The sequence below is a fragment of the Glaciimonas sp. PCH181 genome, from assembly GCF_003056055.1.
In the GTDB taxonomy this organism is placed as follows: Bacteria; Pseudomonadota; Gammaproteobacteria; order Burkholderiales; family Burkholderiaceae_D; genus Glaciimonas.
This window is the reverse complement of record NZ_PYFP01000001.1, coordinates 1,903,027-2,018,369: the sequence shown is the minus strand read 5'-3', so window position 1 is coordinate 2,018,369 and position 115,343 is coordinate 1,903,027. Positions and strand designations below refer to the sequence as shown.

Annotated in this window: 100 protein-coding genes (2 of these 100 only partly in view); 61 read left to right on the top strand and 39 right to left on the bottom strand. The window is 50.7% G+C overall.

Translation table 11 applies throughout. The annotated features are described in order from the left end of the window. Window positions 1–793, bottom strand: partial view of an iron-containing alcohol dehydrogenase gene (locus tag C7W93_RS09365; protein ID WP_108439766.1) — the 5' portion only. Its footprint begins 365 nt before the window's first position; only the first 793 of its 1,158 coding nucleotides appear in the window; its start codon is at window positions 791–793; its stop codon lies beyond the left edge, outside the window. A gap of 197 nt (window positions 794–990) precedes the next feature. Next, window positions 991–1,602: a TetR/AcrR family transcriptional regulator gene (locus tag C7W93_RS09360; RefSeq protein ID WP_108439765.1), complete on the bottom strand. Its 612-nt coding sequence runs from the start codon at window positions 1,600–1,602 to the stop codon at window positions 991–993. A gap of 334 nt (window positions 1,603–1,936) precedes the next feature. On the opposite strand from C7W93_RS09360, the gene C7W93_RS09355 reads away from it, so the two are divergent. Then, window positions 1,937–2,872: a LysR family transcriptional regulator gene (locus C7W93_RS09355; protein WP_108439764.1), complete on the top strand. Its 936-nt coding sequence runs from the start codon at window positions 1,937–1,939 to the stop codon at window positions 2,870–2,872. A gap of 444 nt (window positions 2,873–3,316) precedes the next feature. On the opposite strand, the gene C7W93_RS09350 is transcribed toward C7W93_RS09355, so the two are convergent. Together C7W93_RS09350 and C7W93_RS09345 are read right to left on the bottom strand one after the other, a co-directional pair. Then, the gene (locus tag C7W93_RS09350) at window positions 3,317–4,423 is read right to left on the bottom strand and encodes an NADH:flavin oxidoreductase/NADH oxidase (protein WP_108439763.1); all 1,107 of its coding nucleotides are present in this window, start codon (window positions 4,421–4,423) and stop codon (window positions 3,317–3,319) included. Window positions 4,424–4,439: 16 nt separating this feature from the next. Beyond that, the gene (locus C7W93_RS09345; RefSeq protein ID WP_108439762.1) at window positions 4,440–6,230 is read right to left on the bottom strand and encodes an ABC transporter transmembrane domain-containing protein; all 1,791 of its coding nucleotides are present in this window, start codon (window positions 6,228–6,230) and stop codon (window positions 4,440–4,442) included. 398 nt (window positions 6,231–6,628) lie between these two features. On the opposite strand from C7W93_RS09345, the gene egtD reads away from it, so the two are divergent. Then, the gene (gene egtD, locus C7W93_RS09340; protein ID WP_108440568.1) at window positions 6,629–7,624 is read left to right on the top strand and encodes an L-histidine N(alpha)-methyltransferase; all 996 of its coding nucleotides are present in this window, start codon (window positions 6,629–6,631) and stop codon (window positions 7,622–7,624) included. A 5-nt stretch (window positions 7,625–7,629) separates the two neighbouring features. Further along, a complete protein-coding gene (egtB, locus tag C7W93_RS09335; protein ID WP_108440567.1) occupies window positions 7,630–8,904 on the top strand; it encodes an ergothioneine biosynthesis protein EgtB in 1,275 nt (424 codons plus the stop codon). Between the two features lie 17 nt (window positions 8,905–8,921). Here egtB and C7W93_RS09330 read toward each other — a convergent pair whose 3' ends face one another. After that, the gene (locus tag C7W93_RS09330; RefSeq protein ID WP_108439761.1) at window positions 8,922–9,872 is read right to left on the bottom strand and encodes a LysR substrate-binding domain-containing protein; all 951 of its coding nucleotides are present in this window, start codon (window positions 9,870–9,872) and stop codon (window positions 8,922–8,924) included. 212 nt (window positions 9,873–10,084) lie between these two features. On the opposite strand from C7W93_RS09330, the gene C7W93_RS09325 reads away from it, so the two are divergent. Continuing rightward, complete coding sequence (locus C7W93_RS09325; protein ID WP_108439760.1) at window positions 10,085–10,702, top strand: FMN-dependent NADH-azoreductase; 618 nt, start codon at window positions 10,085–10,087, stop codon at window positions 10,700–10,702. A 250-nt stretch (window positions 10,703–10,952) separates the two neighbouring features. Here the strand turns inward: C7W93_RS09325 and leuA are convergent, their stop codons facing one another. From leuA to C7W93_RS09315, 3 genes are all read right to left on the bottom strand, one after another. Further along, the gene (gene leuA, locus C7W93_RS09320) at window positions 10,953–12,668 is read right to left on the bottom strand and encodes a 2-isopropylmalate synthase (RefSeq protein ID WP_108439759.1); all 1,716 of its coding nucleotides are present in this window, start codon (window positions 12,666–12,668) and stop codon (window positions 10,953–10,955) included. A 79-nt stretch (window positions 12,669–12,747) separates the two neighbouring features. Then, on the bottom strand, window positions 12,748–12,888 hold the full coding sequence (locus tag C7W93_RS24615) for a hypothetical protein (RefSeq protein ID WP_161539910.1): 141 nt from the start codon (window positions 12,886–12,888) through the stop codon (window positions 12,748–12,750). A gap of 368 nt (window positions 12,889–13,256) precedes the next feature. Continuing rightward, the gene (locus C7W93_RS09315) at window positions 13,257–13,397 is read right to left on the bottom strand and encodes a DUF3096 domain-containing protein (RefSeq protein WP_108439758.1); all 141 of its coding nucleotides are present in this window, start codon (window positions 13,395–13,397) and stop codon (window positions 13,257–13,259) included. Between the two features lie 293 nt (window positions 13,398–13,690). On the opposite strand from C7W93_RS09315, the gene C7W93_RS09310 reads away from it, so the two are divergent. Further along, window positions 13,691–14,113 (top strand): hypothetical protein, encoded by a 423-nt coding sequence (locus C7W93_RS09310; protein ID WP_108439757.1) that lies wholly within the window; start codon window positions 13,691–13,693, stop codon window positions 14,111–14,113. A gap of 441 nt (window positions 14,114–14,554) precedes the next feature. Here C7W93_RS09310 and C7W93_RS09305 read toward each other — a convergent pair whose 3' ends face one another. The 7 genes from C7W93_RS09305 to C7W93_RS09275 all read right to left on the bottom strand — a co-directional run bounded on the left by C7W93_RS09305 (window position 14,555) and on the right by C7W93_RS09275 (window position 20,786). Next, window positions 14,555–14,902 carry a hypothetical protein gene (locus C7W93_RS09305; RefSeq protein ID WP_370446411.1) on the bottom strand — a complete coding sequence of 116 codons (348 nt, stop codon included), beginning with the start codon at window positions 14,900–14,902 and terminating at the stop codon, window positions 14,555–14,557. A 199-nt stretch (window positions 14,903–15,101) separates the two neighbouring features. After that, complete coding sequence (locus C7W93_RS09300) at window positions 15,102–16,886, bottom strand: chloride channel protein (protein WP_108439756.1); 1,785 nt, start codon at window positions 16,884–16,886, stop codon at window positions 15,102–15,104. 79 nt (window positions 16,887–16,965) lie between these two features. Continuing rightward, window positions 16,966–17,388, bottom strand: a complete 423-nt coding sequence (locus C7W93_RS09295; RefSeq protein ID WP_108439755.1) for a MarR family winged helix-turn-helix transcriptional regulator — start codon at window positions 17,386–17,388, stop codon at window positions 16,966–16,968. 223 nt (window positions 17,389–17,611) lie between these two features. Continuing rightward, window positions 17,612–18,016, bottom strand: a complete 405-nt coding sequence (locus C7W93_RS09290; protein ID WP_108439754.1) for a DoxX family protein — start codon at window positions 18,014–18,016, stop codon at window positions 17,612–17,614. Between the two features lie 559 nt (window positions 18,017–18,575). Next, window positions 18,576–18,830 carry a DUF1488 family protein gene (locus C7W93_RS09285; protein WP_108439753.1) on the bottom strand — a complete coding sequence of 85 codons (255 nt, stop codon included), beginning with the start codon at window positions 18,828–18,830 and terminating at the stop codon, window positions 18,576–18,578. Between the two features lie 212 nt (window positions 18,831–19,042). Next, window positions 19,043–19,306, bottom strand: coding sequence for a hypothetical protein (locus C7W93_RS09280; RefSeq protein ID WP_108439752.1), 264 nt, complete (start codon window positions 19,304–19,306; stop codon window positions 19,043–19,045). A gap of 430 nt (window positions 19,307–19,736) precedes the next feature. Beyond that, entirely contained in the window at window positions 19,737–20,786 is a 1,050-nt protein-coding gene (locus tag C7W93_RS09275) for an adenosine deaminase (protein WP_108439751.1), read from the bottom strand. A gap of 121 nt (window positions 20,787–20,907) precedes the next feature. Between C7W93_RS09275 and C7W93_RS09270 the strand changes: the two genes are divergently transcribed. Beyond that, window positions 20,908–21,387 carry an N-acetyltransferase gene (locus C7W93_RS09270; RefSeq protein WP_108439750.1) on the top strand — a complete coding sequence of 160 codons (480 nt, stop codon included), beginning with the start codon at window positions 20,908–20,910 and terminating at the stop codon, window positions 21,385–21,387. An 8-nt stretch (window positions 21,388–21,395) separates the two neighbouring features. Here the strand turns inward: C7W93_RS09270 and C7W93_RS09265 are convergent, their stop codons facing one another. Then, window positions 21,396–22,103 carry a response regulator transcription factor gene (locus C7W93_RS09265; RefSeq protein WP_108439749.1) on the bottom strand — a complete coding sequence of 236 codons (708 nt, stop codon included), beginning with the start codon at window positions 22,101–22,103 and terminating at the stop codon, window positions 21,396–21,398. Between the two features lie 26 nt (window positions 22,104–22,129). On the opposite strand from C7W93_RS09265, the gene C7W93_RS09260 reads away from it, so the two are divergent. After that, complete coding sequence (locus tag C7W93_RS09260; protein WP_108439748.1) at window positions 22,130–22,333, top strand: hypothetical protein; 204 nt, start codon at window positions 22,130–22,132, stop codon at window positions 22,331–22,333. A 198-nt stretch (window positions 22,334–22,531) separates the two neighbouring features. On the opposite strand, the gene ppc is transcribed toward C7W93_RS09260, so the two are convergent. Further along, entirely contained in the window at window positions 22,532–25,417 is a 2,886-nt protein-coding gene (gene ppc, locus C7W93_RS09255) for a phosphoenolpyruvate carboxylase (protein ID WP_108439747.1), read from the bottom strand. Between the two features lie 306 nt (window positions 25,418–25,723). Between ppc and hemC the strand changes: the two genes are divergently transcribed. The 6 genes from hemC to C7W93_RS09225 all read left to right on the top strand — a co-directional run bounded on the left by hemC (window position 25,724) and on the right by C7W93_RS09225 (window position 33,296). Further along, window positions 25,724–26,656, top strand: coding sequence for a hydroxymethylbilane synthase (gene hemC, locus C7W93_RS09250; RefSeq protein ID WP_370446410.1), 933 nt, complete (start codon window positions 25,724–25,726; stop codon window positions 26,654–26,656). Window positions 26,657–26,735: 79 nt separating this feature from the next. After that, window positions 26,736–27,533 carry a uroporphyrinogen-III synthase gene (locus C7W93_RS09245; RefSeq protein ID WP_108439746.1) on the top strand — a complete coding sequence of 266 codons (798 nt, stop codon included), beginning with the start codon at window positions 26,736–26,738 and terminating at the stop codon, window positions 27,531–27,533. Then, window positions 27,530–28,747, top strand: coding sequence for a uroporphyrinogen-III C-methyltransferase (locus C7W93_RS09240; protein WP_108439745.1), 1,218 nt, complete (start codon window positions 27,530–27,532; stop codon window positions 28,745–28,747). Before C7W93_RS09245 ends, C7W93_RS09240 begins: the two co-directional genes overlap by 4 nt. Before the next feature lie 4 nt (window positions 28,748–28,751). Next, window positions 28,752–29,948: a heme biosynthesis protein HemY gene (locus C7W93_RS09235; RefSeq protein ID WP_108439744.1), complete on the top strand. Its 1,197-nt coding sequence runs from the start codon at window positions 28,752–28,754 to the stop codon at window positions 29,946–29,948. A gap of 318 nt (window positions 29,949–30,266) precedes the next feature. After that, window positions 30,267–31,571, top strand: a complete 1,305-nt coding sequence (locus C7W93_RS09230; RefSeq protein ID WP_108439743.1) for a hemolysin family protein — start codon at window positions 30,267–30,269, stop codon at window positions 31,569–31,571. 393 nt (window positions 31,572–31,964) lie between these two features. Beyond that, window positions 31,965–33,296, top strand: a complete 1,332-nt coding sequence (locus C7W93_RS09225; protein ID WP_108439742.1) for a dicarboxylate/amino acid:cation symporter — start codon at window positions 31,965–31,967, stop codon at window positions 33,294–33,296. A 144-nt stretch (window positions 33,297–33,440) separates the two neighbouring features. Here the strand turns inward: C7W93_RS09225 and C7W93_RS09220 are convergent, their stop codons facing one another. Beyond that, complete coding sequence (locus C7W93_RS09220) at window positions 33,441–35,138, bottom strand: peptide chain release factor 3 (protein WP_108440564.1); 1,698 nt, start codon at window positions 35,136–35,138, stop codon at window positions 33,441–33,443. Between the two features lie 174 nt (window positions 35,139–35,312). After that, a complete protein-coding gene (locus C7W93_RS09215) occupies window positions 35,313–36,230 on the bottom strand; it encodes a LysR family transcriptional regulator (protein WP_108440563.1) in 918 nt (305 codons plus the stop codon). A 210-nt stretch (window positions 36,231–36,440) separates the two neighbouring features. Between C7W93_RS09215 and C7W93_RS09210 the strand changes: the two genes are divergently transcribed. The 4 genes from C7W93_RS09210 (at window position 36,441) to mmsB (ending at window position 40,574) form a co-directional block, all read left to right on the top strand. Next, window positions 36,441–37,604 carry an ABC transporter substrate-binding protein gene (locus tag C7W93_RS09210; RefSeq protein WP_225869873.1) on the top strand — a complete coding sequence of 388 codons (1,164 nt, stop codon included), beginning with the start codon at window positions 36,441–36,443 and terminating at the stop codon, window positions 37,602–37,604. Between the two features lie 51 nt (window positions 37,605–37,655). After that, window positions 37,656–39,164 (top strand): CoA-acylating methylmalonate-semialdehyde dehydrogenase, encoded by a 1,509-nt coding sequence (locus C7W93_RS09205; RefSeq protein ID WP_108439740.1) that lies wholly within the window; start codon window positions 37,656–37,658, stop codon window positions 39,162–39,164. A gap of 100 nt (window positions 39,165–39,264) precedes the next feature. Beyond that, complete coding sequence (locus C7W93_RS24610; protein ID WP_161539909.1) at window positions 39,265–39,441, top strand: hypothetical protein; 177 nt, start codon at window positions 39,265–39,267, stop codon at window positions 39,439–39,441. Between the two features lie 239 nt (window positions 39,442–39,680). Continuing rightward, window positions 39,681–40,574, top strand: a complete 894-nt coding sequence (gene mmsB / locus C7W93_RS09200; protein WP_108439739.1) for a 3-hydroxyisobutyrate dehydrogenase — start codon at window positions 39,681–39,683, stop codon at window positions 40,572–40,574. 113 nt (window positions 40,575–40,687) lie between these two features. Here mmsB and C7W93_RS09195 read toward each other — a convergent pair whose 3' ends face one another. The 7 genes from C7W93_RS09195 to C7W93_RS09165 form a co-directional block, all read right to left on the bottom strand. Continuing rightward, window positions 40,688–41,281: a hypothetical protein gene (locus C7W93_RS09195; protein WP_108439738.1), complete on the bottom strand. Its 594-nt coding sequence runs from the start codon at window positions 41,279–41,281 to the stop codon at window positions 40,688–40,690. After that, window positions 41,278–42,024 (bottom strand): hypothetical protein, encoded by a 747-nt coding sequence (locus tag C7W93_RS09190; protein WP_108439737.1) that lies wholly within the window; start codon window positions 42,022–42,024, stop codon window positions 41,278–41,280. Before C7W93_RS09190 ends, C7W93_RS09195 begins: the two co-directional genes overlap by 4 nt. Next, window positions 41,981–42,607, bottom strand: a complete 627-nt coding sequence (locus C7W93_RS09185; RefSeq protein WP_161539908.1) for a type III secretion apparatus protein OrgA/MxiK — start codon at window positions 42,605–42,607, stop codon at window positions 41,981–41,983. Before C7W93_RS09185 ends, C7W93_RS09190 begins: the two co-directional genes overlap by 44 nt. A gap of 2 nt (window positions 42,608–42,609) precedes the next feature. Further along, complete coding sequence (locus tag C7W93_RS09180; protein WP_108439735.1) at window positions 42,610–43,344, bottom strand: EscJ/YscJ/HrcJ family type III secretion inner membrane ring protein; 735 nt, start codon at window positions 43,342–43,344, stop codon at window positions 42,610–42,612. Beyond that, window positions 43,341–43,649: a type III secretion system inner rod subunit SctI gene (gene sctI, locus C7W93_RS09175; RefSeq protein ID WP_108439734.1), complete on the bottom strand. Its 309-nt coding sequence runs from the start codon at window positions 43,647–43,649 to the stop codon at window positions 43,341–43,343. The genes C7W93_RS09180 and sctI overlap by 4 nt, the downstream gene beginning before the upstream one ends. 69 nt (window positions 43,650–43,718) lie before the next feature. Next, window positions 43,719–44,012 (bottom strand): type III secretion system needle filament subunit SctF, encoded by a 294-nt coding sequence (gene sctF, locus C7W93_RS09170; protein ID WP_304598564.1) that lies wholly within the window; start codon window positions 44,010–44,012, stop codon window positions 43,719–43,721. Window positions 44,013–44,050: 38 nt separating this feature from the next. Continuing rightward, window positions 44,051–45,307, bottom strand: coding sequence for a PrgH/EprH family type III secretion apparatus protein (locus tag C7W93_RS09165; protein ID WP_108439733.1), 1,257 nt, complete (start codon window positions 45,305–45,307; stop codon window positions 44,051–44,053). A gap of 216 nt (window positions 45,308–45,523) precedes the next feature. Here C7W93_RS09165 and C7W93_RS24815 point away from each other — a divergent pair, with 216 nt between their 5' ends. The 20 genes from C7W93_RS24815 (at window position 45,524) to C7W93_RS09065 (ending at window position 67,894) form a co-directional block, all read left to right on the top strand. After that, the gene (locus C7W93_RS24815; protein ID WP_201747183.1) at window positions 45,524–46,312 is read left to right on the top strand and encodes a helix-turn-helix domain-containing protein; all 789 of its coding nucleotides are present in this window, start codon (window positions 45,524–45,526) and stop codon (window positions 46,310–46,312) included. Between the two features lies 1 nt (window position 46,313). After that, the gene (sctC, locus tag C7W93_RS09155) at window positions 46,314–48,119 is read left to right on the top strand and encodes a type III secretion system outer membrane ring subunit SctC (RefSeq protein ID WP_108439732.1); all 1,806 of its coding nucleotides are present in this window, start codon (window positions 46,314–46,316) and stop codon (window positions 48,117–48,119) included. Continuing rightward, entirely contained in the window at window positions 48,109–49,209 is a 1,101-nt protein-coding gene (gene sctW / locus C7W93_RS09150) for a type III secretion system gatekeeper subunit SctW (RefSeq protein WP_161539907.1), read from the top strand. The genes sctC and sctW overlap by 11 nt, the downstream gene beginning before the upstream one ends. Before the next feature lie 82 nt (window positions 49,210–49,291). Further along, window positions 49,292–51,349: an EscV/YscV/HrcV family type III secretion system export apparatus protein gene (locus tag C7W93_RS09145; RefSeq protein WP_108439730.1), complete on the top strand. Its 2,058-nt coding sequence runs from the start codon at window positions 49,292–49,294 to the stop codon at window positions 51,347–51,349. A 15-nt stretch (window positions 51,350–51,364) separates the two neighbouring features. After that, the gene (locus C7W93_RS09140) at window positions 51,365–51,769 is read left to right on the top strand and encodes a type III secretion system chaperone SpaK (protein ID WP_108439729.1); all 405 of its coding nucleotides are present in this window, start codon (window positions 51,365–51,367) and stop codon (window positions 51,767–51,769) included. Between the two features lie 23 nt (window positions 51,770–51,792). After that, the gene (gene sctN, locus C7W93_RS09135; protein ID WP_255419151.1) at window positions 51,793–53,058 is read left to right on the top strand and encodes a type III secretion system ATPase SctN; all 1,266 of its coding nucleotides are present in this window, start codon (window positions 51,793–51,795) and stop codon (window positions 53,056–53,058) included. Further along, window positions 53,042–53,494, top strand: coding sequence for a hypothetical protein (locus C7W93_RS09130; protein WP_161539906.1), 453 nt, complete (start codon window positions 53,042–53,044; stop codon window positions 53,492–53,494). Before sctN ends, C7W93_RS09130 begins: the two co-directional genes overlap by 17 nt. Beyond that, entirely contained in the window at window positions 53,482–54,930 is a 1,449-nt protein-coding gene (locus C7W93_RS09125) for a type III secretion system needle length determinant, SpaN/EivJ family (protein WP_108439726.1), read from the top strand. Before C7W93_RS09130 ends, C7W93_RS09125 begins: the two co-directional genes overlap by 13 nt. Then, on the top strand, window positions 54,927–55,940 hold the full coding sequence (gene sctQ, locus C7W93_RS09120; RefSeq protein WP_146177539.1) for a type III secretion system cytoplasmic ring protein SctQ: 1,014 nt from the start codon (window positions 54,927–54,929) through the stop codon (window positions 55,938–55,940). Before C7W93_RS09125 ends, sctQ begins: the two co-directional genes overlap by 4 nt. Continuing rightward, window positions 55,933–56,586, top strand: a complete 654-nt coding sequence (locus C7W93_RS09115; RefSeq protein WP_108439724.1) for an EscR/YscR/HrcR family type III secretion system export apparatus protein — start codon at window positions 55,933–55,935, stop codon at window positions 56,584–56,586. The genes sctQ and C7W93_RS09115 overlap by 8 nt, the downstream gene beginning before the upstream one ends. Window positions 56,587–56,596: 10 nt before the next feature. After that, window positions 56,597–56,854 carry an EscS/YscS/HrcS family type III secretion system export apparatus protein gene (locus C7W93_RS09110; protein WP_108439723.1) on the top strand — a complete coding sequence of 86 codons (258 nt, stop codon included), beginning with the start codon at window positions 56,597–56,599 and terminating at the stop codon, window positions 56,852–56,854. A gap of 2 nt (window positions 56,855–56,856) precedes the next feature. Then, the gene (sctT, locus tag C7W93_RS09105; RefSeq protein ID WP_108439722.1) at window positions 56,857–57,642 is read left to right on the top strand and encodes a type III secretion system export apparatus subunit SctT; all 786 of its coding nucleotides are present in this window, start codon (window positions 56,857–56,859) and stop codon (window positions 57,640–57,642) included. Continuing rightward, entirely contained in the window at window positions 57,643–58,770 is a 1,128-nt protein-coding gene (locus C7W93_RS09100; protein ID WP_108439721.1) for an EscU/YscU/HrcU family type III secretion system export apparatus switch protein, read from the top strand. A gap of 135 nt (window positions 58,771–58,905) precedes the next feature. Next, window positions 58,906–59,466, top strand: a complete 561-nt coding sequence (gene sicA / locus C7W93_RS09095; protein WP_108439720.1) for a type III secretion system translocator chaperone SicA — start codon at window positions 58,906–58,908, stop codon at window positions 59,464–59,466. Between the two features lie 11 nt (window positions 59,467–59,477). Then, window positions 59,478–61,238, top strand: coding sequence for a type III secretion system translocon subunit SctE (gene sctE / locus C7W93_RS09090; protein WP_108439719.1), 1,761 nt, complete (start codon window positions 59,478–59,480; stop codon window positions 61,236–61,238). Window positions 61,239–61,479: 241 nt separating this feature from the next. Continuing rightward, window positions 61,480–62,412 carry a hypothetical protein gene (locus C7W93_RS09085; protein WP_146177538.1) on the top strand — a complete coding sequence of 311 codons (933 nt, stop codon included), beginning with the start codon at window positions 61,480–61,482 and terminating at the stop codon, window positions 62,410–62,412. A gap of 105 nt (window positions 62,413–62,517) precedes the next feature. Then, a complete protein-coding gene (locus tag C7W93_RS09080; protein WP_108439717.1) occupies window positions 62,518–63,627 on the top strand; it encodes an IpaD/SipD/SspD family type III secretion system needle tip protein in 1,110 nt (369 codons plus the stop codon). 10 nt (window positions 63,628–63,637) lie between these two features. Next, on the top strand, window positions 63,638–63,997 hold the full coding sequence (locus C7W93_RS09075) for a phosphopantetheine-binding protein (RefSeq protein WP_108439716.1): 360 nt from the start codon (window positions 63,638–63,640) through the stop codon (window positions 63,995–63,997). A gap of 233 nt (window positions 63,998–64,230) precedes the next feature. Then, on the top strand, window positions 64,231–66,006 hold the full coding sequence (locus C7W93_RS09070; RefSeq protein ID WP_161539905.1) for a hypothetical protein: 1,776 nt from the start codon (window positions 64,231–64,233) through the stop codon (window positions 66,004–66,006). A 322-nt stretch (window positions 66,007–66,328) separates the two neighbouring features. Further along, the gene (locus C7W93_RS09065; RefSeq protein WP_108439714.1) at window positions 66,329–67,894 is read left to right on the top strand and encodes a winged helix-turn-helix domain-containing protein; all 1,566 of its coding nucleotides are present in this window, start codon (window positions 66,329–66,331) and stop codon (window positions 67,892–67,894) included. A 344-nt stretch (window positions 67,895–68,238) separates the two neighbouring features. On the opposite strand, the gene C7W93_RS09060 is transcribed toward C7W93_RS09065, so the two are convergent. From C7W93_RS09060 to C7W93_RS09045, 3 genes are all read right to left on the bottom strand, one after another. Further along, a complete protein-coding gene (locus tag C7W93_RS09060) occupies window positions 68,239–68,814 on the bottom strand; it encodes an elongation factor P (RefSeq protein ID WP_108439713.1) in 576 nt (191 codons plus the stop codon). Window positions 68,815–68,952: 138 nt separating this feature from the next. After that, window positions 68,953–70,152: an elongation factor P maturation arginine rhamnosyltransferase EarP gene (gene earP, locus C7W93_RS09055; protein ID WP_225869790.1), complete on the bottom strand. Its 1,200-nt coding sequence runs from the start codon at window positions 70,150–70,152 to the stop codon at window positions 68,953–68,955. Window positions 70,153–70,998: 846 nt separating this feature from the next. Next, on the bottom strand, window positions 70,999–71,919 hold the full coding sequence (locus tag C7W93_RS09045) for a LysR family transcriptional regulator (protein WP_108439711.1): 921 nt from the start codon (window positions 71,917–71,919) through the stop codon (window positions 70,999–71,001). Window positions 71,920–72,034: 115 nt separating this feature from the next. Here C7W93_RS09045 and metE point away from each other — a divergent pair, with 115 nt between their 5' ends. Next, window positions 72,035–74,338, top strand: a complete 2,304-nt coding sequence (gene metE / locus C7W93_RS09040; RefSeq protein WP_108439710.1) for a 5-methyltetrahydropteroyltriglutamate--homocysteine S-methyltransferase — start codon at window positions 72,035–72,037, stop codon at window positions 74,336–74,338. A 93-nt stretch (window positions 74,339–74,431) separates the two neighbouring features. On the opposite strand, the gene C7W93_RS09035 is transcribed toward metE, so the two are convergent. Further along, window positions 74,432–75,268 (bottom strand): anti-sigma factor, encoded by an 837-nt coding sequence (locus C7W93_RS09035; RefSeq protein WP_108439709.1) that lies wholly within the window; start codon window positions 75,266–75,268, stop codon window positions 74,432–74,434. Then, entirely contained in the window at window positions 75,268–75,840 is a 573-nt protein-coding gene (locus tag C7W93_RS09030) for a sigma-70 family RNA polymerase sigma factor (protein WP_108439708.1), read from the bottom strand. The genes C7W93_RS09035 and C7W93_RS09030 overlap by 1 nt, the downstream gene beginning before the upstream one ends. Window positions 75,841–76,016: 176 nt before the next feature. Between C7W93_RS09030 and C7W93_RS09025 the strand changes: the two genes are divergently transcribed. Both C7W93_RS09025 and C7W93_RS09020 read left to right on the top strand, forming a co-directional pair. Beyond that, window positions 76,017–76,916, top strand: coding sequence for a metallophosphoesterase (locus tag C7W93_RS09025; protein WP_108439707.1), 900 nt, complete (start codon window positions 76,017–76,019; stop codon window positions 76,914–76,916). Between the two features lie 2 nt (window positions 76,917–76,918). Further along, complete coding sequence (locus tag C7W93_RS09020; protein ID WP_108439706.1) at window positions 76,919–77,311, top strand: cupredoxin domain-containing protein; 393 nt, start codon at window positions 76,919–76,921, stop codon at window positions 77,309–77,311. Between the two features lie 83 nt (window positions 77,312–77,394). Here the strand turns inward: C7W93_RS09020 and C7W93_RS09015 are convergent, their stop codons facing one another. Continuing rightward, window positions 77,395–77,925 (bottom strand): PaaI family thioesterase, encoded by a 531-nt coding sequence (locus C7W93_RS09015; protein WP_108439705.1) that lies wholly within the window; start codon window positions 77,923–77,925, stop codon window positions 77,395–77,397. A gap of 227 nt (window positions 77,926–78,152) precedes the next feature. Here C7W93_RS09015 and C7W93_RS09010 point away from each other — a divergent pair, with 227 nt between their 5' ends. From C7W93_RS09010 to C7W93_RS08990, 4 genes are all read left to right on the top strand, one after another. Continuing rightward, window positions 78,153–78,563, top strand: a complete 411-nt coding sequence (locus C7W93_RS09010) for a hypothetical protein (RefSeq protein ID WP_146177537.1) — start codon at window positions 78,153–78,155, stop codon at window positions 78,561–78,563. A gap of 76 nt (window positions 78,564–78,639) precedes the next feature. Next, on the top strand, window positions 78,640–81,009 hold the full coding sequence (locus C7W93_RS09005; protein WP_108439703.1) for a TonB-dependent receptor: 2,370 nt from the start codon (window positions 78,640–78,642) through the stop codon (window positions 81,007–81,009). Window positions 81,010–81,371: 362 nt separating this feature from the next. Next, window positions 81,372–82,667, top strand: coding sequence for an isocitrate lyase (gene aceA / locus C7W93_RS09000; protein WP_108439702.1), 1,296 nt, complete (start codon window positions 81,372–81,374; stop codon window positions 82,665–82,667). A 264-nt stretch (window positions 82,668–82,931) separates the two neighbouring features. Further along, the gene (locus C7W93_RS08990) at window positions 82,932–83,162 is read left to right on the top strand and encodes a hypothetical protein (protein ID WP_108439700.1); all 231 of its coding nucleotides are present in this window, start codon (window positions 82,932–82,934) and stop codon (window positions 83,160–83,162) included. Here C7W93_RS08990 and C7W93_RS08985 read toward each other — a convergent pair. From C7W93_RS08985 to modA, 3 genes are all read right to left on the bottom strand, one after another. Beyond that, window positions 83,148–83,837, bottom strand: coding sequence for an ABC transporter ATP-binding protein (locus C7W93_RS08985; protein WP_108439699.1), 690 nt, complete (start codon window positions 83,835–83,837; stop codon window positions 83,148–83,150). The genes C7W93_RS08990 and C7W93_RS08985 overlap by 15 nt on opposite strands. A gap of 2 nt (window positions 83,838–83,839) precedes the next feature. Then, window positions 83,840–84,511 carry a molybdate ABC transporter permease subunit gene (gene modB / locus C7W93_RS08980; RefSeq protein WP_108439698.1) on the bottom strand — a complete coding sequence of 224 codons (672 nt, stop codon included), beginning with the start codon at window positions 84,509–84,511 and terminating at the stop codon, window positions 83,840–83,842. A 104-nt stretch (window positions 84,512–84,615) separates the two neighbouring features. Beyond that, window positions 84,616–85,383, bottom strand: coding sequence for a molybdate ABC transporter substrate-binding protein (modA, locus tag C7W93_RS08975; protein ID WP_108439697.1), 768 nt, complete (start codon window positions 85,381–85,383; stop codon window positions 84,616–84,618). Between the two features lie 173 nt (window positions 85,384–85,556). Between modA and C7W93_RS08970 the strand changes: the two genes are divergently transcribed. The 4 genes from C7W93_RS08970 (at window position 85,557) to C7W93_RS08955 (ending at window position 89,736) form a co-directional block, all read left to right on the top strand. Then, complete coding sequence (locus C7W93_RS08970) at window positions 85,557–85,910, top strand: winged helix-turn-helix domain-containing protein (protein WP_108439696.1); 354 nt, start codon at window positions 85,557–85,559, stop codon at window positions 85,908–85,910. Window positions 85,911–86,034: 124 nt separating this feature from the next. Further along, window positions 86,035–87,774 carry a ClcB-like voltage-gated chloride channel protein gene (locus tag C7W93_RS08965; protein WP_108439695.1) on the top strand — a complete coding sequence of 580 codons (1,740 nt, stop codon included), beginning with the start codon at window positions 86,035–86,037 and terminating at the stop codon, window positions 87,772–87,774. 157 nt (window positions 87,775–87,931) lie between these two features. Then, a complete protein-coding gene (locus tag C7W93_RS08960) occupies window positions 87,932–88,465 on the top strand; it encodes a hypothetical protein (protein WP_108439694.1) in 534 nt (177 codons plus the stop codon). A 365-nt stretch (window positions 88,466–88,830) separates the two neighbouring features. Beyond that, window positions 88,831–89,736 (top strand): 23S rRNA (adenine(2030)-N(6))-methyltransferase RlmJ, encoded by a 906-nt coding sequence (locus tag C7W93_RS08955; protein WP_108439693.1) that lies wholly within the window; start codon window positions 88,831–88,833, stop codon window positions 89,734–89,736. 40 nt (window positions 89,737–89,776) lie between these two features. Here C7W93_RS08955 and C7W93_RS08950 read toward each other — a convergent pair whose 3' ends face one another. Further along, window positions 89,777–90,697 (bottom strand): methylglyoxal synthase, encoded by a 921-nt coding sequence (locus C7W93_RS08950; RefSeq protein WP_108439692.1) that lies wholly within the window; start codon window positions 90,695–90,697, stop codon window positions 89,777–89,779. Between the two features lie 191 nt (window positions 90,698–90,888). On the opposite strand from C7W93_RS08950, the gene greB reads away from it, so the two are divergent. From greB to C7W93_RS08910, 8 genes are all read left to right on the top strand, one after another. Continuing rightward, window positions 90,889–91,446 carry a transcription elongation factor GreB gene (gene greB / locus C7W93_RS08945; protein ID WP_108439691.1) on the top strand — a complete coding sequence of 186 codons (558 nt, stop codon included), beginning with the start codon at window positions 90,889–90,891 and terminating at the stop codon, window positions 91,444–91,446. A gap of 297 nt (window positions 91,447–91,743) precedes the next feature. Then, window positions 91,744–93,966 (top strand): TonB-dependent receptor domain-containing protein, encoded by a 2,223-nt coding sequence (locus C7W93_RS08940; protein ID WP_108439690.1) that lies wholly within the window; start codon window positions 91,744–91,746, stop codon window positions 93,964–93,966. A gap of 64 nt (window positions 93,967–94,030) precedes the next feature. Next, window positions 94,031–94,702 (top strand): MotA/TolQ/ExbB proton channel family protein, encoded by a 672-nt coding sequence (locus C7W93_RS08935; RefSeq protein WP_108439689.1) that lies wholly within the window; start codon window positions 94,031–94,033, stop codon window positions 94,700–94,702. 1 nt (window position 94,703) lies between these two features. Then, window positions 94,704–95,102, top strand: a complete 399-nt coding sequence (locus tag C7W93_RS08930; protein ID WP_108439688.1) for a biopolymer transporter ExbD — start codon at window positions 94,704–94,706, stop codon at window positions 95,100–95,102. Between the two features lie 6 nt (window positions 95,103–95,108). Next, a complete protein-coding gene (locus tag C7W93_RS08925; RefSeq protein ID WP_108439687.1) occupies window positions 95,109–95,786 on the top strand; it encodes an energy transducer TonB in 678 nt (225 codons plus the stop codon). 22 nt (window positions 95,787–95,808) lie between these two features. Next, the gene (locus tag C7W93_RS08920; RefSeq protein ID WP_108439686.1) at window positions 95,809–97,239 is read left to right on the top strand and encodes a metallophosphoesterase; all 1,431 of its coding nucleotides are present in this window, start codon (window positions 95,809–95,811) and stop codon (window positions 97,237–97,239) included. A 45-nt stretch (window positions 97,240–97,284) separates the two neighbouring features. Continuing rightward, a complete protein-coding gene (locus C7W93_RS08915; protein ID WP_108439685.1) occupies window positions 97,285–98,013 on the top strand; it encodes a phosphatase PAP2 family protein in 729 nt (242 codons plus the stop codon). Between the two features lie 117 nt (window positions 98,014–98,130). After that, window positions 98,131–99,198, top strand: a complete 1,068-nt coding sequence (locus tag C7W93_RS08910) for a YncE family protein (protein ID WP_108439684.1) — start codon at window positions 98,131–98,133, stop codon at window positions 99,196–99,198. Between the two features lie 67 nt (window positions 99,199–99,265). Here C7W93_RS08910 and C7W93_RS08905 read toward each other — a convergent pair whose 3' ends face one another. The 3 genes from C7W93_RS08905 to C7W93_RS08895 all read right to left on the bottom strand — a co-directional run bounded on the left by C7W93_RS08905 (window position 99,266) and on the right by C7W93_RS08895 (window position 101,783). Continuing rightward, window positions 99,266–99,958, bottom strand: coding sequence for a glutathione binding-like protein (locus C7W93_RS08905; protein WP_108439683.1), 693 nt, complete (start codon window positions 99,956–99,958; stop codon window positions 99,266–99,268). Between the two features lie 84 nt (window positions 99,959–100,042). Beyond that, complete coding sequence (locus tag C7W93_RS08900; protein WP_108439682.1) at window positions 100,043–101,242, bottom strand: pyridoxal phosphate-dependent aminotransferase; 1,200 nt, start codon at window positions 101,240–101,242, stop codon at window positions 100,043–100,045. Between the two features lie 94 nt (window positions 101,243–101,336). Beyond that, window positions 101,337–101,783, bottom strand: coding sequence for a putative toxin-antitoxin system toxin component, PIN family (locus C7W93_RS08895; protein ID WP_108439681.1), 447 nt, complete (start codon window positions 101,781–101,783; stop codon window positions 101,337–101,339). A 64-nt stretch (window positions 101,784–101,847) separates the two neighbouring features. Between C7W93_RS08895 and yaaA the strand changes: the two genes are divergently transcribed. The 5 genes from yaaA to C7W93_RS08870 form a co-directional block, all read left to right on the top strand. Further along, window positions 101,848–102,648, top strand: coding sequence for a peroxide stress protein YaaA (gene yaaA, locus C7W93_RS08890; protein ID WP_108439680.1), 801 nt, complete (start codon window positions 101,848–101,850; stop codon window positions 102,646–102,648). A gap of 611 nt (window positions 102,649–103,259) precedes the next feature. After that, window positions 103,260–103,823: a hypothetical protein gene (locus C7W93_RS08885; protein ID WP_108439679.1), complete on the top strand. Its 564-nt coding sequence runs from the start codon at window positions 103,260–103,262 to the stop codon at window positions 103,821–103,823. Between the two features lie 58 nt (window positions 103,824–103,881). Continuing rightward, window positions 103,882–106,491 (top strand): hypothetical protein, encoded by a 2,610-nt coding sequence (locus C7W93_RS08880; protein WP_108439678.1) that lies wholly within the window; start codon window positions 103,882–103,884, stop codon window positions 106,489–106,491. Window positions 106,492–106,958: 467 nt separating this feature from the next. Further along, on the top strand, window positions 106,959–113,411 hold the full coding sequence (locus tag C7W93_RS08875) for an SdrD B-like domain-containing protein (protein ID WP_108439677.1): 6,453 nt from the start codon (window positions 106,959–106,961) through the stop codon (window positions 113,409–113,411). Between the two features lie 320 nt (window positions 113,412–113,731). Continuing rightward, window positions 113,732–115,343 carry the 5' end (the start) of a DUF11 domain-containing protein gene (locus tag C7W93_RS08870; RefSeq protein WP_161539904.1) on the top strand. 1,883 nt of this gene lie beyond the right edge of the window, so only the first 1,612 of its 3,495 coding nucleotides appear in the window; its start codon is at window positions 113,732–113,734; its stop codon lies beyond the right edge, outside the window.

Here is a 115,343-nt window from a genome sequence, read left to right as displayed (position 1 = left end):
GCGTGGCCCAATCTTGCGGCACGCCTGCGCCGATCAAGCCATTTAAGGCTAGCGTTGCCACCCACATCAGATTGGCGCGGGCATCGTAATCGTTCGGATCGGCCAAAACGCGTGGTCCGGTTTCGATCAGGCTGAGGAGTAATCCTTCTGCGAAACGGTCTTGCACCTGACCATCGACGGGATAGGTTAAATACTGCTCGACGGTGTGGACGAAAGCATCGACGACGCCGTTAGCAATTTGGCGAGTTGGCAAAGTGAAGGTTTTGCTAGGGTCGAGTATCGAAAATTGCGGATAGACCAACGGACTGCGGAACGCTAGTTTGGCTTGAATGGATTTGCGTGTGACAACGCCGCCGTTATTCATTTCTGAGCCGGTCGCTGGCAGCGTCAGCACGGTGCCGAACGGTAGCGCACTGGTGATGTTGGCACCGCCTTTGACGGCGATGTTCCATGGTTCGCCTTCAAAGTTGGCGGCAGCGGCGATAAATTTGGTGCCGTCGATGACGGAGCCGCCGCCAACTGCTAGCAAGAAATCAATTTTTTCGCGGCGTACTTGTTCAACTGCACGCATCAATGTTTCGTAAGACGGATTCGGTTCGATACCGGCAAATTCTTGTACTTCGCGGTTGCCGAGTGCTGCTTTTACTTCATCGAGCGTGCCGTTTTTTTGTGCGCTTGCACCGCCGAATAAAATTAGTACGCGCGCTGTTGGTGGAACAAGAGTAGATAGTTTGGTGATGGTGTCACGACCAAAAACGATTTTTGTAGGGTTGTAGAGTTCGAAATTAAACATATTTTTCCTTAATTAGACCGGTCAACTAGTTATTGGGTTAAAAAATACACGACTTAGTCGTGTGTGGCGTAATGTGAAATTTTTAATGCCGCCGACGTTGGTTTGGGACGACGACTGGAAAATTGAACGTGATAAAAGTACGAGTGATGGAGCGGCGATGTGCTAAGTCTGAATTGACAGAAAAACCGCCACCGCGGCTAGCTAACAGGCTCTCGCAAGGTTGCGATAGTGGTAGCGAATGCGTATTCCAGTGGTGTACGATCCCGCTGCAACTTTGCTAGCAGACTAGCGCCTAGCCACATTTGATAGAGCATTTGTGCGGTTTTTTCTGGATCAATGCTAGATTGCAGCGAGCCATCGGTGACGCCATTGGCGATGCAGGCGGTTAGGCTAGCCCTGACGCGTTTTGTACCTTCGCATAGGATCATGCGCATATCTTCGGACAGATCGGCGACCTCGGCGCTTAATTTCACCACCAGACACTTTTCTTTGACGTCTTGACTGCATTGGGTATCGACCCAGCGTTCCCAGTAGGTTATTAACCGTGCGCGTGCCGATGAGGCGTCTGCGGCTTCTGGCGAAGGGTGGAGTAATTGGTCGAGTCGCAGCAGATAGTCGCTGAAGTATTGCTCCATCAGCGCGCAGCCGTATTGTTCCTTTGAGCCGAAATAGTGATAAAACGAGCCCTTTGGTATGGCCGCGGCTGTCAGTATTTCGTTTAAACCTACGCCTGCAAAGCCTTTCACCACGATGAGTTGCTGGCCTGCATCGAGGATATGGCGTCTGGTGGTGTCGTAGGTTGTTCGCATGATTTTGGTAGTCTAGACCTAATTAGACCAGTCGTCTAGTAATTATTTGGATCCAATATCAATAAAAGAAGCGAATGCGGAATTGTCCGGGCGTGGCATTTTCGATGAGGCGCTATACGGCTATGGCTATACCAACGGCGTAAGTTATCCGTTATCCTATAAAAAAATAAGCATATATGTTTATTTTTGCATGTTGATTTGCTACGTAAATTTGTTATGCAATTTGTTATGTTAATTTTTGCATAAAAATTCGACATCTAAGTGTGTGTTTTTGTGTGCACTCGCAGGCCGCTTCACTTTTGTACTTTCAATGAATTCTTCACCTTGAGCATCAATGACTTCACGCGCTAACCATCATCTCGATACGTATCTTCTGCGAGTTTTGCATACCTTGCTGGTGGAGAAGAGTGTTTCCCGCACGGCGATTAAGTTGGGGCAATCGCAGCCGACTATCAGTAATACGTTGAAGCGTTTGCGTGAGTTGACGGGGGACGCGATTCTGGTGCGCGGGAAGAGTGGGATGGTGGCGACTGAGCGCGGTCAGGAGTTGTTGGCGCTTGCGAAGGAGGGGTTGGATATATTTGAGAAGATTGGTGCGCCGGTCGCGGCTTTTGAGGCGAGTAGCACGGCGCGGGTGTTCCATGTCGGGACGCCGGATTATCTGAATGTTTTGTTGATTCCTTCGATTATCGAGCAGGTTCGGCGGCGTGCGCCGGGGGCTAGTTTGATGGTGCATGCGTTAGATGCAGGGTTGGATTATTCGAACGCGCTGGAGACAGGGCGGCTTGATTTGGTGATTGGTAACTGGCCTGATCCGCCGGAGCATTTGCATTTGGCGCAGTTGTTTGAGGATGATGTGGTGTGCATGATGCACCGGGATCATCCTGTGGCGAAGAAGGGGTTGACGTTGAAATATTATGTGGAGATGCCACATTTGGCACCTACGCCGTACATTGAGGGGCATCGTAGCAGTATCGATGCGGCGTTGGCGGAATTGGGGTTGAAGCGTAATGTGCAGGTAGCGATTCCGTATTTTGCGTTGGTGCCGCATGTGTTGGCTAAGTCGGATTTGATTTTTACTACTGGACGGCAGTTTGCGAATTATTTTGTACGGGATTGGCCGATTCAGGTTTTTCCTTTGCCGTTTGATATGCCTAAGATGCGGTTTTATATGTTGTGGCATACGCGGTCGCATGTTGCGCCGGATGTAGTTTGGTTGCGGAGATTGATTTCGGAGGTGGCTGTTGGGTTGGGGATGGCGGCTACTTGACATTAATTTTGGTTGTTGGGTGGGCGGTGAATGGCTACCCTTCGGGTCTCCAAATTTTTTAGCCATCCCGAGGATCGAGAAAGCAACTCGCTGTGCTCAAACATGTTTCCCGCCTATTTCCGAGTGATAGCTAAAAAAATCGGCTACGCCGCCCCATCGTCAAACGCAAATTATCAGACATGAAAAGCGCCACAAACGACGTCAACAAAACGCGCCGAAAATAATTACAAAATAATCCCCAATTGAAAATCATGCCGAACGAAAAAAGCCTGCCGGAACAATCCGACAGGCTTCATTAAATGGTACTGGTACTAAAGATACTTAAAGACAGCGCTAAAAGAATTTTGCAAAGAGCCCTGCAAAGTGCAGTTAAAAGAGAATTACAAAGCAGCTAGAAAAGCGCCAAGCATTTCTCCAAAAAAACATTTATCAAATTAATTAAAATTAATCATCACCATAATTAATCGACGGCCGTATCGGCATTTTGCGCGAAGTCGCACGCGCATATTGCGGCGGCCACGGCGTCTCGGCCCGTAGCTCCTCAGCTGCATGTAACGGCCAATTCGGATCCCGCAATAATTCACGCGCCAGCAATACCAAATCAGCCTGCCCGGTACGCAAAATATGCTCAGCCTGAATCGGTTCGGTAATCATCCCCACTGCGCCGCTCGGAATTCCCGCCTCTTTTTTAACGCGCTCAGCAAACTGGGTCTGATACCCGGGCCCGACCGGAATCTCCGCAGTGGCAACATTGCCACCACTAGAAATATCCACCAAATCAACGCCAGCCTCTCGAAACAAACGGCTTAATGCCACCGTTTCATCCGCACTCCAGCCACCCTCAACCCAATCTGTCGCCGATACTCGCACGAACATTGGCAATTCTGCAGGCCAGGCTTGGCGCACCGCCGTCACCACTTCCATCACAAAGCGCGTGCGGTTTTCAAAACTGCCACCGTATTCATCGGTGCGCACGTTACTGATAGGCGATAGGAATTGATGCAATAAATAACCGTGGGCAGCGTGGACTTCAATAACCTTAAATCCAGCTTGATGCGCACGCAGCGCGGCGTCTACAAAAGCCTGCACAACGTCGGCAATCTGCGCCGCTGAGATTGCCAGCGGCGGACGAAAACCATCGAATGGCAGTGCCGATGGCCCAACTGTTTCCCAGCCGCCCTGATCCAGCGCGATGCTGCCTTGATTCGCATCCCAAGGCCGCGTGACGCTGGCTTTGCGACCTGCATGCGCTAACTGAATACCGGGAACCGCACCTTGCTGCGCGATAAATTGCGTAATCCGACGTAACGGCACGATATGATCATCTTTCCAGATACCCAAATCCTGCGGCGTGATACGGCCTTCTGCCACGACTGCGGTGGCTTCAAACATCACCAGACCGGCACCGCCAACTGCACGGCTGCCCAGATGCACCATATGCCAGTCGTTGGCAAAACCGTCCTGCGCGGAGTATTGGCACATTGGCGCAACGGCAATCCGATTCGGCAGAGTGATACCGCGCAAGACGAGTGGTGAAAATAATTTGCTCATGGCATGTCCTAAAAGTTTATACGCTAACAGTATTAAATTGCAGTGCAGCCAGACTGGCATACAGCCCGTTTTGTGCTACCAGTGAGGCATGATTACCGGTTTCAACGATGTGGCCGTGTTCCAATACGATGATGCGGTCTGCGCGCTGTACCGTTGCCAGACGATGGGCAATGACCAGTGTGGTGCGGCCAACCATCGCTGCTTCCAGCGCACCTTGTACGGCGCGTTCTGATTCTGCATCTAGCGCGCTGGTGGCTTCGTCCAGCAATAACAGCGGCGGATTTTTTAACAGGGCGCGGGCGATGGCGATACGCTGACGCTGCCCGCCGGACAAACGCACACCGCGCTCGCCGAGGAACGATTGATAACCCTCTGGCAGACGCACAATAAATTCATCAGCGGCGGCCATGGTGGCGGCGGCAATGACTTCCGCATCGGTGGCGTTGACGCGACCGTAGCGAATGTTTTCCATCGCATTGGCTGAGAAGATTACGGTGTCTTGCGGCACAATCCCGATGGCGTTACGTAACGTATGCAAATCAAGGAATTTTATATCCACGCCATCTAGTGTGATGCTGCCTTGCTGCGGATCGTAAAAGCGTAACAACAGTTGGAATAGGGTAGTTTTGCCTGCGCCGGAAGGACCGACGATGGCGACTGTTTCACCCGGTTTGATATCGAGTGAAAAGTTGGACAACGACGCTGTGTCGGGACGAGATGGGTAATGGAACGCGACATTTTCTAGCGCGACTGCTGCGCCTTGGGCTGTGCGTGGCGGCAGTTTTTCTGGCAGTAATACTGATTGGACCGGGGACTTTGCCGCCAGTAATTCTAGCAAGCGTTCAGTGGCACCGGCGGCGCGTTGGGTGTCGCCCATGACTTCGGCTAATGCACCGATGGAACCGGCGACCAGCGCTGCGTACAAAATAAACTGACCAAGTTCACCACCGCTCATACGGCCTTGCACCACCGCGTGCGCGCCTAGCCAGAGCACAAATACGATTGCGCCGAAGACTAACAGAATCGCCATCATCGTCAGCAGCGAACGGGCGCGGATGCGTTCCATAGCGGTGCCAAAAGCGGTTTCAATGGCGCCTTTAAAGCGCTTGCCTTCGATGTTTTCATGGGTAAAGGCTTGTACCGTCGGCATGGCATTCAAGATTTCACCGGCAATGGCAGAGGCATCTGCAACGCGATCTTGCGAGGCGCGGGATAGTTTGCGGACCCGGCGTCCGAACCAGACTATCGGTAATACTACGGCCGCCAGCATGACAATAATGATTGAGCTGAGTTTGATGCTGCTGACAAACAACATGATCAGACCGCCAGAAAACAACAGTCCGTTACGCAGCGCCATAGAGATACTGGTGCCGACTAATGCCTGAATCAGCGTGGTGTCGGTGGTGATGCGTGACAGGACTTCACCGGTTTTAGTGGTCTCAAAAAATTGGGGGCTTTGCGTGACAACGTGGGAATATACAGCGCTGCGCAGATCGGCGGTGACGCGCTCGCCCAGCCATGACACCATATAAAATCGCCCCGCAGTTGCCACACCCAACACGCAGGCGACGCCAAACAAGGCCAGGAAATATAAATCGATGTGATGCGGGTCTTTGATGCCGTTTCCGCCGAATCCCAGATCAATCATCTGCCTGAAAGCATACGGAATCGCCAGGGTCGCTCCGGCGGCGACTAACAGCGCAATACCAGCCAAGAAAAATTGGCGTTTATAAGGGGCGAGGTAGGGAAGTAATCCGGCAAGGGTCGCCAGACTGGCTTTTTGAGGTTCTTTGGTTGTGGTTGTCATGTTGCTTTTATTTTATTGCTGATTGTTTAACTTATTGTGCTGTACGATGCTGCACGATCGCTGCGCGGTGGGTGTGAAAGCGCTTTGAAACCTGCTATATCGCTTGCTTAAAACCTTGTTTTAAAAACTTGCTTTAGAACCTGCTTTGAACCTGTTTTTAAACGGATTGTCGATACTCTGATAAATTATAGAAACGTCATTATTTGCAGACGGAGTTGGTAGACATAAAACTAGTCTGCTAGTGTAGTAGATGTTGCGCCGCGGCGCAGAATTGTTGGTAATTCATTGTCGTAAAGCAAATCAGGATCGGCATCATCGGCATATGCGGACCAGTTTTTTGACGCATAAGACCTATAAATTGTACTTTTACCAATTCTGGGAGGCTTTCTATGGTTCAAATGCAGCAACCGGAGCATCCGGAAAACGGCGCAGCACAGCATTATATTAAACATGCCATCGTGGCCCAGGTTGAGGCTGGATTGCTAGCGCCACAGGCTTCTGCATCGCCTAAATATCTTTACGATGTCCTTGGCTCGCGACTGTTCGCGGCGATTTGTGAGTTGCCGGAATATTATCCGACCCGCACCGAGGCGGCGATTTTTGATCGTTACGCGCCTCAAATCGCTAAAGCGGTCGGTGTCGGCGCGACGTTGATTGATCTTGGCGCAGGCAATTGCGCGAAGGCGGCGAAGTTATTTCCAACTTTGCATCCCAGTCATTATGTGGCGATCGATATTTCGGAAACCTTTTTACATGAGGCCGTAGCCGGTTTGCGGCAGCAATTTCCGCATATCGCCATGACTTGTCTGGGGATGGATTTTTCAAGCGAGCTTGAATTGCCCAACACCATTGGACGCGAACGCCGTCAATTCTTTTATCCCGGATCATCCATCGGTAATTACACGCCGCTGGAGGCGTTGAAATTTTTATTGCGGATCCGCAAGTCCATTACCCATGACAACAGCGCCGCGCAGGATCGCACCGGTGGCTTGCTGATTGGGATTGATCTGATTAAAGATAAGGCGATTCTCGATGCGGCTTATGACGATGCGTTGGGCGTCACGGCTTCATTTAACTTGAATTTGTTGCTGCACCTGAATCGTCTGCTTGATGCTGATTTCGATTTGAGTAATTGGTGCCATCGTGGTTTTTTCAATCCGCAGCAGAACCGGGTAGAGATGCATCTGGAAGCCAGACGGGATGTTACTGTACGTTGGAAAAATGGTGGCCTGCGACAGTTTGTGCGCGGTGAGCGGATTCATACCGAAAGCAGCTACAAATATACGCAAGAGAGCTTTGTCGCGCTGCTGGAACAAGCCGGATTTAACAATATCCAGACTTGGTGCGATCCAGATCAATGGTTCATGGTATGTCACGCGCAAGGAGGGGCATAGTGGACATGAAAACACTCGCGGCGGCATCCGCAAAGCCTGCAAATATCGGCGCATTGGCAGCGCAGTTTTCGCGTATGCGCGAAGAAACGGCAGCCTTGGTGCAGCCGTTGGAGGATGAGGATTGTTGCGTCCAGTCTATGCCGGATGCCAGCCCGGTTAAATGGCATCTGGCGCATACAACCTGGTTTTTTGAGACCTTTATTCTAGAACGCTTTGAAGCTGATTTTCAGCCGTTTCATCCGGCTTTTCGGGTCTTGTTTAACTCTTATTACGACGGCGTGGGTGATCAACATCCGCGTGCGCAGCGGGGGTTGATCACGCGCCCTTCATTGCGTGAAGTATGGACTTATCGCCGTAACATCGATCAGCGCATGCAGCAGGTTTTTGTCGCGCCGTTGTCTGATGAGAGTGCTGCCGAGATGGCGACGCTGGTTGAATTGGGCTTGCATCACGAGCAGCAACATCAGGAGTTATTGCTGACAGATATCAAGCATCTGTTTTCGTTAAATCCGTTGAAGCCGCCTTATAAATTGCTGCACACGTTGCCGAATGCCGATCAACTGAGAGAGGGTTTGGCTGCTGATGCTTTGCCTGATCTGGAGTGGCAAAAATTTGATGGCGGCGTGGTCGAGGTTGGGCATGATGGCGAAGGATTTTTCTTTGATAACGAGACGCCGCGTCATCGTCAATTTGTTGAGCCGTTTTCGATGGCATCGCGGTTGGTGAGCAAAGGGGAGTACCTCGCTTTTGTTGAAGAGGGCGGTTATCAGAATCCGCTGTTATGGCTGGCGGCAGGCTGGGAATGGATCACGCAGCACAAATTGGCGCACCCTTTATATTGGCAAAAATCGGTGTCGCAATTTGATTCGGCCTGGCAAGAATTTACGTTGAATGGCCTGCAACCGATTGCGCTGGACGAGCCGGTGGCACACATTTCTTTTTTTGAGGCCGAAGCCTACGCACGCTGGGCCGGTGCGCGTTTGCCAACCGAGGCTGAGTGGGAAACTGCAGCAGTGGCGGCCGGCAGTGCGGTACACGATGAAACGGATTATTTCGGCCAAGTATGGCAATGGACGACGAGTAGTTATGCGCCGTATCCGGGCTATACCGCGCTTGAAGGGGCCGTCGGCGAATACAACGGCAAATTTATGGTCAATCAATATGTATTGCGCGGGTCTTCTTGCGTGACCCCGAGCGGACATACCCGTTTGAGTTATCGCAATTTTTTCCCTGCTACTGCGCGTTGGCAATTCAGCGGTATGCGTTTAGCGCGTTCTTAAGTTTTTCAGTCTTGTCGTCATTCTTGCGGAATTCGTGGAATTAGCGAGATTGGCGGCTTGGTTTCGACTGCAATATTTTCCGCCAGATGGGCGATCAAAAAATCCAGAAAAACCCGCACGGCAGGCAGTAAACCGCGTTGCGTCAGATACACCAATTGCAGCGTGCCAGTGGGAAGCGACCACTCCGGCAATACGCGTACTAGTTCTCCGTTTGCAATTTCTGTCTGACAATAATCGGAAGGCAACATTGTTATCCCTAAACCGCGCAAGGCGGCTTGCTTCCTAATCATAAAGTCTTCGACGGACAATCTTGGCTCTACGATGACGGTGTGGCGTTCATTATGTGGGCCAATCATAGCGAAATGGGCGCGTCGGTCTTGATTGATGGCGGCTAGAAAAGGAAATTTGGTCAGCGCCCGTGGATGTTCTGGTGGCGCAAATTGTTGCAATAGCGCGGGGGCGGCGACCATATAACCTTCGGTTTGACGCAGCCGTCTTGTCGCCAGATTAGGATCTTCATCTTCAGCCGTTCTGACGCGGACCGCTATATCGATGCCATCTTCCAGCAAATTGACGCGCCGGTTGGTCAGCACTAAATCGACACTAACGCGGGGATAGCGTGCTAAAAAAGCAGGTAATTCAAGTGCCAGTTCATCGCGGGCAATACCCACAATACAACTTACTCGCACGTGACCGCTGGGCTCAGCCAGCGAACTGGTGACAGCAAATTCTGCCGCTTCTGCCGCGGCTAATACGACCTGACAGTGTTTGTAATAGCGGCCGCCGATGTCGGTGAGGGCAATTCCACGCGTATTTCGCTGTAATAATCGGACGCCCAATCGGGTTTCCAATTCGGATATGCGACGCGAAAGCCGCGATTTTGGGATGCCAAGACTGCGTCCGGCAGCGGTGAAGCCACCTTGTTCAACCACATTGGCAAAGAAATACAGGTCATTCAGGTCTTGCATAGGTGGCTTTCATTGTTCTACCTGCCGAACAATATATCTCAATATTGATGACTAGTTCAATGCCGGTTCCACGAGTAGGATCATGCCTAACCAATGCGCTAACCGGCATTGTCGGAATTTAGGCACTTTGTTGTGCGTGGGGCGGAACAGTTAATGTTGCTCCGGGTACACGAACACTATTGAACAGCTACCCTTTTCTATACGGAAAAATCATGAAATTATTACATATCGATTCAAGTATTCTTGGCGACGCTTCTGCTTCGCGTCAATTAACCCGCGAAGTCGTGGCCAATTTGCAGTCGTCAGAGCCGGGCGTCGAACTGGTTTATCGCGATTTAAGCAAGGACCTGACTGCGCATATCTCGGGCAGTACATTTGCCGCCAAAGGAACACCGGCTGACCAACGCAATCTAGCGCAGCAGCAAGAAGTTGCATTGGGCGAAGCGATTTTGGCGGAGTTTATGGCCGCTGATGTGATTGTACTGGGCGCGCCGATGTATAACTTTACTGTCCCAACTCAGTTGAAGGCATGGATCGATCTGATCTGTGTGGCTGGCGTGACTTTCCGCTATTCGGAAAATGGTCCTGAGGGATTGGCTAAAGGTAAACGTGTGGTGATCGTTTCGACTTCTGGCGGTAAACACGTCGGTACACCGTCTGGCATCGCGCATGAGGACTATTTGAAACTGGTCTTCGGCTTTGTAGGGATTACGGATATTGAAGTGGTGCGTGCGGATGGTTTGAACTATGGTCCTGATGCAAAAGAAGCTGGCTTTGCAGCGGCACGCGCTAGTATCAGTGCGCTGACTTCTGCGGTTGCAGTAGCTTAAGAATCAACTAGTAAGTTGGGGAGGGTGCTGATAAGCATCCGCGCCTGACTGCAACAATCATCAATAATCGAAGCGCATGTCTTATTACTCATTAAGTAATACGGCGTGCGCTTTGCTGTTTGTGACAGGCAAAGCGCACTAGATCAATTTTTCAGCAATCCTGACGATGCGGTAAAAGGTCAGGATGCCGATCCGGGTGTCCCGTGATTTCCATAACAGCCCGGCATTTCTTTATAAATAGCCTGATGCGTTAGGCGGCAACGGCGGTTTTAATGCTTTCTTGCGATTCTTGGTTAGCTGCCTGGCTGGCGATGTCGATCTGACGATTGATCGCGCTCAGGACTGCTTTGAACGATGCGGTCACGATGTTGGCGTCTATGCCGACGCCAAAAGCGGTTGGCGCATCGTTAAGGCGCAATTCAATATAGCTGGCTGCTTGTGCATCGGCGCCGGCGCTGATCGCATGTTCATGGAAATCCATCAGTTTTACATCTAATCCCAAGGCATTGACGAAAGCATCAATCGGTCCGTTGCCGACGCCTTGCAGTGTATGCGGCTGGCCGTCGCGCTGGATATCGATTTCGATGCGGATCGGTTCGGCTTTGCTGGAATCTTCGGTCATCCGATGGGCGCAATAAACGTACGGCGATTGCTTGTCGAGATATTCTTCTTTGAAGATCCGATAAATATCGCTTGAGGCGATTTCTTTACCGCTGGCATCGGCCGCTTTTTGTACTGCGCGGCTGAATTCGATTTGTAAGCGGCGCGGCATCGCGAGACCGTATTCCTGCTCCAGCAAATAGGCCATGCCGCCCTTGCCGGACTGACTGTTGACGCGGATCACGGCATCGTAGCTGCGGCCAAGATCGGCTGGGTCGATAGGCAAATAAGGGACTTCCCAAATGGCATCGGCTTTTTGTACCGCGAAACCTTTTTTAATCGCATCCTGATGCGAGCCAGAGAACGCGGTAAAGACCAGATCGCCGACGTACGGATGGCGTGGATGGACTGGAAGCTGATTACAGTCTTCAACGCATTGACGGACTACGTCGATGTCAGAAAAGTCGAGGCCAGGGTTGACGCCTTGGGTGTACAAGTTGAGCGCCAATGTGACCAGATCAACGTTGCCGGTACGTTCGCCATTGCCGAACAAACAGCCTTCAATCCGATCTGCTCCGGCCATGACGGCTAATTCGGCGGCAGCGACGCCGGTGCCGCGATCATTGTGGGGATGCACGCTGATAATGACGGCATCGCGACGCGCCACATTGCGGTGCATCCATTCAATTTGATCGGCGTAGACGTTTGGGGTACTGCATTCAACCGTGGCGGGCAGATTGAAGATGATTTTGCGGGTTGGGCTGGCTTCCCAGGTGGCCGATACTGCATCGCAAATATCTTTGGAAAAGTCCAGTTCAGTCATGCTGAATGATTCTGGCGAGTATTCGAAACGCCATTCGGTTTCTGGCATGGCGTCAGTCAATTGCTTGACCAATTTTGTGCCTGCAACAGCGATTTCTTTGATTTCGTCGCGGGACATCTTGAAGACGATCTTGCGAAATGCGGGTGCGACCGAGTTATACAGATGCACCATCGCTTGTTTTGCACCTTTGAGTGAGTCAACTGTGCGACGGATCAATTCTTCGCGCGATTGCGTCAATACGATGATGGTGACGTCATCGGGAATGCGGTCTTCTTCGATCAGCTTGCGGACAAAATCGAAATCGGTCTGGGATGCAGACGGAAATCCGACTTCGATCTCTTTCAAACCGACTTTTACCAACAATTCAAAAAAACGCAGTTTACGCTCAGCATCCATCGGTTCGATCAACGCTTGATTGCCATCGCGCAAGTCGGTGCTCATCCAGATAGGCGGCGCGCTGATCACTTGATTTGGCCAAGTACGGTCGGTCAATGGAATCGGCGGAAACGGACGGTATTTTGTAGCTGGATTTTGCAACATCATGGTGAGCCTCTATATTTGATCTGATGAAATTGGGATAGGTCTGTTGTGGCGAAAAGGCTGCCTGACTGCCACTTGAAGATTAACGCGAGGCCAGGCAACCGATCGGTAGCAGTAGCAGTAGCAGGTGGGGAAGCAGGGTGAGTGTCGCGGCAGAAAGCGTGCCGACGCAGGCAACTTTTGCGGCGCGGATAAATTTAACGGAGGTTGGCTTGGAATACATTGCATCCTGCTTTTCAGAATCGAGGTCTGTTGCCAGACTTACTGTTTTACTGCTTTGGATTTTCTTTTTTGCGGCTGGCTGGAGTGTTGCATTTTGCCAGTTGCATCCCCGTTAGTACGGGGTCGAGATCATAGAGCGCGTAGTAGCGATAGCGCTAGTAGCGGCAGTAGTAGCAGCAGCGCTGGCAGGGAGCCAGAGGTGTGCAACAGCGAGCGGGAGAGTGGTTTTGCAGAAGACATTCGTCTAATGTAGAGGATGTACGCAGATTGTGTCAAGCAATTGTAGCAAGATGATTGCGTCACCTTGTTCGGCGATGTTGTAATCCGGCGACGCTGGGTTTGTCTGCCAGATTGCAACATAGACATGTTTTATCTGGCGCCGAATAGCCCGATCAAGCCGATGACGATTAGATACAGCGCAATGATGTAATTGAGCAGGCGGGGAATCACCAGGATTAGTATCCCGGCAATCAGCGAAACGACGGGGGTCAGGTTGAGGCCGATATTCATATGCATCCTTTCAAAGGCGCTACTGGTGCGGCATTGCGCGTGGAAAAAGCGTTATGTTTGCTCAAGGGGATATTGCCTGCCTGCAAAAGCCAGCGCGTGACTATGAGGCAACATTATTGTACTTTTGTCTGCATGAACTGGCTGTAGGACGAGCGGATTTTATGTTGTAGGACTGCGCTAAGGTACGGTGAGCGTCAAAGGGAGTACACCTTTTATCCAATTAGCGCTTATCTGCCATTTGCCCGTGCGTGCACCGTTTGAGAGGAAATGGATTCTTTCCCTTTTGACCTGAAATGGTTGCATTGCTGGCGTTTGGGAATGGTCGCCCGAAATGCCGACAATTCACCTCTAATAAAGAATCGATGCCCATTGCCGCAGTAACTTCAGTAAATACGTCTCGCGTTCAGCCTCCGACCATCAGCACGACTCCGTTAGCAAAGGCCGCGCTTCAGGTGCGTGATTTCAGTCAGGCGCGAGAAAATCCGCACATCAAAGGCATGGCAGCGGGGAGAGATGTCGGGCACGGTAATTTCTATGCGGTCATGGAAGTCTTGGCTGCAAAAATATTCCGATTAACGGGATTGGGATGTCCTGTAATTAAGCTCGCAAATGGCTACAACGCGCTGATGCGCGCAAATGCGGTAGATGATCCAAAAAGTCTTTTTGTCGCTTCCCGACTTGAGTCGTCTTTTGTTGATCTTGGCGTCTTTTTATAGTGCGGATGGTGAGCGTGCAATCGTTGGCGATAGTGCTGAGTAAAAGGCCACCTATGCGCTACAAAAAGAGCGCCATAGGCAGCGAGGCTGATTTTGTCTTGAAGGCACGTTGCCGATACAGGCAATAACAACAAAAGGGAGCCAATTAATGGCTCCCTTTGCAATTGTAGACTGCTTTATAGGGGGAAAGCAGGCGAAAAAGATCGGCTTGGCTACTGGGCTGTATCAGGAGGAGAGACCGATACAGATTGGCAGTTGGCTAATGCCGACAACACACGCATAACCGTTTGACGCACGTTTTAATACCGATGGTTTTCGTAGCAATCGCCTTGAGATGGTGGGGTAGGCGGTACTACATCGGTAGTGTGACGAACGAAAAACGGGGTACTCCCTTCCCGGGGAATTCGATAAATGCTGGTTTTAGCTGGAATGCATCGTTATTTAGTGTGGACGTACGCCCGAAATCAGGCGCGCAATAAAAGTAGAAGTCGAGCGCGCCTTGGGGATAGCCCGTTCTGCTACCAGTGCCCATTGCTCCGATAATTGCTGACAAGTGGCGCGCAAAACGGGGGCTAAATTCGGTAAGTCAGCCAATGTACGTAAATGATATTCAATCGTCGCGGCAGCTTGCGCGCAGGCACCGTTTTCCTGACTGCGGGTATTGAATTGCGAGATACGCTGGAGCACGGCTGACACGAGCAATTCAGGCGGAATATTGTGGGCATTGATGTCGATTAAGATCGTATCGGATGCCGCTGCCGGGGTTGTGGCCGCCACTGGATTCGTCAAGTTGGACTCCTTATGAGATTGCCTGATTGCTTTAAATGGTAATGATTCTCATTTATATTATTGTCCGTTGGCGAGCCGAATGCAAGTGCTTAAATGTTTTTATTTATAATTGAACGTAACTGGCGGGTTGCCGCTCTCAACAGACACGTTTCGGCGTCTATCGTGCGCTTTCAACCCGCAACCCGCAACTTGCAACTATTTAGCTGTTCAGCAGGCGCTCACGCTTTTGCTCGTCGTCAAAAAATGACTGATAGGTCTTAATCAGATCGCTGCGGCTAATAATCCCGATCAGACGTTTCTCTTGCAGATCGGACACTACCGGCAGCCTTTCCACATGATGCGTCGCCATTCTGGCGGCAGCGATACGACAGGTTTCACCGGGCAAGGCAACGATCAGCGGATGCTGTGGATCTGCTGCGTTCAGCAACGTCAGGATAGGCTTTGTTGCGTCGGTGCCAGTGTGCATACTGATACTGGCGCGATCTATCATGCCGAGCAGGCGTTGCTCTGCATCGATCACCGGATAGCTGCGATATTTTTGATCGGCACCAAAATAGAGAGTCAGCGTATCGCCGATGCTGAGATGCGACGGTATCGATGACACCACGCTGCTCTGGATTTCTTCCACGTGCTGGCGTTCTAGCGGGTCTACGCCGTATTCGCGATAAATATGGAAGCCGCGCCGTGCGATTTTTTCCGTCATGATCGAGCGCCGCATCGTCAATACCGTAAAGCCATAGGCAACGCCCGAAGTCAGCAATAATGGCAAAAGTGCGTTTGCATCGTGGGTCAATCCGAAGGCAAATACTGCTGCTGTCAGCGGTGCGCCAAGAACGCCCGCCAAAACCGCCGCCATACACACTAACGGCCATAAATGGGCGTCGCCGCCGGGCAGTAAAGGTCCTAATACGGTGCCCAGGCCAGCGCCAATAATTAATAACGGTGCAAGAACCCCACCGGACGTGCCCGAGCCAAGCGCCAGCATCCAGATGATCGCTTTGACCAGCAACAGGCTGAGAGCGACTTGTAAGGCCAAATGGTTATTTAGCAAATCGCCGATGACGTCATAGCCGACGCCGAGAGCGCGTGGTTCGAAATAGCCGCCAATCCCGACCGCGATGCCGCCGATGGCAGGCCACCACATCCAGTGGATCGGCAATTTATGGAATATGTCCTCAATCTTATATAACGCAGTCGACATAAATGCCGATAACGCGCCGCCGCAAATCCCGGCAATGACGCAGGAAAACATGGTCACGATGCCGACATCTGCCGTTTGCAGTGGAAATAACGGGCCACTGTCTAATAACAGCGGACGGGTAAATCCCGCCACGGTGCAGGCAACAATCACCGGCAGTAAACTGCGTGGACGCAATTCGAACAGCAATAACTCGACTGCCAGCAATACGGCCGCGATGGGCGTACCGAAAATCGCTGTCATGCCCGCCGTAGCGCCTGCTACCAGCAGGGTTTTTCGCTCGGCGGAGGTTAAATGGAAGTGTTGCGCGATCAGCGAGCCGATGGCTCCGCCGGTCATGATGATTGGCCCTTCTGCGCCAAATGGGCCGCCGCTGCCGATAACTATCCCGGATGACAATGGCTTCAAAATAGCCACCTTTGCCGACATTTTGCTTTTTCCAAACAAGATTGCTTCGATCGCTTCCGGGATGCCGTGCCCCCGAATTTTTTCGCTACCAAAACGTGCGATCAGACCGACGATCAGGCCGCCAATGATGGGCAACAAAATTACCCACGCGCCCAGATGATGTTCCGCGGGTGAGCGGGCGGTGAATGACCATACTTGAAAGAAGAATAGATTGGTAAAAAGATGGATCAAGGCCAGCAACGCGAATGCAGCCAGCGTTCCGCAGCCACCGATAACGACGGCGATTAACGAAATTCTTAATAGCCGGGGATCGGCAGAGAAATCGCGGCGGAGGTGATGGAGGGCAGAATGCCCTGATTTTGTCTGGGTTGAGGGCATGGTGAGGTAGGCGAATAGGGGTGGAATAAAGCGGATGAAGCAAGCATATAAAGTTAACGCTGGCAATGAGGGGATGACATTAACGGGTGAAATTCACGTTAGGGATCAAGAAAGTATCCGTTAGCGTATTCAGCTCGTCGTGATGCAGGCTGGCGAGGGTGGCAAGGCAACTCTCACCGGCTGGCAGCAGATGGATATTGACTTGGCGACGGTCGACTTCGCTGGGACGACGTTCTACTAGCAGAAGTTTTTCACAGCGCGAAATCAATGCGACTACGCTGTGTTGCTGCGATTGCAGACGTTCAGCTAATTCCCCCACGGTCGCCCAATTGCGGCCGGGCGACCCTTTAACATGCAACAAAAGAAGATATTGTTGCGGGGTGACGCCGTTGGCTTGCGCTGCCTCTTCGCTAAAGCGCAAAAATTTGCGTAATTGATAGCGAAATGTTGAGAGCGCTTCGAAATCGTCTTTGGTAAGCGGGGCGGTGGTTTTAGCTGTCATGCAGAGGGGGCTTTTGTGAGATTGGTGAGCGGGAAAATAGAAATTATATCAAATTACGATATAAATTTTACGGAGAGTGGCGTAATGATAAAAAGCAAAACCCGCCAGAAGGCGGGTTTTGTGTAACGTTTTATCGGATGACGTAAGTAACGCCGTGCAAGGCGCACCCAAAAGTGCTGACTTTGCAGCGGTTTAAGGTAGACACGCCATCACTTAAAAATACTTAATTCCAGCGCCCGGCAGTGCCGCCAATACTCAGCCGTCCTGCGCCTAGCAATAGAACCGCAACCGCGCTGAAGAGATAAAAACCTTGCAGTTCCAGACCCCATCCTCCAGTGTCAGATAAGGTCAGTATTTGTTTGCTGTGCACCAGCGCAAAAGCAAATAGCATATTAATGACAACAATTAGCGCACCTACCCGCGTCCAGACGCCGAACAATATGATCAATGGCGCTAACACTTCACCGATATAGACTAAATAGGCCACTTGCGGAGGCAGGCCAGCGCTGCTAACCAATCCCACCACAAAGCCGGGACCGCTAATCATTTTTGAAATACCATGAAAAAGAATCAATATCGCCAAAGTTGCGCGGAGGATGAATTTACCAAGATCGTCAGTATTTCGCATAATATTCCTCTAGTATTCTGATGTTAAAAGCTACGATGATTGCTATATTTATACTATTTTCCGGTCCGCTATGGAAGCTGCATTTGTCAGAAAAGCTTCCCTGACTTAAGTTACTTTGATATAGCGCTTATCGAGAGTCTTAATGATTGCAACGCGACGTTTCTTATGAACAATAATCGCGCGTAATATTGTTTGTCTAGTGGTTATTTGCAATCTTCGCTTTGATGCGGTAAAAAAGTTGGTAACGCGCAACGTCGATAATCTTCCTTCTTTATTTGCCTGATATAGAAAGGTTTATATGTTGCATCGCCAAACAATTTTTGCGATCACGCTATTAACGGTGCTACTTATTGGTTGTCAGAAAAAAGATGCGCCGTTACCGCAAACCGTGACGCCAACGCCTGCAGCAAGCCCCGCCGCATCCACTGCGCCCGCTAAATAGCGCACAGCGCTGATCGAAGGCACGCGTGCTAACGCAGCGCTGAGGGCGCTTCAGGTTATAAAGAAAAGAGGGTTTAATGCGCCGCAGTGTTATGGGCGCATAAAGTTCAGGCTAGCGCTAATGAAAGTAGCCGCTACTGACAACTACCGGAACGCCAGCGACCCCGGCGTTAATAACGCGCCGTGCTACGCCTTCAATTTTGGTTTGAAAGGCGCGATAGGTATTTAATAAGTCTAATTTTGGATCTTTTGAATGGGACAGAGCAGCGAGGGTGGCAGCAGGAACAAGGCATTGATAGTGCTGGTAATTAACAATCACTGAAAATAGAATCCCGGCGCGCGTCAGGCGCGGTGCAGCTAGTACGTTGTCCATCGTAATCTCCACAGGTGCTATTCATGTTGCCAATGTGATCAGAAATATTGCTTGGTAGAGCTGGTTGCAACATCTGCCGGGCAAACTATTTTGTTCCTCATCGATCTTGCGCGAAAAATGCCGTACTAGCAAGAACCCTGGTGAAAATAAGATGAACTCCTTCTAAATTGGTCTTAAGACGCAAATTTGTATGCTGTGTAGAAAGTGATTGTTTATGGCCATGGCATCGGTGTGACGCTAATGTATTGTGGCTGATCGTCACAGCAATGAGATTTGCTGTCATCGGCGCTGCCACTCTCGCCTTTGGCCAGTTTTGGCCCCAAAATTTCGCTAATTTCTTTGCCTGACGCGCTGAAATCGGATTCCATCAGCGGATAGGACTTCACTGGCCAATTGCTAAGCGCCCATTCTCTTAGTTCGTCAAAGCGACGCGTCAATTCTTGCGCATATTGATCGCGTGTTTCTTTATCATTCATAAGTTTCTCCTGATATTGGCTCTGAAGATAGAGCGTGATCCGATCGACGATTCTATTTAAAGTATGTTTCGGCTTAAATAAGGCCTAGGCGAAAAGTTTTAAAAGTGCAAAGAACTTTTAGTTATACATTTCTGAAATATCAGGTATTCGAATAATTAAGCATACACGTGACACAAGACTCGATATAGTTACACCTGTCTCCTCCAACACCTCCTAAGGTTTGGATTCAGCCCGCAACCGAAAGGTTCTGCGGGCTTTTTTTTGTTTTGATTTTTGGCTGGCCTACGTTGGCAGCAATCCTGGCTGTGAAGTTGATTGCGCCGGAGAATCAAGGGTTTGCCTTCATGGTTTGTCTTGATTCAGCGCGCCGCATTTGATTCTGCTGCAATTTTGCCTGTAATAACTAACTATGGACTACAGGGGCAATGTATTAATGCGCCATGCAATAGCCATCAAGCTCTAACAATAGCCGCTGTTTTTCCGCTATTGGTAAAAAACTGGCTTCGAAGCTATTTCGTGTCAGCTTGACCAATTCGGTACGGCTGAGTTGTAGTGATTCGGCGACAGCCAGATAGTTGGCGTTCATGTAGCCGCCAAAATAAGCAGGATCATCGGAGTTGATCGTGACGGCCAGGCCAGCGTGCAGCAAGCGTGCCAAATTGTGCTCGGTCATGTCGTTCACTACGCAGAGCTTGAGATTCGATAGCGGACACACCGTCAGCGGTGTGCGCTGCTTTGCCAGACGTGCCATTAATACCGGGTCTTCTTCGCTGCGCACGCCGTGATCAATGCGTTCAACATGCAGCATATCCAACGCGTCGCGCACGTATTCCGGTGGTCCTTCTTCGCCTGCGTGGGCGACCAGATGGAAACCGAGTTGGCGGCAGCGGGCAAATACGTTGGTAAATTTTTCTGGTGGATTACCACGCTCGGCAGAATCAAGACCTATACCAATCCATAGATCACGATATTGGTCGCGCAATGGCAGCGCTGCTTCTAGCGTGATAAATGCCTCTTCCTCAGGAAGATGGCGCAAAAACGACATAATTATCGCGCTGCTAAAGCCATGCGCATCCCGTGCTTCGCGCAGTGCGCGTGCGATGCCTGCGAAGACAATCTCAATGCCGATGCCGCGCTCGGTGTGGGTTTGCGGGTCGAAGAAGATTTCAGCGTGACGCACGTTATCGCTACGACAATGTCCGATATAGGACGCAGTCATTTCATAAAAATCCTGTTCGGTTTGCAGCACTGCGGCACCGGCGTAATAAAGATCCAGAAACGATTGCAGATCGCTGAAAGCGTAAGCGGCCCGTAATTCTTCCACCGTTGCATACGGCAGTTGCACCTGATTGCGCTGGGCCAACGCGAACAGCAATTCAGGCTCCAGCGTGCCTTCAATATGCAAATGCAGTTCCGCTTTTGGCAAACCTTCGATAAACGATTTCAGATCGGCGGCGAGTGCGGGCGTTGAAGTTGTCATGGGTGCTTTAATTTTTCAGGGAATGAGTGGATATTTCCGTAATTCTACAGAGACAAAGGAAAGCCATGACAGTCTCAGTGTTAGATTACCTACTTTTAACGACCTTATACAAGCAAATTAGATGACAGAAATAATCAACGCGGATTTAAGTAATCCCCATCACACGCAAGCGATTCTGACTTTGCTCGATGGTTATGCAACCGACCCGATGGGAGGCAACAAACCGTTAGCCGATTTTGTCAAAGAAAACTTAATTGCCGAATTGAGAAAAAGACCCACGATTCGGCCAGTGCTCGCTTTTGTAGATGGTATGCCAGCGGGACTGGCGATGTGCATGGATGGTTTTTCGACCTTTTCTTGCCGGCCATTATTGAATATTCATGATCTCGCAGTGGCTACGGCATTTAGGGGGCAGGGGATAGGCCGAAAGTTAATTGACTATGTGTCGCTTCTTGCGACGTCGCTAGGCTGTTGCAAAGTCACACTGGAAGTATTGGAAGGAAACGTGATTGCCACTAACCTCTATAAATCCTGCGGTTTTGCTGGCTATGAATTGAATCCAGAAATGGGTAAGGCTACGTTTCTACAAAAAAACCTCTAATGCAACGTTTATTTCATGACGCTGTTTTGGACAATATTCGCAGGGGCGACGTCATCCAGCTCTTTCTCTGCAAAATAGCGCATGAGTTGAAGATCCGTTTCTACATTGAGTTTTTCCATCGCTGAACGCTTATGATGGCTAATCGTCTTGATGCTGCGGTGCAGGATGCGGGCGATGCCATCGGCGGAGACGCCTCTCGAAAGGAAATGCAATACTTCGGTTTCACGGACTGACAAATGTTGTTTGTTATGCATATCGTCCGCTGTAATGAGTTGACGCATCTTCATTAACTCTGCGCTGCTTCTTCCCAAAAATATCAGGCCGTTAAAGGCTTGATTGATCGCTTGGGCGATTTCACCGTTATCACTATCTTTGTTGACAATCGCCCGCACTCCTAATTCTAGTAACGCGGTATATAACGGTGCTTTTTTCATCGCCGTCAAGACGACCACCGCGATCATCGGAAATTGAAGACGTATCTGACGGATCATTTCGATGCCGTCTACTTCATTCTGGACTGGCATAGAAAAGTCGGTCACCAGAATGTCACATTGCTGCTTGTCGAGTTGCTGGAAAACGCCACGAGGGCTGGCGGCGATGCCCGTCACGATCATATTGGCGCATTGCTCGATCAGCGTTTTTACGCCAGAAAGGGCGACGGGGTGATCATCCGCGATAACGATGCGAATCTTGGTGATCAATGCATGTTTTGACATGTAAATATTCTCCTATTGTGCGTTGAATGAACGTCTTGGCGCTGACGTTGTTGCTGGGGTTCTTATCTGTAGATCAACCTTATCGCCTTGGCTTATCGTTCGGCTATCAGATATTTCTTCAAATGATGTCGGGTTGTCTATTAATTGCCGAGAATAGCCTTGGGTATTTGATGGAAAAATCTTGGGCGATGGCATTGGCTATGCCGTGCAAATGGTTTGCGCCTATTTAGAAAGTTGTTTATCTCTGTTGATTAAATGGGCAATCGTTATGGGATGATTTCGCTGTGATGTTTAGAATCAAAATGGCGATATATAAAGATGGTGATAGAACGCGCCGATACAGACGTAAAAAAGCCGGGGGATCAACGTTGTGATTTCCCCGGCTTTTTGCTATTACTACGCAGTCCTCAGATCAATCGTTACCTTTATCAACCTGTATTGCGTAAGCCTGCTGCGATACCGTTGATACTCAAATGAATACCGCGTTTGACGCGTTCTTCCGTGGTTTTTCCCGAAGCAGTCACGCTGCGGTGACGTTTAATCAACTCAACCTGCAAATGATTCAGCGGATCTAGGTAGGCAAAGCGATTTTTGATCGAACGGGCTAACAATGGATTATTTGCCAGTCGGTCTTTCGCGCCGGTGATCGATGAAAGCAAGCTGCTGGTCAATTCATGTTCTTGCACGATGCGCTTGAAAATGCTGTTGCGTAATTTGCGATCAGTCACCAGCCCTGCATAGCGTGAGGCCACCGCCAGATCGGTTTTTGATAGCACCATATCCATATTTGACAACAGCGTGGCAAAGAATGGCCATTCTTTGTACATGCTGCGCAAAGTGGTCATTTTTTGCGTTTTACTTTTCGCGTCACCATCGTTTAGCCATGCTGACAAGGCACTGCCAAAACCATACCAGCCCGGCAACAACAAGCGGCATTGGCCCCATGAAAAGCCCCATGGAATGGCGCGTAAATCCTCAATCCGACGGGTTGATTTGCGCGATGCCGGGCGTGAGCCGATATTCAGTTCAGCGATTTCTGCAATCGGCGTCGCTTCAAAGAAATAGTCGGTAAAGCCCGGGGTTTCATAGACCAGATTGCGATAAGCCTGATAAGCACGCTCGGACAAGCCATCCATTAATTGCTCGAACTCGCTGAGTTTTTTAGCTTGCTTGCCGACCGCAGTATTGGGCATCAGGCTGGCTTCCAGTGTGGCTGCTACCAGCAGTTCGAGATTGCGCCGACCAATTTCCGGATTAGAGAATTTGGAGGCAATAATCTCACCCTGTTCGGTCAGTCGAATCTGACCGTTTACTGTGCCCGGTGGCTGCGCCAGAATGGCTTGATAGCTTGGGCCGCCGCCGCGACCAACTGTGCCGCCCCGGCCATGGAACAAGCGCAGTTTCACACCAGCGGTATTAAATACGCGGACCAGTTCGATCTCAGCTTTATAAAGCTCCCAGTTTGAGGTCAGGAAACCGCCATCTTTATTTGAGTCGGAATATCCCAGCATGACTTCTTGCAGGCGGCCTTGCTCCACAATCAGTCGCGCAACTGGCGGCAATGCCATCCATTGCTGCATGATCGCTGCGGCTGCGCGCAGGTCGGGGATGGTTTCAAACAGCGGAATGACCATCAACTCAAGTTCGCTATTGGTGACGGCTTTAGCGCTAGTGTGCGCTGGGTCAAGTTGATGCAATAAGCCGGTTTCCTGCTGCAACAGCATGACTTCTAGCAGATCGGAGACGGTTTCGGTGTGCGAAATAATATAGTTGCGAATCGCCCGTGCGCCGTAGCGTTGGCGAATTTCGCGTGCCATGCGCAGAACGCCGAGTTCAGAATTGGTCTCATCCGAATAGCTGCTATAAGGCGAGTACAGCGGACGCGGGTTGTGCAATTCGGCTAATAGCAGGGCGATTTTTTGTTCTTCGCCTAGTTGTTTGTAGTTGGGCTCGACATCGGCATTCGCCAACAATTCAGTCAGCACGCGCTCATGCACGTCCGAGCTTTGACGCATATCGAGCGAGGCCAAATGGAAGCCAAAAATCTGACTGGCGCGCTTCAACGTGGATAAGCGGGGCTTAACCAATGCCGCGCCATGGTTGGCGATCAACGAATCTTCGATGATTTGCAGCTCTTGCGTAAATTCAGCTACCGTGGCGTAGTGCGCAGCGGGACCGACTTCATGGCGCAGGATGTTGGTTGCGCCCAGATCGCGGGCGGTCGCGGCAAGGCGGGCATAAATGCCGATCAGAGCACGGCGATACGGCTCGTCCGAGCGATGTTCTGAGGTGTCCGGCGAAGACTTCGCCAGCGCTTCCAGCTCGGCATTAACGCTTACCATCAGGGTGGAAACGGATAATTCCGCGCCGAGTGCATGGACTTCCTCAAGATAAAAATCAAGAATAGTCGTCGATTGCCGTTGCAACGCATGTTGCATCGTGCCAGCGTTCACATTCGGATTGCCGTCGCGGTCGCCACCGATCCAGCTACCCATCTGAACGAAAGGCGATAAAGGTGCAATCGCCCCGGTCTGCCGTGCGCGGGTTGGGAACTGTGTCGCGATTTCAGCTTCGATTTCGTCATACAGCGCTGGCAATTCGCGCAGAAAAGTAATCCTATGATAGGACAGCGCGTTTTCGATTTCGTCCGCTACGGTCAATTTGGAGTAACGCAGCATCCGGGTTTGCCATAACGTCGCAATCCGACCTCGTAACAGTTCGCTGTTATCGCGCAGCTCTTTCGGCGTATGCGGTTGATCGCGCTCGGCCAGCAGGCGCGCAATTTCACGTTCCGCATCCAGAATACTTTTACGTTGTACTTCGGTCGGATGTGCGGTCAATACCGGTGAAATAAGCGCATCTTTCAAGAAGTTACGCACCGTAGCGCCAGAAACGCCGGCATCGTCAAGTTTGGTCAGCGCGTGGGCAACGCTGCCCGGTTGGGCGCTGGAACCCGCCAGCAAATGGGCGCGGCGACGGCGATTGTGGTGCTGATCTTCGGCGATATTCGCCAGATGCGAGAAATACGAAAAGGCCCGAACCACTGAATTAGTCTGATCGCGGGTGAGCTTTTTCAATAACTTGTCGAGTTCAGCTCCGGCTTGCTGATCCGATTCGCGGCGAAAGCGGACGGCGGTCTGGCGGATGGTTTCCACGACTTCAAAGACGGCGTCGCCTTCTTGATCGCGCAAGACATCACCCAAAAGACGGCCCAGCAAGCGGATATCTTCTTTTAATGGTGCGTCTTTATTAGGGAGGGAATTCTTGATGCGGGGTGCGGGAGGTGTTTGTTTTGCGATGAGAGGTTTTGACATGAGAAACGTGGCGATCTGCTTTTCTGCGTAAAAGATGAAGGTTGGCTGACGGTCTTTTGTCAACCCGGATGACAACCTACTTACTAACGTCTACCAACTTAGTACCGACTTAATATCAACCTGAATAGCCAATAAATCAACAACGTCATGGGCAATATATCAAGAACATGCCCATATCAGCCGTGTTTTGAATCAAATATAACCAGGGACGCATGCTAGAATTTGGCCTGAACCGAACATGCTGACTACGCAGACCTAGCAAGATTTGGGCCGCGTAGATAAAATTTGAAAGAGCTTGTGCTGAAAATGTCCCCTCCCTCCAAGTTAGTAATTGCATCGCGTGAAAGCCGATTAGCCATGTGGCAAGCAGAAAACGTGCGCGACAGACTAGCCGAATTATATCCTCAGTGCGTCATAGAAATTCTTGGTATGACGACAAGGGGGGATCAAATTCTTGACCGTACCTTGTCTAAAGTGGGCGGCAAAGGTCTGTTCGTGAAGGAGTTGGAGGTGGCGATGGCTGAAGGTCGTGCCGATCTGGCGGTCCATTCGCTGAAAGATATGCCGATGGCGTTGCCGGAAGGGTTTGTGCTGGCCGCAGTCCTGGAGCGTGAAGATCCGCGTGATGCGTTCGTCTCTAACGATTATGATTCACTTGCTGCGCTGCCTGCGGGCGCGATTGTCGGCACTAGCAGTTTGCGGCGGCAGGCGTTGATTGCGGCGCGTTTTCCGCAACTAGTGATCAAGCCATTGCGTGGCAATCTGGATACCCGGCTGGGCAAGCTAGATAAAGGCGAATATGCGGCGATTATTCTCGCAGCGGCTGGTTTGAAGCGGCTTGGTCTGTCTGAGCGGATCAAGGCGTTGATTGAACCCGAGCAAAGTTTACCGGCGCCAGGCCAAGGCGCGATGGCGATTGAAATTTGTGGCGGACGCGAGGATTTGTTACAAGTGCTGGCCCCGCTTAATCACGTACCGACTGAGCAGGCTGTGACTGCCGAGCGCACGCTGTCGCGAATATTTGGTGGCAGTTGTCAAATTCCGTTGGCGGCGTTTGCGACGATTGATGGCCCATCGATGCGCTTGCGTGCAATGATCGGTACGCCGGATGGTTTGCGTACTGTTACCGCTGACCTTAGCGGTGCGGCGAATGCGCCGGAAGCGTTGGGCCAAAAGATCGCAGAAGCACTGGAGCGACAAGATGCGGCTGCTATTCTTTTAGCCTGTAAAGACGCTTAATAACTAGGGTACGCTCATCTCAAAATATCGCCGATGTATTCAACACTGTATCCAACACTGAATTAGGAGGGAGATCAGTATGAGTAAGCTGCGACCGATAGTGATTACCCGGCCGCAAGCGCAAGCGGTGACGCTGGCGCAACAGATCTCTGCACTAGGGGGAGAGCCGGTTATTTTCCCCTTGCTGGAAATTTTTCAGCTAACCGAGTCGGCTGCATTACAGATTTTGCAAGCAACGCTGGCCCGGTTAGAGGATTATGCCTTGGTGGTGTTTGTCAGCCCGAATGCGATTGATGCTGCCTTTCAATACATTTTGCAATGGCCGCAAAGCGTGGCAATTGGCATCGTTGGTGAGGGCAGTCGTTTAGCCTTGGGGCGACACGGCGTGACGGCACAAAATGCGACTATTTTTAGTCCTCCCGATGCGACCAAGACTGATTCGGAAGGCTTGTTGCAAGCGCTGGACCTGCCGCAGCTTAGTGGTCAGCGCGTGTTACTGGTCCGTGGTGAAAGCGGGCGAGAACTGCTGGCCGATAGTCTGCGGGCAGCGGGTGTCGAAGTGGTATCGTTATCCGCGTATCAACGCCGTGCACCATTGATGACGACGGCGCTTATTAGTCAATTACAGCACTTACTGACGCACGAAAATGACTGGATAGTCACCAGTTCAGAAGCTTTAAGGATCCTGATGCAGATGGTGCAAGCGTTAGAAAATATGCCGGGCAATGCTGATAGTGTTGCAAAAATACAACGGAAAAATCTCTTCGTTCCGCATGCGCGTATCGCCGATACAGCACGCGCGCTGGGGTTTACTGCAATAACCCTGACAGGCTCAGGGGACGAACGACTACTCGACGCGTTACAATTCCCGCTATGAATGAACCGCAATCCACTCCAGAATCGCACCAGTCCGCTGGTCCTACAGTCACTTCGGCACCGCCGCACTCTCCCGTGCTGCAGCCATATGCGCTAAATAGCGACAAAAGCGCTGGCAAACAGTTACGCACAGTGTATGTGCTGATATTGATCGTTGCAGGCTTGCTGGTGGCGCTATGGTGGAGTTCGCATAACGACAACGTTAAGTTGCGCACCGAAATGGCGCGTCGCCTGCAAGTCGGGGACAGCACTAATAACGATACTAAAGCTGTCGTGAAATCGGTGCAGGACGGCACCAAAGATTTGCAAGCCAAGATCGCCGTATTAGAAAATAAGCAAGTCGAATCGCAAAGTCAGCAACTCGCGTTGGCGCAGTTGTATCAGGATTTGTCTAAAAATGGCGATGACTGGGCTCTGTCAGAAGTTGAGGATGTTTTGTCGACAGCAAGTCAGCAACTGCAATTGGCTGGCAATGTCTCGGGTGCGTTGATTGCGTTGGAAAACGCGGATAAAAATCTGGCGCGATCCGATAAACCGCAATTTGTCGTCATTCGCAGCGCGATTGCACACGATATTGATCGCCTTAAAGCGCTTCCGACGCTGGATACCACCGGCATTGCCGTGCGTCTCGATAGCCTGATCAGTCAAATTGATAGCATGCCATTGTTGTCTGATGCACAGCCGGTAGCGGTGGCATTGCCTAGCCAGCCGGTTGTGAAGCCGGCTACCCCGGTGGCGACGAAAACAGTTAAAGCTGGCGCTGGCAAGTCGGCTAATCCTCCGATGGTTTCCAATCCTGATCACACCACCAGCGTCAATGGCCGTACGACCACTGACTGGGGCGGTTTCGTAAAAGATATCTGGACCCGCTGGACCGCTGAAATGTGGACTGAAATCAGCCAGTTGATACGGGTACGGACGGTTAATACACCTGACGCATTATTGTTGTCACCGACGCAGGCTTACTATGCGCGTGAGAATTTGAAACTGCGCTTGCTGAATGCGCGCCTGGGTTTGCTGTCGCATAATGAATCGGCATTTCGCAGCGATCTGATCGCGGCGCAAGAGACTATCGTCAAATATTTTGATACGCGTGCCAAGCAGACGCAGACCGCACAGGCGTTGTTAAAGCAAGTGCAAGGGAATAATCTGTCGATCAATATGCCAGCGCTAGACAGTCTGGCTGCGATCCGTACCTACAAAAACAAGCGATAGGCTTATGCGATTTTTTCTTTGGCTTATTGCCCTGTTTGCTACCGCCATCGGTCTGGCAGTTCTCGCACGCTATAACGCGGGCAATGTGGTGTTGTTTTACCCACCGTATCGGATCGATCTGTCACTGAATTTCTTCATTCTGTTGACCGGCATATTTTTCATTGCTTTATATATCTTGATCAGGGCGATTCGGACTACCCAGAAATTGCCGGGGAAAGTGATTTCTTATCGTCGTCAAAAACGCGAAGAAAAATCTAATAAAGCCCTGCGTGATTCGCTTAAATCGTTGTTTGAAGGACGTTTTGGGCAAGCCGAAAAGGCCGCCACGCGCGCGGCTGAGTTAAATGAAAACCTCGGCGTAGCCGCATTGATTGCCGCCCGTGCCGCGCATCGGATGGGGCAGTCTGATCGCCGTGATATCTGGCTTTCGAGCATTGAAGACAAGGAAGCGATGAAAACGGCGCGTCTGATGACGGCGTTGGATTTGCTGGTCGACGAACATAAACCGCAAGCGGCTCTCGCGGCGGTCAGCGCATTGAACGCCAGCGGCATCCGTCATATTCAAGCGTTACGTCTGGCCCTCAAAGCCAATCAGCAAGCCAAGAATTGGCCTGAAGTGCTGCGCTTGATTAAAACATTGGATAAGCACGGCGCATTAAATGCGGTTCTGTCCAACCGGCTGCGCGAGATGGCTTATGATGCTTTGTTATCCGATGCATCGCACGACGCAGAATCACTTCAGCGGCTGTGGCAGTCGGTTCCGGCGGACGAACGGGTTAAGCCCTCTATCGTTATTCGCGCTGCACGCGCATTTAATCGGCATGACTTGCAGGATGAAGCGCGCAACATGGTCGAGAAGTCTCTTGCTGTCGAATGGGATGTGCGCCTGATGCGGGTTTATCGTGACTCTGCCGCCGATGAAGGCACGCCGGCCTTGCGCACTCAGATCGAGCGCTGCGAAGCTTGGTTAGCCAAGGAACCGCAAGAAGCGGAGTTAGCGCTAACCCTTGGCGCCTTTTGCCTGAAGCAGAAGTTGTGGGGCAAGGCACAGCGTCATTTGCAGCAGGCGTTGCTAGATGCGACCGAGGCGCGCACCATCCGCGAGGCGCACTTAAAATTGGCGCAGTTGCATGAAGGATTGGAACATACTGAGCAGGCTTCCGAGCATTATCGGGAATGTGCTCTGGCGACGATGTTGTAATTGACCTGCGTTATCCGCGTGTGGTCTAGCGGTTAGCGGTATTGTTTTAAATAATGCGGGGGAGGGTAAATAGGGTGTTAGTTACGACCACTATTTACTCTCTTCGCACGCATCCTCAAGCGGTCTCAAACCGCCGATAATGCTAAATAAGCATTATTTGAAAAGCCCAAAACGTTGCAAACAGGACTGGGCAGACGATATTCCTCCCCCTTATCATGCCTCCCGCAAGTAGGCTACGCTGACAGTTAAGTATTTAGGCGGCCCTTTATTACCCCGTTCGCCTATACTAATGATCCGATATATTAGGGAAGAGATGCATTGAATAACCTGTTACTGGTCATTGCTGCGCTATTTTTGGTTGCGCTCAATGGCTTTTTTGTTGCCGCCGAATTCAGTTTAGTTAAATTACGTCAAACGCGGATTCGCGCGATTGTCAAAACCCATGGCACTCGCGGACGGATTCTTGCCGTTGTGCATCGCCAGCTAGACGCCTATTTATCGGCCTGTCAGCTGGGTATTACATTAGCTTCACTTGGTCTGGGTTGGATCGGCGAACCCGCTTTTGCCGGACTATTGGAACCCGTATTCGGCTGGATTGGGATTACTTCGGTCGAGCTGATCCACGGCATCTCTTTTTTCTTCGCTTTTTTCGTCATCTCCTTTTTGCACATCGTTGTGGGTGAACTCGCCCCCAAGACGATGGCGATTCGCAACCCCGAAGTTATCGGTATGTGGAGCGCATTGCCGCTGTATGGCTTTTACTGGATGATGTATCCGGCAATCTGGCTGTTGAATGCAAGCGCTAACTGGTTGCTCAGAATTGTCGGTCTGGGTCACGGGCAGGGCCACGATACCCAATACACTGCGGATGAATTGAAACTGATTTTACGCAGTAGCCGCTCGGGCGATAAATTTACCCCGGATGAATGGAATGTACTGGCGCAAACTTTGGATTTCAGCGAACTGGAAGTGTCCGATTTAATGCGGCCTATCAATGAAGTTGCTGCGTTGCATGCTAACTTAAGCTTGGAAGAAAACCTGCAAATTATCTATCGCAACCGTTTCAGTCGTTATCCTTATTTTGATATCGATGGCGTCACGGTGCTGGGTGTTGTGCATATGAAGGATTTATTCTTTGCTCAGCAAGAAGGCAAAGCGATCGATAGTCTGAAAGATTACCTGCGCCCGGTGCAATATATTTCCTCACGCATGTCTGCGTTGGCGTTATTTCGTCTGGTACGCAGCGGTGCGCCGCACTTTGCAATTATTGGTAAAAAGGGTTTGGTTCCACGCGGTTTTATTACGCTCGACAACCTATTGGGTGCGTTGGTCGGTGAAATTCGCGACGAATTTCGTCTCAATGATAACGATTGGACCCGTCTTGAAGATGGCACATTGTTGGGCAAGGGCAGCCTGCCGATTTTTTCGCTTGAGCGCATTTTGGGTGGCGATATTGAAGAACTTGAAGATGTCGATTCTGTCGGCGGCCTGATTATGGCCAAGCTGGGCAATTTGCCGCAGGAGGGCCAAAAGGTGGCGTTCGACGGTTTTGATATTGTGGTTAAAAAGATGAATGGACCGCGCATCGTGTTGGTAAAGGTATATCCGGCAAGTCCTTTGTAATCACTACCATCAACAACAGAAATGGCGTTATTTATGTGTAATTATGCGTAATTAGCATTAATTTCTAGGGCAATTTTGATAATAGCGGCTATATAGCCGCTATTTTTTTATCTCGGTAAATCGCATCAAATCTGCTTTTCTGGGTTTATTCTTGTCTTTATCTAACGCCTACGTGATTTCCACATATCCAGTGAAATAGCTTGAATGATATTGTCTGTTCCAGCTAAAGTTGCAAACTTTTCGAAATTTGGTGGCGCGTCCAGCAGGTCTTGAAAAATAACTTAGGTAAGAAATGCTGTCGTAAAGTGAACCGACAACCAGTGGTGAGAAGGTTCAGGGTTGACACGGCAGCGCAAAAATTCTAAGCACAATACGTGTAAATGGAGAGATAAAATGGCAAAAAAGCCGCTGTATAAATCGCTGTATGCTCAGGTGATCACCGCCATCATTATTGGCGTTTTGCTTGGTCACTTCTATCCGGAAACCGGCGCTGCGATGAAACCGTTGGGGGATGGTTTCATCAAGCTGATCAAGATGATCATCGCACCGGTTATTTTCTGTACCGTGGTAATTGGTATTGCCGGTATGGAAGACATGAAGAAGGTCGGTAAGACCGGTGGACTGGCGTTGTTGTACTTTGAAGTCATGAGTACGGTCGCGTTGATTATTGGTTTGATCATGATCAATATTTTCCAGCCGGGCGCTGGCATGCACATCGATGTCACCGCGTTGGATACCAAAAGCCTCGCCGCCTATACTGCGCCGGGCAAAATGGAATCTACTACTGACTTCCTATTCCATATTATTCCTAACAGTTTTGTGGATGCGTTTGCCCAAGGCAACATCCTGCAAGTCCTGTTGATTTCAATACTATTTGGTTTTGCGCTACATCGCTTCGGTGGACGCGGCACGCTGGTGTTTGATTTCATCGAAAAGTTTTCACACGTCTTGTTCGGCATCGTTGGTTTGATCATGAAGGTCGCACCAATCGGCGCGTTTGGCGCGATGGCATTCACTATCGGTAAATACGGCATTGGTTCGTTGTTGTCGCTGGGCAAGCTGATGGGTCTGTTTTATGCAACCTGTTTGCTGTTCGTTTTCGTGGTACTCGGCATCGTTACCCGTCTGCACGGTTTCAGTATCTTCAAGTTTGTTAAGTACATCCGTGAAGAGTTGCTGATCGTACTGGGGACATCTTCATCAGAGTCGGTATTGCCGCGTTTGATGGCCAAGATGGAAAATCTGGGCGCAAAACAATCAGTGGTCGGTTTGGTCATTCCAACAGGCTACTCGTTCAATCTCGATGGCACGTCGATTTATCTGACGATGGCAGCAATATTTATTGCGCAAGCGACTGATACGCCACTGACGATCTGGCATCAAGTTACGTTATTGCTAGTGTTGTTGCTGACCTCAAAAGGTGCAGCAGGCGTAACCGGCAGCGGCTTTATCGTGCTGGCGGCGACGTTGTCCGCAGTCGGTCACGTACCGGTTGCTGGTTTGGCGCTGATTCTGGGAATCGACCGTTTCATGTCCGAAGCACGGGCGCTGACTAATACAGTTGGTAATGGCGTTGCCACGATTGTGGTCGCTAAATGGTCGGGCGATCTGGATGAAGCACGTTTGCATGCGCAACTGGATGGCAAGGTCGATCCAGAGCAGGAACTGGACCTTCAGGATGCCAAACTGGCGGCTGTTGACGGTCATGCAAAGTACAAAGGCTGATCGTAGTTTTGTCAGCACAAGTAGGTGAAAGTCTTACAGGATGCGTTATCAGCATCTTGTAAGACAAATAAAAAAACGGTCCGATGGACCGTTTTTTTTTAGTCTGCACGTTGTGTTTATAAACGTGCTTTGCTTATCCCTTGCTTAGGACAATTTAACCGCATGTTCGCGGGTTTCATGGAACGTGACTAACGGCCAGCGCTCTTGCGCCAAACGAAGGTTAACGCCAGAGCTTGCGAGATAGGCCAGATTGCCAGCAGCATCATGCGCAAGGTAATTACCGGCGGATGATCTTTCAAAATCTGCCAGCATCTTTTTATCGTCGCAGCTAATCCAGCGGGCGCTGCTGATACTTGTGCCTTCAAATACTGCATCCACGCCGTATTCGTTCATTAAGCGGCTGGCGACGACTTCAAATTGCAATACGCCAACACCGCCGAGTACTAAATCGCTGCTCGACACTGGCTTAAATACCTGAATCGCACCTTCTTCGCCCAACTGTTGCAAGCCTTTGTGAAGCTGCTTGATTTTGAGCGGGTTACGAATCCGCACCGAGCGGAAAAAGTCCGGTGCAAAGTAAGGAATTCCCGTGAATTGCAGCAGTTCGCCTTCTGAGAAACTATCGCCGATTTGCATATTGCCGTGGTTAGGCAGGCCGATAATGTCACCGGCGTAGGCTTCCTCGACTTGCTCGCGGCTGGACGCCATGAACGTTACGACGTTGGATACTTTGATTTCACGATTCAGGCGTAAATGTTTGATTTTCATGCCGCGCTCAAAGTGACCAGAGCAGACCCGCAGGAACGCAATACGGTCACGATGGGCCGGGTCCATATTGGCCTGAATCTTGAACACGAAGCCGGAAAACGGTTTTTCAGTCGGTGCCACGGTGCGAATGGTGGCATCGCGGGCGCCCGGCGGTTGCGCCCAGTCGATCAGCGCATTCAGAATTTCGCGGATACCGAAGTTGTTAATCGCGGAACCGAAAAATACAGGGGTTTGCACACCCGCCAAAAATGCTTCTTTATCGAAAGGATGAGATGCGCCGTGTACCAGCTCGACTTCCATTCGCAATTGTTCGATTTCACGCGGGAACATCTCATCCAGACGTGGATTGTCGATGCCTTTGATAACTTCAAATGTCTGGTCGGCTTTTTCGCTGCCGGGTGCAAACAGCAGAATTTCATCGCGCAGTAAATGATATACACCGCGGAACGATTTCCCCATGCCGATTGGCCATGTTACTGGCGCGCACTGGATTTTTAACACTGTTTCCAGCTCATCCAGCAGTTCCAGCGGATCACGGGTTTCGCGATCCATTTTGTTCATCAGCGTGATGATCGGCGTATTGCGCATGCGGCAAACGTTGAGCAGCTTGATAGTTTGGGTTTCGACACCTTTTGCCGCATCGATCACCATTAACGCCGAGTCAACAGCGGTTAACACGCGATAAGTATCTTCCGAGAAGTCCTGATGGCCGGGGGTATCGAGCAGGTTGACGACGTGATCGCGGTACTCAAACTGCATGACCGAACTGGCGACAGAAATACCGCGCTGCTTTTCGATTTCCATCCAGTCCGACGTTGCGTGGCGGCCACTTTTGCGACCCTTGACGGTCCCGGCTAACTGAATCGCGCCTGAGAACAGCAGCAGTTTTTCAGTGAGGGTGGTTTTACCAGCATCAGGATGGGAAATAATCCCGAAAGTACGGCGACGGCTGACTTCGCTGGCGATTTGCTCTAGCGAAACGTTATTCGCAATAGTCTCGACGGAGTCGTTGAGCTGCTCGTCAGGCTGATCGATAACGGCGGGGATCGGCTGCTCGGAAATGGGTTCTTGCATGATGCGTGGTTCAAGCGACAGCGGCCGCTTGCCTTGATAGTATTCAAAAAAACGGGAAAATGCGCGTGGCTGCGGCAGCGATGGCTGCAATTGGGCATTACCGGGAAGTCGCGATTATAACGTATGCAGGTCCTGAATCGACAGATCCATGGCGCGATATGGCTGCGGTTTGGATTAAGGCAGCCACACCATGTCACGTGATTCGCCCATCAAGAAGGCGCGATTCGGCTCTATTACGTCGCGTAGATAGCGCCAGAGCGCAGCCACTCGCGCCACGTTGCGGGTTTCTGCGGCAGATATTAGCCAGAAACTGCGCTGAATATTGCATTGTCCATCCAATACCGGCACCAGATCGGCACTTTGCTGCGCCAGAAAGCAGGGCAGAATAGCCAGCCCCTGACCCTGGCAGGCCGCCGTATATTGCGCGATGACGCTGGTACTGCGAAAAGCCCGAAATGCCGACGGTGCGACATTTTCTTTATAGCGTAATTCTTCGGTGAAGAGCAGATCATCGATGTAGCCGATAAAAGGATGGCTAGCGAGATCCTCGACGGTGCGTATCGCAGTATGCGCCTCCAGATAGGCGGGCGTGGCGTAGAGCTTGAGCCGGTAATCGGTGAGTTTGGTCATCACGTAATTGCCGCTTTGCGGGCGTTCGATAGAAACGCTGATATCGGCTTCTCGTTTTGATAAATTGACAAAACGAGGCACCGGCAGCAAATCGACACTGATATGTGGATGACGGGCGCAAAAGTGTGCCAAATGCGGTGCCAGCACAAACGTCCCAAAACCTTCAGTCGCGCCCAATCGGACTTGTCCCGATAACAATCTATTGTGGCCACTCAATTCTTCTGCAGCAGCGTAGACCGTGCTTTCTACGCGTTCGGCGTATTCAATTAGACGATGCCCCTCGGCTGTCAGGCTATAGCCCTGATTATTGCGTTCGAACAACTGACTGCCAACTTGCTCTTCAAAGCGTCGCATCCGACGTGAAACGGTCGAATGATCTATCCCCAATTTTTTTGCGGCATCGACCAAGCCCTGACTGCGTGTCAGCTCAAGAAATATGCGTAGGTTGTCCCAATCCATCATCGGCATTGTAGTGTTGTCCCTTGGTATCGCGTTGTGCACAAACGCAAAGCTATTGTGGATTATTGTCTATTGTCCCAATAATAATGCACATGCAGAATAGTGCCACACTATATTAATAAAAATCAGGAGACAACGATGGTCAATTCGCCAAACAGGCGTTTCAAAAGTCTTGCACGTTGCTTTGCATTGGCCTTATTAGCCAGTGCCGGTATGGTTCACGCGCAAGCGCCGGATGTCTTTAAAGTCGGTATATTGACCGATATGTCGGGGCCGTATTCGGGCATGGGCGGCCCCGGATCGGTGGTCGCTGCCAAGATGGCGATCGAAGATTGCATGAAGGCCGAATGCAAGGGCATGAAAATCGAATTATTGAGTGCCGATCATCAGAATAAGGCCGATATCGGTGCCTCTAAAGCACGTGAATGGATAGACCGCGACAAGGTCGACGCCATCGCCGATCTGACTAATTCATCCGTCGCACTTGCCGTGCAGCGATTAACGCGCGAAAAGGGCGGGATTGCGTTATATAGCGGCCCTGCTACGACGGTGTTGACCAACGCCGAATGTTCGCCGAACGGTTTTCACTGGATGTTTGATACCTACTCGCAAGCTGCCGGGGCCGCTGCCGCGCTGACCAAAATGGGCCAGAAATCCTGGTATTTCGTCACCGTCGATTATGCCTTCGGACAATCATTGGAAAAAGATGCCAGCGATGTCGTCAAACGTTCTGGCGGCACTGTGGTCGGCTCAATCCGTCATCCGCTGAACGCCAGCGATTTGTCGTCATTTTTATTGCAAGCCCAAAGCTCCAAAGCGCAAGTAATCGGTTTGGCGAATGGCGGTCAGGACACTGTCAATTCGATTAAACAGGCGCGTTCTTTTGGTGTAGGCACCAAGGACCAACGTCTGGCTGCATTGCTCGTATTTTTGTCCGACGTGCATGCGCTGGGCTTGAAGGATGCGCAAGGTTTGGTCTATACCGATGGTTTTTACTGGGACTTCGACAACGACACGCGCAGTTTTGCCAAGCGTTTTGAAGCGCTAAGTAAAGGTAATAAACCGACGATGGTACATGCCGGTGTGTATTCCAGTGTCTATCATTATTTGAAGGCAGCCGCAGCCACCAAATCCCACGATACCAAAGTTGTCGCGCAAAAAATGCGTGAAATCCCGATTCACGACGTTGTCATGCGCAATGCCTCTATCCGTCCCGATGGTCGCGTGATCCACGATATGTATCTGTACCAGGTCAAAACCCCGGCAGAGTCAAAAGGCCCGTGGGATTACCTGAAACTGTTATCCACTATTCCAGCAGAGCAGGCTTTTAAACCAATCGACGCGTCGTGTTCGTTGGGAAAAGTAGCCCAATCGTAATTGCTGTTTTCCGATTTTTAGAACCATTTTTAATTGAAGGAAGTAATTCTCATGTCCCAGTCAAATATCCCAAATGTACCGTTGTATATCAACGGTAAAGCAGTCCAGTCCACCAGCACAGAATGGCGCGACGTCCTCAATCCGGCAACGCAGGAAGTAGTGGCACGCGTCCCGTTCGCCACCGAAGCAGAAGTTAACGAAGCCGTTGCGACAGCCAAGCAAGCATTCGGCAAATGGCGCAATACATCGCTGAGCCAACGCATGCGCATCATGCTGAAATTTCAGCAATTGCTACGCGAAAATATCGCTCCGCTGGCAGCACTGATCACGCTTGAGCACGGCAAAACCTTGCCGGATGCAGAAGGCGAAGTCATGCGCGGTCTGGAAGTGGTCGAACACGCTTGCTCGATTACGTCATTGCAATTAGGTGAGTTGGCAGAAAATGCCGCCACTGGCGTCGATGTCTACACCATCAACCAACCAATCGGCGTCGGCGCAGGCATCACCGCTTTCAATTTCCCGGTCATGCTGCCATGTTTCATGTTTCCGGTCGCCGTAGCATGTGGCAATACCTTCGTCCTGAAACCGTCCGAGCAAGACCCATCGGCATCACTATTTCTAGTTGAGCTGGCACAACAAGCCGGTTTGCCACCAGGCGTCCTGAACGTCGTCCACGGCGGCCCAGACGTTGCCAACATGCTGTGTGATCACCCAGATATCAAAGCGGTTTCGTTCATCGGATCGACCAACGTTGGCACTCACATCTATCGCCGCGCCAGCGAATCCGGCAAACGTGCGCAATGCATGATGGGCGCAAAAAACCATTGCATCGTGCTGCCAGACGCCAACAAAGACCAAGCCATCAACAATTTGCTAGGCGCAGCCTTCGGCGCAGCCGGTCAACGCTGCATGGCGAACTCCGTAGTTATTCTGGTAGGCAAAGCCAGAGAATGGCTACCAGAAATAGTCTCCCGCTCGCGCTCCCTCAAAATCGGGCCGGGCAGCGACCGCACAGCAGACTTAGGCCCAATGGTATCCAAAGCCGCCAAAACCCGCACCGAACGCTTAATCGGCACTGGCGTAGAACAAGGCGCAACGTTATTGCTAGACGGTCGTGATTGTCAGGTCAAAGACTACCCAGAAGGCAACTTCGTAGGCCCGACGATTTTCTCCGGTGTCACAGCTGAAATGGATATCTACGCCCAAGAAATTTTTGGCCCGGCAATGTGCCTGGTAGAACTAGAAACACTAGACGACGCCATCGCCTTCATCAACGCCAATCCAAACGGCAACGGTACCTCAATTTTCACCTCATCAGGTTGGTCCGCACGCAAATTTCAAAATGAAATTGATGTAGGCCAAATCGGCATCAACGTCCCAATTCCAGTCCCGGTAGCCTACTTTAGCTTCACAGGCTCGCGCGCCTCCAAGCTAGGAGATTTAGGGCCAAACGGTAAGCAAGCAGTCCAGTTCTGGACTCAGACAAAGACCGTTACCGCCCGCTGGTTCGCACCAGACGATGATGGTGGTCAGATCAATACAACGATCTCTATGAAATAAGGACAGAAAAAAGTCGGCCCAGCAGGTATATATCTGCCGGACCGACTTTTAAGTAAGACCCAAAAATATTTAATCAGCTAAACAGCAGGCGAAGCCACACTTGAAGTTGCCGTTGAAGTCAGGCGCAGCCACAGTTGAATTTGAATTTGCAGGCGTAGCCACCTTTGATGCTGTTCTTGACCTTACAGGCGCAACCACACTGGACGTTGAAGTTGTTTTTGAACTGGCAGTTGACGTACCCCGACATATACCGCTGCCAAATGTTTCAGGAGTTTGACGGGGTTTGTCGGAAAACATGTTTGAGCGCGGCGAGTTGGTTTTTCGACCCGGCAAACGCCTGAAGAATTTGGGAACCCGGACAGCGATATCTGCGGTCGCCTTCTTTTTGGTTACTTATTCTGCGGGGGCACCTAGCTGAAGCAAGAAAAAGTAACTAGCTGTCGGGTTACCCTCGGCAAGCCAACCACGAAGCGCAACCCGTCCAAACAACCACCAATCGAAATAAGGAACAAACAAATGAACAACGAAGTAGTCTTCATAGGCCTGGGCAACATGGGCCTCCCAATGGCCCTAAACCTAGTTCGCTCAGGCCTAACAGTCAGCGGTCACGACCTCCTCCCCGCCAGCGTAGAAAAATTCACCACGGGCGGTGGCACCACCACAACCAACCTGCAATCCGCCCTAGCCGAAGCAAAAATAATCATCACAATGCTCCCAGCCAGCCGCCACGTAGAATCAGCCTACCTAGGCGACACCGGCATCCTGGCAAAAGCAAACCCCCAGGCACTATTAATAGACTGCTCAACAATCGCCCCAGAAACCGCCCGCAAAGTAGCAGCCGCCGCCCGCGAAAAAGGCTTCGATATGCTAGACGCGCCAGTCTCCGGCGGCACAGGCGGCGCAACCGCTGGCACACTAACATTCATGGTAGGCGGCTCCCAGCAAGCCTTCGCTATCGCCAAACCAATCCTGGAAAAAATGGGAAAAGCCATCTTCCACGCAGGTGAAAGCGGCGCCGGCCAAACCGTCAAAGTCTGCAACAATATGTTATTAGGTATCCTGATGATAGGTACATCAGAAGCCATCAGACTAGGCATGGCAAACGGTATGGACCCAAAAGTTCTCTCCGAAGTCATGGCCAAAAGCTCCGGCCGTAACTGGGTACTGGAAGTCTACAACCCATGCCCCGGCGTCATGGAAAACGCCCCCGCGTCAAAAGAATACAGCGGCGGCTTTGGCGTAGATTTAATGCTAAAAGATTTAGGCCTCGCAATGGAAAACTCCCTCTCGACGGGCAGTAGCACACCCCTCGGATCATTAGCCCGTAACCTCTACGACATCCACAGCAAAACTGGTGCTGGCGGACTAGATTTCTCCAGCATTTTCAATATGCTAGCCAAAAGTAATTAACGCGATTCACAAGCGTTGAATCACTACCGATGGACATTAAAAATGCACCATCGGTAGCCAATCTTCCACCATCAACGTAACCTTCCGCGACGCATAAAATGTAGACTAGCAGATTACAGCTGAAATGCCTGCTCATCTTCCGGTCTTTCGGCGGTAGTCAACAACTCATACATCCAGTCCCTCACCGAATAATCCAGCGCCATCATACTCATCAGCGTCTGCGTCAATCCAAATTCAAAACCAAAGTTAGTCGGCACCAGAATTCCACCACCGGGCGGCGGCACTACCGGCTCAGGATTAAGCACCAATTTATGTCTGCACCAAGCCACTACATACATTAAGTCCGAGGCCAACGGATAAGTCGGCTTGCCGTCACGTGCACCAGAGAATTTACTCAAAAACGCATAAAACGGCTTGTGATAATTGTAGGTGACCCGGATGCTGCCATCTTCTAATACCGTCTCAGTCCGCTCCGGCTTAAGTTTTTTAAGTTCCCGAAAAATCTCCTCACCATGCGGCGCCTTCGATGGCCGCTTCACCGGCGTAGTGATGGGCGGAATTTCTTCCGGCGGCGTATTCTCATGTGGTGAAAGTTCGACTTGCGCTCTATACATCTGCGCAGCACGTGCCGACAGGTCAGTTATCGATTGCGCAGAATAGTTATTGGGCACCGACATAAAGTTACTGGCAAGTGGGGGCGTATTCATTTATTTTCCATAGACCTAATGGCTGCCATTGCTGACACATTCATCGCTGTTGTCGGCGTTTCTTCCCTCTCTGACGCGACAAAACGCTGTTCGAACAAGACCCATAACGCATTTGCCGCATCATCATCCAGAGTACGGCACCAGGCCGGCAATTGATCCAGTTGGCGTAGCAGTTGGCGTTCGCATTTTTCGGCAATCGTGACGGGATCAAACTCCGCCACAGTGTTACCGCAACGCAGCAGAAAACGCGGATCGTCATGGTAATCAACCTTTACCCGCGACCCCCACGAGGATTCCATTTGCATCGTCACACGCATGCGCCAAGCTTGCGCACTGCGCGGCAGTTTCAAATGAAGCTGCTCTTCGGCCGCATCCTGATGATTGCGCATCCAGTCTTCCAGCACCGCGAGAATGGCTTCAGGATGATCCAGCGATTCTCGCAGCATCACTCGCGTTGCCGTCTGGATCTCTCCGCGCAACTGACGCGCCAATTCCTGCCCCCCGTCAAGATAGGTCAACACTGCGTTGGCAGAAGCGAATATACCGTCGCGATAACCTTCGCTAAAACCTTGCAATTTTATTCGCTCGGCTTCTGCGGTAGCCTCTTTAATGATCTTGCTCGCGCAATATTGCGCATCGTTCGTCAAGGCTTGGTCGCGCCGCATGCGACGTAATCGAGAAGCGCTGATCAGCACATTTTCAATCAGGTGGAAGGGCTGTTTTTCCTGGGATTTTTTTGACATGTTGTAGCGCGAGAGTAAATAAAATATCACCACTTCCTGCTTTGGCGGCAGGGGCGAGGATCGGCAACGGCGCAGGCAGCATCGTTGTTTTAGTTTTTACGATGAAAGGAAATAGCAAAGGAAGGCGTTGTCGCATTGTCGGGGTCAAACCTCGACAATGCGATAGCAGATCAGTTAAACCATATTTCAGCAGTGTCGTGGTATTTAGTACTCCCACGGACATCGGCGTGTCGTTCGATAGCGGCAGCGGCAGCATGGCAAAACTACGCGCCCAATGTGGCAAATTAAGCAATTTTCCCCCACGCGATAATGCTACGCGAAAGCGTTGACAAGCCAGCAAATAAGCCAATTGCGGAAGTTGCGACCAATATTTCAGAAACACCTGATCGCGACTGCCAGATGCGATCACAGGCAGTTCGGAGCACAGCTGATAATGATCGATGAGCATGCGATTGATAATTGCATGCTGCATTGCATTGTCAAACGTCGTCGGCAGCATAAAATGCACAGGATGAATGTACGATAAGGGATCGAAAATCACTGTTTGCAAAAGACTAGGTGACATTGATGTTGACGCGGACATGGTCATTCCTTCGCTTGCGGCAACAAAGCGCGCAGCTTCGGCATGCGCCACGCCAATCCCGCCGCGCCAGCTAACAGCGCCAGTAAAACCAATGCGCCTATGACGACAGGATGATCGAACCTGTTCGGCTGTGCCGATACCGATGGCGGCGCATGTTGCAACGCGCTGCGCTGCGATAGAACAACCGAGATATTGTCGTATTCGACTTCGGAAAAACTGTTTTTCAGAAAGCGCTTGATTTCTCCGATCAGGATCGACGGTTGCACATCGTTACTATAAATTGCCAGCGCTGAAAGATGAATCGGGCGTTTCGTAGAACCATTTTCACCCGCGTCGATATCGTAGCTGACATGCACCCGCGAAGAGACGATACCGTCGATCGTTTCCAGCGACTGTTGCAATCGTTGTTCGATGGCCGAATACAGACGGGCCTTCTCCGCGCGCGGGGACGATACCAGCGAGCTGGAAGGGAACATTTGGGAGATTTCGATACGCGGCTGCGGTGGCAGATTGTAGACATTTAGCAGATCGACAGCCGCGACAAAATCGGGTTGCCTCACGATGACGCTAAAACCGGTTTTGCCGTGATCGATTTTTTCAGCGCCGATATTATTGCGTTGCATGACCGCGATTACTTCGTTAGCCTGACGCTGATCAAGTCCTTTCAGCAGATCTTCTTTCTGGCAACCTGCCAGCAGCGCCACCAGCAACAGCATGCCAAGAACGCGCCTGATCATGACCGCAGCAGGGTTTCGACCGCGCTGGTGACTTTGCGCGACAGCGTACTGACCATCGATAATCTGATGCCGTAGTCGGCCACTTTCTCTTGAATCGCCTGTAACTCTTCCGGCGAGGTTAGCCCGGGTGCTTCAAGGCGCAGCATGATATCGCTTTTGTTATGTTCGGCCGACATGACCGATTGGGCATACGCTTGCATTGCGCGTGATTCTAGTGAGATCGGGCTGCCCCCATCGACACTGATGTCATCGAAAGCAAGAGCGTTCGCGCCGGACAAGGCATTTATTGCGGTGGTTTGATGCATACTTTTGATCCTTTGGACAAGCGATGGCCGGGAATGGAAATTCTTTTACCGGCGCTGCTTTAAAGAGATTTAGCGGTAGTTAGCGATGATGCCGGCGCCGACATCTTTGTAAGCTTTGACGACGCTCGATTGCGCATTCCGGTACAGCGTGTATTGCGACAAGGCACTTTGATATTCGGCCAATGCAGCTGGATCGGATGGATTGTTCTTCAGCTTCTCCAGAGCACTTTGCAGTGCAATATTAAGATTTTTACTTTGATCTCTGAAAGCTTCGGATAACTCCATCAAGAAGCCATTACCGACTTCCGTTTCGACGTCGGAGCCGGGGGGGATAGTTGAGCTGGGAGTAACAGTATTGGTCACGAAAATTTCCTTTTAGGGTGGTGAATCAGGGGTGGGAATTAATTAAGCGTGCGCGAAAAATACCAATGGGAATTATTCAGCTTGACGTAGCTGTCATCACCATAGCTAAACGATTTTCCTTTCAGCCAGTCATCTTTTAAATCGACAGAAAAATGTACATAGCGCTGACCCCAGCGCTGATAAAACGCATCGACATAAGGACGCAATTTTTGCAGTCCGCTGTCATCTAAAATTGGCTGTATTTCAAAGGTCACGCTCGTCGCTTTATCGATTCGTTTATAGGCAATACCGAGTTGGTCCAGACCGCGTTGCGCATCTTCGGCAATATCAGCATCCTTTAGAGAGCTGATAAGGACTTCTGTGGCATACGGCAATAGCGCTGCCACTTCTTGCGCTGCGCGTGCGCGGGCTTTTGGGTCGTGTGGTCCGCGTTCGGCGCTGAGCAGCAAGCGCGGAGTGGTCGGGTCATCTAGCCGCAAGATGTGATAGTTGTTTAGGTTGTGGTGGTGGTCGAGCAATTTCTCTATGCTGATCTTTTCTGAACGCGTATACAACACTTTGGTCGGTGCATTGAAGTCGCTGCGTACCAGCGCTTGTCTGGCCCAGCTTGCATCGCGCAACGTGTCGGCAAATACATAAAACACATCATCTTTGCCTTTCACTACCTGATATTCCCCCACCGATCCCAGCAGTAAATCCGATAAGCGGGTTTGTTGACGCTGCGTGCTGCCGTGTATCCAGTAGGCAGTGGCTAGCGCTACGCCTACTATTGCCAGCAACAATGCTGCGATCAGCGCGGTGCGGAGCATTGATCGGTGCATTAGCGGCATTGGGGTTTTTCCCGCTCTCTCTGCTGTAGACGTTTTATCCGGCGTCGGTACGGCAGGCAGAGCAGCCGCATCATTGAGGACGGCTGCAGACCAGCTGTCGGCCAGCGGCTTCACTGCAAATGTCAGTGCGCCAAAAGTTATTACGCTATTGAACGGGCAAGCGTGTTCACGACCATCTGTCGGATGCGATTCTCTGAGCGTGGCATGGACGCCATCCTCGCCCGTTGTTACCACGACTTCGAAGGAACACGCGCCCTGGTCTAGCGGCACGATGATCGCGTTATCGGGGAATGTCGACAAACGACTTTCATCCTCGAACGCTGATGCGCTGTCTGCAACGACCAGCGTATGACCACACGTGAGTTCGAACTCTGCACTGCGCATTGCGCCGGTCAATATCCTTAAGACAACGACAGCCTGTCCTTCGCTCGCGATATTGCTGAGTGTATTTTCTGTAGACGTCATGAAATAGGGTGAGATCAGATTAAAGACAATGATGTGAAGAGCGCGAAGAGTAAGACCGGGGATGAACTACATCTTGATGAAATATTGATCAATCTCAAAAAATTTGGCATTGGCGCCGCTTCATCAGATTTACATCGAGATTGTTTTTTTTAATCAACTTATAGTCCGCTTCGAACTCGACATCCGTTGATTTCATGTCTAACCCAGTGCCAAAAAATGACTAGCCCCGTATATATACAAGACCCTTTGACGCAGACGTTGCAGAGACTGTCAACAGCATCGCCGCTGGTGAATTTGTCAGGAATCTCCGCGCTGGAAGTGGGGGAAGAGGGTTTGCAGCTACAGGCGGCATCCGGCAAAGATGAATGGTTTTGTTCTTTTGTGCCGGGGTGGCGAGGTTTGTTGCTAGTCAATCACGGCGCTTGTCATGTCGTCGCCGGAAGCGCCTCTTATAAAGCAGGCGATATATCTTTATTAGCTAAGTTGCAGGCATTTTTGGATGAAGATCGCGGGATTGAATACCGCGTCGCGCCGAATACAGCGCCGGTGGTAATGGTTTCTGGCGATGGCATGGCGGTACTCAGAAATCGTGGCGCTACCGAAAACTGGTTCCTGGGAAGACTGTTTTGTGCAGAGGCAACGGCAGGGGCAATCTCATCACTATTGCGTCGTTTGGAATGTTATGCAGTGGTGCGGTTTTTATTGGCATATTCCATCGATAAGAAAAATCTGCGTGTGTTGGCGAAGCGTTATGGCGTCTCTTACACGCACTTTCGCCGCTTATGCAATTACGCGCTTGGCTGCTCGGCCAAAGCAGAACTGAACAACTGGCGCTTGGCGCGATCGTTGCTGGAACTGGTCGATAGCAAAAAAAATAGCAGTATTACGGAAGTCGCGCTGAAACATGGCTACGCGTCCGGTTCGCATTTCTCCACCGACGTAAAAGGGCAAGTTGGTGTGTCGCCGCGGGTGCTGTCGGACATTTTTAAATTGGCAGTTAAATAAAATGCATATTCTTAAATTTGGTATGCGCTCGCCATGTTCGGTGCTTTTGCTCGCATTGATGTTGCACGCCAGCACCGTTTATGCGGAGCCGGAATCGACGATCTCTTTAGCTACAGGTAGTGAGCAGGGCACTTCGCTCGATACGAAACTAAACACTGCATTGGAACAGCGGCAGCAAGTGCGTAGCGGCTACGTGGCCCGAAGCGATGGCGTTCGCGATTTCTTTAACGCTCTCTCGATTCGATTAAAGAAGCCGGTAGTGGTCAGCAAACAGGCAGCGCAACGCAAAATTAGCGGCGACTTCGACCTTACCCGCCCGCAAGAGGCGTTGGAGCAGATGGCGCTGCAACTAGGATTAATCTGGTATCACGATGGTCAGTCGATCTATGTCTACGATGCTAGCGAAGCACGGAATACCGTGGTCGCGTTGAAAAATATTACGATCAGAAAATTGCAAGCATTCTTGCAGCAATCGGGTTTATACGATCGGCGTTTTCCATTTCGCGGCGCAGAAAGCGGTAACGTTTTTTATTTGTCTGCACCGCCGGTATATGTCGATCTGGTGGCGAGTACCGCCCGTTTTTTAGATGGCGCCAGTACTGAGCGTTCATTAGGTAATTTGAAAATCGGCGTCGTGCGCCTGCAAAATACCTTTGTCGGAGATCGTACTTTTACTTTGCGCGATACCACCAGCACCATACTCGGTATGGCAAGTGTGATTGAACAGATACTCAAAGACGAAAAGATTGCGATCGAAATGAGCACTGCGCCATCTGTGCAAAACCCGGAGCCTTTGCCGCCGTTGTCTTCGCTGTCATCGTTATCGCCCATGACCGTTTTGCCGCCACCACTATCACGGGCAAATCCCATTTTGGCACCATTTCCATCGTTGGAGGGTGGGCGGGTAACGGCACCGGCCGCAAAAAATCTCGAAAGTACCATCCGTGTATTGGCCTATCCCGACACCAACAGTCTGTTGATTAAAGGCACGCCCGAACAAGTCACTTTTATTGAAAATCTGATCGCTACTCTCGATGTCGCTAAACGCCACGTCGAGTTGTCATTGTGGATTATCGATATGGAGGCTGATCAGCTGGATCAATTGGGCGTCAGTTGGCAAGGCAGTCTGGGTATTCCCAATTTAGGCAGCGTAACTTTCAATAGGCCGGTCAGCACGCTTGATGGTGCGCGTTTCCTGACAGCGGTGCAGGCACTTAATGCATCAGAAAAGGCGCGCATCGTATCGCGTCCCGTGGTCCTGACGCAAGAAAATACACCGGCATTTTTCGATCACAACCGGACTTTTTACGTGAAATTGCAGGGCGAGCGCGCAGTCCAGCTTGAGCACATTACCTTCGGCACGTTGATCAAGGTATTGCCACGCTTTGCAACTGATGGCCAGATTGAAATGGCGCTTGATATTGAAGATGGTAACGAAGTATCCAGCGATGGCAGCCAGACCGAGGGCACTTTTATGCCGAAAGTCGCCCGCACACGTATCAGCACGATTGCACGCGTGCCAAAAGGCAGCAGCCTGTTGGTGGGTGGCTATACCCGAGACGAAGGCCGTGATCGGATCGCAAAAATTCCATTCCTTGGCGATTTGCCGTGGATCGGTGGGGCATTCCGCTCCAAGATCAAGCATGAATCTAATATGGTCCGGGTATTTCTGATCGAACCGCGTTACGACGATCAACCGCGCCTGCGCGATGCCAGCGACCTGATCAATGATGTCATAGGCGATATGCCAAAAGCACCGCAGCAAGATGCACTGCGTGACTACGTTGGTCGTAAAAATGGAAATTAGCCGACCCGTATTGCCACCGGTTCGCCCTTTGCATAGGCCGCGTGCCGAGGCAGTGAAAGGGGAGGACGCCGACGTACAAGCGCAGTTGCAGGAAATGCAGGCAGAGGAAGATCTCAGCCCGGGCGCAATGCGCCAGCGCTTTGTTGACTCGACCGATGAAATGTCCGCAGCAATGGCGCAATTTCGCAATCGTCGCGCATTGCTAAAAACAGACTCTGGCGAAGATCGTTTCGAGCGTGTGCTTGATGACGATGTGTTACCAAAAGTGCAGCAAGTGCTGCGCGCGGCGCAGACGTTTGGTGTATCGGCTGAACTGTTAGCCCAATTGCGGTCGATATTTCCGGATGACAGCGATTTGCTGCTGGTATTGCGAGAACTATTACGGCGGCGTCAGATGGAAGCGCTCACACGTAAGCGGTTGGAGGGAGTAAAGGCCGAAGTTGAAGCCACTTCTGTGCCGCGTCGCGTCAAAGCCGGTATTAACTGCGCCATCAAGGCAAGATTGTTCGGCACACTACTACAACGTCAGGCGTCCTTGCTGCGCGAATCATATCGGCAATTTTTAGAAGGCATGCAGAGCAATATCGAGACCTACGAAGAGTGGATCACCAGCTACGGTTTTCAGCATCGCGAACAGGTGCTCGACTTCATTGAAGAAGCATTGACGACCGATGTGATGTCGCTGGACCCGAGTTGTTCAAGCATTGAATTCGGTGACCTGCTGAACAAGCTAACGCAACTCAAAATGTTGCGCTCCGCCGATGGCTTGTTTGTGGGCCATTTACTACGTTACCCGTTGGTACGTGAGCATAACGACTGCGAGTCGGACTGGGTGGTCTTTATGCTGGCGACCTTGCAGGCACCGGAAGAAATCGATCAGACGCTGGACGACATGCTTGGTGAGACTTTCTTGCAGACGACGCATGTTGACAGATCTACTTTATTGCAGTTGATTCGCCAGGCATGCCATAGCTTGCCATTGGAATTATTTCGCGATGTCGATCAGGTTCATGCATTGCTCGAACGCTTCGACGAACTGGCAGAGTTGACGCATCAGCGCGCGTTGATCGAACGTCGCCGCGATGCGTGAGGATGGATCGTGAAACAGCAGAACTTACAAAAAATCATAGCGACAACGGTTTCATCAATGTCCGAAAAAAAAAGGAATAACCGTGTTTAACAAAGCGCTTAGCGGTATGACATCGCGCCCGGAATTGCTGATTCTGTTGTTGATGGTGATGATTATTGCCATGTTGATCATTCCGTTACCGACCTATCTGGTGGACTTTTTGATCGGTTTAAATATCGTGATCTCAGTGCTGGTGTTTATGGGTGCTTTTTATATTGAACGGATTTTACATTTTTCGTCGTTTCCGTCGATTCTGCTCATTACGACCTTGTTCCGGTTAGCGCTGTCGATCAGTACCAGCCGTTTGATTTTGCTGGATGCCGATGCGGGCGAAATCGTCAGTACTTTTGGTGAGTTTGTGATCGGTGACAGTCTGGCTGTCGGGTTTGTGATTTTTGCGATCGTTACTGTTGTGCAGTTTATCGTCATCACCAAAGGCTCGGAACGGGTGGCTGAAGTAGCCGCCCGCTTCTCGCTGGATGCCATGCCGGGTAAGCAGATGAGTATCGATTCCGACTTAAAAGCCGGCGTGATCGATGCTGCCGGTGTGAAAGAGCGGCGCAGTGTGCTAGAGCGCGAGAGTCAGTTATACGGCGCGTTCGATGGCTCGATGAAGTTCATCAAAGGCGATGCGATTGCCGGGATCATCATTATTTTCGTCAATTTTATTGGTGGTATTGCAGTCGGCATGAGCACGCACGGCATGGATATGTCGACCGCGTTGAGCACCTACACGATTCTGACCATTGGCGATGGTTTGGTGGCACAGATTCCAGCATTGCTGATAGCCATCAGCGCTGGTTTTATCGTGACGCGCGTCAACGACGACGGTAATAATAATCTCGGAAAAACCATCATGATGCAGTTGTTGGGGACGCCGTTTGTATTGATTATTACGGCGATTCTGGCAGTTGGAATCGGTATGCTGCCGGGCTTTCCGATGGGTGTATTTTCGATTCTGGGCGGTGCGCTGGCAGGGCTGTATTTTTATCGGCGGTACGCAGCTAAAAAAGCGAGCGCAGATCTGCCGACAGCACAAACCGGTAAGGCCAAAACTAACCAAACCGATAGCGAACTTGGATTAATTGGCAATCTGGAGCAAATCGCTCCAGAAACAATTCCATTGATTGTATTAGTGCCCGCCGCACGTTTTGCGCGCATGAAAGAACTGCAATTAGGCAAGCGCTTCAGTAGTCAATTTTTTATCGATTTCGGCGGCCAGTTACCAGAGATCTTGCTGCGCGCCGATGATGCGCTGGCTGACAATCGTGCGGTGGTGATGATCAATGAAATTCGCGTTGAGGAGTTTGCGGTGCATTACGATCAGTTGCGGGTGGTCAATGCAACCGATGAAATTGCGCAGTTAGGTATCGCGCATTTTGTTGATACCAGCGGTCCTGCGCCCAGCACCTGGGTTATGCCGGAGTTTAAAGAAACGCTGCAAAAATTAGCTTTTCAGTTGCGTCCCGCGCTGGACGAGTTTTATCAGGGTTTTGCGGTATTGCTGACGCGCAACGTCAATGAATATTTTGGGATTCAAGAGACCAAGCAGATGCTGGATAAGCTGGAGACAAAATATCCGGATCTGCTGAAAGAAGTCTATCGCCACGCCACTGTGCAGCGTATTGCCGAAGTATTGCAACGGCTATTGTCAGAGCGGATTTCGATTCGCAATATGAAGCTGGTCATAGAAACTTTAGCCCATTGGGCACCGCGTGAGAAAGATGTGATCGCATTAGTTGAGCACGTTCGAGGTGCCTTGGCCCGGTATATCTGCGACAAATTTTCTACTCGCGGAGAACTGCGCGCATTGGTGATGTCGCCGGAACTGGAAGACATCATCCGTAAAGGTGTACGGAGTACCTCCAACGGCAATTTCCTGAATCTGGACCCGGAGCAGAGCGAAAGTCTGCTAGATAAATTTGCGCTGGCTTTGAGTGGTATCAGGCTATCGCAAAAAGACATGGTCGTATTGACAGCGGTCGATGTACGTCGCTTCGTAAAACGGCTTATTGAATCTCGTTTTCGCGAATTGGAAGTGCTGTCTTTTGGCGAAATTACCGATAACGTTTCAATCAACGTTATTAAATCCATTCATTAAATAAAGGAACGCACCATGCTACAACTCGATATTTCACAACTGGTCCAAGACGCTTTAATTCACACCGGTTGCGAAAAAAATCTGATCGGGCCGCTGGATAGCCATTCAACCATTGCATTGGATTTTCATTGGTCGCCGACGATTTATGTCAGCCGTCGGGATGACGATATCTGGCTATGGTGCCGTCTTACCGAATATCACGAAGGTAATCTGGGCTCCTATGCAACGGCGTTGATCAAAGAGCAGATGAAGAAACTGCCATTTTTGCGGAGTGACCATTTGAATCTAAATGAGAACGAAGGCCATTTGGAGTTAAGTGGTTTGATTCATCCCGGCTTTATTGAAAACGGTGTTGAATTTTCTAAAGCACTGGAGGGTTTTCTCGAACGTGCTGATGCATTTCGCGAGATCGTAAAGTGAAGCATCCGTTGCGGCTGATACGCATGTATGCCCATCCGCTGAATCTGGCCGGTCCCATTATTGAGGCGCCATTACCCGGCGTGGCCATCGGTGAGATCTGCGATATCCGTCGCAATTGGAGTGACCGAAAAATCGTTGCACGCGCACAGGTTGTGGGATTTCGGCAGGATGTGGCGATATTGAGTCTGATCGGACAGTCTAAAGGGTTATCGCGGCAGGCATTGCTCATGCCTACCGGTGCATCGTTGACCGTTGAGATTGGGCCTGCCATGTTGGGGGCGGTCATTGATCCTTCTGGCAATGTGATGGAACGTTTTTGCAATCAGGCCGAGGGCGTGGCAGAGACATTGACGCTGGATGCGGCACCGCCGCAATACGGCGATCGTGAGCTTATCGGCGAAACGCTGGTGACCGGTGTGCGTGCTATTGATGGTCTGCTGACTTGTGGCGTGGGGCAAAGAATCGGTATTTTCGCCTCTGCCGGGTGTGGCAAAACGACGTTGATGAACATGATTATCGATCATGCCGATGCTGATGTATTTGTGGTCGGACTGATCGGTGAACGCGGCCGTGAAGTAACCGAATTTGCGCATACCTTGCGTGCTTCAGATAAGCGCAATCGCTGCGTGTTGGTCTATGCAACGTCTGATTTCTCGTCAGTGGACCGCTGTAATGCGGCGCTGCTGGCGACGACGGTGGCAGAATTTTTTCGTGATCGCGGCTTAAAAGTTGTGTTGTTCATGGATTCTATTACACGTTATGCGCGTGCCTTGCGGGATGTGGCGTTGGCGGCAGGTGAATCACCAGCGCGGCGCGGCTATCCAGCGTCTGTCTTTGATGCGTTGCCACGTTTATTGGAACGACCGGGCGTCACGCGGCGCGGCAGCATCACTGCGTTTTATACCATCTTGCTGGAAAGCGACGATGAGCCTGACCCAATCGCAGACGAGATCCGTTCAATTCTCGATGGCCATATTTATCTGGACCGCAAGCTTGCAGCGCAGGGACATTTCCCCTCAATAGACGTGCTGCGTAGTGCCAGTCGCGTGGCATTGCAGATTACGGATGAAGAGCATCAGCGGGCGGCGATGGCATTACGCGGATTGCTGGCCAAGCTAGAAGATCTGCAGGTGTTTCTGGATTTGGGTGAATACAAAGAAGGACAAAACCAGGAAAACGATGGCGCGATGGAACGTCGTCCGGCGGTGCAGCAATGGTTGCGCCAGCATCGTGCGCAAAGCAGTCCATTGCGCGCCACGCTGGAGGCGATGCATGGCCTTGTTGCATAAAGCGATCAGCCTGATCCGGCGCTGTGAATTGAGTCAGCGCCGCAGTGAGGCCAGCATCGCTCATTTGCAAGCAAAAATCGATGAAATCGACAACGATATCGCCGCGTTAGACCGGCAGGATGCGCTCTTGCGCAAAATGATGATGCAGCAACAGCAGCCATGTCTGACCAATCGCGCCGGGTTGCTCATGGTGCAGCAACGCAACGCAGTACGTCGGCAAAAATTGCAGATGATCGGCTTGCAACGCGTAGAAATGCGTGAGCAACACAGCAAGCTTAAGAAAGAACAGGAAGAGGCGCGTCGTATGCGTCTTTTTTGGCAGCGAAAAGCGGAAAAATTTCAACGCTGCGTGCGTTCAGAACGCCAACAAATGCGCTTGAGTCAGGTGCTGCGGGAAGAAACGGAAATTCAGGAGAAATATTCATGGCGCAAATAACCACATCACAGATTCAAGCATGTCCGACCGTATCGCTCGATGCCGAGGCCCAGTATGGCGAGCTTCATCTTGCATTCGAGCAGCAAGCGGAGCAGTGGCATAAGCATAATGACCTCGACGAAAATGTCGATCCGGCGGTGGTGGGCTTTGTAATGATGCCCGAAAAGATGCTTCCGCCTATCGAGCTGAAGGCTGATATCGGTCGTATCGGCGAAGGTCAGATTGGGCAAGAAAATGTCACGCCACAGCTATTGATGTTGGCGTCGGTTGCGGTAATCCACCCTGAAATTTCTGGAAAAACGTTGCCTCGTAAGACGGTTTTATTGACGCACGAGGCAGTGATAAATACTGTTAGTCATGCAGAAAGTCATGTGTTCTCAGCTGCGCCGACACGGATGGCGTCAATATCAATATCGAACACTGCGGCGCCGTTAGCGGCGCCGATATTCCCATCTAAAGCCGAAAAAGCCGCACCGAAGGTAGGAACGGCAATGTCGGTATCCAAAGCCGCACTGACCTTGGCATTGACAGAACCCGCAGCGAAAGCAATATCGTCCATAGCAACAACAGCGGTGACCGCGAAAGTCGCACCGACCGTGACAGCGGCGGTAACACCCACTATTAAAGCGGCATCGGAGATTGCAACAACAGTACCGGTAGTTAAAGCGGCACAGATCGTAGCAATAGCAGCGCCGTTATCCAAAGTGGCAACGTCGTTAGCAATGTCAGTAGCAGAATCTAAAACACAACGAATGGTAGTAGTGGCAGCGCCAGCGTCTAAAGCAGAATCAACAGCAGCAGTGATGGCAACGGCATCCAGCGCAGAATCGATGTCAACAGAAGCAGTAACGCTCTCTAAAGCGGCTCCGGCAGCCGCAATCGTAAAGCCAGTATCAAAGACCGATGTGGTTCTAGTCGCTGCCAGTCCCGTTGCTACTACCAAATCCGCAATCGCTTCGATCAAGAGCGAAGAAGCGCAAACGCGGCCCGTTGTTGCAGCCGAATTATCGGGGCATAAACCGGCGCCTAGGCAAGAGCTAACATTTTCAGGAATGAATGCGTCGACTTTTCCCCTAATAGATGTGCGGGCCAGTCCAATTGTTCACACGCAGTCTGAAGAGCAGCCATCGCCGTATCCGGTTGCGCAACTTCTTACCTCTCGGCAAGCGAGCCAGAGCGGGGTTTTAAAGGGTAGCGAGATGACTTTTCGGTTCAGTAAATGGGGCGATGGGCATACGGTTAAAGTGCAGACGAAATCGTCTGGCTATGCGTCGCAATTAACGTTACAGCCTTCGGATGCACTCGTCGCGCATCGGCTAAGCGAACACTTGTCGATCTCAGCGCCACCAGATCATTGGACTTTACTGAAAGATGACGAAGAGCACGGTCATCGTCAGCAGCCAGGACAGCCGCATGATGAGGGAGAAACAACGTGAATCGTCTCACATTACGTAGGCTTGATTCTGAAGTTGTACGCACACGCCAGGCGGTCATGCATTGGCAGGCACAGAATATTCCAGTGGTTTATACGTCACCGCCTTGCATCAATCGCTACATCGCATTTCGTGCGTCTGGCGCGAACGGCGACTGGAACGGTTTGATTGGGATGGATGACTGGTTGCGAAATGCGGCGCCCTCATTAGCGCGACTGGCGACTGGATCGACTAGCTGGGCGCAGATACTGAATCTGTTTGCTGCGACATCGCAAGCACTGACGTTACCGGACGCGCTGGCTTATCACGTATTGCAGGTGAGGGGCATGGTCGATGGCGCCGCGTTGCCGGATATCGCCTTGCCGGGAATTACAACTGGGCAAGGCATCGTGTGGCTGCAAACGTTGCCGCTAATGATTGCTCCCGACTTCGACGCTGTGGCTCCGCATCTGCGGGCGCTGCCGCTTCCGATGCCGTTGCAATTCGAGTTGGGATGCAGTCACATCAGTGTGTCGCTGTTATCGCGTGTTGCGATAGGCGATGCTTTATTAATTGGGCGCGTTGCATCACGGATTGCTTGCAATGGAATGACGATCGGGCGCTATGTATGGACTAAAGAAGGAATTATTGTGGATCAATTACAAGAAAATTATCAGGATGGATCGCTGCTTGAAGACGGCGTGTTGTTTGATGAAATGCCAGATGGGCCGAATGAAAATTTGGGTGACGATATGGACACCGCAGTCGGCAATCAAAGTGGCTACGCGCCATCGCCGCGCTCAGTAGCACGCGTGCCGGTGCGTATTGAGTTTTCGCTTGGCACCAAGCTGGTTACGTTGGGTGAGCTGAGTGCGTTGTCGATAGGGCAGTTGCTGGAGTTATCGCCCGATAGAGAAAAGCGTATTGCCATCTTAGCCAACGGCATGTTGTTCGGTCACGGCGAGTTAATTCAGCTTGATGATCGTCTGGCAGTCGAGATTAATCAGTTGTACGGCGGGAATGCAGATGCCTAACGATATTTCCCTGATCGCCTTACTGGCGTTCTCGACCTTATTGCCATTTCTGGTCGCATCAGGTACTTGTTTCGTCAAGTTTTCTATCGTATTTGTGATGGTGCGTAACGCGCTGGGTTTACAGCAGGTGCCATCGAATATGACGCTGAACGGCGTCGCGCTGTTGTTGTCGCTGTTTGTGATGATGCCAGTGGCAGAGCAGGCTTACGATCATTACCGCAGCGAGAATATTAGTTTCGATAGTGTCGGATCGATCGTGCAATTTACTGAAACCGGTCTGGATGGCTATCGTGCCTACCTGACCAAATACGCTGATCCCGAGTTAGTCCAGTTTTTTGAAAAAGCTCAGCAATCGCGTAATGCTGAAGTCGTTGCCGATGAAGGTGCGAGACCATCGCTACTAGCGCTATTGCCCGCCTATACGCTGACTGAAATCAAGAGCGCGTTCAAGATCGGATTTTATCTCTACCTGCCATTCGTTATTGTGGATCTGGTGATCTCTAGTATTTTGCTTTCGTTGGGAATGATGATGATGAGTCCCGTCACCATTTCTGTGCCGATCAAGCTGGTGTTGTTCGTTGCGCTGGACGGTTGGACCTTGCTGTCTAAAGGCCTGATCTTGCAGTATCTCGAACTGATGACTTAGGAGCAATGCCATGAGTGATCTTGTTTATGCTGGCAATCAGGTGCTGTATCTGGTGTTGCTGTTGTCTGCACCGCCGATTGCGATTGCGACGCTGCTCGGCCTTTTGGTCGGATTATTCCAGACTGTGACGCAGTTGCAAGAACAAACGCTGCCGTTCGGTATTAAGTTGTTAGCGGTCTGCTTATGTTTGTACGTGCTATCCGGCTGGATTGGCGAAACGCTGCTTAACTTCGGTAGCGAGATGTTCAGCCTTGCTTTGCGGCGGTAGTTATGCCGTTTTTTTTAGCGCTCGATCTGCATACCTGGATGGCGTGCGGGATGCTCGGCGCAGCGCGGATTGCACCCGCATTTTTCATGTTGCCGTTTCTCAATAGCGGCGTGATCACGGGCGTGGTGCGGCTCAGCGCGATTCTGATCGTTGCTATCGGTTTATGGCCGCATCCCTTGTCGTCAATGGCGATATTGGAAAATTTTGATTTAATGCACTTAGTCGGCATGCTGGTCGCAGAAGTGATGATCGGCATCGTGCTGGCTTGTTTACTGAGTTGGCCGTTCTGGATATTTCATGCGCTAGGTAGTTTTATCGATAATCAGCGCGGCGCTACGCTCAGCAGCAGCGTAGATCCGGCGAATGGCGTTGATACGTCCGAGTTGGCGAATTTCTTCAATCTATTTGCTGCGGTGGCATATTTACTCGGCGGCGGAATGCAATTAACGCTAGAACTGTTTGCCCACAGTTATCGCTTATGCGATCCGTTGACGGGATGTGAATTGCAGATTGCGCCGCTTATGCCGATTCTCGGCGATGTGATGAGTCGTGCTGTCGTGCTCGCCAGTCCTGTGGTTGCTGCGTTGTTGCTGACTGAAGTGCTGCTGGGATTATTGTCGCGTTTTGCACCGCAAATGAACGCATTTTCGATTGCATTGACAATCAAAAGCGCGGTGGCATTTTTGATACTGCTGCTGTATTTTGGCCCCGTGTTGCCATCAGAAGTGATCGCACTTGCATTCAATCCGGCCGGACTGGCTAATTGGTTTTCCGTAGGAACTCCCTAAATGTCCGGCGCAAAAAGTGAACTGCCGACCAAGAAAAAGAAAGACGACTCGGCCGAAAAAGGCCAGTCTTTCAAAAGCCGCGACCTGACTGTGGCCTGCCTGATGCTATGCGGCGTGGCGTTTGTGACGTCGTTCGCATCGCTGACGGAAATAATGGAATTGTTTCGGCAAGCGATTGAAAGTGGCTTTCAGCAAGACATCCATCAATTCAGCACGCAAATAATATGGATGTCGTTGAAATTGATCGTGCCTATTGTTTTCGTGTGCGTTCTGGCATCCGCTTTGCCGACTTTGTTGCAGACCAGATTTGTGATTGCCGTAAAGGCGATAAAACTAAATTTTGACGCGCTTAATCCGGTTAACGGTTTCAAGAAATTATTTAGTTTGCGTACAGTTAAAGATGCGGTGAAGGCGTTGTTATATCTCACCGCATTTACGATTGCTATAGTGGTTTTTTGGGGTAATAAAAAGTCCGTCGTGTTGGCGCAATTGTATGCCACACCGACTGAACTAATTGGCATCTGGCAAGAACTATTGATGAACCTGGTCCTGACCTGTCTGGGCTGCGCGCTGTTGGTGATTGTGCTTGATGCGCTGGCTGAATACTTTCTCTCCATTAAGGATATGAAGATGGAAAAACGGGAGGTCAAACGCGAGCGTAAGGATCAGGATGGTAATCCTGAAATTAAGAATCGGCGGCGTGAATTGCATTCGGAATTGTTGTCTGAACAGATCAAATCCGATGTCGAAAATTCGCGCGTGATTATCGCCAATCCAACGCATATTGCGATTGGGATATTTTATAAACCGGACGTTGTGCCGATTCCCTTTATCTCGGTGGTCGAAACCAATCAACGTGCACTGGCAGTGCGCAGATATGCAGAGAAAATCGGCGTTCCGGTGGTGCGCGATATAGCACTTGCGCGGCGAATGTACACGACACACAAGCGCTATTCGTTCATTATTTCTGAGGAAATTGGCGAGATATTAGTCCTTCTGAATTGGTTGGAAGCGGCTGAAAATTTAGGAACGATAGAGCATCGAATGGCGCTTGATGCGCAGGATATGCCGATCGAATTGGATGTTGGTGCAGCTACTGATAGTCCCAAAAATAGTGATCTGCGTTGACCAATAAGTTGTCTTTTTTAGTAACAAAAATGGTACGAATGGACGATTCCTGAATGCTGAATTTAGGGGTGAATGTTTTAATACTTCCATCGTACTGATACCACGCGAAAGCGGGAAATTAGCGAAAGGCAAGTGATGAAAACCGAAGCAAAAAAAGAATTTGAAAATGCTGGCGATGATGTGGCAAACGAAGAAACGGTGCAAATTATCTGGGACGCCATTAACAGCGGTGCGACGTTAAAAGATCTGCATGGTATTTCGGATGACATGATGGATAACTTGTATGCCCACGCCTATGATTTTTACGGAAAAGGGCGTTTGGATGATGCAGAGAAATTTTTCCGTTTCCTGTGTATTTACGATTTCTACAATACGCAATACATCATGGGCCTGGCGGCAGTATGTCAGCTAAAAAAAGAATATCAAAAAGCGATTGAGTTGTATGTGTTGGCTTTTGCTTTATTGAAAGACGATTATCGCCCCGTGTTTTTTACCGGGCAGTGCCATCTCGGTACGCACAGGACCGCCAAGGCGCGGCAATGTTTCGAGCTGGTGTGCGAACAAAGTAAAGATGCAGCGTTGTGCAGTAAAGCGCAGGTTTATCTGGATGTGCTGAAGAATGGTCAAGCGTCATCCGACCAACAGGAAGAAACAGAACTTCACGATGAAAATTCTGAAGACGACACAATTAAATAGGAGTAAATGCAATGGTAGATAGCGTGAGTGGTTTTGAGCGTATTCGCGCCAATGCGGACTTGTTCGATGCCGCAAAGGTAAATGTGCGGAAGAGTGGAGATTTTATGGGGGCTGCGCAGGAGGCCCATAAAAATTTGATCGCCACATCCTGGCAGCAAGACGCTGATAACAACGCTGGTGCGTTTGCGCGTGACGGACTTGCGCGACCGCTGTTGGCGCAACCTAAGCGGGAAGCTGGCTTAAGCAGCGAAGCCACCATGACCAAACTGTTTGCAGAATTGGTCGCATTGCTCGGCGCGGGCATGGTTAGTGATTTGAAAAATCGCCTCGGTATTTTTAAAAATATGATGTCGTCGCAGCAGCAACACTTCGCGTTCCTGGAGTTGAACGCCATGAACGCGCTGAAGGAGGAAGCGATTGCGATCGATCAGATCGAGGGTCTTGCTGCCGAAGCGGAGGCGGCCATGGCGGCATTGAAGGCAATTGATAATAGAATTGCCGAACTGAAGTCTCTTCTTAGTTCTAACAACTTGACTGCGCAGCAGCGTAAAGAATTCGATACTGAGCTTTCTGAAAAGAGCGGCATGGTCGAGCCTGCAATTAAGAGTATCTGGGACGCCGTTGGTGTTCTGGCTAAAGCAAAACTCATAATTCAGCAAAAAGCCGCTGCGGTGGTTCTGGCGTTAGATGCGCTAGTTGAGGCCGCAAAGGGACAAGTTGTTGGTATGGGCGATTTGAATTTATCAAAATTAACGCATTTAAATTTGTTGATGGCCGAGTTGATTAAAACGCTTGGCGAGAATAGTACGAAAGCGCTGAAAAATAGTCTGTCGTTATTTGAAGCCATGCAGGTGTCGCGGCAGGCAGCAATGGAAAAAGCTGCGGAATCGTTTGATGCGCAAGTGCGGAAGGCCGAAGAAGCACAGAAAATTGCTGGTTGCATCGGCAATATCATTAGTGCATTGATTCTGGTTGCCGCAGTAGTCGCTACCGTTGCCACCTTTGGCGTGGCCACTGCTGTAGGTCTTGCCTTCATGGTGACAGATGCCGCGGTAGGTGGGATCACAGGGCAATCTCTGACTGATCGTGCTTTGTCCGTAGTCATGGAGCCGCTGATGAAAAACGTCATTATGCCAATGATGGAATTTGTTCAGAAAGAGATCAGTGCCGTATTGACCGATATGGGGATTGCGAAGGACCTCGTCGAAAAAATTTCGGCGATCATGACCACCGTCATCACGGCCATCGCGGTCATCGTAATGACGGTATTGGTGATGGTGGTCGGCCAAGCTGTAGCAAGCAAAATGGCTAGCCTGATCGGGAAGGTCATTCGTGCAGCCGCCAAAAAAATGGTGCCGAAATTTGCCACTGCCATGGTCAGAGTGGAACAGGTAGTTGGACGTGCAGCGACCCAGGTATCCCAAAAAATGGGGTTTAAAACCGACGAACTATCCGCGCAGATGTATGCAAAAAATTTTGGCCATGTACAAAATGGGATGACCATGGCGCACAGCGGGGTTCAAGGCGCTGGCGGTATTGTGGTTGGTCAAAGTGAGGAAAAAGCGGCAAGTGCGGCTGCGGATTTTATGAAATCTGAAAACATGATGCGGCAACTAAGTGAGTTCATCAAGAGGGCGATGGATGAAATTCCGAGTGACCAAAATATGATTCATAGCATGACGACGGCTTTGTCGAAAATGGGCGCGAATGAGGCGAATACCGGGCGGTTGATATTGGCTGGTGCGCGTCAGGCGGGAAGACGCCGCGCGTGATTAATGATAGCAATTGATCCTGCCAGGTAATGTAGAACGTGGCAGATTTGATTCAAGCCATTTTTAAGTAAATTGATAAATAAAGAGGAAAAAGATGATGGAAGTCTCAAATAGATCGCCCCAGGAATACTTTCGGTCCACGGATAAAGAACCATTGGGTAACGTAAAAGGATTATCCGAAAAAATAGTGATATCCAACGTCGCTTCTGTCGCCAGTATAGCGGCCGTTCTTTGCGCTAACATGCAGCGTTGTGAAAGTGGTGAGCTTGCGCGCAGCGATGCGAGTGCTCCGGTGATTGATGCACCGAACACCAACCCGACCAAACCTTCTATAGAAGAGCAGAAAATTCTGACTGACTCAGTGAGTAATTTTGGTTTGAATACTATGGCTTCGCTGTGCATGCTGGTCATTATAGCGCTGCAAAATATGCGTTCGGGTATCACTGTGATGGCGGGAGATATCGCAGTAATGAGCGAAGCTACGGCGAACAAAGCCGCTGACGCGGTCAAAAATGAAGGCATTGCCACCAGCAGATCTGCTGTATTGCACAGTGCGACACAAGTTGCTTTGACTGCTACTGGTATAGGAATGAAAACGCAGGCATCGAGAAAAGAGATCAATCATATCAATGATAGCGAAAAAGGTTTGCGGAAGTCGATGGCATTGAAAGACGATATCGGGACACGGACCGATGCGCTGCAAGGTGCAATCCATAAACAGAATAATAATGTGGCAAATATCAATCCAGAACCGGCGGTTGGTAGTACACCGTTTAGAACCAGCGGCACTGCCGTAGAACCCTTTGATATAGCGAAGAAGCAAAGTGAACTGACTGCCTTGCAAACCGAGGCTTCCAAGCTAGAGGGCGAGCACCGTCTTTTTGGTGTGAAAAACGGACGCTTGCAGACTAAGGGCGATGCAATGATCGGTGTAGGACACACCTTGGCCAGTCTTTCTGCCTCAGGAGAGTTGGCGCATGCCGCCACACTGCGCTCGGAAGGTGATTACAATCGGACGGCGTCGCGCGCTATGCAGGATGCCAGTACGCAGGCGCAGGACAGCGGTAAGAATGACAGTGAGCTCATCAGCGCAGAAATTCAGCGAATGCTTGCGCAAATGGACAAACTCGATTCGACGATCAAAACGATGATTGCCAGCACTGGCAGAGGATAGTCGGATTGTGGCGTTACGTCTGCGTGTGCAAATATCGGCGGCTGCTTTACGTAACGCCATACGTCCAGTTTTTCTGGAATTATTCAATAAAATTAGGATGAGGATATGAGTGATATAGCGAACGTTGGCCGACCTGCGCCGGGAGCACTGCTTTACAAAGTGGATGCCAAAGTAACGACCGAACGGCAGGAAAGGACGGTGTTGAATGAAATGGCTGCATCGATTAGCGCGGCTGATACAGGGATGCCTTATCGCAGCACGGTATTAAAGGCGCGCGCCGCACTGGACGAGATATTGCAGGTTCGGACCGAGATGCATGAAGCACACGGAAAACAAGATAATCGCGATGTAACCGGGACGCGCATCGCTGGCTCGGGGTATCCCTATGATGCGGCAAATCCCACGCTGCTAGCGAAAGAAGCACTGGCTGAGCGCAAGCTGGAGATGGCGTTCAATAGTCTTTCCCTGATGCTTTGCCCGGTGCCGTTGGCACAGGTGAAGACGATTGAGGACGACTATAAGTATTTGTACCGCGAATTTAAGGGGACGGAATTCGCTCCATTCGCTGGTTTTCTGCCAGACGGTTTGGGCGGCGATAGTAGTTGGGAAATTTGCCTAAACATGATCAATACGATCAGGCAAATTAAGGCGGGATTTATATCGGTCTATGAAAACGCGATGTCAAAGAATAAGGATTTTTATACTGAATTCAGCGATATTCTGGCCGAAATGGGGAATTTGATTAACGAGTCGGACAAAGAAAACCATATCCGTTTCGATAGCGGTGCACTCAAGTCGAAATTGGTAGCTTTGCAGAAGAAGTACGGCGATGTGAAATTGTTTCAGCATAAAAACAAAGCCGAGGCCCTTGCCTGGGCCGAGCGTCTGGGGCTTCCGGCTGCCGATCCTGAAAAATTTCCTGATCAGGCTACTTGTGTGGAAAAGATTGGAGGTGTTTGGGTAGTCAAACTTGATTTGGGTCCTGTGAAGATCATGATATCCAAGCTAGCGGATGGCGTCCAGGTGCTCAGTTCGGCAAAATTCCAGGCATGGCAGGCAGGCTTCAAAGCACAAGAAGAAAACCTTAAAAATACGATGCAGACTCTCAGTATGAAATATACCCACGGGAACGATTCGTATAACAATTTGCTGCAGGTGCTGAGCAAATTAATTGACGTGCTGCTGAGTACGGATACCCCATTTTTTCAGATTTAAGTCATTAACTATGCCATCGCTTTCTATATTAAATCAATGCCACTCCGATAATCAGGAACAGGAAGCAAAAATTCGGACATTGCTAGCCGGGCACTTTTGCGTTGACGTGACTTCGATAGATGCGAAAGCGAATATTGTCGACAGTTTTTATGCGGACTCTCTGGAATTGCTCGATATGTGCCTTTCGCTGAATACGGCGTTTGACATTGATATTGGTCCCAGGGAGCTGGCAACGATGGCCTTGGTTGAGGATATCTACCGGGTAGTCGCGCAACTGCAAAGCGCAGCAACTGATGAGAGGGCAGTCTTACCCTATCTGGCCGAGGAAGAGTTTGTTTGTCGCCTGGCGGCGGTGCGAGCTTTGAAATAAACCAAGGTCTTTTTGTAGTGAAGGTGTTGTGCCGATTGACGTTGATCAATATCTGATCAACGTTTTTTTGTACCCGCCATTCTATATAGCGTAGCAATGTCGCTGCAGCGGCTTTGCCTGCATTCAAAATAAGTAGTGACTACCCATGTGAAGGATTTATGTCAGGAACTTCAGTCGGAACTTCAGTCCTAACTTTGGTACCTCCATCGATTAGCGCTCAGACCGCGGTAAAAATGCCTTTTGCTACCGGGATAATGCAGGTTCACAGCACTCCACTTTCTCTGGCGGCACCTGCGCCAGTAACGGAAAATACACGTAACCCGCTGTTGCATGATTATGCGACGGAAATACGTGTCTTTGAAACGGTGCCCTTGCCTGCGGTTGGTGCGACGGTAGCGGCTTCGCCCACTGGTTTGAAACATATAGAAAATTTTCCTGAACAATATCAGGATACTTGTGTGCGGCTTTTGTGTGAGCACCGCCCGGACCTGGACGAGGCGGTGAAACTGAAGCAGTGCTTTCACCAGATGTCTAGCTCTACTGGGCAGCGCTGTGTGGAGGAATTTGCGCTAACGCTTGAAAGCGCAAGGGAGTATGCCTGTCATCAGCTGAGCACAGCGCAAACCGAGGGTGATAAGCAGAGTGCCACTGCAACTTTGAAAGCGCTGAAGAAGCTTGGTCAGGGCTATGCGCAAGAAATGTGGAGGGACAAGTTGGAGGGCTATTCCTGCGGTGTTAGTAAGACGACCAACAAAAATGTAACGCACATATCAAAAGAGCTTTTGACCTTGTTAAGAAAGCAGGCCAACGGTGATCATAAATTTTTCGGCAACAGGCTCGCAACGGGTTTGCTGACACAAGAGATCAACGCCCATCTTGAGAAGATATTGAATCGTTGTTTAACAGGAGACTCCAAAAAGCAGGGGCTGCAGATGGTCAAGATAGCCTGCGGTGATGAAATTGAAAATGCGCGGAATATGAGGATAAAAAATACGCCAAGTTTGTATGTCTATGCTCAAGACATCATCCTGGTGGCTTCAGCGGCAAAATATCTGCGTACTTTGGCACCCGAACCATCTCAGCCTGCATCGCATCCAGGCCCGACTTTGTTTGATGGCCCTCCGCGGCCATTGCCGCTAGAGCGTGACGGGCCAGGGTCGGAGGGCGGTGGTTACACTATTCCGAACAGAAACGATGACGACTATAAAAATAAACTTAGGTGGAAGCCGCCTGCCCGAGAACCTCTGAGATTAACACCGGCTGCGCGATTAACGTTGGTGCATCCCTATTCGCATTACTCAAGGCCGATTGAGGTTGATCTTCGCCAGATGACCTCAGACACTACGCCGCTGTCGAATCGGCGTAGACCGCCACTGTCGATAGGGTTTCCGGTTTATCCTTCGCTTACCCAGGGCGCGCCTGAACCCGCTTCACCTCCTCTTCCTCCCATGCCGGATACTCCTCCTGTAGATTACCTGCCGGATGCATCTTCTCCGGGGAACTCGCCGATTCAGCCGCCGTGGAAATTCACACCGGAACCTATCGCACTGAATCAACACATCAAGAAACCGATGGTCGAGGCGGCGCCGCTGCGTCCATTAACACCGCCCCCTGATCCTGTGGTCGTTTTTCCGCAGAATCTGGACGAAGAGCCAGTTCTTCCCGTTCCTCAGCTTGAGGTGTCACCACCGCGGTTAGATATGCGTGATTCTGATCAGACTGACCCCGTTCCTGCGAATATCGATGATATGGGCGACAAGACCGCTAGGTTGATCAAAGGACTGAGCGATGCTACGTCGGTAGGCGGGCCAATTTTGATGGTTCAGAGCGATGTTGCACTGCTGAGAACGAAGGTCGTTAAGGATGGTCCACCAGACTTCAGGCGCAGCTATCCTATGGTAAGAGTGCAGGCTAGCGTAATCACTAGTGCCGGTGGTTTGCGTCAGCATAGATTCGCTTCAGCCGGGTACGCTGCACGACCTAGCAACATATTTCCGTTTACAAATTAACGCTTACTACGATTAGGCTCAAAGCGCCGGTGTCAGGCAGCATCGCACATCGGCGTGAAGCGTATTATTGTCGCACTACCAGTGTGCAGAAATGCGTGCAACGTTCGCGTACCGCCATCTACATTCCCGAAAATTCCGCTTTAATCGAGAATCCTCTCATCCATGCGCCATCGTTCTCTCATATCTCTTCGTTATTCCGATATCTATACTGTTTACCTTCGTTGTATTGCTTTAGGATAGCGATGCGTCACAGATTCTGATGGCCTGCCGCGATTTATTAGAACATCGACATCTGTAAGAATATATTCATAGGAGAATTACGATGTCGAAATGTGCGTCTGCCGTTGCGTGTGCAGTAGATCAATCTGAGACCGGTATTGGTGTCGGTGGCAAAAAGCAATTTATTATCGGCGACTTTATTCTGACGAACGCCGTCTTATTTCACCATGGTAAAGAAATCGCGCTCCCGCCCAAAGAACGAGCAGTGCTAGAGGTGCTGCTGGAAGCACTGGGTGAAATTGTTCCTAAGAATATATTGCTTGAAACTGTCTGGGGTGACGAAATCGCCAGCGAGGAATCACTGTCCCGTTGCATTTATGTGCTGCGCAGGATTTTGATGGACTGCAAGGATAAACGCTATATTTTAAATGTTTACGGACAGGGTTATCGGTTCTCTCAACCGGTCAGCGTCATTTATAGTCGTCCGACCGAACCATCCGGCTGCAAGCTGGCAGTGCTGCCTTTTCGCATGAGCAGCAGCGATCACGATATGTTGGCGGTGCATGATGCCATCATCCAAAGCTTGTCGCACTTCAGGCCGTTTGGGTTGACGGTTTTTCCGGCCTCAATGACCAAAAGTTGTTACGCAGCTTCTGAGGTCGCGGCGTTGATTAAAGACATGGCACCTGATTTTTATTTGACCGGCTATTCGGTAATCGTCGGTGGCATCCGAATGTTGCGGATGGAATTGGTACGCGCCCTCGACCATGCGGTGTTCCATCGAGAAAATGTCGATTTTGCAGAAGAGGGCTGGCTGCTTTCATTGCAGCATAAATTAAGTACGCTGTTGCCGCGTTACATACCGTCGCTGCAGTGGGGCGCTGGTGTGCCGCAGCAGGCATCTATGAATGTGACGCTGGCATTTTTACTGGGCAAACGTGACTTGCGTAGTTTTACGCCAGATAGCCTGACGCGGGCCGCGGCGCAATTCAGGGAATGCCTGGCGTTAGATCCGGCGCACGTACCTTCATGGTGTGCGTTGGCTGAATGTTATCTGGCGCTGATGCTGGTGGGGCTAATCGACTCTGCACAGGGGACGTCCGAGGCCCGGCTTATCGTGGAAAAAGCATTAAATCTGGAGCCCAATAATTTATTGGCGCTGGCGCAATTGGCTTGGTTGAATCATTTGCAAGGGCGCGACGTCGATTCTGGCGCTTTGCTGATGCAAGCGGCTGCATTGGCACCGGGCGTGGCAGAAGTCCACTTTTACCATGCCTTGTATTTGCTGGCGGGGGGCGATTTGCAACAGGCTGTGAAGGCCGTCGATACGTGCCTGACAATTGATCGTTCTTGTATCGGTGCGATTATTTTGCGTACCTGGCTGATACTTTGTGATGGCAAGGTGGTCGATGCGATTGCGCATGGGGTTGAGAATTTGACGCTGTATGCTCACAGAAATCCATTATTACAACGTCTTGTCGTCGCCATGCAAGCGGCCCGGCAGCAACCGACTGAAACGCAGGGCAGGGCCGAGGAGGCGTCAGAGTTGAATGTCTGGAAGGCGTGTTCTACGCACCTTGCTTGCCTGTCGTTTATCGGTGCCGATGTGAAGCTCTCTGCCGAATCCTGGGGCTTGTTCAAAAGATTTTTAATGCCACATCAACCGTAAGCAAAAGTATGGCGTTTTCGAATGCATATTCAGCTTTTTAAGATCGGATGCGCCCGCATGAAATCTGCTGATGGCGAAGGTCGGTCCATCATCTTCTCCAGGTGTTTGTCGGGGCATTCGCATCACGCCTGATAGTTTTTTTGTACCGGCGTGACGTGACGCGCATTGCGTGGCCACAGAATATTTTTAACGTGCAGGGATACTACCTGATTATTTCGATGCGCTAAAACGTAGATAAAAAAATGCCCCGTAAGTCATTTTGACTGCGGGGCATTTTATTTACGTCAACACTGTTTTCCTGAACTGCGCAGGGCGCAGGGAAATGACAGTTTAGTTGCAGTGAATTAGTTACGGACTACTTTTTTGTATTCATTGGTACGTGTATCGATTTCGATCATGTCGTCCTGGCTAACAAACAACGGGACTTGAACGGTGTGGCTATGCGCTTCAACGGCATTTTCGATCTTGGCTTCTTTCAGGACGTTGCCTGATGTGTTGCCTTTAATAGCTGGTTCTGAGTAAACAACCTGACGAACGATTGTCGTTGGCAGTTCGACTGAAATTGCTTTGCCATCGTAAAAAACAGCTTCGCATTCCATGCCGTCTTTCAGATAGTGCAAGGCGTCGCCCAGATTTTCGCCTTCGATTTCATACTGTTCGTAGTCTGCATCCATAAATACATACAATGGATCAGCGAAATACGAATACGTTACGGATTTTTTATCGAGCACAACTACGTCAAACTTATCGTCGCCGCGGAAAACGTTTTCCTGAGGACTATTTGTCAGAAGATTCTTCATCTTCCATTTGTAGGTGAAGCCGGTGCGGCTTGAGCCGTTGACATCCGAACGCAAAATGATCATTGGCTTGCTGTCAACCATAATAATGTTGCCAACACGAATTTCTTTTGCAGGTTTCATAGTGAATATACGTAAAAAAGGTGGTTACATAGAAATCATCTGTAGCCCACCGGCGAAAGCGCCGCAAGCCTACGTTTGATTGAATTTTAAAGTGCGTTAAAAATTAGCCGTATATTTTAACCTGATTTGGGGCACTATTTACCGAACTGTTTCGCAAAACTTCAGTAAATTGCTAGTGAAATCACCATTTGCACGCAACTTCTGCTGCCAGGCTGGTGACATGAAAGCAATTTTTTCCATGTCCGCTGCAAATGATAGCCATGTCTGCGTGACATTCGCTGATCCATCAACAGTGCCGGTGGCAGCGTTCCAGGCCAGTGAGAGCGCCACTAAACTGTCTGTTTTAGCGCTGTAGCGTTGCAAAAACGCCTGCAATTTAACGTGATGCAAATCTTCATCTTGCGGATAGATATGCCAGATGAACGGCTTCCCCGCCCATTGCGCGCGCACAAAAGAGTCTTCTCCCCGGACAAAATTCAGATCGCATGCCCATAAGAGTTTGTCGTAGTCTGACTGCGGAACAAAGGGCAACACACGCACGGTTAACGCGCCGTGGGTCGCCGTGGCACCGGCTTTGCCAGCCTGCCCTAAAAAAGCCTGCACAGCATCGCTAGCGACGCCTTCCGGCACCAAACAGGTAATGGCCGTCTCGGTCTGCTGCCAGGCGCTGAATAAAGCCGCCACTGGTGCTTGCGGATAACAAAATAGCGAAATCTTCAGCGATCCCATTTCGGTCGGCATTACGCCAAATTGACCGAGAAATGCGGTCATTGCCATTTGGTCTTGCTGGAATGCATCACGCTGGTCTTGCAGCGTGGATTCGATCATCAAACCACCGGTTTTTTCGGTAAATCCGGGAAAGAAAAAATATTTAGTCAACGATAGCGACGGATGCGGTGACGACAAGGTGTGGCAACCTTCTACCCACTCTTGCGCAGTCAGACCTTCCAGATTTATCCATACTGGTTGCGGCGAGCACTGTGCCATCGCAGTGATATAACCGGGCGGTATGTCACAAGCAAAAAACTCGATCACGATATCGGCGACATCGCTGACCGCAAATACACCGTCTTGATCGCGCCAATGGCGTACCGTCACATTGCCAATCTTTTGTTCTGCGCGGTCAATGGCGACTTCTGGGCAAATTCGCTGAAAACTACGCAAATCGTCTACCCACAAGGTAACCGCGATGCCATGTTCTCGTTCTAATTGTTTTGCCAGACGCCAGCAAATGCCAATGTCGCCAAAGTTATCAACGACTTTGCAAAACAATGCCAGCGAGGTTGCTTGATGTTTTTTTTTGATGCATTTTTTGATTGTTCTGGATGTAAATTTCAACAGGTCTATCTGGCAACGTATTTCTGCAGAAAGCTTGTTGTGCTTTTATCGGCGATGGCCGGATGCTGAAGGAGGTGATTATAGAAGACTTCGCTTATTCGAAGCGGATATGCATTATTACGGCATGCGCGGACAAATGCACGTTAACCCCGGGTAACGCTCTACGTGGAAAAATGATGGCGCTTAGGTTAGACGGTGTAACGTTGCGTCAGACAAAAAATCCTCACTAACAACTGATAAATAGTTTGTTAGTGAGGATTTAATTTTTTATAACAAGTATAGAAAACAGCAACAGGATGTTGATTAGTCGCTGATTATTCGATCAATACTTATTCAACGTTTTTGAGGTGGGCGCGAAGTTGCGAAAATGGCGAGAGTAACTAGTAGGCCTATCGCGATGATCGCAATAAAAGTTTCTGAATCGAAAGATCTATTTAATATGCTACCAACACTCAAATGCCATTCTCTGGTTATTTCGACGCATACGATCAGACCTAATAATGTCAAAGAAATGGCCGCAAAAAAAATCACAGGATATTTCAGTCTGCTCGACCATTGCGAAATGTCAGAGCCGAGAAATTCATCAAATATAGCTGACTTAATTAGTTTCATCATTTCCTGCTTTCTGTGATTTTTATGAGCAAAGTATAGATAGAAAATACACAAAAAAACACACTAAAAATGTTCGATCAGCTAGGTGTAACAATAGTTCACATTTCAAAGCAGATCAACATATTTAATAGTTGCGATGATGTAACACCTTGCTTTGAAGTATTAATGTCGCGTGGAAAGTAATCTCTAAATTATTATCAAATACGGCGCTTAGCTATTTTTTTATTCCGCTAATCAGAGTAACTCCACGTTTAATAAATCCAGATAACAACTCTCGCGCGTGGTGCTGACAAAGTCGGCCAGATACGGTTTCTCCGATGCTTCCGGCAGACATGCCGCGTATAGTTTTCCGATCAATCCTGTTGGTGTAATACGTTTGGATAAAACATAATCACGGTTCACATAATTTTGCGCAGCCCAGATTGGCAACGTCGCGATCCCGCGTCGACTTGCCACCAGTTGCAGCATCGCAACCGTGAGCTCGGTGGTGCGACGGGCGGTATTGATACCGGCCGGTTTAAGGACTTGGCGCACCACGTCGAGCATATCGTCCGGCACCGGATAGGTAATTAAAGTGTCGGTGGCAAAGTCTTCTGCAATCAGAAAATCGCGCGATGCCAGCGGATGATCGTGGGCTAATAATGCGACGATTTCAAAACTAAATAACGGGTGGTAATCGACCTTCTCGTCATGATCGACTTCCGCCACGATGGCGACATCGGCGCGATGCTCGTACAGCAAACCAACGGGGTCGGCCTGAAAACCAGAAACAATATCTAGCTCCACTTCTGGCCAACGCTTGCGGAAAATATCCATGGCGGGCATCAGCCAGTCGAAGCAAGTGTGACATTCCACGGCTATTCGTAATTGCCCGGCGACACCTTGCGCCATGCGCACCAGATCGCGTTCGCTTTCTGCAACTTGCGGTAATACTGCATCGGCCAGTTTCAGCAACCGTTCACCTGCCGGGGTAAAGCGGACTGGCACCGATTTACGTTCAAAAAAAGTGGTGCCGTGATGGTCTTCGAGTTGTTTTAGCTGATGGGATAGCGCCGATTGCGTGACATTTAATAACGTGGCGGCGCGCAGCAAATTGCCCGCTTCACGCAATGCGCGCAAGGTTTTCAGGTGGCGGAGTTCGAGTATGGATTGCATGAGTGCGCTTTGACTATGAATGAAATTCAAGTTGATTCTTAATATTTCTCGTTTGAATCATAGTGTAAGTTGCGACAAACTGCCAGCTATCGGATTTGTTTACTTGGAGATAGCAATGGCACTAGCACACGTTTTAGGATTTCCCCGCATTGGCGCTCAGCGCGAATTGAAGTTCGCACAAGAGTCTTTCTGGAAGGGTGCGTCCGACGAGGCTGCGCTGCGTGAGACTGGTGCAACCTTGCGCGCACGCCACTGGAAAGCACAGGCGGATGCCGGACTGGATTTTGTGACGGTGGGCGATTTCGCCTGGTATGACCAGCTGTTGGGCACGCTGGCGTTACTCGGCGCGATTCCGCAGCGGTTTGGGTTTGACGCCAAACAATTGACGTTGGCGGATTATTTCACGTTGGCGCGCGGCAGCAAGCAACACTTTGCGATGGAAATGACGAAATGGTTCGATACTAACTATCACTATTTGGTCCCCGAGTGGAGTATCGAGACACAGTTTGATGGTGGCGTTGATTGGTTGTTCGATGAGATCGCCGAAGCGCAAGCGCTGGGTCATCAAGCTAAGGTCGTGCTGGTCGGACCGCTGACTTTGCTGTATCTGGGTAAGGTCAAATCCGGTTTGACACATAAGTTCGACTTGTTGCCAAAAGTGGTTGCAGGCTACCAAAAATTACTCGCACGTTTGCAAGCAGCAGGCGTGCACGCCGTGCAAATCGATGAGCCGATTCTGGCCTTGGAACTGGATAGCGACTGGGTGCAGGCGTTTACTCTGGTATACGCTGAACTGACGGCGTCTGCGCCGCCATTGTTGTTGACAACCTATTTTGGTGAAGTGCAAACGCATGCTGCGCTACTGCGCGATTTGCCGGTAATGGGCGTGCATCTGGACTTGGTTCGTGGCGATGCGCAGCTTGATGCGTTTATCGCTGACTGGCCGCAAGACAAGGTGTTGTCGGTTGGCGTGGTCGATGGACGCAATTTGTGGCGCAGCGATCTCGATACAATCCTCACTAAACTCAAGCCTTTGCAGGCGCGGCTTGGTGACCGTTTGTGGGTCGGTTCCAGTTGTTCTTTGCTGCATGTGCCGGTCGATTTAAAAAATGAAGATAAGCTCGATCAGGAATTGAAAAGCTGGCTGTCATTCGCGACCCAAAAACTGTCGGAAATCGTGGCGTTGAAAGCGGCTTTGAATTCAGATGCAACGGCAGTTTTTGCACAAGAAATCGAAGCCCATTTTGTCGCCTCACGCGCCGCGTTGGCTAGCCGCCGCAGTTCCACTCGGATTCATAATCCATTGGTACAAAAACGCTTGGCCGCAGTCACTGAGGCCCATGCAGAACGCACTAGCGGATTTACAACCCGGATTAGCAAGCAACAAAAGAAATTGAATTTGCCACTCTTTCCGACCACGACGATTGGCTCGTTCCCACAGACCGCTGAAATCCGCCAGTCGCGTGCCGCCTACAAGCGTGGCGAGATCGGGCATCTGGATTATCTTGACCAAATGCGCAGCGAAATCCGTCTGGTCGTGCAGAAGCAAGAAGAGCTAGGGCTGGATGTGTTGGTGCATGGCGAACCGGAACGCAATGACATGGTGGAGTATTTCGGCGAGCAGTTATGGGGCTATGCCTTCACTGCAAACGGCTGGGTGCAAAGCTATGGCTCGCGCTGCGTCAAACCGCCGGTTATTTATGGTGATGTGTATCGTCCAGAAGCGATGACTGTCGGCTGGAGTCAGTTTGCACAAACGCTGACCGATAAACCGATGAAGGGCATGTTGACTGGTCCAGTGACGATGCTGCAATGGTCGTTTGTCCGCGATGATCAACCGCGTGAAGCCACCGCGCTGCAAATCGCTTTAGCGTTGCGCGACGAAGTCTGCGATCTAGAAAAAGCGGGCATTGGCATGATCCAGATCGACGAGCCAGCGTTCCGCGAAGGCTTGCCACTTAAAGCACGGGACTGGAAGCATTATCTTGATTGGGCGGTGCGCGCCTTCAAAATCAGCGCCGCCGGTGTGACGGACGAAACACAGATCCATACGCATATGTGCTATTCAGAATTTAACGATATTTTGCCCTGGATCGCCGCGATGGATGCCGACGTCATCACGATAGAAACTTCGCGTTCGGATATGGAATTGCTGGATGGGTTTGGAGAATTTGCTTATCCGAACGATATAGGCCCGGGCGTCTACGATATCCATTCGCCACGCGTGGCGCAAGTCGATGAGATGGAACGTCTGCTGCGCAAAGCGCGTGGGGTTATTCCAGATCAGCGTCTCTGGGTCAATCCAGATTGCGGTTTGAAAACACGTGCCTGGCCAGAAACTTACGCCGCGTTGGAAAACATGGTGCTGGCAGCGAAACGTTTGCGGGCCGAGGTCGAGGCAGAGCGCAAGGCCGCATAATTCCGGCTAATTTGACACTTAAAAAAATAGGACACACGCAGTATTGCGTGTGTCCTGTTTTATTTTTGTGTCAGGCACGTCTCGTTGAATCAATCATTCATTTTGATTTAGCTCTGCTCGCAGCAAGGTGACAAAGCTCGCTAATTCTGTTGCGGCCACATCCGATGCAACCCAGTACGTCATTCCTCCCGTAGTCCAGTGCGCGAGATGATAGCCGCGCCGGCTCTCCGTCATTGGTGTTGTATCGCCGCTGCTGGTTGGCCAGATGTAGAGATTAATAGGATGTAATTGACGATGGTAAATCAGCGCAGCGACCGGCTGGCCGTCCAGATAGTCTAATCTGCCGCCGATCAGCGGATAGCCTTGCGTTGCCAGTTCGACCACCGGAGGCGAAAAATTCAGCTTACCGTTGAACCAGGGTTTAACCGTGTGATGGTCGGAGGAAACTACGTCAGACAAGTGATCGACCTGTAACGAACGAACGTGGCTGGCGACAACTTCATTGGCCAATTGATCTTGTGACGTTGGTAATGTCAGATACATGCCGACGCTCCAAAATACCGCCAGCAAAGTTGTCAACAGTGCACCGACGTTCAGCCAGTTGCGTTGCCAGTTGCGTTGCCAATTGCGTTGCCAATTTGTATACCAACGTCTTGGACGTGCGGCGGCGGCTGTGCTTGAAGCAGATGCGGAAGCCGGCGTTGCGCGCTCTTTCAGGAGGGCCGCATTGATCCGTTGGGCCAAATCTGCGGGGGCCTCAAAGTAGAACGCAGGGTTTTTTAGCTGGGAAGAGAGCTGGCTCTGTTGCGCATAATCTTGCTGACATTCGGCACAGTCATTCAGATGGCGTTCAATCTGAATCGCCTCCCCGAGGCCTAATTCTTGATCGACGTAAGCGGGTAAAAGTTCGCGTGCTTGCTGATGTTCCATCATATCTCCTGCCGCATGGGTGTTATCGCTGGCGCGTGCGCTGTATCTTCCCGCAACTTGCTTTCCAGCAACTGACGGCCGCGTCCTAAACGCGACATGACTGTACCTAGCGGAATCCCGACAATGACGGCGATCTGTTTATACGACAATTCTTCGAGTTCACGCAGCACCATCACCTCGCGAAACGCTAGTGGCAACGCTAGCAGCGCCTTCAACAATTGCTGCTGGCTATCTTTTTGCAGGAGGACATTTGCCGGATCGTTATCGGTAGCGTGGTTTTCAGCAATATTCTCGCCATCAGCGCTGTGACATTGTTCGTCAAATAAAGTATTCCGCATCTGATTCTGCTGATACCACGTATAAAAGGTATTGCGCACGATAGTCAGCAACCAGGCACGTCCATCTTCACCATGAAAGCTATCGAAAAAAGTAAACGCCCGTAAATAGGCCTCTTGCACAACATCCTCTGCGTCCGGACGGTTGCGCGTTAGCCAGCTGGCCAGATTAAATGCCGAGTTCAGATGCGGCAGCACGATGGTCTGAAAGCGCATTTCTTTGGTCGAGTCAGTCATGCTGTAGGTTCCTGTTGGCTATCTATCATACCGCTCGGCTGGCAATTTTATTCCCACTAAATACGGTTTTTTTTCTGCCGAAAAAGTGAAAAGACGGGAATAAAACGCTGCGCTTATCGGTTTTGGATGTTACCGGTCAAGTGATCGGCAATGCTGAAATCGCGGAGGAGAATGTGATGGGGAACGCATGTGATAGACGTAGTTTTATGCGGCTTGCAGGATTGGGTGGGGCGGTGTTCGTTTCCGGGCTGAGCGGTTGGGCGACAGCGGCAGGCAGCCGTGACAATGCCGCCACGGATTTCTTTTTTGTGCAAATGTCGGATTCGCATTGGGGGTTTGAGGGTGCGCCGAATCCAGATGCGCATGGCACGCTGCAAAAAGCGGTCGCGGCGGTCAATAGTCTTGACCAAGTGCCGGAGTTTATTGTGTTTACCGGTGACCTGACGCATACCACCGACGACCCGCAAGAGCGTCGCAAGCGCTTATCTGAATTTAAGGCGATTGTGAGCGAATTGAAGGTGAAGCAAGTCTATTTTATGCCCGGCGAGCATGATGCCGGACTGGATCGGGGCAAAGCCTATCAGGAGTTTTTTGGTAAAACGCATTACACCTTCGATCATAAAGGGGTGCATTTTATTGTGCTCGATAACGTTTCCGATCCCGGTGCGAGCATCGGCGACGAACAATTAAGCTGGCTGGCGCTGGACCTGGAAAAACAAGCGAAAGACGCGCGGATAGTGGTATTTACGCATCGGCCGTTATTTGATCTTTATCCTCAATGGGACTGGGCGACACGCGATGGTGCAAGAGCGCTGGAATTGTTAATGCCGCACGCCAACGTTACGGTGTTTTACGGTCATATTCATCAGGAAAATCATCACATGACCGAGCACATTGCGCACCATTCTGCGAAGTCGTTGATCTTTCCGTTGCCAGCGCCGGGTTCTCAGCCGAAACGGACGCCGCTGGCATGGGATAGCGCGCAACCGTATCGCGGTCTGGGATTTCGAGAAGTTGACGCAACACAAAAAAGTGCTGATTACAGCATCACTGAATACCCCGTACAGAAAGGTTGACCATGACTAGACTCAATAATATTCACACCAGCCCACAGCGCCGCCGCTTCCTGATTGGCGCTGCGAGTGTTGGGATAGGCTTAGCCGCCTCTGCAATCGCGATTGCGCAAACTTCCTCGCAGGAGCAGGTGATTAAGGTTGTCGCCAGCAAATTTACCTACGCGCCGAATCGGATTATGTTGAAGCGCGGCGTGCCGGTGGCATTGGAATTTACGACGCTGGATGTTCCGATGGGATTCAATGCGCCGGATTTTAAGGTGCGCACAGATATTCTGCCGGGCAAAGCATCGCAAGTACGTTTTACGCCCGATAAAGTCGGCGAATTTACGTTTCACTGCGATTTATTCTGCGGCTCGGGGCATGAGGATATGACCGGCGTGATCGTGGTGACCTGATCTGTTAAGGCAAAAAGGCGGATGCGTCTCGCGAACTCCGCCTTTTGTATGTTGCCTTAGCAGATGACTGTCTTCAGCGGGAATTACGGCAGCGGAAAAATCAGGCAAGTAGTGGTGGCATGCGCATAGATTTTGCCGTCGACATCCACGATGTTTGCTTCGGCAACGCCGACTTTGTTACCGACTTGGATAACTTTGCCGATGGCGCGTACCGGGCCGGTTTTTTCTGTCAGGGCGCGAATCAGATTTACTTTTAATTCCAGCGTGGTGTAACCGATGCCTTTCGGCAGAACGGAGTGCACCGCGCAGCCCAGCGCGGAATCAAGCAGGGTGCAGAAGTAGCCGCCATGGACGCTGCCTATCGGATTGTAGTGCTGCTTGCCGGGCGTGCCTTGAAACACGATACGACCCGGCTCACCTTCGACGGGGATGAAGTCCAGCGTCTCACCGAGTGGGACGGACGGTAGCTTGCCGTCCCAAATTTGCTGAAGAAATTCCATGCCGCTGAATTCTTTTAATTGCGCCAACGTTGCAACGCCCGGCGCGGCCAGCCGCTCCCTGACGTTTGCTTCCTGCGTTTTCCATAGGGCCAAAGTGTCTTCGCGGCTGGTCATTTTTATCCTTGTTATTTGCATTAGGGTGGGCGGAAACATGTTGAACAAAAGCATCAGCGTGATTATGCCTTGATGCGATCGTTGGCGTTGATGTCTCTATTTTGCAACTCAGTTGCATTTTTGTTGCGAGGACAGGGTGAACCCCTTTAGACTAGTGATTGCGCGGCGTTGGCCGTTTATTTATCCGTCATCGTTAACTCTCCTAAGCGCATGAACAGTATGCCGATGTGCCTCTTATTTTGCCGATTGCCGTCGTCGCCACATGGCGCGAGTGGCATGCCGTGCGACGGTTGCGCATGCAATTAATTGTTCAGGATTATTTCTCGGATCGGCGACGACGCAAGACCCGTTTTCAACAGCTAGCTTTCTGGCTGGCGCTGACGATTTTGGTGGTGCAGTTGATCGGCATGGCTTTTCACGATCATGGCGTGGCCGAAGAATCGACGGATTGCGTCAGCTGTAATCTCGCGGCGCATTTCCCAGCGCCGCCATCATTAGTGCCAATTGCGGCAGTGGTGCCGGTGCTGGTGTTCGTCTATTACGTCTTGCCGGACGCTGCCTATTTCTTTGTCCCGCAAAATCAGCGTTATCTGATCCCGCATCCGCAAGCGCCCCCGCGTGTTTTTTCTCGTCGTTAACTTCCTTTATTTAATGTAATTGGGTGAACACAGCCCGGTCATGGCCGGGCTGTGCCTACCATTTCGGAGTTTGAGAATGAAAACACGCTTATTGCGGATGAGCGCCTTGATTGCGCTCGCCTATAGTTTTTCCGCCCCTGTCTACGCACAGACGACCAAGGCGACCTCAGTCGCGCCTAAACACATCAGCGGTATGATCCGTGACGCCAAGGGTCGCCCATTGGCAGATGCCCACGTTGATCTGAAAGATGCCAGCGGCCACGCCGTCGCCACCACTACCAGTGATAAAGAAGGTTATTTCGGCTTTGCTGATATCGCGCCCGGTACTTACGCTGTGAACGTGGATAAAGACACATTCGCGTCCGGCGCCGAGACCGTCATCGTCGCAGCGGATGCCGGGGCTGCGACCGCAATCACGCTGGTCAATACACAAACGCTGGATGAAGTAGTCGTCACTGGCGAGCGTTTAGATCGTGCCAGAAATGGCATTCTGGTAGAAACCGGCAGCAGTATTTATCGCATCGGGCAAAAAGATATCGCCGCATTACCGCAGGGCGAAAACACCGCATTCAATCAAGTATTGCTGCGTGCACCCGGCGTGGCGCAGGATTCGTTTGGACAATTGCACGTGCGCGGTGACCATGCCGATTTGCAGTACCGTCTAAACGGAATTATTTTGCCGGAGAGTATTTCCGGCTTCGGTCAGACGCTGGATACGCGTTTTGTGGATAGCGTCAATTTGCTGACCGGGGCACTGCCCGCGCAATACGGCTATCGCACTGCTGGCGTAGTCGATATCCATACAAAAACGGGCCAAGTAGCCAACGGCGGCAATATCGGGATTGAAGTCGGCAGCAACAATACCCGGCAAATCAGCGGCGACGTCAGCGGTTCTCACGATGGCTTTAGTTATTACGTCAACGGTTCTTTTGGTGCGAACAATTTAGGTATTGAAAACCCAACCGGCGCATCGTCTGCGATTCATGATCGTTCGCTACAAAACAAGGGTTTCGGTTATTTTTCTTATTTGTTGAACCCGGATACACGCGTCAGCCTGATTCTGGGGACTTCTGACGGTCGCTTTCAGATTCCGAATTCACCCGGTCAGACGCCAAGCTTTCAACTGGATGGCGTGAACAATTATCCTTCCCAAAATCTGAATGAGCGTCAGCGCGAAACCAACCGTTATGGCATTTTGGCGTTGCAAGGTGTTATCGGTAACGATATCGACTATCAGGTCGCTGCATTCAGCCGTTATTCGCGGGTATTGTTTGCGCCGGACAACACTGGCGATCTGCTCTACACCGGCGTCGCTTCGCGCGTGTTGCGCACAGGTTTGGCGAATGGCTTGCAAGCAGATGGCAGCTATCGCCTCAATGACAGTCACACGGTGCGCGCCGGTATTTCTTATACCCGCGAAACTCTGAAGAATAGTAACGATTCGCTGACTTTCACAACTGATGCAAATGGCGATCAATTGGGTACGACGCCGATCACGATCAACGATCAGGGCCAAAAAACGACGAATCAGACTGGCGTGTATTTGCAGGATGAATGGAAGATCAGTGATCGGGTCACTATTAACTATGGCGCTCGGGCTGATTGGCTCAATGCTTACGTTACAGCTAGCCAATTAAGTCCGCGCATCGGCGTGGTATTTCAGATGACGCCGCAGACTACGTTTCACGCTGGTTATGCAAAATACTTTACGCCGCCTACCAGCGAGTTGATCGCCGCGACGACGGTTGCCAGTTTTAACGGTACGACGAATGCTTCTGCCAGCAGTCAGAATGATGCGGTGCAGGCTGAAAGTTCGGACTATTTTGATCTTGGGGTGGTGCATCAATTGACGCCGCATTTTTCGATTGGGCTGGATGGTTACTACAAAAAGATAAAAAACATGCTGGATGAGGGCCAATTCGGCTCGGCCTTGTTGTTCACGCCGTTCAATTATGCGCAGGGCAAAGTGTACGGTCTGGAGTTAACGCTGAACTATCGCAACGATAATTTGGCAGGCTATTTCAACGTGGCGCGTTCTGTCGCGCTGGGTAAAAATATCGTCTCCAGCCAATACAATTTTGATCCGGATGAGCTGGCTTACATCTCTAACCATTGGGTGCATGTGGATCACGATCAAAGTATTACGGCTTCGACCGGAATCTCTTACTTGTGGCAGGGCACGACTTATAGCGCCGATGCACTATTTGGCAGCGGCCTGCGCAGCGGTTTTGCCAACACAGAGCATTTGCCTTCTTATACCGAGGTCAATTTAGGCGTTAGTCGTACGTTTAAGGATTCGCCGATTGGTAAGCTGACGGCGCGTCTGAGCGTCATCAACCTGTTTGATCGCGTCTATGAAATCCGTGATGGTTCTGGTGTCGGCGTTGGTGCGCCGCAGTTTGGACAACGGCGCGGCCTGTATGTGGGATTGACGAAGTCGTTTTAATGTCGTTTTAGCGTTTGTTTAGCCTAAAAATGTGAGGAGTGCGCTCATCACATTTTTATTGTCCGCAGGAAAACAGCACAGCAAGCGAGAAATCTCACGATACAAAATGCAAATTTCATAATATGAAATTTTAATGTGCGTCGCACCATTTTTATATTCCATCCCAAGAGATGTTGTTCCGCATTGCAAAACATAGTCATTAAGTATCTGATTATAAAAAGTAAATTTTTTTTATATGTCTAATATGCGTCATTGTTGCTCTGCACGAAAGCGCCTATCATTAATCCATCGACTTTGCGTTTGTTTTGACGTTTTAGCAAAAATTGCGCGATTTTTTTAGGTTAATTAACTGGAGAATGACGATGACAACACGTGAACAGCAAGTACAGGCATTGGCAAAAGACTGGGCAGAAAATCCGCGTTGGAAAGGCGTAAAACGTAACTACACGGCAGAAGATGTCGTGCGTTTGCGCGGTTCGGTGCAAATCGAGCACACGTTGGCAAAACGTGGTGCGGATAAGCTGTGGCATTTGCTGAATACCGAGCCATTCGTCAATACCTTGGGCGCGTTGACCGGCAATCAGGCAATGCAGCAGGTCAAAGCCGGTTTGAAAGCTATTTACCTGTCCGGCTGGCAAGTTGCTGGCGATGCGAACTCCGCAGGTGAAATGTACCCTGACCAATCGCTGTATCCCGTTAATTCAGTACCGCTAGTCGTTAAACGTATCAACAACACATTTACGCGTGCCGACCAGATTCAATGGTCGGAAGGCAAAAACGATATCGACTTTTTCGCGCCGATCGTTGCTGACGCAGAAGCTGGTTTCGGCGGCGTGTTGAATGCCTATGAACTGATGAAATCCATGATCGATGCGGGTGCTTCTGGCGTCCACTTTGAAGATCAACTGGCTTCGGTAAAAAAATGTGGTCACATGGGCGGCAAAGTGTTGGTGCCGACGCGTGAAGCGGTTGAGAAGTTGAATGCGGCCCGCCTGGCGGCCGACGTTTCCGGCACTTCTACATTGGTAATTGCACGGACCGACGCAGAAGCGGCGGATTTGTTGACGTCTGATGTGGATGATAACGACAAGCCATTTTTGACCGGTGAGCGTACCGTTGAAGGCTTCTTTAAAACACGTCCGGGGATCGATCAGGCAATTTCGCGCGCGCTGGCTTACTCGGAATACGCCGATTTGGTCTGGTGTGAGACAGGCAAGCCGGATCTGGCTTTCGCGAAGAAATTTGCCGATGCAGTCCATGCCAAGTTTCCGGATCAGATGCTGGCTTATAACTGTTCGCCTTCGTTCAACTGGAAAAAGAATCTGGACGATGCAACGATTGCCCGATTCCAGAAAGAACTCGGCGCGATGGGTTACAAGTTTCAATTCATCACGCTGGCCGGTTTCCATGCATTGAATTACTCGATGTTCAATTTGGCCCACGGTTATGCACGTAACCAAATGACTGCTTTCGTCGAATTGCAAGAAAACGAATTCGCCGCTGCGGACAAAGGCTTCACGGCAGTAAAACATCAACGCGAAGTTGGTACTGGCTATTTCGATGCTGTGACGCAAGCGATTCAGCAAGGTCAATCATCGACCACTGCATTACACGGTTCGACAGAAGACGAACAGTTCTTCGAAGCAAAAGTCGCCTGATTGCAGGGGCTAGCTGAAATTAAAAAAATGATGTTAAAAAAGCCCCCGTTTGTTTTCAAACGGGGGCTTTTTATTTGCGCGCATCGAGATATATTAATAACTGTCAGATGTCAAAAAATACGATATCAGGGCGGTAAACATTCTGTTGCATTCGCTCTGATTGCGGTCAATCTTTGGACTATACTGATTTTTGCCAGAGAAAATGTCGGACAATTTTTGCAATGGCGTTAGTCATCAATCCGAATTGAAATAAAGGCGGGACAAATGGTCATCCATAGCATCGAAGACGAGACCGGCATCCATTGTGTCGACATCGCGCAGCAGGACGATGGCACATTCACCTTTAAGGCTTTCCGTAAAGATCCGGAAGATCAAGGGCGCTGGACGTTGACCGCCGATTATTCGATTACAGCCTATGCGACTGAAGCCGCCGCGCTCGATGCTGCTTGCGTGGAAGTTCCGTGGTTAAAGCAGGCGATTTCAGGTCGGTTGTGAAGCCATTTTGGTCGAGGCAATCTTGCCGTCCCGAATCTCAAATACCGCGTCACCCAACGCCGCTACATCAGCCGGATCGTGCGTAATGACCAGCATTGGCACGTTAAGCTGCTTTTGCAATTCGCTTAACTCGTTCCGCATGCGGTCTCGCAAAGCAGGATCGAGGGCTGAAAATGGCTCATCCAGCAGTAGCATATCGGGTTCCAAAACTAAAGCGCGCGCCAAGGCGACACGTTGACGTTGGCCGCCGGATAGCTGGTGCGGATAACTATTGGCGGTAGCGCCTAATTCAAACAACGTTAGCCACTTCTGTACGCGCGGATGATGGCTGGCTTTGCGCGGATTTAGCCAGCCTTTTTTTATGCCGAAAGAGATATTTTGCGCAACCGTCAGATGCGGGAAGAGTGCGTAATCCTGAAATAAGTAAGCAACGTTGCGGTGTTGTGGCGGCAAGTTGATGCCATGGTGATGGTCGAATAGAGTGTGCTGGTTGATGCTGATCATCCCTTGATCGGGCGTCAACAACCCGGCTACTGCCAGCAACGTCAGACTTTTACCCGCCCCGGAGGGGCCATACAAGACGATGCGTTTGCTATCGGAGGTGAAGGCAATGTCGAGCTGAAAGCTGCGATCATCGGCTTGCAAGCGTTTTTGAAGTTCGACTTTTATGATCATTGTCATTGCCTCCTGCGCTGGGCTTTTGGTACTAAACGTCCCGCAATTAGCAGCAGCACGACGCAAGTGACCGACGTAATTAAGACCAGCAAATTGGCAGTATTATCGTCACCGGCTTGCACCGCTTCATAGATAGCAACCGATAGTGTTTGAGTGCGGCCCGGCAGATTGCCTGCAATCATCAAGGTTGCGCCGAATTCGCCTAGCGCCCGCGCGAAAGCCAGCAAAATACCGGCGGTGATACCCTTGGATGCGAGTGGCAGTGTGACGCGGAAGAAAATCGCCACTTCGGAAATGCCGAGTACCCTTGCTGCGTTTTCGAGTTGCGGGTCAACATCTTCAAACGCGGCCCGCGCCGATTTCAATACTAGTGGAAACGCGACGATGGTAGACGCAATGACCGCGCCTTGCCAGGTGAAGACTAACTCGATCCCCCATTTTTCCAGCCACTCGCCGACTATCCCACGTCGACCTAATACGACTAATAAATAGTAGCCGAGGACCGTTGGCGGCAGCACTAATGGCAAGGTCAGAATGGAGTCGACCAAATCCCGCGCCGACGAACGCCAGCGTGCCAGGCCATAGGCGATGGCGACACCGAACACTAAATTCAGCAACGTCGCCCAGCCAGCGACCTTAAGCGAGAGAGCAAGCGGTACCCAGACCGCATTCATCGAAACTTATTCATTGTTAAATACTTATTCAGAAATCTATTGGCAATTGCATCGGTCATCCTCAAGGATTAACTTGAGGACGACATGATCGCCTCAAATAACGATTATGGCTTTAAAAATCCATAACGTGCCAGCGTTGCCTGACCTTTAGCCGACAAGACGTAATTGACGAATTCGTTAGCGACAGCGGCTTGTTTGCTAGCGCTCGTGACTGCAATCGGATACGTCACGGGTGTGGTAGATGGTACGCGCACCGCGACTTTGACCTTGCCCGGCATTACAGCAGCATCGGTCGAAAATACGAAGCCAGCCTCGACTTCACCGCGGGCAACATAGTCCAGACTTTGGCGAACATTTTGAGCCGGAATGCCTTTTGCTGAGACGGCATCCCACAAGTTTTCATGTTCCAGTGCAGCTTTTGTATAGCGACCGACGGGAACCGAGGCCGGGTTGCCGTAAGCAATCCGTTTAACTGCCGGCTGGAGTAGATCTTTCAGATTCTGAATCCCCAGCGTGCTATCGGCAGGCACGATCAATACGATTTGATTGCTGGCAAAGTTTTTGCGGCTGCTGACTTGCACGGCTTTTTCTGTTTCCGCCTTGTTCATCGCGTCCTGATCGGCCGATGCAAAAACATCGGCGGGCGCGCCTTTAACGATCTGTTGCAACAATACGTCTGAGGCGGCGAAGTTCAGCAATACTTTGGTATCCGGATGCTGCGCTTCAAAGTCTTGCGCGACTTCTTTGAACGCGTTGGTGAGGCTGGCTGCGGCGGACACGATCAGATCGGCGGAGTGGGCGGATACGCTGGCCAACATGAGCGGGAGTGCGGTGAGGGCAGTGACGGCAACGCGCTTGAAAACTGGCAGCATGAAATATCTCCGTGAATGACGAAATGAGGAAGCAAGTAACGAAGTAAGTAGCACTTATAGTGCAAAATCGATAGCGAAATATATGGCAGGATATAGCGTGCGTCAACTCGAATAATCCCAAATAGTCAAAAGTTGCGCTGCTTTGATCTTCATCGGCTTGCTACAATCTGGACATGACATATTCTAAAACGATCAGACTGAGAGTGATGCGGGGCGACGTCATTGCGTTTGGACCCGGCAAAGCCGCCTTGCTGCTGGCGATTGCCCAGACCGGTTCAATTTCTGCCGCCGCCCGCGCGCTGGGCATGTCTTACCGACGTGCCTGGTTGCTGGTTGAGGAAATGAACGTGAGTTTTCAGGAGCCATTGGTAGCAACGGCGACCGGCGGGGCTAACGGTGGCGGTGCCCGCATCACCGACCTGGCGCGCAGCATGTTAGATCGTTATGAACAAATGACGCGGAAGGCCGAAGCGGCTGTGGCACAGGATATGGGCTATTTCGATGCCCTTATGAAACCAGAAGAATAAGGCCGGACAGAAAAATATCCTTTTTTACAGCCATTAAAGACTTAAATGCTGTCGGCATAAGCAATATCAAAAGAGTGTTTTGTGCATTCAGATTAATCATTTAACACGGAACCATGCAGCCCTCATGCGGACCACTCTCCTTAAATACCGCCTTCGTATTCAGCGTTTGTTCCATTTTTCTCCCAGTCATTCGATGTTGCTATGGGCTGTTGTCGTCGGGTTTTTAGGCGCGCTGGCGACCATCCTGTTTCGCGAATGCATCCTCGGGTTGCAACTGCTGCTGACCGGGGAGAGCGGCAGTTTTGTGACGATTGCTAAAAGTTTATCCTGGCACTGGCGGGTAGTCCTACCGACGCTGGGCGGCGTGATAGCAGGCGTAATCCTGCTGCTGGCGAAACGGGTTCCGGCCGCGGCCACGTCTGATTATATGGAGGCGGTGACGATTGGCGACGGCAATATTCCAGTCCGACACAGTCTGTTGCGCAGTCTGTCTTCGCTCGCCACTATCGTCTCCGGCGGATCGATTGGGCGCGAAGGCTCGATGGTGCAATTGGCGGCATTAGCGGCATCGCTGGTTGGCCGGATTACTTATTTTGAGCCTAGTCGGCTGCGGTTGCTGGTGGCTTGCGGGGCAGCAGCAGGGATTACGTCGGCTTATAACGCACCGATAGCCGGGGCATTTTTTGTCACTGAGATCGTACTCGGGGCGATTGTGATGGAGAGTTTTGGGCCAGTGGTGGTGGCCTCGGTCGTCGCCAATATTACGATGCGCGCATTGCCCGGTTATAAACCGGCGTATGAAATGCCCGCTTTTCCGGATATTGCTGGCGGCGAAATCGCATTATTCGTGGTTCTTGGTATTTTGGCCGGGATTGCCGCGCCGCAATTTTTACGCTTGCTGCATTTCTCAAAACGGCAATTTCAAAAGACCGGCTTACCGCTTCCTTTACGCTTAGGGCTGGGCGGTTTGCTGGTTGGCCTGATGTCGGTATGGGTGCCGGAGGTATGGGGCAATGGCTATAGCGTGGTCAATTCGTTGCTGCATACGTCTTGGCTATGGTGGAGCATTGTCCTTATTCTGATTGCCAAAGTTGTGGCCACTGCCGTGACGACTGGCTCTGGCGCGGTGGGCGGTATTTTTACGCCGACGTTGTTTGTCGGCGCGGCGATTGGCCTGTTGTTCGGTGCAGTGGTGCATGTGATCTTCCCGAACGCCAGTTCACCGCCGTTTGCGTACGCGATTGTGGGCATGGGCGCATTTTTGGCGGCGGCGACCAGTGCGCCTTTGATGGCGATTTTGATGATTTTTGAAATGACGCTGAACTATCAGGTCATGCTGCCGTTAATGCTTTCTTGCGTGGTGGCTTATTTTATCGCCCGCAGTCTGAACGGCGGCTCAATGTATGACATCACCTTAAAGCGTAATCGCGATGTGCAGGAGCGCATGCGATTGCGCGGAATTCATATGTGCGATCTGATTCGCCCTGCGGATACGGTATTGCCGATGGATGCGCCATTCAATGAAATTAGCCGTTTGTTTTTAAAATATCCGGTCAAATATATCTATATCGTCGATGATGATAACCATTATTGCGGCGTGGTGGCTTTGCAAGATATTACGTCGGTTTTATTAGACAAGGGCGAGACCGAAAATCGCGTCGCCGCAGATTTTGTAAGGCGTGAGTTTTTGCATGTCATTACGCCTGAAATGTCGCTGGGAAATGCGTTGCAATTATTCCTCGATCATCAGGGTGAGCGTTTGCCGATTGTGCGCAGTCTGGCCGAACCAGTGTTATTGGGGGCGATTTTTAAGAGCGCGTTGCTGGAGGCCTATTTTCAATTGGATAACGTCAAGTTAGCGTAACCACAGCGAATGGCGGCCTCAGATCAGCAAACGTTGTTTTTAGGGTACTCTTTGCGGATGGGTTTGCAGGGGCGGTCAGCTGCATAAGATGTTAAATGGATATCTTTTTGGTTGTGCGGATCCTCACACCACAGAAAGCAGAAAGGCAGGGACCACAATGTTTCCGAAATGGGTGGCGGATCGCACGAAGTCAAAAGTGGTGAAACAAAGTGACATCCCCGCTTCTGACGCGGCCTTGCAGGCAGTGCGTCAACGTTGTCGGAGTTTCGTGTCACGCCGTGCATTATGGTCGGCTGGCGCGTCTGCGTTGCCTGTGTTTGGCGTCGATATCGCGGTTGATATCCATCTGCTGTCGGGGCTAATTGAAGACATTAATGCTGAATTCGGCCTGACGCCAGAGCAAATCGACGGTCTCCATCCAAAGCGCAAGGTTGCCACCTACAGTGTCATCGTGGCTGCGGGCAGTACGTTTGTCGGGCGCGTGGTGACGCGTGAATTGTTACTCAAGATTCTGATGCGCAGCGGTGTGAAAGTCGTCACCAAGAATGCCACACGATTAGTGCCGATAGCGGGCCAGATGGTCTCGGCAGCGATCGGTTATTCTGCCTTTCGCGCCATCGGAAATCATCATATCGAAGCCTGCACTAAAGTCGCTGAAGAATTGCTGAAAATCTCGCCGATCGAGGATTAATTGTTTTTATAGTAATTTTTCTATTTAAAGCTTATTAGCGAATTTGGGATATGTTTCAAAATGACCCTCGAAATACACAGTTAATCAGTACTATTAATAGCTATTAACAGCGCATATCAGTGATATCTGCCATCCAGCCGCTGAAATTGTTAAAATGCGGGTCTTCTCCATTGCAAAGCGGTTATATGGGCTTATTCATTGTCTTGAATAGGCCAGACCTGAAAGCTTGCGCTAGCCACACATTGCAGCGCTTACGACCTACCGTCGCATGGGGTATACGTGTTTTGTTGCAAAAATAGCGACAATAATGCTGCCCGTTGCCGATCTGCTGTTGGAATCACCCTTTTACCAAGATAGATATTTTTATGCTGAGTTATCGCCACGCTTTCCATGCAGGCAATCATGCTGATGTACTGAAGCATCTCGTGACCATCCAATTGCTGGATTACCTCGGTCAAAAAGATACCGCCTACACCGTTATTGATACCCACGCCGGTGCCGGTATGTACGCGCTGGATGGCGGTTATGCCTCCAAAAATGCCGAATTTGAAACCGGTATCAGCCGCTTGTGGAGCCGCAAGGATTTGCCGCCCGCGATTGCTGAATACGTCAATGTTGTGCGTAAACTTAATCCCGATGGCAAATTACGTTTTTATCCGGGATCGCCGTATTGCGCTGATGTAACGATGCGTGAACAAGATCGTTTGCGTCTATTTGAATTGCATCCTAGCGATAGCAAGATTTTGACGGATAATTTCCGCAAACTCGATGCGCAACGCCCACGCGGCAACAGCCGTGGCAAGCGCGTGATGATCACGCAAGGTAACGGTTTTATTGGTCTGAAAGCTTTATTGCCGCCGCCATCGCGTCGCGGTCTGGTGCTGATCGATCCGCCGTATGAAGTCAAAGATGATTATCGTCTGGTAAAAAATACGCTTGAAGATGCATTGCTGCGCTTTTCTACTGGTACTTACGCCGTATGGTATCCGGTGCTGAACCGGATGGAATCACGTCAAATGCCGGAAAAACTGAAGCGTTTAAAGGCAAACGGCTGGCTTAACGTAACGCTTACCGTTAAAACACCGTCGCCGGACGGTTTTGGCTTGCATAGCAGCGGTATGTTTGTACTGAACCCACCGTTCACTTTAGAGCCGCTTCTGAAAGAACTGATGCCGTATCTGGTGAAGACGCTCGGCACCGACTCCGGCGCAGGTTTTACGCTTGAATCCGGTGCGACGGCGGCAGTGAATACGGGTACACGGCGGGTTTAGTATTTTTGGGACGTTGCGGGTAAGGTAAAGTTGTTACAGCTTAAGCCACCCGCATCGCCACGCGTTTATCCAGTAACGCCAACCAACGCTCGCCGCATTCAGCATCGCTGATACATAACGCATAGTCGGTCACCGTGCGTGCGGCACGTTCAAGCAATTGAATATCGGCTTCGTGCTGCCGCGCAACATGCGGGTCTTCCAAAAACAGCACGCGCCGACATTGCTGGCGATCCAGTATTAATTCCGCGATTTGTGCATCGCCGCCCATCGGGCCACTCAAAAAAGGTCTTACCCAATGTCGACCAGCTTCTTCCCCTTTTATTTTCTGCGCCAGTTTGTTCAGCAAGCCGCCAGTCGTCCCAGTGGCGCAGCGAAACGCAAACTTGTCTAATAAAGCGAAGTTGCGCTCGGCAATCGCCAGCATGCGTTCTTTCATGGCATCGTGCGCAATCAGCGCGATGCCTTCATTCGCCAGATCGAACGTCGGGTCAAGTCGTGGATCAGGTGCTGCACCCAGCGCGGTCGCCTCTAGTTCCAGCCATTCACGGGCCCCTGCCAACGTCGATAAAAAAGGCTTGCCGTGAATCACGCACTGGCGTTTTAGCGCCACTGCTTCAGGAAAAGTCGAAGATGGATCGACCGGATCCATCAAATAAATGATTGCATCCAAGGTTCTGGTCGGATCGCTATCAACTACCCGCGATACTAGTTTCATCAAGCCGCCCTGACGACCATACGGAAAGCGTTCCACATGCGGATAGCCCGCTAGCAAGTTCAGTTGGCCCATTGCATCAAGCGTGCGGCCAACGACGATTAACTCTGGTTGTAAATGGTTTTCAATCGCGGCCCGGCTGCCATTCAGCAGTTGCGCCAATGCAGATTGCGGATCGTTCTGATGCGTCCGACTGGAAGCTAAACCGATACGGTAGCGGCGGCGTTCGGCGGAAGAGTTGTTTGGCATAAATAAAATATCCACATTGGAAAAATACGATTGCGGGGCTGGCTATGCACTTTACCTGTGCGGCTTGTTTTTTTGAAGCAGTATTGTCTTCCAGGTCAATTTGACGCCGCTTTATCGCATTATTTGAAGCGCTTGGGACGCGGTGCTGGCAATTACGTGACAGCTGCCAAAATCGCACTACAATACTGCGTATGAATAAAGCTTTTGTCAAAGAGTCCGATGGCGATGACGACGATCTGGAATTTGGATTGCCGCCGATTCCTGCTGGCACCAAAAATTACATGACGCCCGCCGGACATGCGCGCATGAAAGCCGAGTTACTCGATTTGATCGATAACGCGCGGCCAGAAGTGGTGCGGATTGTTTCGTGGGCGGCGTCTAACGGAGATCGTTCCGAGAACGGCGACTATATTTACGGCAAACGTCGGCTGCGTGAAATTGATCGGCGAATTCGGTTTCTGACCAAGCGACTAGATCAGGCTGAAATAGTCGATCCTAGCGTGCATCATGGTCGCGATCAGATTTTTTTTGGCGCGACGGTGACGTATCAAAATCAAGCCGGAGAAGAACATACGGTCACCATTGTCGGCATCGATGAACTTGATCCGCTGCATGGAAAAATTAGCTGGATTTCACCCGTCGCACGCGCACTGACCAAAGCCCACGATGGCGAATCGGTTACCTTGATGACGCCCGCTGGCCTTGATGAACTCGACATCTTGAACGTCACTTATCCTGCGCCTGAATGATCATTTTCGAATGATTATGTTTACCATTATCCTGGCGACGACATTGGTCGTCGTCATTTTTTTGCTCTCTGAAATATGCAAATAGCGTGCAGCCAATCGGCGCCGCATCAAGCTGATCAGCGCTGCGTTTTAAACGCATATTATTACGCCGTCGCATAATCCAAAAAATTAATCTAGCAAATTTAGTCGACCTATAGCTATGGATTTTTTTGGGTGGATGTAACTGTAGCTAAAGTGCAACGTCATTAAGCGGAAATATTCCTTCTTTAGCATGCCTCCTTTTCCACAGGAGCCATCATGAAAGTGTCTAGTTTCAAGCCAACACCGAAGTCTGGTGTCAAGCCAAGCATTCAGCCGAATCTCAAGCCAGGTCATCGCAATATCTTGCGCGCCATCGCCGTCATGTGCATCGTCACACCAGCCGTCGGCTATGCGCAACAAGCCACCGACCTGGGGGCAGTCAGCGCCACCGATGGTTCCGGTACAACTAGCCAAGCGACGAGTAAGCCTGCTGCAGCTAAGAGCGCGCCTTCGCAAGGATCGTTGACAGCCCGTTCGGCTCAATCCGAGGTGAGCGATGCTTTCATCCGTAACAATACCTCTCCTATCGCCGATTTCAGTCAAGTGATTCAAATGACGCCGGGCGTCTATAGCTTCAGCCCGAATGGTCCTGGCTTGGGTGATACCAAGACTTCTTTCCGTGGTTTTCAGGATGGCGATTATTCGATTACTTTTGATGGTATTCCGTTTCAGGACACCAACAGCCCAACGCATCATTCCTGGGCATTTTTTCCTAGTCAATTTATCGGCGGCGCAATCGTCGATCGCAGCCCAGGTTCGGCCGCGACGATTGGCCCTGCTAACTTTGGCGGTTCGATCAACTTGTTGTCGCGCAATCTGGAGCCGCAACAACGCACCAGCGTTACTGGTTCTTACGGCACTTGGAACACGTCACTGATCGGCCTGGAACACGAAACTGGCCAGATTGGCAGCGATGGCACGTCTAATCTGCTGATCAACGTTCATGAAATGAAGTCAGACGGTTACCAGAGCTTCAACAAGCAGAAGCGCGATGACATCTCTCTGAAATACCAGACCGCGTTGACCGACAATACAACATTGACGCTGTTCGGTTCTTACATCGATTTGCACACAAATACGCCGAACACCAAAGGCCCTACACGCCAGCAAGTGGCGCTATTTGGCGATAATTATTTGTTGAGCGCCAACCCGGCACAGGCAAATTATTACGGCTACAACTTTTACCATGTCACGTCAGATTTTGAATATATCGGCCTGACGTCTAGCCTTGGTAATGGCTGGAAGCTGGACGATAAGCTTTACACCTACGCTTACCATAATCAACAAAACTACAACGGCACTACCATCACGCCAACCAGCGGCACTGACAAGCTCAATGGCTATCGTACTTATGGTAATTTGCTGCGCTTGAGTCAAGAGTCCGGCATGGGTACTTTCCGTACTGGTTTGTGGTCGGAATATGCCGATACCAACCGCTATCAAATTCCGTCGGATCCGCGTACTTGGGTAGATGCAGTACTGCCTAACTTCCACGAAAAATTCAAAACGACGACCTTACAACCGTTTGCCGAGTACGAATTCAACGTTACCAACGATCTGAAAATCACGCCGGGTATCAAGTTTGCGTCATACCAGCAGGATTTCACCCAGTTTGCTGACAACGGTAAGACAGTCGGTAACCTTGGCGGCTTGCCTAGCATCACGCATTCAGTGACTTATAGCGCCTACTTGCCTTCGTTCGACGTGCATTACAAATTGCAACCGAACTGGTCGGTATACGGACAATACGCGGTCGGTAACGAAATTCCACCAACCAATGTATTCGACGTAAAAAATGCCAACGTAACGGCGTTGCCTGCTGCGATAAAATCGAAGACTTTCCAGATTGGATCGGTCTGGAAATCGGACAAATTTACATTTGATATCGATGCGTACCATATCAAGTTCGACAATGCGTACTCGTCATTTACCGATAATGCTGGCAACACAACATTTTTCGCAAACGGTACTTCTACCACGCAGGGTATCGAAGCGGAAAGCAACATCATTTTGGGCGGCGGATTTAGCCTGTATCTGAATGCTACTTATGGCAGCTCGAAGTTTGCCAATGGACAATGGGTCGCCAGTGCCCCTAGCGATACAGAAACAGTGGGTTTGAACTATGAGTACGGTGCCTGGAACACGGGTTGGTTTAACAAGCGTATCGGCAAGATGTACAACGATAACGGCAGCACGCATCAAGCTGTGACCATCAATCCGTTCACGATTTCCAATCTGTTTATTAACTACACAATGAAGAGCCCTGTGAAGTGGGCGAAGCAAGCCAAGCTGCAATTGGCGATCAATAACGTGTTTAATAAACAGAATATCGTTGGCGTGACGCCAGCGTCGACCAGCTCTTCTGCGCCAGCGCCGGGCGATGTGCTGACAATCTTGCCACCGCGTAGCACTGCATTGACGCTGACTCTCGACTTCTAATCCTGTCATCTGTTATCCGATTCACTAGGGAGAGCCTGGCTCTCCCATTTTCTATTTCCCCACAATGAATATCTCCCATTTATTCGAACTCGCTAACGAATCCGGCGGCACGCTGTACCTGATGATGGTGCTACTGCTGGTGGCTTTAACCGTCATCATCGAACGCAGTCGTCATCTATCGAATATGCAACAAGGCGGCGAAAAGTTGATCGCAATGCTCAAAAAAGAACACGGTCAGCTCAGCGCTGTTTCGGTGCCGAAAAAGCTCTCGAAATTGCCGCACGTCCGCTTGTTTGACGTTTTACAGAAAGAGCCGGCCAGCACTGATCGTGAGACTTTCGGCGGCCATCTGGAAGAAGTCATCATGCACGAAGTACCGATCCTCGATCGCACTTTGTGGGTACTTGATACCGTGATTACACTGGCACCTTTGTTAGGTTTGTTTGGTACGATCATCGGTATGTTCAATGCCTTTCACGTGTTGGGCGATGCGCAAAATGGCGCTGCCCAAATTACCGGCGGTATTGCAGAAGCGTTGATCGCGACGGCTTCAGGCCTGTTGATTGCGATGATCGGACTGATATTTTTTAATGCTTTGCATACGCGCGTGCGCATGGTGGTGCATCAGTTGGAAACGATCAAGATTATGCTGGTCAATCGCCATGATCGCGTTGCCATGCAATTGGCGTCCGGCGTATCTCCGGTGAAATCGATCGCCATCCCAGCGAGGGCCTGAGATGCGCTATCTTGAAACACGCAAGGCGCGAATTGAAATCATTCCGATGATCGATATCATGCTGTTCTTATTGGTTTTTTTCGCAATGCTGACCTTGCGCATGATCCCGACTTCAGGACACGTCACCAAATTACCCAGCAGCTCCACCGCCGTCACCATGCCGCCACCAAAACTATTGGTGGAAATTGCACCGGATGGCACGTTGCTGGTCGAAAACCACACGCTGACGCCAGCGCAACTGACCGCTTTGCTGCGTCAACGGGATAGCGCTAAAACCTCCGTCACGATTGCTGGTAATGAGACCGCTTCGCTGCAACAGGTAATGGGCGTGATCGACGCGATTCGCAACGGTGGTGCTAGCGAAATCGGTCTGGCCACCCGCAATGCCAGCGGCAAGTAGGGCGCTATGTCTGCAAGTACTCGTCGTTTTCCTTTGCAAGCATTTGGCCTCGCAGTGCTGGTCGAGGCGGCGCTGGTCGCCATCGTTGCTACGATTCTGCTCGCCGCACCCTCAAAACCCGCATTATCTGAGCCGGTCCCTATCACGTTGCTAAGTGAGGATAAGCCGCCAGAGCCAACGCCAGTCGCGCCACCCAAGCCACCGGCACCGACGCCCAAACCGCAGCCTAAACCCAAGGTTGTGCCGACTAAGCCGCAGCCGCATATCCCGCAGCCAAAGCAGGTCGCACCAGCGACGCCGCCGACGGTGCCGTTGCCGGTTGCTCAGGCTGCGACCGAGTTCAGTGAACCTGCGACACCGGCAACGCCACCCGCTCCGCCGCCAGCGTCTAGCGGCAAGGGTGATCCAAGTGCCGAATATGCGGCCAAGGTACGCGCTGCGGTGCAGGCTGCCGTTTCGTATCCGCCAGCAGCGGCTGCGCTGCACTTTACAGGGCGGGTCCGGGTAGAGTTTCATCTGCGCGATGCTGTGCCTGGCCAAGCACGTGTCATCGTGCCAAGCGGTATCGGCATCATTGATCGGGCTGCGCTGCAATCGGTGCAAAGTGCGCAATATCCGCAACCGCCATCTGACATACGCGGCAGCGATCGGGTGTATCAGGTATGGGTTGAGTTCACACGTTAAGTTGCATTAGGGGGAGTACAGCATGGTCAGTTCGTTTTTCATTGCTTTCGCCCAGCGTTGGCGTTTGCTGGTTTGTTTAGTCGCAGGCGTTGCGTTGTTTGGGTGCGCTACAGTGCCGGATGGTGCCGGGAAAACGGCATCTGCTGCCTTCGTCGTACTTGGCGAAAATGGCGTGCCCGTGGCTAGGGTGCTGACTGTTGCCCAGCATTGTCCGTCGATTCAACTGGATGGGGTGCACGCGTCGATGGATTTGCGCGCAAAGTCAGAAGTTATCCCACAGAGAATGACCCGCTCGGCAGTGGACGAATCGAAGCCGTCTGACTTCCCTTTGCTGACCTGCGAAAAGATGATTCCACCCCACACCGTCAGCGCGACGGTGGAAGGAAAATCGTTGCCATTGCCTAAAGCGAAAGCGATGCGCATCGTGGTCATCGGGGATACGGGTTGCCGTTTGAAAAAGAGCGATGGGGCGTATCAACCCTGTAATGATCCCGATCAGTATCCGTTTGCGAAGATCGCCGCGTTAGCCGCCAAATGGAAGCCTGATCTGGTGGTCCACGTAGGCGACTATCTTTATCGTGAAAATGTTTGCCCCGACGGTAATGCCGGTTGTGCCGGAAGTGCGTGGGGCTATGGATGGGATGCATGGAAAGCCGACTTTTTTCATCCTGCTGCATCCTTGTTGCAAGTCGCACCGTGGGTAATGGTGCGTGGTAACCATGAATCCTGCGCGCGCGGTGGACAAGGGTGGTGGCGTTTTATTGATCCGCGTCTACTGACGTTGGGGCGTGATTGCAATGATGCTGCCAATGATGATATCGGCGACTATAGCGATCCTTACGCCGTGCCGATCGGCGGCGATGCGCAGTTCATCGTATTGGATACCTCTAATACTACCGGCGGTCCCATTCCTGAAGGAGATATCCGTCAGGAAAAATATCTGGACATGTACCATAAACTGGATACGCTATCGCAGCAATCGGGCTATAACATTGCTATTAATCATCATCCGATTCTGGGGTTTGCGGCAAAACATAATGCCAAAGGCGGCGTCTCTTTGTTGCCCGGTAATCAGGGATTGCAATCGGTGTTCGGCAAGGTCAATCCGCTTATTTTGCCGCCGCGGGTCAACGCGCTAATGTCTGGACACGTTCACGTTTGGCAAGAAGTAAGTTTTTCCAGTCCGCATCCGACCCAGTTTGTCGCCGGATTTTCTGGCACGCTTGAGGATGTTGTCCCTTTGCCAGCAGTCTTGCCGCCGGGCGCAACGCCAGCGCCGGGCGCGGTGGTGGAACATCTGAGCTCATGGGTCAATGGTTTTGGTTTTATGACGATGGAACGTCAGGACGGTAATCACTGGGACGTTAAAGTCTGGAATACCGCTGGTCAACAGGTGAACGCCTGTCGCATCGACGGCAGCAAGTCAGTGTGCGACGTCGCACAGGTAAAGTAATTTGAACCCCATTTTTCGTTAATATAAATAAATTTGAAGGTTGTTATGCGCAAACTATACGCAGCATTATTGTTTAGTTTTATGGCCGCTTCCAGCGTCATCAGTTCTCCTGTGTACGCAAAGGGCGCAGTACCATTCATATCCGCTACGGATCTTGATTTAATCAAGCTGTTGCCGCCGCCACCAGCAAATGACTCGGCTCAAAGTAAAGCTGAGCTGGGCGAAGTATTGGCGATGCAAGTTACGCGTACGCCAGAAATGGTGGCGCGTGCAGAAGCCGATGCAACCGAAAATATCTGGCGTTTTGCCGATGTAATGGGGCCAAAATTCACAGCTGAAAATCTGCCAAAATTTGCGGCATTTTTCGCAAGAGTGACAAGTACCGAAGGTTCGGTCGTCGATCCGTCCAAGGATTTTTGGCAGCGTCCACGTCCTTATCAAGCTAGCGAATTGGTCAAGCCGGTCGTCAAAATGACGGCGTCCGGTTCTTACCCGTCAGGACACGCATCCGGCGGAACATTAATGGGGATCGTTTTAGCAAATATGGTGCCGGAAAAACGGACTGAAATCATGGCCCGTGCGCGTGAATATGCCAACAATCGTATCGTCGGCGGCGTACATTATGCGTCAGACATTGAGGCTGGCCGTATTGTGGGTACATTAATCGCTGCTAACTTGATGACGCGCGATGATTTTAAGACCAGCTTTGCTACCGCCAAGGCCGAACTGCGCAAACAGTTGGCTTTGGGACCTGATACGCTCAGCAGTAAATGATGGGTAGGTGAACTGCGAATGGCGTGGTTGATACCCTTGGGGTATCAACCGCTTAGCGGCACAATTTGCCAAAGAATCAACCCAAAAATATCGTCTAAAAGCTAAAGGAATATCAGCATGTTTCTTCGTTCGTTGCGCAGCAAAGGTATTGCGCATTGTTTCCCATCATTGCCGCTCGCGGTCTTCTCTGTGGCGACGGCTATTGGTCTGTTCAGCCCACTTGCATCGCAGGCAAAAGAGTCCGGTTATCACATTATCGACAAACAGCATTTGGATGGCGATATTAAATGGGATTATCTGAGTATGGATGTAGCGAACCGGCATTTATTTATCACGCACGGTGACCGTGTCGAGGTGTTTGATGTCGATAAAAAGCAGATTGTCGGCGCAATTCCAGATACGCATGGCGTGCACGGCGTGGCAATCGCTGCTGAGTTGGATCGCGGATTTACCAGTAATGGCAAAGGCGACTCCGTCACAATATTTGCACTCTCAACGCTAAAAGTTATTGGCACTGCGCCCACCGAAAAAAAACCTGACGGCATCGTTTATGATCCGGCAAGTAAGCGCGTGTTTGTAGGAAATGGCGTTTCCGGCACTCTGACCCCGATTGATGCTGCAGAGGGTAAGTCATTGGCTGCAATACCGCTCGACGGTAAACCAGAGTTTGCCGTAGTTGATGGCAAAGGGCGCTTGTTTATTAATCTGGAAGATAAGAACGAATTAGTTGTGGTCGACACCCAAAAGTTGGCAGTTACGCAGCGCTACGCATTGTCTCCGAAGTGCGATGAGCCAGCCGGTCTTTCTATCGATCTTGCGACAGAACGGTTATTCGTTGGCTGCCACAATCGGACAATGGCAATTGTCGATGCGAATACAGGAAAAATACTGGCCACGCCAAAGATCGGTAACGACAGCGATGCAACGGTTTACGATGCGGGATCAAAACTGGCGTTTAGTTCAAATGCTGACGGTACGCTGGACGTGATTCAAGCATTGGACGCTAAGCGTTATCAGCGCAAGCAAAGCATCAAGACGATGATCGGTGCGCGGACGTTGGCGCTGGATCCGACATCTCACAAGGTGTATCTGATTGCGGCTGAGGCGGCACCGCAAAAGAAGGCTGGACGTCTAAGTTTTAAACCGGACACGTTGACGTTGATCACCGTAGTGCCCGGTCAGTAACGACTTCGCATACGTTTGCGGCCTCCAAAAAAAGGAGGCCGCTAATTTAACAACTTACTATTTCAGCTTATCGTTTTTGGTACTGCTGATTGCCGAATAAAATATCGCGTTCAGTAGTGCCGGTTAATGGCTTACGCAAATTGGCCAATACTTCCACACCGCGTTGCACGGCTGGACGTTCGCTGATGGTGTCAAACCATTTATGCAAATGTGGATAGTCACTCAATTCAACGCCTTGATTTTTCCATGAACGCAACCACGGGAAAGTGGCGATGTCAGCAATCGTATATTCGCTACCAGCCAGATAGGCATGTTGCGAAAGTTGCTTGTTGATCACGCCATAAAGTCGTTTAGCTTCGTTGGTGTAACGATCGACCGCATAGTCGATTTTTTCTGGTGCATACAGGCGGAAATGATGCGCTTGTCCCAACATCGGGCCAACGCCGCCGACCTGAAACATCAACCATTCCAGCGTTTTGAATTTTTCCTGATCTGTATTGCCCAGAAACTTGCCGGTTTTGCTGGCGAGATATAGCAAAATGGCGCCCGATTCAAACAGGGAAAATGGCTTGCCATCCGGACCATGCTCATCAACGATAGCGGGAATTTTGTTGTTTGGTGAAATTGCTAGAAATTCCGGTGTGAACTGTCCGCCTGCACCGATATCGATAGGATGCGCCGTGTAAGGCAGGCCGCATTCTTCCAACATAATATGTACTTTGTGACCATTCGGGGTAGGCCAGCTATAAACGTCAATCATCAATAGTTCCTTTTTGGGTGGTTAGTCGACAGGCAAATGCAGCCATCCTTGCGTTGGCTAGGTCAGCCCGCATCGCCGAAGGTTTTAAATGGCGCTTAATCGTTGTAAAGCTTGTTGCAAAGTTTGATCTTGCTTTGCGAAGCAAAAGCGGACGATGCCTGATTCACGCGGTGTCGCATAAAAAGCCGATACCGGAATCGCCGCTACGCCGATTTCGCTGGTCAGCCAGGTAGCAAACGCGACTTCGCTGACGGAAGAAATCGCTGAATAATCGACGCACTGGAAATAAGTGCCGTCCGATGGCAATAACGTGAAGCGTGAGTTTTTTAGTCCGGCGCGGAACAAATCGCGCTTGCGCTGATAAAAAGCAGGCAGTTCAAGATACGGTGCGGGGTTTTGCATGTACTGCGCAATGCCATGCTGAACTGGTGTATTGACGGTAAATACGTTGTACTGATGTACTTTGCGAAATTCTGCCGAGAGCGCTGCCGGTGCGGCCACAAAACCGATTTTCCAGCCCGTAACATGGTAGGTTTTGCCAAAACTGGATACGATAAATGCGCGTGCCGCCAATTCGGGATGACGGCTGATGGATTCGTGCGCCAGTCCATCGTACACCATGTGTTCGTACACTTCGTCCGACAAGATAAGAATATCTGTGCCTTGAACGATCTCGGCCAACGCTGCAATATCAGCGGCGCTGAAGACGCTGCCGGTGGGATTGTGCGGCGAATTGACCATGATCAATCGCGTACGCGGGCCGACCGCTGCCGCGACCTGATCCCAAGGCACTGCATACCCGTTCGCGCCCAGTGTCATCTGGACAAATACCGGCTTGCCGCCGGCTAATTCAATCGCCGGGACATAGCTGTCATACGCGGGTTCGATCACGATCACTTCGTCGCCAGGATGTACCGCGCACATAATCGCGGTCAGCAAGCCTTGGGTTGCCCCTGCCGTGACCGTAATTTCGGTCGCAGGATCGTAGCTGTGTCCGTATAGCTTTTTGATTTTGTCGGCAATGATGCTGCGCAGCGACGGGATTCCCACCATTTGCGGGTATTGATTCATACCATTTTTCATGGCGTCGCTGACGGCATCGACCAACACCGGGTCACAGTTGAAATCGGGGAATCCTTGCCCCAGATTAACGGCATTCTTCTCACTGGCAAGCGCTGACATAGTTGTGAAAATAGTCGTGCCGACTGCAGGTAGTTTTGATTTCAGGGCGAGGGCGGTCGGTGACGTTGAGGCGGAAGGGGTGCCATTGAGCTGCTTAGTCATGTGGTTCGATAGAGGTAAAGAGTGAAGGCCATTAGCGACAATTCGCCGGAAACGAACATTCTAGCGGTTTGTTGCAAAATCCACAGCGGACGCACTATTCAGGCTGTGCTGCGCTCCAGGCTTGCGGCGGAATAATCGCAAAAAGTCCGATTTTAGCGGTTTTTCGGGCTAATTTCAGCAGGGCTTTATCTTTGGTAATCAGGGTCGCTGCATCCGAACCCAAGGCCAATTCAAGGAATTTTTGATCATCCTTATCCGTACAAATCGGCAAGCGCACGTCGGTACGCGGGGAAAGTGCGGTTGGCTCCAGCATTTTTATCAACGTATCGAACTCTGCATTGATGGTTGGGCGGGTCTGATCGTCGATCGGCAAATGGGAATAATGCAAAACTCTTTGCCACTCTGTGCGACAGTCGGCGCGCGTCACTGCTTCAACGCTGCCGGATTGCAGGGCTTCCATCAGGGCGGCCCAGCGCGGATCGCGGAATACAAACAAATCCAAACAAACATTCGTGTCGATTACTATGCGCTTCGGTATCATTGTGGAAATTTCTTTTCTGTATATTTATTAATACATCATTAATACATAAGGTTGGATTGTAACTATGTTAATTGTTTTATCGCCAGCCAAATCGCTTGATTACACCACACCACCGACAACCGATGTGCATACGTTGCCCGATTTTATTGGGCGTTCCGCCGAATTGGTGGACATATTGAAAAAATTATCGCCGGCGGAAGTGAGCGGTCTGATGCATATTTCCGATACGTTGGCGCATCTGAATGCCACGCGCTTTTCTTCATGGTCCAAAAAATTTACTAGCGCTAACGCTAAGCAAGCCATTCTGGCATTTAACGGCGACGTTTATGAAGGGTTTGATGCCGGTTCGCTCAATGCCAAACAATTAACCTACACGCAAAGCCGGGTACGTATTCTATCCGGCTTGTATGGAATGCTGCGACCGCTGGATTTGATGCAGCCCTACCGACTGGAAATGGGCACCAAGTTAGCGAATGCTGGCGGGAAGAACTTATATGCGTTTTGGCACGATACGGTGACGCTGGCATTGAATCAGGAACTGTCAAAATTAAAGTCTGACGTTCTGGTCAATCTGGCATCCGACGAATATTTTAAAGTCGTCAGGCCGAAAGTATTGGAAGCGAATATCGTTGCGCCGGTATTCGAGGATTGGAAGAACGGGAAGTACAAAATCATTTCGTTCTACGCCAAGCGTGCGCGGGGTTTGATGGCGCGCTATGCAACGGTAAATAAAGTCACGGATCCTGAACAGTTGAAAGATTTTGACGTGGATGGCTATCAATTCGCGGCGACAGATTCGGATGCCGGACGTTGGGTATTTCGGCGTCGTCTTAGCTTAGCGCTTAATCAGGCGAATACGCCGTGACTATAAAACCGCAAATTCTCTGAAAAATTCATAAGGGGAATTGCGGATTTTGCAGAGGGCACAATGCTGCCCTTACTGCCTTACTGCTATTTCTTGTCTCGCATCTGCATATTTGCCACATTTCTCATCTAATGTGCGCTCCCCCACATCAGCTTTAATTCTGAAGCGACTCTGATTCTTACTTTCCTTACCTTTTTTTTTTCGATGCCTGATATTCGCCATCAGCTCTCGTGTTTGAAAAAATAGAAATAATTAACCGAGAAATTTCTGCATTAATTCAAGATAAATCCACTTACGTTTATAGAGTTTTCCCGTATCGATGCGATCCTAATTTTTGTATAGTTCTGATCTTGCATGGTGGCTGGCTGCGTAGTCCATCCAATTTTTTCCGTGTGACGCATAAGTACAGCTTCTTGATTCTGGCTTTTCAAATTTTCTTCCGCGAGACCATAAATCTCCTCGCAGTTCAAAACAGCTTCGATGTGTGTTGTCGCGTTTTTGCGCGCATAACGCGGCTATGCGATTGTCGCGGGTATAGCTGTTTGAAATGAAGTCAGGCCACGCATCGAGCCGAATTTAAGAAAAAATTGTGATCAAAATGAGGACTGCTAATGATGAAATTTAACTTCAATATGTCAGCGATGCGCTCTGCGCGCACGCTTTGTTTGCCACTTTTATTATTAGGTAGTGTGTCAGTCGCGCACGCGCAGATCGGCGTTGGGAACGATAAAAATAAGCCCCACGCCAACGCGCAACAGCCGGTGCAAGTCCATCTTACGGTGCATAAAGTCGAGCGCATCAATGGCAAGGAAATACTCAGCGAAGCGACCCAAGCCGCTCCTGGCGAAACGCTTGAATATCGTGCGGTCTATAGCAATACCGGCAAAGTATCTGTGCAAGGTGTACTCGCAACGTTGCCGTTGCCACCGGGCGCCGTGTATCTCGCCAATAGCGCCCAGCCTACCAAAGTAACGGCGAACACTAGTGATAACGCGTTGTTCGCCGCAGTTCCCCTTACACGCCGGATGGTGGCGGCAGACGGTGCTAGCAAAGAAGCCCAAGTGCCATACGCTGACTACCGAGAATTGCGATGGCAGTTGGGCGTTCTGAAAGCCGGTGAGCAGCACACCGTTGTTGCACGCGTACACATCGGTGCGTTGACAGCGCTGCGTTGATCACTATTCAAGCACTATTTCGTAGCATTAATGTTTCCCCTATTTGGAGCTCGTAAACATGTTTCCCCCTCTTTATTTACAGGCGACTTCTCGTTCTAAAGACAATGCTCTGTCGCGTCTGGTCTTTTACATCTTTTTGATTAGTGCAATCCTGTTGTCTTCTATGGGGCATGCAATCCCGTTGCCGGGAACTGAGATTGGAACGCAGGCATCGGCTACCTATTCGATCGCTTCGGGAAATGATGTTCAGGTATTTTCGAATAAAGTGAAAACGACGATTAAGGCGCTTCCTGGCCTGACGTTGGAAGGATCGGATTATGCCGAAGGTAAGCAAGAATTGCTTACTACTGTAGTCAATACGGGTAATGTAAAGATCGCAAAACTGGCGCTGTCAGTTGAATCATTAACTGGCGTGAAAACGTATTTGGTTAATGGTGAAGCGGCAGCGGTTGGTGGCGTGGTTGCGTTCACCGATTCGGCTATCGAACCTGGTGCGACCTATCAATTTAAATCTGTCTTTGACGCAGAGATGGAAGCGACCGCCACCATCAAGATCATTGCTTACGATGCAAACGGCGTCAAATTAGTTGAGTCTGCCGAACACGTACAAACATCGCATTTCACTGACAAAATGGCATTCCATGCTGTGGTGGGCGATCCAGAACTGAAGCTGATCCGCGGCGAGCAAAAACCTGTCAATTTCCGCTTGGGCCTGAGCAAGGATGCGACTGCCACACCGCAGAAACGCGTGATGGCATTTGATATCGCCTTCGGTGATAACGCTAAAGGCCTTGAGTTTATCCCACAAGATTTTGAAGTGATGTTGAACGACGGCGGCGGTACTTTAAATACGCCTCTGAAGCCAGGTCAGGAAGACCAATGGTCGCAAGATGGTGAAGTGCTTAAAGCAAAGTTGATCCGCGCGGATCAACGCTCGCTGCGTTTGTTGATTGAATTGAATGAGACTGGTGAAGAGCGGGCGCGTTTAAGTTTCAATATCGGCGCAAAAACCGACGCTGTATTTTCCGTACATAGATTCAATGCACGTTTTGGTGAAGCTAACTGGGATACCGGTGATTTAGTTAATCCGGCAAAGGTTTCGTCATCTTCTCCTATTCAAGTCACCATCGCTAGTGCCGATGCAGATGGCCGGAGCGTCACGCTTACGCATGCGGGCAATACGCCGACTGTGATCAATGCAGTAGATGGTCAGATTATTGGTTTGCGCGCTCTGGTAAAAAATGATGGTGAGGCCGCAGATAAAATCATCCTTAAATACACAGGTACACAAACGTTTCCAATAGATACGGTATTTAACTGGAATGATGTCGATGTGACGACCAATGAAGACCAAGAGCAGGAACTGGCGTTGGAAGCTGGCGAAGAACGTCTGTTGACTTTCTCAGTTAAATTGCCGCCGCATGCGCCACTACCACCGCAAGTTGCCATGCTTGATTCAACTAGCGATCATGAAATCGTGCTGTCGGCGCAACCTAAAGGCGTGGCCGAGCCTGTTGCCATTAAGCTGTTGGGTTACAAAATCAAGATTACCCAGCGCAGTGTTGTGTTGAACACTGAAGGTAATAAAATTAACTATTTGGTAGAACCTACAAGCGCGACGACTACGATCAAACTCAAGTTACAAAATAGTACGTCTACCTCTACAACTAACCCATCGCACGATTTGTATAATTTAACGGCAGCATTAGACGGGCTTGACGTGAAATTGTATGAAGCCGCCGGCGATATGTGTGGTGCTGCACCAAGCGGCGCTACCGCAACGATGACCAGCGACAAAATTCCAGCAGGCGGGCTGCAAAATATCTGCGTGGCAGCTGTTGGAAAAAATGGCGGCTTGATCGGGGAAATTAGCGCTGAACTTGTATTGACGGTCACCCCGACACTTGGAAATTCCACACCGGTCACGTTAAAACTTAATTTGTATCTAGGGCAGATTGATCAGGTGGCAGACACGTTAGAAAAGAAAGTCGTTCGTGGTAGTTCTGTGTCCTTCGTGCATCAGATCAACAATACTGGTGCTGCTGCCTTAACTATTGGTAAAGCTGACGTCACGCTAGTGAATAACAAAAAAGGATGGTCCTCAACATTCATCATGTTGGAAGGTGTGAAAGATAGTCAGTCGCGCGCCGTTGATACATTAGTTATTGCGCCAGGTACTTCTGGCCGGATTGAAATGACGGTGATGGCACCGATAGACGGGACTCCCGGTGAGTACGATGCCACTACATTGACTGTCAAAGGTATTTACGCCCATTCGGACGATGTTCATGCGCTGTTGAATGTGATCTATACGTCGCAGGTGGAGACTGAAGGCGGTACGCTCGTAAAGCAACAAGCGCTTGACGCAGGTTGTAATATCACTGCGCCGATCTATAGTCAGAACGCGATTGACGCTGAGCCCGGTCAATGCGTCTGGTATCAAGTGCAACTTACGAATAGCGCTGAGACGACTATCGACAAAGTTACATTGACAGACAGCCTGTCGCGATACGCTGAAATCGACCTGAAGACGATCACGTTGAAATCGGCCAATGGCCAAGTCAATGACGTCACTGTAGCTAACGGTATCATCACCGGAAAATACCGCGAACCGCTGGCTACCGGTAGCACACTTACCCTTGAGTATCAGGTTAAGATCGCGCAATAAAACTTCATCAGTAGTCCGTATCCAGTGCTAGCGGAATTGCTGGTGCGGTACAGAATGGCTTGAGAAATTAAGCATTGTTGATCGGCGGGTTCGCGCCGATCAACCTTCTTGTTTACTGCGTTGAATAGAAACGTTACTGTAGTTAATTTCAAGATAAATTCCCTTAGCTTTAAAGAGTTATCTCATATCGCTGAAACCCATATTTTTATATAGTTCTTCGGTTGCTTTTGCCGTTAGCTTTGTCGTTCAGATTTGCACTTACTGAATCCTTTTGTTTTGGCACGTCAGTATCGTAAAACTACAGACCCATGCAGTAGTTCTTCTAAACAAGCCCTTACACAAAGTAAGCGTTTCGCCTTGGTCGTAAAGGATGGACGTTGATCTTTTGCTTACCTCAAGTCTTCTTGAAAAAACTTTTTTGCAGATTAGTTTGCAAGTTTTTTTAAGGTCTTATTACGGAATATTTTATGTTTGCATCGTTAGGTTGGCGCCAATTTTTTCGGGTCGGAGTGTTATTGCTTCTTTTGTCGATTGTGTTGCAGGCGCACGCGCTTCCACCATCGGCGGGAACGCTGATTCAGACTCAGGCCAAAGCCGCTTTTCAATATGAATCGGGTGAAGCCGGAAATAGCGTCTCAAACACGGTGGAAATCAACATTCGGCCGCTTGAGCATGTTGCGCTTGAGGCCGCCGCTATCGTGCAAGCATTGCCGGGTAAGCAAATTGTGATTCCTTTACAACTGCGCAATATTGGCAATACGCTTTCGCACTATCAATTTTCTCTCGGCAGTACCGATGGCTTCCAAATCGCCCATCCAAAACTATATCTGGATGTGAATCAAAATGGATCGTTCGATCCGGCATCTCCGTTAATTTCTGCATTGCAGTCTGATACTGTTGCTGCGAATACAGGTACGCCACTTGCCGTGGTTGCTGGACATAATGCCGCCTTGTTATTGGTTGGAATAATACCGGCAGATGCTAGCGGCCGTATTACTCTCAACCTGACGGCGGTGACGCAATTACAAAACGTCAGTGCTAATAAAAAAATCCAACTCCAAGTGGCCGATGGTGCACTGGTTACGGTGCAGCAACAAGTTTCATCGCTATGGCCTGCGCCGGGCGCGACTGTTGATTTCAGCGTAACGGCGCGCAATCAGGGTGATGTCGATGCGAATGGGACTGAACAGATGGAGGCCGAAACGATTCGCATCGATGGTCAACTGAAGTCGGTGTTTTTGCTACGTCATTTGCTTCCGCCAGACGCGACTTATGTGCCGGGAACCCTACGCCATAACGCCGCTGACGGACTACGCTTATACCGCTTGGCTAGTGAGCCTTCCGGCAATTACCGTCAATTCCCGCCAGGCACGGAAGAGATCGCGCTGGATGCCGTTGAGTTAGCCATCGCCACCAATCAATTGGATGCAGGCGCAACGCTGCAAGCCAACTTTAGTTTGCTGTTGACGAGTAATGCGGAGGCGGTCGTTGATACCGTTATTGACGCGTATTACAAGCAAGGCACTGCACGTAGTAATCAAATTAGTTTGCGCCCGGGCGCAGATAAAACACCGGATTTGGTGCCGTTGGCAACGGTCGCCGATCTCGCCATTGGCGGGACTGCAACCTATTCTTTCAGTGCCCGCAATATCGGCGGTAAGTCTACTGATCCAGCACAAGCAGTGACTATTCGCGCTACGTTGCCGATTGGTTTAAGTATTGTTAATTCGACGGCGGGCGGGCAATGGCAGTGTGATGTTAGTGGCACGCCGTTGCAATGTTCTACCAATCAGACATTCGAGGCGGGCAGCTTCAGCACTGCGCTGACACTGACAGTCCGTGCTGAGAAAAGTGCGCTTCCGGCAGGTGAAGTTGAGGCCATCTTGCAGGGCAAGGTTGAAGTCGAAGGCGGCGGCGAGCCTGCGCAAAATACCGGGAATAATCAATTGCATTACGCAAGCCGTGTCGGCGTTGGCGCGACTTTGGCTGGACGGGTCTGGCTCGATACCGCGCAAAACGGCCGCTATGACGCTGGCGATGCATTGCTGGCAGGTTGGAAAGTTGAGCTGCGCTCCGCCGATCAAAGTGGCAGCACGATCAATACGGCAAAAGACACGGTTATCAGCACTGTCACCACCGATGCGCAAGGTGCTTATCAGATGACCGCCATCCCGCCTGGCGGCCTATATCGCTTACGCTTTTTTTCCAGGCAGGGAACCTTAATAGGAACGCCGATGGACGGTGAACCCGGCCAGCCGCAAGCGCAAGCTGTGCGCGACTTTGGCAGCGGGGAGTTGGCATACGCGCATCTCGCCGCCGGTCGCACCTACACTGAACAAAGTCTGGCAGTATCGCCGAGCGGACGGGTGTATGACGCCGCTACGCGAGAGCCTGTAGCCGGCGCTATCGTCAGGATGGAAACGGATGTAACCGCATTTGATCCATCCAACCATTTGCTTGGTATCGAACATAGCGGCGAAACGACGACGGACGAGCACGGTTTCTTTTACTTCGCGCTGACACCGAATGCCCCCGGCGGTGAGTACCGCTTTGTCGTCGCTGCATCAGGCTATCGTGATGGCTTTTCCACATTATTGCCTCCGCAAGATGCGCCCGTACGATTAAACGCGGCGCGCGCTGCTGGCCCCGGCGTGTTCAAAGTTGTTCCAAATTTCAATTTGCCCGCAGTCGGTGAAGCTGTCCGGTATTACAGCGCAATGCAGCGTGACGCAGGCGCACCGCGTCTGGTGAATAATTTACTGGCGATCGATTCAACCCAAGAAGGAGGCGGTGCGCTGTCATTGCGCAAGACTGCAGATCGCCCAGAAGTTGAACTGATCGACTTCGTCAATTACAAACTTGAACTTGCCTATAAAGGTCCGATGGCACTAGCCGGTTTCGATATCGTCGATAACCTGCCGACGGGTTTTGCATACGTGGCCGAATCTGCGCGATTACGCATCGGCGGTTCCGGTGTGACAGCAATACAGCCGGAAATCCATCAGGGACGTTTGCGCTTTGCTGCACCTAAAACAGCGTGGAATACGGACACGCCCGTAGAAATTACCTACCGTGTCAGAGTCGGCGCTGGCGCACGCGAAGGCATGTTGGCGGTTAGTCGCGCCAAGGCCAGCACCAGCGGTCTGGTCTCAAACGAAGCAAGCGTCAGTGTGCGAGTAGTCGGTGGCGTGTTTACCAGTGATGCCTTTATTTTAGGGCAGGTATCGTTATCTTGCGATAGCGATGCAGAACTAGCGCCGCGTGGCGTGCCGAATGTCCGGCTTTATTTGGAAGACGGTAGCTTTGTCGAAACCGATGAGGACGGCAAATACAGCTTCTATGGCGTCAAACCACTAACCCACGTCATCAAACTTGATCCAACGACGCTGCCGCCCGGCAGCACGCCACTATTATTAGTCAACCGTCAGGCGGGGAGCGCTGGCAGTCAGTTCGTCGATTTGCGGAACGGTGAATTAGGCCTCGCCGATTTTGCGCTGACGTGCAATGCCGCCATTCAGACCGACGTAGAAGCACGTCGCATTCAGGCGCAGCAACGTGCGCCGGAAATTCAGACAGCGCTACAACGGCAGTTTGACGTACAGGGTATCGATAAGGCTGTTGTCGATGTGAAGGCAAGGATGGCTAGCGGGATGCTGGATAACAAGGCGACTACGGGAAAAAACAGCTTGACTGCTGCAATTGAGCCAACTCTGATGCAACCTTCGGATACCAAAAATTTATTAAAGCCCGCTACTGATGTTACTGTCGATAAACCTGTACAAACCTTGGTCCCACCAAAATTTGAGCAGCTGCTTAAGACCGCAGATGGCGCATTGGATTTTATTGATTTAACAGACCATCAGCAGCAGCCACGGCGCCAAATTAATATTAGTGTCAAAGGTCCGGCAGGGTCCGATCTTCGGCTTGATGTCAATGGTGTATTGATCGGAATGGAGCGGGTAGGAACGCGTAGCGTATTGGCCGCACGTCAGATCGCCGCTGTGGAATACATCGGTATTGCACTCCAGGCCGGTCCTAACAAGCTCACCATCAGGGCAGGCACAGAAACTAAAACCATCACTGTCATAGCACCCGGCGATTTGGGGCGCATCGCCATTACGGCACCAGAACAATCGATCGCTGATGGCAAAACGCCCATTTCCGTTCAGGTGACTGCAACCGATAGCGCTGGCGTACCGATCATCGCACCGCATTTGATCACGTTGACTGCCAGCGGCGGTCGTTGGGATGTCGTAGACAGCACGCCTGCACAAGCCGGGGTACAAGTCGTGATTGAAGGCGGCAGCGCGGTGTATCAATTAATACCGCCGAACTTGCCGGGGGAGTTGGTCGTGCAAGTTGGCAGCGGCACGGTCACAGCGCGACATACCATACGGTTAAGCGCCGAATTGCGGCCTATGATTGCTACCGGTGTAGTGGAGGGCGTCATTAACTTGCGTAACGGTCAGATAGAGTCTGCCGGTTCCCGCGATGGTTTTGAGCGAGAGCTCAGTCGCATTGGTCGTGACTGGGATGGCGGAAAAATGCAAGCGGGTGCACGTGCTGCTTTTTTCCTCAAAGGTAAAGTTAAAGGCGAGTATTTATTGACCACGGCTTTCGATAGCGAAAAAGATGTCAAAGATCGTTTGTTCCGAGATATTCAGCCCGACCGCTATTATCCGGTCTATGGCGATTCTGCTCAGCGGGGCTTTGATGCGCAATCGACTAGCCGCTTATATCTGCGTGTGGACAAGCAGCATAGTTATTTGGTGTATGGCGATTTTCTGACGCAGGATGCCAGCGCAGTGCGGCAATTAACCCGGTATCAACGTGGCGTTACAGGTTTGAAGCATCACTATCAAAATGCTGATGGCGATATCAATGCCAACGTATTCGCCAGTCGCGATAGTTTGGTGCAGCAAGTCAAAGAAATCGCCGCTAACGGCACATCCGGACCGTTCCCGATGTTTGGCGTGGATTTTGTCGAGAACAGCGAGCGCATCGAAATCATCACCTACGACCGCAATCAGCCCGGTATCGTCGTGACCACGCGCATGCTGGCACGTTTTGCCGATTACGATATCGAGCCTTTGAGCGGCACTTTGCTCATGAAAGCGCCGGTCCCTAGCATTGACCCCAACGGTAATCTCAACCGCATCCGTATCACCTACGAATCTGACGGCAGTGGCGCAAAATTTTGGCTTTATGGTGGGGATGTTGAAGTCAAGGTCGCTAGCGGTGTCACGATTGGTGCGGTTGCTGTACAAGACCGCAATCCGGCGCAAGCGCGCACTTTGCGTGGTGTAACTTTGCAAGCAGAGCTAGCACCGGGAACAATGCTGGCCGCCGAACTGGCGCAAACGGAAAGTGCGGACGTGCACGGGCAGGGCGCGCGTATCGAAGTGCTGCATCAATCGGCGGATATCAAAGCGCGCTTGCAAGCGGTGCAAACCGATGCAGGTTTCGATAATCTGAATGCGGCCGTAGCGGCAGGCAAGACTGATATTCGTGCGCAGGTTGAACTTCGTTTAACTGAACGCGATAGCTTAAAAGGCGAATTGGTGCGTTCACGTACTGGTGTGAGAATGGGCGGCGCAACTAACGCGGGCAGCAACGCAATCAACGGCATCGCTAACACGGCTGCGACAGAACTGAAGGGCGTTTTAGTCAGCGCAGAACATGTTTTTGACGGTGGTGTGCGCGCTGAAATCGGCAGTCGGGTCGTCCGTGGGCAAGCTGCCAGTAACGTCGGTGCAAGCGATCTCAACTTAAATACCGCACGCGTCAAACTCACCGCGCCAGTGCCTGGTATCGCCAGCGCAAGTATGTATACCGAATACGAACGCGATGTACGCGATCCCGATCAACGCTTGTTGGCATTCGGTGGCGATTATCAACTTAACGCCAGTACCCGTTTATACGGACGGCATGAAGCGATATCCAATCTGGGTAATTTGTACGAACTAGGCGATCAACGAGAAGGTGGCCAATATCGCAGCTTTGCAGGGATAGAAACCGAGTATTTGCCGGATGCCAGTTTGTTTAGCGAATACCGTCTCGGTAGTGCTATGGATGGCCGCGATGCACAAGCCGCGATTGGTTTGCGCAACGGCTGGAATCTGGCCGAAGGCTTGCGCTTGAATACGAGTTATGAACATACCCGAGCACTCTCAAGAAACAGCGAAGAAGGTAGCAATAGCGAGGGCGACGCAACTGCGGTGACCGGCCAGATCGATTATCTGGCGAGCGCACGCTGGAAAAGTAGCGCCAGTCTGGAGCTGCGTCAAAGCGGCCGTGAACGTAGCATGCTCAATACCTTAGGTCTAGCTTTTAAGCTTGATCATGACTGGACTTTTTTAGGTAAAAGTACGCTGTATCAAACCACTGGGCGAGATGCGAATACGCGTGATGGTCTGCGGATGCGTCAGCGCGCTGGATTCGCCTATCGGGAGACGGAACGCAACGCAGTCAACGCGCTCGGTTATTACGAACACCGACTAGAAAATGGCGGCTTAACCTTGCTACCTGACGCCCGGCGTCAAGTCCATTTGATATCAACCCATGCCAGCATTAAGCCGAGCCGAAAAGTAACGGTGTCAAGTCGATACGCCTACAAGCATGTCAGCGAAGGCGGTGTAATCAATAGCACGTTGCAAGGTCATCTGGTTTCCGGTCGGATTAGCCGTGACTTATCACCTAATTGGGATGCCAGTTTAGCCGCTTCGCTATTTGCCGACAACGCGGGTCAACGGAGTTACGCAATGGGCGGGGAAGTCGGCTATCTGATGCGTGATGATCTTTGGGTTTCCGTCGGCTACAACTTCTTTGGCTTCACCGACCGTGATTTTTCTGATATCGCACAAACGGCGCAGGGAGTGTATTTGCGGATCAGATACAAGTTCGATGAAAACAGTTTTTAAGCGATTAGCTTTTTAAAATAAACGAATAACAAATGACGAGTAACAGTATGATTTTCAATCAATTTTTGTTTTGTTGTGGGTTACGAGCAAGGTCGCTGACAAACAGGCTGACAACTATTCGTGGCATGTTCAGTGTTGTATGCAGCGTGTTGGCGAGCCTGATATTGCTGATGCCGTTTTCCGCGAACGCGGTAAGCGCTTCGTGGCATTTGGAGTTACCAAGCGAAGTAAACCTCGGTGACACAATCCCTGTAATGGTCGCTTACGACAGGAGTGATTGGGATACAAGCGTCAATGACTGTATGATTTATCATGAGGATATGGATGGGAATAATAAGATCAAGTTATGGAAGGACGGTGAAGGGGGGGGGGTATGCACAACATCGTATGGCAAGTTTCCGGTTGATAGTTCGTCTAATGGATTTGACCGTCCTGTCTCATTCACAATAAGTCCCTATACCACCAATCTGTCGCCTGGCTCCAAATTTAAATTGGTCGGTTACCTTAATCCGAACATGACGGCAAAAGCATGGATCACCAAAGAGATTTTGGTTCGCTCTCTTACGGGCGGTTTTGCGGCAGCCACCCCCGATAAATACACGCAGGGAAAAGTGGCGATTAGCGGTGTCTGGAAAGGCACCGGTGCCAATGGTAACGTCAAAATATGGAGTTCGAAGGATAGGTGGGTAGGGGAAGGTGCTGGCGAAACTATCGATCTGACGGGACTGACGCCGGGTGAACATGTATTAGATGCTTATATGTACCACGGTGATGCCTACGAAACCAAAGCCGCTCAGGCTTCAACCACTGTCCGCGTTCTTGGTGGCACATTCGCATCGGCCGTGGTCGAAAATGGCATCTTGCGTATGACCGGGGAGGTCGCCGGCGGCGCTGACCAGATACGCATTTATCGGGGGCTAAACGCGAGTACGGTGGTCAAGGTGATGGCGGCAACTGGCGGCTTCAATCTTGTCGTTGACGATTTGCCACTTGGTACGCATACCCTTTATGCTTATGCTTATCGGGGAACGCAGTTCCTTAGTCTGGGCTCTAAAGAGGTCAAAATTACCGAACCGCCGGTAGTCAACTTAACCGCACCTCCGCCTAATAGTTGGCATAACGGTACACAAATTAAGGTTGGTGGTCAGGTGACGGCAACAGCGAATCTCAAAAATGTCGGCATAGTACAGCGCAGAGCTAACCTGGCTACGGAGCAGTATGGCAATTCTTTGCCGCTATGCGATACCGAGAGTGGGTGCGGTTTAGCGCAGGAGTATACCGTTGACGATGTGATCTATAAAACGACGTTCTGGAAACAGGATATTGAGGTTGCCTTGAGGGCGACGGACGTCAACAATGACCAAGTTTATTCAACCAATGACCGTAGCGCGACTGGCACTGGTCTGCTTATAAAATACGATGGCGTGGCGCCTGCTGTTACTTGGCCGTCAGGTGCTGAGGCGATGGCCAGCCGCGCCGCGCCGGGTAAGCCGTATCACATTAAAGTCGATGTCCGCGATGAACAAAGTGGGGTCAATCCCCTTAATGTCATATGGCGCTGGAGAATAGGTACTAGCAATTGGTCGGAAGGCGCGGCCATGATTGCTGGTGCGAGCGATCGCTATACGGCACAGCTGAATGTGCCGAGTACTGCGAGTGAGGGTGACGAAATCTTATTTCAGGTTCGGGCTACCGATAATATTGGCAACGCGACTGCCTACTCGAATACTAATCAACACGTTGTTAGCGTGACTAAGCCGGTATTGACGTTGGTGGCAGCTAATGGCTGGCATAACGGCGGAAAAATTAAGTTATCGGGTACAGCAAAATCTGGCGTCAATATTAAAGATGTCGGAATCGGATGGCGAAAATCTGCCGCTACTGGAACTATTGCCTGGTATGGCCTTTGTCGAACCGAACAGAGCTGTGGCG

What these genes read in the sequence shown, in the direction of transcription:
- C7W93_RS09360 (WP_108439765.1), bottom strand. Translation starts at nt 1,602, where the DNA reads ATGCGAACAACCTACGACACCACCAGACGCCATATCCTCGATGCAGGC.
- C7W93_RS09355 (WP_108439764.1), top strand. Translation starts at nt 1,937, where the DNA reads ATGACTTCACGCGCTAACCATCATCTCGATACGTATCTTCTGCGAGTT.
- C7W93_RS09350 (WP_108439763.1), bottom strand. Translation starts at nt 4,423, where the DNA reads ATGAGCAAATTATTTTCACCACTCGTCTTGCGCGGTATCACTCTGCCG.
- C7W93_RS09345 (WP_108439762.1), bottom strand. Translation starts at nt 6,230, where the DNA reads ATGACAACCACAACCAAAGAACCTCAAAAAGCCAGTCTGGCGACCCTT.
- egtD (WP_108440568.1), top strand. Translation starts at nt 6,629, where the DNA reads ATGCAGCAACCGGAGCATCCGGAAAACGGCGCAGCACAGCATTATATT.
- egtB (WP_108440567.1), top strand. Translation starts at nt 7,630, where the DNA reads ATGAAAACACTCGCGGCGGCATCCGCAAAGCCTGCAAATATCGGCGCA.
- C7W93_RS09330 (WP_108439761.1), bottom strand. Translation starts at nt 9,872, where the DNA reads ATGCAAGACCTGAATGACCTGTATTTCTTTGCCAATGTGGTTGAACAA.
- C7W93_RS09325 (WP_108439760.1), top strand. Translation starts at nt 10,085, where the DNA reads ATGAAATTATTACATATCGATTCAAGTATTCTTGGCGACGCTTCTGCT.
- leuA (WP_108439759.1), bottom strand. Translation starts at nt 12,668, where the DNA reads ATGATGTTGCAAAATCCAGCTACAAAATACCGTCCGTTTCCGCCGATT.
- C7W93_RS24615 (WP_161539910.1), bottom strand. Translation starts at nt 12,888, where the DNA reads ATGTATTCCAAGCCAACCTCCGTTAAATTTATCCGCGCCGCAAAAGTT.
- C7W93_RS09315 (WP_108439758.1), bottom strand. Translation starts at nt 13,397, where the DNA reads ATGAATATCGGCCTCAACCTGACCCCCGTCGTTTCGCTGATTGCCGGG.
- C7W93_RS09310 (WP_108439757.1), top strand. Translation starts at nt 13,691, where the DNA reads ATGGTTGCATTGCTGGCGTTTGGGAATGGTCGCCCGAAATGCCGACAA.
- C7W93_RS09300 (WP_108439756.1), bottom strand. Translation starts at nt 16,886, where the DNA reads ATGCCCTCAACCCAGACAAAATCAGGGCATTCTGCCCTCCATCACCTC.
- C7W93_RS09295 (WP_108439755.1), bottom strand. Translation starts at nt 17,388, where the DNA reads ATGACAGCTAAAACCACCGCCCCGCTTACCAAAGACGATTTCGAAGCG.
- C7W93_RS09290 (WP_108439754.1), bottom strand. Translation starts at nt 18,016, where the DNA reads ATGCGAAATACTGACGATCTTGGTAAATTCATCCTCCGCGCAACTTTG.
- C7W93_RS09285 (WP_108439753.1), bottom strand. Translation starts at nt 18,830, where the DNA reads ATGGACAACGTACTAGCTGCACCGCGCCTGACGCGCGCCGGGATTCTA.
- C7W93_RS09280 (WP_108439752.1), bottom strand. Translation starts at nt 19,306, where the DNA reads ATGAATGATAAAGAAACACGCGATCAATATGCGCAAGAATTGACGCGT.
- C7W93_RS09275 (WP_108439751.1), bottom strand. Translation starts at nt 20,786, where the DNA reads ATGACAACTTCAACGCCCGCACTCGCCGCCGATCTGAAATCGTTTATC.
- C7W93_RS09270 (WP_108439750.1), top strand. Translation starts at nt 20,908, where the DNA reads ATGACAGAAATAATCAACGCGGATTTAAGTAATCCCCATCACACGCAA.
- C7W93_RS09265 (WP_108439749.1), bottom strand. Translation starts at nt 22,103, where the DNA reads ATGTCAAAACATGCATTGATCACCAAGATTCGCATCGTTATCGCGGAT.
- C7W93_RS09260 (WP_108439748.1), top strand. Translation starts at nt 22,130, where the DNA reads ATGAACGTCTTGGCGCTGACGTTGTTGCTGGGGTTCTTATCTGTAGAT.
- ppc (WP_108439747.1), bottom strand. Translation starts at nt 25,417, where the DNA reads ATGTCAAAACCTCTCATCGCAAAACAAACACCTCCCGCACCCCGCATC.
- hemC (WP_370446410.1), top strand. Translation starts at nt 25,724, where the DNA reads ATGTCCCCTCCCTCCAAGTTAGTAATTGCATCGCGTGAAAGCCGATTA.
- C7W93_RS09245 (WP_108439746.1), top strand. Translation starts at nt 26,736, where the DNA reads ATGAGTAAGCTGCGACCGATAGTGATTACCCGGCCGCAAGCGCAAGCG.
- C7W93_RS09240 (WP_108439745.1), top strand. Translation starts at nt 27,530, where the DNA reads ATGAATGAACCGCAATCCACTCCAGAATCGCACCAGTCCGCTGGTCCT.
- C7W93_RS09235 (WP_108439744.1), top strand. Translation starts at nt 28,752, where the DNA reads ATGCGATTTTTTCTTTGGCTTATTGCCCTGTTTGCTACCGCCATCGGT.
- C7W93_RS09225 (WP_108439742.1), top strand. Translation starts at nt 31,965, where the DNA reads ATGGCAAAAAAGCCGCTGTATAAATCGCTGTATGCTCAGGTGATCACC.
- C7W93_RS09220 (WP_108440564.1), bottom strand. Translation starts at nt 35,138, where the DNA reads ATGCAAGAACCCATTTCCGAGCAGCCGATCCCCGCCGTTATCGATCAG.
- C7W93_RS09215 (WP_108440563.1), bottom strand. Translation starts at nt 36,230, where the DNA reads ATGATGGATTGGGACAACCTACGCATATTTCTTGAGCTGACACGCAGT.
- C7W93_RS09210 (WP_225869873.1), top strand. Translation starts at nt 36,441, where the DNA reads ATGGTTCACGCGCAAGCGCCGGATGTCTTTAAAGTCGGTATATTGACC.
- C7W93_RS09205 (WP_108439740.1), top strand. Translation starts at nt 37,656, where the DNA reads ATGTCCCAGTCAAATATCCCAAATGTACCGTTGTATATCAACGGTAAA.
- mmsB (WP_108439739.1), top strand. Translation starts at nt 39,681, where the DNA reads ATGAACAACGAAGTAGTCTTCATAGGCCTGGGCAACATGGGCCTCCCA.
- C7W93_RS09195 (WP_108439738.1), bottom strand. Translation starts at nt 41,281, where the DNA reads ATGAATACGCCCCCACTTGCCAGTAACTTTATGTCGGTGCCCAATAAC.
- C7W93_RS09190 (WP_108439737.1), bottom strand. Translation starts at nt 42,024, where the DNA reads ATGTCAAAAAAATCCCAGGAAAAACAGCCCTTCCACCTGATTGAAAAT.
- C7W93_RS09185 (WP_161539908.1), bottom strand. Translation starts at nt 42,607, where the DNA reads ATGTCCGCGTCAACATCAATGTCACCTAGTCTTTTGCAAACAGTGATT.
- C7W93_RS09180 (WP_108439735.1), bottom strand. Translation starts at nt 43,344, where the DNA reads ATGATCAGGCGCGTTCTTGGCATGCTGTTGCTGGTGGCGCTGCTGGCA.
- sctI (WP_108439734.1), bottom strand. Translation starts at nt 43,649, where the DNA reads ATGCATCAAACCACCGCAATAAATGCCTTGTCCGGCGCGAACGCTCTT.
- C7W93_RS09165 (WP_108439733.1), bottom strand. Translation starts at nt 45,307, where the DNA reads ATGACGTCTACAGAAAATACACTCAGCAATATCGCGAGCGAAGGACAG.
- C7W93_RS24815 (WP_201747183.1), top strand. Translation starts at nt 45,524, where the DNA reads ATGACTAGCCCCGTATATATACAAGACCCTTTGACGCAGACGTTGCAG.
- sctC (WP_108439732.1), top strand. Translation starts at nt 46,314, where the DNA reads ATGCATATTCTTAAATTTGGTATGCGCTCGCCATGTTCGGTGCTTTTG.
- sctW (WP_161539907.1), top strand. Translation starts at nt 48,109, where the DNA reads ATGGAAATTAGCCGACCCGTATTGCCACCGGTTCGCCCTTTGCATAGG.
- C7W93_RS09140 (WP_108439729.1), top strand. Translation starts at nt 51,365, where the DNA reads ATGCTACAACTCGATATTTCACAACTGGTCCAAGACGCTTTAATTCAC.
- sctN (WP_255419151.1), top strand. Translation starts at nt 51,793, where the DNA reads ATGTATGCCCATCCGCTGAATCTGGCCGGTCCCATTATTGAGGCGCCA.
- C7W93_RS09130 (WP_161539906.1), top strand. Translation starts at nt 53,042, where the DNA reads ATGGCCTTGTTGCATAAAGCGATCAGCCTGATCCGGCGCTGTGAATTG.
- C7W93_RS09125 (WP_108439726.1), top strand. Translation starts at nt 53,482, where the DNA reads ATGGCGCAAATAACCACATCACAGATTCAAGCATGTCCGACCGTATCG.
- C7W93_RS09115 (WP_108439724.1), top strand. Translation starts at nt 55,933, where the DNA reads ATGCCTAACGATATTTCCCTGATCGCCTTACTGGCGTTCTCGACCTTA.
- C7W93_RS09110 (WP_108439723.1), top strand. Translation starts at nt 56,597, where the DNA reads ATGAGTGATCTTGTTTATGCTGGCAATCAGGTGCTGTATCTGGTGTTG.
- sctT (WP_108439722.1), top strand. Translation starts at nt 56,857, where the DNA reads ATGCCGTTTTTTTTAGCGCTCGATCTGCATACCTGGATGGCGTGCGGG.
- C7W93_RS09100 (WP_108439721.1), top strand. Translation starts at nt 57,643, where the DNA reads ATGTCCGGCGCAAAAAGTGAACTGCCGACCAAGAAAAAGAAAGACGAC.
- sicA (WP_108439720.1), top strand. Translation starts at nt 58,906, where the DNA reads ATGAAAACCGAAGCAAAAAAAGAATTTGAAAATGCTGGCGATGATGTG.
- sctE (WP_108439719.1), top strand. Translation starts at nt 59,478, where the DNA reads ATGGTAGATAGCGTGAGTGGTTTTGAGCGTATTCGCGCCAATGCGGAC.
- C7W93_RS09085 (WP_146177538.1), top strand. Translation starts at nt 61,480, where the DNA reads ATGCAGCGTTGTGAAAGTGGTGAGCTTGCGCGCAGCGATGCGAGTGCT.
- C7W93_RS09080 (WP_108439717.1), top strand. Translation starts at nt 62,518, where the DNA reads ATGAGTGATATAGCGAACGTTGGCCGACCTGCGCCGGGAGCACTGCTT.
- C7W93_RS09075 (WP_108439716.1), top strand. Translation starts at nt 63,638, where the DNA reads ATGCCATCGCTTTCTATATTAAATCAATGCCACTCCGATAATCAGGAA.
- C7W93_RS09070 (WP_161539905.1), top strand. Translation starts at nt 64,231, where the DNA reads ATGCCTTTTGCTACCGGGATAATGCAGGTTCACAGCACTCCACTTTCT.
- C7W93_RS09065 (WP_108439714.1), top strand. Translation starts at nt 66,329, where the DNA reads ATGTCGAAATGTGCGTCTGCCGTTGCGTGTGCAGTAGATCAATCTGAG.
- C7W93_RS09060 (WP_108439713.1), bottom strand. Translation starts at nt 68,814, where the DNA reads ATGAAACCTGCAAAAGAAATTCGTGTTGGCAACATTATTATGGTTGAC.
- C7W93_RS09045 (WP_108439711.1), bottom strand. Translation starts at nt 71,919, where the DNA reads ATGCAATCCATACTCGAACTCCGCCACCTGAAAACCTTGCGCGCATTG.
- metE (WP_108439710.1), top strand. Translation starts at nt 72,035, where the DNA reads ATGGCACTAGCACACGTTTTAGGATTTCCCCGCATTGGCGCTCAGCGC.
- C7W93_RS09035 (WP_108439709.1), bottom strand. Translation starts at nt 75,268, where the DNA reads ATGGAACATCAGCAAGCACGCGAACTTTTACCCGCTTACGTCGATCAA.
- C7W93_RS09030 (WP_108439708.1), bottom strand. Translation starts at nt 75,840, where the DNA reads ATGACTGACTCGACCAAAGAAATGCGCTTTCAGACCATCGTGCTGCCG.
- C7W93_RS09025 (WP_108439707.1), top strand. Translation starts at nt 76,017, where the DNA reads ATGGGGAACGCATGTGATAGACGTAGTTTTATGCGGCTTGCAGGATTG.
- C7W93_RS09020 (WP_108439706.1), top strand. Translation starts at nt 76,919, where the DNA reads ATGACTAGACTCAATAATATTCACACCAGCCCACAGCGCCGCCGCTTC.
- C7W93_RS09015 (WP_108439705.1), bottom strand. Translation starts at nt 77,925, where the DNA reads ATGACCAGCCGCGAAGACACTTTGGCCCTATGGAAAACGCAGGAAGCA.
- C7W93_RS09005 (WP_108439703.1), top strand. Translation starts at nt 78,640, where the DNA reads ATGAAAACACGCTTATTGCGGATGAGCGCCTTGATTGCGCTCGCCTAT.
- aceA (WP_108439702.1), top strand. Translation starts at nt 81,372, where the DNA reads ATGACAACACGTGAACAGCAAGTACAGGCATTGGCAAAAGACTGGGCA.
- C7W93_RS08990 (WP_108439700.1), top strand. Translation starts at nt 82,932, where the DNA reads ATGGTCATCCATAGCATCGAAGACGAGACCGGCATCCATTGTGTCGAC.
- C7W93_RS08985 (WP_108439699.1), bottom strand. Translation starts at nt 83,837, where the DNA reads ATGATCATAAAAGTCGAACTTCAAAAACGCTTGCAAGCCGATGATCGC.
- modB (WP_108439698.1), bottom strand. Translation starts at nt 84,511, where the DNA reads ATGAATGCGGTCTGGGTACCGCTTGCTCTCTCGCTTAAGGTCGCTGGC.
- modA (WP_108439697.1), bottom strand. Translation starts at nt 85,383, where the DNA reads ATGCTGCCAGTTTTCAAGCGCGTTGCCGTCACTGCCCTCACCGCACTC.
- C7W93_RS08970 (WP_108439696.1), top strand. Translation starts at nt 85,557, where the DNA reads ATGACATATTCTAAAACGATCAGACTGAGAGTGATGCGGGGCGACGTC.
- C7W93_RS08965 (WP_108439695.1), top strand. Translation starts at nt 86,035, where the DNA reads ATGCGGACCACTCTCCTTAAATACCGCCTTCGTATTCAGCGTTTGTTC.
- C7W93_RS08960 (WP_108439694.1), top strand. Translation starts at nt 87,932, where the DNA reads ATGTTTCCGAAATGGGTGGCGGATCGCACGAAGTCAAAAGTGGTGAAA.
- C7W93_RS08955 (WP_108439693.1), top strand. Translation starts at nt 88,831, where the DNA reads ATGCTGAGTTATCGCCACGCTTTCCATGCAGGCAATCATGCTGATGTA.
- C7W93_RS08950 (WP_108439692.1), bottom strand. Translation starts at nt 90,697, where the DNA reads ATGCCAAACAACTCTTCCGCCGAACGCCGCCGCTACCGTATCGGTTTA.
- greB (WP_108439691.1), top strand. Translation starts at nt 90,889, where the DNA reads ATGAATAAAGCTTTTGTCAAAGAGTCCGATGGCGATGACGACGATCTG.
- C7W93_RS08940 (WP_108439690.1), top strand. Translation starts at nt 91,744, where the DNA reads ATGAAAGTGTCTAGTTTCAAGCCAACACCGAAGTCTGGTGTCAAGCCA.
- C7W93_RS08935 (WP_108439689.1), top strand. Translation starts at nt 94,031, where the DNA reads ATGAATATCTCCCATTTATTCGAACTCGCTAACGAATCCGGCGGCACG.
- C7W93_RS08930 (WP_108439688.1), top strand. Translation starts at nt 94,704, where the DNA reads ATGCGCTATCTTGAAACACGCAAGGCGCGAATTGAAATCATTCCGATG.
- C7W93_RS08925 (WP_108439687.1), top strand. Translation starts at nt 95,109, where the DNA reads ATGTCTGCAAGTACTCGTCGTTTTCCTTTGCAAGCATTTGGCCTCGCA.
- C7W93_RS08920 (WP_108439686.1), top strand. Translation starts at nt 95,809, where the DNA reads ATGGTCAGTTCGTTTTTCATTGCTTTCGCCCAGCGTTGGCGTTTGCTG.
- C7W93_RS08915 (WP_108439685.1), top strand. Translation starts at nt 97,285, where the DNA reads ATGCGCAAACTATACGCAGCATTATTGTTTAGTTTTATGGCCGCTTCC.
- C7W93_RS08910 (WP_108439684.1), top strand. Translation starts at nt 98,131, where the DNA reads ATGTTTCTTCGTTCGTTGCGCAGCAAAGGTATTGCGCATTGTTTCCCA.
- C7W93_RS08905 (WP_108439683.1), bottom strand. Translation starts at nt 99,958, where the DNA reads ATGATTGACGTTTATAGCTGGCCTACCCCGAATGGTCACAAAGTACAT.
- C7W93_RS08900 (WP_108439682.1), bottom strand. Translation starts at nt 101,242, where the DNA reads ATGACTAAGCAGCTCAATGGCACCCCTTCCGCCTCAACGTCACCGACC.
- C7W93_RS08895 (WP_108439681.1), bottom strand. Translation starts at nt 101,783, where the DNA reads ATGATACCGAAGCGCATAGTAATCGACACGAATGTTTGTTTGGATTTG.
- yaaA (WP_108439680.1), top strand. Translation starts at nt 101,848, where the DNA reads ATGTTAATTGTTTTATCGCCAGCCAAATCGCTTGATTACACCACACCA.
- C7W93_RS08885 (WP_108439679.1), top strand. Translation starts at nt 103,260, where the DNA reads ATGATGAAATTTAACTTCAATATGTCAGCGATGCGCTCTGCGCGCACG.
- C7W93_RS08880 (WP_108439678.1), top strand. Translation starts at nt 103,882, where the DNA reads ATGTTTCCCCCTCTTTATTTACAGGCGACTTCTCGTTCTAAAGACAAT.
- C7W93_RS08875 (WP_108439677.1), top strand. Translation starts at nt 106,959, where the DNA reads ATGTTTGCATCGTTAGGTTGGCGCCAATTTTTTCGGGTCGGAGTGTTA.